The sequence below is a fragment of the Pseudohongiella sp. SYSU M77423 genome (genome assembly GCF_029911965.1).
GTDB lineage: Bacteria > Pseudomonadota > Gammaproteobacteria > Pseudomonadales > Pseudohongiellaceae > Pseudohongiella.
In genome coordinates this window covers 724,168-839,510 of sequence record NZ_JARYTH010000002.1, presented here as the reverse complement: position 1 = coordinate 839,510, position 115,343 = coordinate 724,168, and the positions used below count along the sequence as shown (strand labels likewise).

General features: G+C 56.3%; 87 protein-coding genes (2 of these 87 only partly in view). 50 read left to right on the top strand and 37 right to left on the bottom strand.

Annotated features, from left to right (window positions below; genetic code table 11):
• A protein-coding gene (locus tag QGM61_RS07575; RefSeq protein WP_281132534.1) for a hypothetical protein crosses the window boundary here: on the bottom strand, positions 1-377 show its 5' portion. The gene continues 70 nt to the left of window position 1, outside the view; the window shows 377 of its 447 coding nt (coding positions 1-377); its start codon is at positions 375-377; its stop codon lies off the left edge, out of view.
• Positions 378-874: 497 nt separating this feature from the next.
• Here QGM61_RS07575 and QGM61_RS07570 point away from each other — a divergent pair, with 497 nt between their 5' ends.
• The 6 genes from QGM61_RS07570 to QGM61_RS07545 all read left to right on the top strand — a co-directional run bounded on the left by QGM61_RS07570 (position 875) and on the right by QGM61_RS07545 (position 7,265).
• The gene (locus QGM61_RS07570; protein WP_281132533.1) at positions 875-1,519 is read left to right on the top strand and encodes a hypothetical protein; all 645 of its coding nucleotides are present in this window, start codon (positions 875-877) and stop codon (positions 1,517-1,519) included.
• Between the two features lie 168 nt (positions 1,520-1,687).
• Positions 1,688-3,376, top strand: a complete 1,689-nt coding sequence (locus QGM61_RS07565) for an ABC transporter substrate-binding protein (protein ID WP_281132532.1) — start codon at positions 1,688-1,690, stop codon at positions 3,374-3,376.
• Positions 3,376-4,323, top strand: coding sequence for an ABC transporter permease (locus QGM61_RS07560; protein ID WP_317622151.1), 948 nt, complete (start codon positions 3,376-3,378; stop codon positions 4,321-4,323). The genes QGM61_RS07565 and QGM61_RS07560 overlap by 1 nt, the downstream gene beginning before the upstream one ends.
• Complete coding sequence (locus tag QGM61_RS07555) at positions 4,313-5,260, top strand: ABC transporter permease (protein ID WP_281132531.1); 948 nt, start codon at positions 4,313-4,315, stop codon at positions 5,258-5,260. The genes QGM61_RS07560 and QGM61_RS07555 overlap by 11 nt, the downstream gene beginning before the upstream one ends.
• 26 nt (positions 5,261-5,286) lie before the next feature.
• Entirely contained in the window at positions 5,287-6,285 is a 999-nt protein-coding gene (locus QGM61_RS07550) for an ABC transporter ATP-binding protein (protein WP_317622163.1), read from the top strand.
• Entirely contained in the window at positions 6,282-7,265 is a 984-nt protein-coding gene (locus QGM61_RS07545) for an ABC transporter ATP-binding protein (RefSeq protein WP_281132529.1), read from the top strand. The genes QGM61_RS07550 and QGM61_RS07545 overlap by 4 nt, the downstream gene beginning before the upstream one ends.
• Before the next feature lie 26 nt (positions 7,266-7,291).
• Here the strand turns inward: QGM61_RS07545 and QGM61_RS07540 are convergent, their stop codons facing one another.
• Positions 7,292-7,759, bottom strand: a complete 468-nt coding sequence (locus tag QGM61_RS07540; protein WP_281132528.1) for a copper resistance protein CopC — start codon at positions 7,757-7,759, stop codon at positions 7,292-7,294.
• A gap of 271 nt (positions 7,760-8,030) precedes the next feature.
• Between QGM61_RS07540 and QGM61_RS07535 the strand changes: the two genes are divergently transcribed.
• From QGM61_RS07535 to QGM61_RS07515, 5 genes are all read left to right on the top strand, one after another.
• Positions 8,031-9,578, top strand: coding sequence for a c-type cytochrome (locus QGM61_RS07535; protein ID WP_281132527.1), 1,548 nt, complete (start codon positions 8,031-8,033; stop codon positions 9,576-9,578).
• Positions 9,578-10,549: a hypothetical protein gene (locus QGM61_RS07530; protein ID WP_281132526.1), complete on the top strand. Its 972-nt coding sequence runs from the start codon at positions 9,578-9,580 to the stop codon at positions 10,547-10,549. The genes QGM61_RS07535 and QGM61_RS07530 overlap by 1 nt, the downstream gene beginning before the upstream one ends.
• A 176-nt stretch (positions 10,550-10,725) precedes the next feature.
• Positions 10,726-11,817, top strand: coding sequence for a helix-turn-helix domain-containing protein (locus QGM61_RS07525; RefSeq protein ID WP_281132525.1), 1,092 nt, complete (start codon positions 10,726-10,728; stop codon positions 11,815-11,817).
• A 109-nt stretch (positions 11,818-11,926) separates the two neighbouring features.
• Positions 11,927-12,943 (top strand): COX15/CtaA family protein, encoded by a 1,017-nt coding sequence (locus QGM61_RS07520; RefSeq protein ID WP_281132524.1) that lies wholly within the window; start codon positions 11,927-11,929, stop codon positions 12,941-12,943.
• Complete coding sequence (locus tag QGM61_RS07515) at positions 12,940-13,845, top strand: alpha/beta hydrolase (protein WP_281132523.1); 906 nt, start codon at positions 12,940-12,942, stop codon at positions 13,843-13,845. Before QGM61_RS07520 ends, QGM61_RS07515 begins: the two co-directional genes overlap by 4 nt.
• Here the strand turns inward: QGM61_RS07515 and QGM61_RS07510 are convergent, their stop codons facing one another.
• Positions 13,846-14,670, bottom strand: a complete 825-nt coding sequence (locus tag QGM61_RS07510; protein WP_281132522.1) for a class I SAM-dependent methyltransferase — start codon at positions 14,668-14,670, stop codon at positions 13,846-13,848. It lies immediately after the preceding gene.
• Positions 14,671-14,711: 41 nt separating this feature from the next.
• Positions 14,712-15,269 carry a phosphatase PAP2 family protein gene (locus QGM61_RS07505; RefSeq protein ID WP_281132521.1) on the bottom strand — a complete coding sequence of 186 codons (558 nt, stop codon included), beginning with the start codon at positions 15,267-15,269 and terminating at the stop codon, positions 14,712-14,714.
• A 155-nt stretch (positions 15,270-15,424) separates the two neighbouring features.
• On the opposite strand from QGM61_RS07505, the gene QGM61_RS07500 reads away from it, so the two are divergent.
• Complete coding sequence (locus QGM61_RS07500; protein ID WP_281132520.1) at positions 15,425-16,291, top strand: sulfurtransferase; 867 nt, start codon at positions 15,425-15,427, stop codon at positions 16,289-16,291.
• 32 nt (positions 16,292-16,323) lie between these two features.
• On the opposite strand, the gene QGM61_RS07495 is transcribed toward QGM61_RS07500, so the two are convergent.
• Positions 16,324-17,184, bottom strand: coding sequence for an EamA family transporter (locus QGM61_RS07495; RefSeq protein ID WP_237133573.1), 861 nt, complete (start codon positions 17,182-17,184; stop codon positions 16,324-16,326).
• A gap of 118 nt (positions 17,185-17,302) precedes the next feature.
• Here QGM61_RS07495 and QGM61_RS07490 point away from each other — a divergent pair, with 118 nt between their 5' ends.
• The 5 genes from QGM61_RS07490 to secF all read left to right on the top strand — a co-directional run bounded on the left by QGM61_RS07490 (position 17,303) and on the right by secF (position 23,949).
• Positions 17,303-18,907 (top strand): peptide chain release factor 3, encoded by a 1,605-nt coding sequence (locus QGM61_RS07490; RefSeq protein WP_281132519.1) that lies wholly within the window; start codon positions 17,303-17,305, stop codon positions 18,905-18,907.
• 566 nt (positions 18,908-19,473) lie between these two features.
• Entirely contained in the window at positions 19,474-20,592 is a 1,119-nt protein-coding gene (tgt, locus tag QGM61_RS07485; RefSeq protein ID WP_281132518.1) for a tRNA guanosine(34) transglycosylase Tgt, read from the top strand.
• A gap of 132 nt (positions 20,593-20,724) precedes the next feature.
• Entirely contained in the window at positions 20,725-21,057 is a 333-nt protein-coding gene (gene yajC, locus QGM61_RS07480; RefSeq protein WP_281132517.1) for a preprotein translocase subunit YajC, read from the top strand.
• Between the two features lie 55 nt (positions 21,058-21,112).
• Positions 21,113-22,984, top strand: a complete 1,872-nt coding sequence (gene secD / locus QGM61_RS07475) for a protein translocase subunit SecD (protein WP_281132516.1) — start codon at positions 21,113-21,115, stop codon at positions 22,982-22,984.
• A 5-nt stretch (positions 22,985-22,989) separates the two neighbouring features.
• Positions 22,990-23,949, top strand: coding sequence for a protein translocase subunit SecF (gene secF / locus QGM61_RS07470; protein ID WP_281132515.1), 960 nt, complete (start codon positions 22,990-22,992; stop codon positions 23,947-23,949).
• Positions 23,950-23,967: 18 nt separating this feature from the next.
• Here secF and QGM61_RS07465 read toward each other — a convergent pair whose 3' ends face one another.
• Positions 23,968-24,906 carry a LysR family transcriptional regulator gene (locus QGM61_RS07465; RefSeq protein ID WP_281132514.1) on the bottom strand — a complete coding sequence of 313 codons (939 nt, stop codon included), beginning with the start codon at positions 24,904-24,906 and terminating at the stop codon, positions 23,968-23,970.
• Between the two features lie 133 nt (positions 24,907-25,039).
• Between QGM61_RS07465 and QGM61_RS07460 the strand changes: the two genes are divergently transcribed.
• Both QGM61_RS07460 and oadA read left to right on the top strand, forming a co-directional pair.
• Positions 25,040-26,455, top strand: a complete 1,416-nt coding sequence (locus tag QGM61_RS07460) for an acetyl-CoA carboxylase biotin carboxylase subunit (RefSeq protein WP_237133580.1) — start codon at positions 25,040-25,042, stop codon at positions 26,453-26,455.
• Positions 26,456-26,481: 26 nt separating this feature from the next.
• On the top strand, positions 26,482-28,281 hold the full coding sequence (gene oadA / locus QGM61_RS07455; RefSeq protein WP_281132513.1) for a sodium-extruding oxaloacetate decarboxylase subunit alpha: 1,800 nt from the start codon (positions 26,482-26,484) through the stop codon (positions 28,279-28,281).
• A 114-nt stretch (positions 28,282-28,395) separates the two neighbouring features.
• On the opposite strand, the gene panP is transcribed toward oadA, so the two are convergent.
• The gene (gene panP, locus QGM61_RS07450; RefSeq protein WP_281132512.1) at positions 28,396-30,063 is read right to left on the bottom strand and encodes a pyridoxal-dependent aspartate 1-decarboxylase PanP; all 1,668 of its coding nucleotides are present in this window, start codon (positions 30,061-30,063) and stop codon (positions 28,396-28,398) included.
• Between the two features lie 195 nt (positions 30,064-30,258).
• Here panP and QGM61_RS07445 point away from each other — a divergent pair, with 195 nt between their 5' ends.
• Positions 30,259-32,496 (top strand): LysM peptidoglycan-binding domain-containing protein, encoded by a 2,238-nt coding sequence (locus QGM61_RS07445; RefSeq protein WP_281132511.1) that lies wholly within the window; start codon positions 30,259-30,261, stop codon positions 32,494-32,496.
• Here QGM61_RS07445 and QGM61_RS07440 read toward each other — a convergent pair whose 3' ends face one another.
• Both QGM61_RS07440 and QGM61_RS07435 read right to left on the bottom strand, forming a co-directional pair.
• A complete protein-coding gene (locus QGM61_RS07440; RefSeq protein WP_281132510.1) occupies positions 32,497-33,561 on the bottom strand; it encodes a lytic transglycosylase domain-containing protein in 1,065 nt (354 codons plus the stop codon).
• Between the two features lie 65 nt (positions 33,562-33,626).
• Positions 33,627-34,814 carry a DUF3524 domain-containing protein gene (locus tag QGM61_RS07435; protein WP_281132559.1) on the bottom strand — a complete coding sequence of 396 codons (1,188 nt, stop codon included), beginning with the start codon at positions 34,812-34,814 and terminating at the stop codon, positions 33,627-33,629.
• A gap of 110 nt (positions 34,815-34,924) precedes the next feature.
• Between QGM61_RS07435 and QGM61_RS07430 the strand changes: the two genes are divergently transcribed.
• The 10 genes from QGM61_RS07430 (at position 34,925) to QGM61_RS07385 (ending at position 51,999) form a co-directional block, all read left to right on the top strand.
• The gene (locus tag QGM61_RS07430; RefSeq protein WP_281132509.1) at positions 34,925-36,481 is read left to right on the top strand and encodes a class I adenylate-forming enzyme family protein; all 1,557 of its coding nucleotides are present in this window, start codon (positions 34,925-34,927) and stop codon (positions 36,479-36,481) included.
• Positions 36,482-36,558: 77 nt separating this feature from the next.
• Positions 36,559-37,167: an NUDIX hydrolase gene (locus tag QGM61_RS07425; protein ID WP_237133587.1), complete on the top strand. Its 609-nt coding sequence runs from the start codon at positions 36,559-36,561 to the stop codon at positions 37,165-37,167.
• Between the two features lie 117 nt (positions 37,168-37,284).
• A complete protein-coding gene (locus QGM61_RS07420) occupies positions 37,285-40,872 on the top strand; it encodes a DUF4175 family protein (protein WP_281132508.1) in 3,588 nt (1,195 codons plus the stop codon).
• A 3-nt stretch (positions 40,873-40,875) separates the two neighbouring features.
• Positions 40,876-43,179, top strand: a complete 2,304-nt coding sequence (locus QGM61_RS07415; RefSeq protein WP_281132507.1) for a hypothetical protein — start codon at positions 40,876-40,878, stop codon at positions 43,177-43,179.
• Positions 43,176-44,228 (top strand): hypothetical protein, encoded by a 1,053-nt coding sequence (locus tag QGM61_RS07410; RefSeq protein ID WP_281132506.1) that lies wholly within the window; start codon positions 43,176-43,178, stop codon positions 44,226-44,228. The genes QGM61_RS07415 and QGM61_RS07410 overlap by 4 nt, the downstream gene beginning before the upstream one ends.
• Positions 44,215-47,001, top strand: coding sequence for a tetratricopeptide repeat protein (locus tag QGM61_RS07405; RefSeq protein ID WP_281132505.1), 2,787 nt, complete (start codon positions 44,215-44,217; stop codon positions 46,999-47,001). Before QGM61_RS07410 ends, QGM61_RS07405 begins: the two co-directional genes overlap by 14 nt.
• Position 47,002: 1 nt before the next feature.
• Entirely contained in the window at positions 47,003-47,914 is a 912-nt protein-coding gene (locus QGM61_RS07400; protein WP_281132504.1) for a DUF4159 domain-containing protein, read from the top strand.
• Between the two features lie 49 nt (positions 47,915-47,963).
• Complete coding sequence (locus QGM61_RS07395) at positions 47,964-48,998, top strand: AAA family ATPase (protein WP_237133593.1); 1,035 nt, start codon at positions 47,964-47,966, stop codon at positions 48,996-48,998.
• A gap of 64 nt (positions 48,999-49,062) precedes the next feature.
• Positions 49,063-49,959: a DUF58 domain-containing protein gene (locus tag QGM61_RS07390; RefSeq protein WP_237133594.1), complete on the top strand. Its 897-nt coding sequence runs from the start codon at positions 49,063-49,065 to the stop codon at positions 49,957-49,959.
• On the top strand, positions 49,960-51,999 hold the full coding sequence (locus tag QGM61_RS07385) for a BatA domain-containing protein (RefSeq protein ID WP_281132503.1): 2,040 nt from the start codon (positions 49,960-49,962) through the stop codon (positions 51,997-51,999).
• Between the two features lie 218 nt (positions 52,000-52,217).
• On the opposite strand, the gene QGM61_RS07380 is transcribed toward QGM61_RS07385, so the two are convergent.
• From QGM61_RS07380 to QGM61_RS07365, 4 genes are all read right to left on the bottom strand, one after another.
• On the bottom strand, positions 52,218-55,391 hold the full coding sequence (locus QGM61_RS07380) for an efflux RND transporter permease subunit (RefSeq protein WP_281132502.1): 3,174 nt from the start codon (positions 55,389-55,391) through the stop codon (positions 52,218-52,220).
• Positions 55,388-56,512 carry an efflux RND transporter periplasmic adaptor subunit gene (locus QGM61_RS07375; protein WP_281132501.1) on the bottom strand — a complete coding sequence of 375 codons (1,125 nt, stop codon included), beginning with the start codon at positions 56,510-56,512 and terminating at the stop codon, positions 55,388-55,390. Before QGM61_RS07375 ends, QGM61_RS07380 begins: the two co-directional genes overlap by 4 nt.
• Before the next feature lie 298 nt (positions 56,513-56,810).
• Positions 56,811-57,347: a response regulator transcription factor gene (locus QGM61_RS07370; protein WP_281132500.1), complete on the bottom strand. Its 537-nt coding sequence runs from the start codon at positions 57,345-57,347 to the stop codon at positions 56,811-56,813.
• Positions 57,319-58,671, bottom strand: coding sequence for an ATP-binding protein (locus QGM61_RS07365; protein ID WP_281132499.1), 1,353 nt, complete (start codon positions 58,669-58,671; stop codon positions 57,319-57,321). Before QGM61_RS07365 ends, QGM61_RS07370 begins: the two co-directional genes overlap by 29 nt.
• Before the next feature lie 29 nt (positions 58,672-58,700).
• Here QGM61_RS07365 and QGM61_RS07360 point away from each other — a divergent pair, with 29 nt between their 5' ends.
• Complete coding sequence (locus QGM61_RS07360) at positions 58,701-60,449, top strand: methyltransferase domain-containing protein (protein WP_281132498.1); 1,749 nt, start codon at positions 58,701-58,703, stop codon at positions 60,447-60,449.
• Positions 60,450-60,472: 23 nt separating this feature from the next.
• Here QGM61_RS07360 and QGM61_RS07355 read toward each other — a convergent pair whose 3' ends face one another.
• Complete coding sequence (locus QGM61_RS07355) at positions 60,473-62,560, bottom strand: TonB-dependent receptor (RefSeq protein WP_281132497.1); 2,088 nt, start codon at positions 62,558-62,560, stop codon at positions 60,473-60,475.
• Positions 62,561-62,779: 219 nt separating this feature from the next.
• On the opposite strand from QGM61_RS07355, the gene QGM61_RS07350 reads away from it, so the two are divergent.
• The 4 genes from QGM61_RS07350 to QGM61_RS07335 all read left to right on the top strand — a co-directional run bounded on the left by QGM61_RS07350 (position 62,780) and on the right by QGM61_RS07335 (position 65,798).
• Positions 62,780-63,229, top strand: coding sequence for a BlaI/MecI/CopY family transcriptional regulator (locus QGM61_RS07350; RefSeq protein WP_281132496.1), 450 nt, complete (start codon positions 62,780-62,782; stop codon positions 63,227-63,229).
• A 13-nt stretch (positions 63,230-63,242) separates the two neighbouring features.
• Positions 63,243-64,205: a M56 family metallopeptidase gene (locus QGM61_RS07345; RefSeq protein WP_281132495.1), complete on the top strand. Its 963-nt coding sequence runs from the start codon at positions 63,243-63,245 to the stop codon at positions 64,203-64,205.
• 124 nt (positions 64,206-64,329) lie between these two features.
• On the top strand, positions 64,330-65,355 hold the full coding sequence (locus QGM61_RS07340; RefSeq protein WP_281132494.1) for a hypothetical protein: 1,026 nt from the start codon (positions 64,330-64,332) through the stop codon (positions 65,353-65,355).
• An 8-nt stretch (positions 65,356-65,363) separates the two neighbouring features.
• Positions 65,364-65,798, top strand: a complete 435-nt coding sequence (locus QGM61_RS07335; RefSeq protein WP_237133605.1) for a PaaI family thioesterase — start codon at positions 65,364-65,366, stop codon at positions 65,796-65,798.
• Between the two features lie 21 nt (positions 65,799-65,819).
• Here QGM61_RS07335 and QGM61_RS07330 read toward each other — a convergent pair whose 3' ends face one another.
• From QGM61_RS07330 to QGM61_RS07320, 3 genes are all read right to left on the bottom strand, one after another.
• On the bottom strand, positions 65,820-66,158 hold the full coding sequence (locus QGM61_RS07330; protein ID WP_237133606.1) for a P-II family nitrogen regulator: 339 nt from the start codon (positions 66,156-66,158) through the stop codon (positions 65,820-65,822).
• 104 nt (positions 66,159-66,262) lie between these two features.
• Entirely contained in the window at positions 66,263-67,030 is a 768-nt protein-coding gene (locus tag QGM61_RS07325) for a dienelactone hydrolase family protein (RefSeq protein WP_281132493.1), read from the bottom strand.
• Positions 67,031-67,168: 138 nt separating this feature from the next.
• Positions 67,169-67,480: a hypothetical protein gene (locus QGM61_RS07320; protein ID WP_281132492.1), complete on the bottom strand. Its 312-nt coding sequence runs from the start codon at positions 67,478-67,480 to the stop codon at positions 67,169-67,171.
• 135 nt (positions 67,481-67,615) lie between these two features.
• On the opposite strand from QGM61_RS07320, the gene QGM61_RS07315 reads away from it, so the two are divergent.
• The 5 genes from QGM61_RS07315 (at position 67,616) to ispH (ending at position 73,201) form a co-directional block, all read left to right on the top strand.
• The gene (locus tag QGM61_RS07315; protein WP_237133609.1) at positions 67,616-67,828 is read left to right on the top strand and encodes a hypothetical protein; all 213 of its coding nucleotides are present in this window, start codon (positions 67,616-67,618) and stop codon (positions 67,826-67,828) included.
• A 78-nt stretch (positions 67,829-67,906) separates the two neighbouring features.
• Complete coding sequence (locus QGM61_RS07310) at positions 67,907-68,857, top strand: bifunctional riboflavin kinase/FAD synthetase (protein ID WP_281132491.1); 951 nt, start codon at positions 67,907-67,909, stop codon at positions 68,855-68,857.
• A 32-nt stretch (positions 68,858-68,889) separates the two neighbouring features.
• The gene (gene ileS / locus QGM61_RS07305; RefSeq protein ID WP_281132490.1) at positions 68,890-71,724 is read left to right on the top strand and encodes an isoleucine--tRNA ligase; all 2,835 of its coding nucleotides are present in this window, start codon (positions 68,890-68,892) and stop codon (positions 71,722-71,724) included.
• Entirely contained in the window at positions 71,717-72,220 is a 504-nt protein-coding gene (locus QGM61_RS07300) for a peptidylprolyl isomerase (RefSeq protein ID WP_237133612.1), read from the top strand. The genes ileS and QGM61_RS07300 overlap by 8 nt, the downstream gene beginning before the upstream one ends.
• A 6-nt stretch (positions 72,221-72,226) precedes the next feature.
• Positions 72,227-73,201, top strand: coding sequence for a 4-hydroxy-3-methylbut-2-enyl diphosphate reductase (ispH, locus tag QGM61_RS07295; RefSeq protein ID WP_281132489.1), 975 nt, complete (start codon positions 72,227-72,229; stop codon positions 73,199-73,201).
• A 9-nt stretch (positions 73,202-73,210) separates the two neighbouring features.
• Here the strand turns inward: ispH and QGM61_RS07290 are convergent, their stop codons facing one another.
• Together QGM61_RS07290 and QGM61_RS07285 are read right to left on the bottom strand one after the other, a co-directional pair.
• Positions 73,211-74,260, bottom strand: coding sequence for a hypothetical protein (locus tag QGM61_RS07290; RefSeq protein ID WP_281132488.1), 1,050 nt, complete (start codon positions 74,258-74,260; stop codon positions 73,211-73,213).
• 23 nt (positions 74,261-74,283) lie between these two features.
• Positions 74,284-75,135: a hypothetical protein gene (locus tag QGM61_RS07285; RefSeq protein ID WP_281132487.1), complete on the bottom strand. Its 852-nt coding sequence runs from the start codon at positions 75,133-75,135 to the stop codon at positions 74,284-74,286.
• Positions 75,136-75,272: 137 nt separating this feature from the next.
• On the opposite strand from QGM61_RS07285, the gene QGM61_RS07280 reads away from it, so the two are divergent.
• Positions 75,273-75,683, top strand: coding sequence for a gamma-glutamylcyclotransferase (locus tag QGM61_RS07280; RefSeq protein WP_281132486.1), 411 nt, complete (start codon positions 75,273-75,275; stop codon positions 75,681-75,683).
• 123 nt (positions 75,684-75,806) lie between these two features.
• Positions 75,807-77,114, top strand: coding sequence for a dipeptidase (locus QGM61_RS07275; RefSeq protein WP_317622150.1), 1,308 nt, complete (start codon positions 75,807-75,809; stop codon positions 77,112-77,114).
• Here QGM61_RS07275 and recD read toward each other — a convergent pair.
• From recD to QGM61_RS07250, 5 genes are read right to left on the bottom strand one after another with little or no spacing between them, the layout of a single operon-like run.
• Positions 77,105-79,177 carry an exodeoxyribonuclease V subunit alpha gene (gene recD / locus QGM61_RS07270; RefSeq protein ID WP_281132485.1) on the bottom strand — a complete coding sequence of 691 codons (2,073 nt, stop codon included), beginning with the start codon at positions 79,175-79,177 and terminating at the stop codon, positions 77,105-77,107. The two genes, QGM61_RS07275 and recD, sit on opposite strands and share 10 nt — an antisense overlap.
• Positions 79,174-82,923 (bottom strand): exodeoxyribonuclease V subunit beta, encoded by a 3,750-nt coding sequence (gene recB, locus QGM61_RS07265; protein ID WP_281132484.1) that lies wholly within the window; start codon positions 82,921-82,923, stop codon positions 79,174-79,176. The genes recD and recB overlap by 4 nt, the downstream gene beginning before the upstream one ends.
• Positions 82,920-86,459: an exodeoxyribonuclease V subunit gamma gene (gene recC, locus QGM61_RS07260; protein WP_281132483.1), complete on the bottom strand. Its 3,540-nt coding sequence runs from the start codon at positions 86,457-86,459 to the stop codon at positions 82,920-82,922. The genes recB and recC overlap by 4 nt, the downstream gene beginning before the upstream one ends.
• A gap of 51 nt (positions 86,460-86,510) precedes the next feature.
• On the bottom strand, positions 86,511-88,208 hold the full coding sequence (locus tag QGM61_RS07255; RefSeq protein ID WP_281132482.1) for an amidase: 1,698 nt from the start codon (positions 88,206-88,208) through the stop codon (positions 86,511-86,513).
• A 43-nt stretch (positions 88,209-88,251) separates the two neighbouring features.
• Positions 88,252-89,259: a hypothetical protein gene (locus tag QGM61_RS07250; protein ID WP_281132481.1), complete on the bottom strand. Its 1,008-nt coding sequence runs from the start codon at positions 89,257-89,259 to the stop codon at positions 88,252-88,254.
• Between the two features lie 222 nt (positions 89,260-89,481).
• Between QGM61_RS07250 and QGM61_RS07245 the strand changes: the two genes are divergently transcribed.
• Complete coding sequence (locus tag QGM61_RS07245; protein ID WP_281132480.1) at positions 89,482-91,905, top strand: DUF5916 domain-containing protein; 2,424 nt, start codon at positions 89,482-89,484, stop codon at positions 91,903-91,905.
• A gap of 67 nt (positions 91,906-91,972) precedes the next feature.
• On the opposite strand, the gene QGM61_RS07240 is transcribed toward QGM61_RS07245, so the two are convergent.
• Positions 91,973-93,367, bottom strand: coding sequence for a PLP-dependent aminotransferase family protein (locus tag QGM61_RS07240; protein ID WP_237133623.1), 1,395 nt, complete (start codon positions 93,365-93,367; stop codon positions 91,973-91,975).
• A 186-nt stretch (positions 93,368-93,553) separates the two neighbouring features.
• Here QGM61_RS07240 and QGM61_RS07235 point away from each other — a divergent pair, with 186 nt between their 5' ends.
• Both QGM61_RS07235 and QGM61_RS07230 read left to right on the top strand, forming a co-directional pair.
• Complete coding sequence (locus QGM61_RS07235) at positions 93,554-94,156, top strand: LysE family translocator (protein WP_281132479.1); 603 nt, start codon at positions 93,554-93,556, stop codon at positions 94,154-94,156.
• 91 nt (positions 94,157-94,247) lie between these two features.
• A complete protein-coding gene (locus QGM61_RS07230) occupies positions 94,248-94,763 on the top strand; it encodes a DinB family protein (RefSeq protein WP_237133625.1) in 516 nt (171 codons plus the stop codon).
• On the opposite strand, the gene QGM61_RS07225 is transcribed toward QGM61_RS07230, so the two are convergent.
• From QGM61_RS07225 to QGM61_RS07210, 4 genes are read right to left on the bottom strand one after another with little or no spacing between them, the layout of a single operon-like run.
• A complete protein-coding gene (locus QGM61_RS07225) occupies positions 94,758-97,898 on the bottom strand; it encodes an AAA family ATPase (protein WP_237133626.1) in 3,141 nt (1,046 codons plus the stop codon). The two genes, QGM61_RS07230 and QGM61_RS07225, sit on opposite strands and share 6 nt — an antisense overlap.
• A 2-nt stretch (positions 97,899-97,900) precedes the next feature.
• A complete protein-coding gene (locus tag QGM61_RS07220; protein WP_281132478.1) occupies positions 97,901-99,181 on the bottom strand; it encodes an exonuclease SbcCD subunit D C-terminal domain-containing protein in 1,281 nt (426 codons plus the stop codon).
• 15 nt (positions 99,182-99,196) lie between these two features.
• Complete coding sequence (locus tag QGM61_RS07215) at positions 99,197-99,433, bottom strand: hypothetical protein (RefSeq protein WP_237133628.1); 237 nt, start codon at positions 99,431-99,433, stop codon at positions 99,197-99,199.
• 43 nt (positions 99,434-99,476) lie between these two features.
• Positions 99,477-99,827, bottom strand: coding sequence for a hypothetical protein (locus tag QGM61_RS07210; protein ID WP_281132477.1), 351 nt, complete (start codon positions 99,825-99,827; stop codon positions 99,477-99,479).
• A 94-nt stretch (positions 99,828-99,921) separates the two neighbouring features.
• Here QGM61_RS07210 and QGM61_RS07205 point away from each other — a divergent pair, with 94 nt between their 5' ends.
• Both QGM61_RS07205 and QGM61_RS07200 read left to right on the top strand, forming a co-directional pair.
• Entirely contained in the window at positions 99,922-100,464 is a 543-nt protein-coding gene (locus tag QGM61_RS07205; protein WP_281132476.1) for a DUF2975 domain-containing protein, read from the top strand.
• A gap of 29 nt (positions 100,465-100,493) precedes the next feature.
• Positions 100,494-100,706, top strand: coding sequence for a helix-turn-helix domain-containing protein (locus tag QGM61_RS07200; RefSeq protein WP_272907295.1), 213 nt, complete (start codon positions 100,494-100,496; stop codon positions 100,704-100,706).
• Positions 100,707-100,736: 30 nt separating this feature from the next.
• Here the strand turns inward: QGM61_RS07200 and katG are convergent, their stop codons facing one another.
• Positions 100,737-102,956, bottom strand: a complete 2,220-nt coding sequence (gene katG / locus QGM61_RS07195) for a catalase/peroxidase HPI (protein ID WP_281132475.1) — start codon at positions 102,954-102,956, stop codon at positions 100,737-100,739.
• A gap of 276 nt (positions 102,957-103,232) precedes the next feature.
• Positions 103,233-106,046 carry a valine--tRNA ligase gene (locus QGM61_RS07190; protein ID WP_281132474.1) on the bottom strand — a complete coding sequence of 938 codons (2,814 nt, stop codon included), beginning with the start codon at positions 106,044-106,046 and terminating at the stop codon, positions 103,233-103,235.
• A 557-nt stretch (positions 106,047-106,603) separates the two neighbouring features.
• On the opposite strand from QGM61_RS07190, the gene QGM61_RS07185 reads away from it, so the two are divergent.
• Positions 106,604-107,416 (top strand): DUF547 domain-containing protein, encoded by an 813-nt coding sequence (locus tag QGM61_RS07185; protein WP_281132473.1) that lies wholly within the window; start codon positions 106,604-106,606, stop codon positions 107,414-107,416.
• Positions 107,417-107,431: 15 nt separating this feature from the next.
• Here the strand turns inward: QGM61_RS07185 and QGM61_RS07180 are convergent, their stop codons facing one another.
• From QGM61_RS07180 to QGM61_RS07155, 6 genes are all read right to left on the bottom strand, one after another.
• Complete coding sequence (locus tag QGM61_RS07180) at positions 107,432-108,061, bottom strand: ATP-binding cassette domain-containing protein (protein WP_237133634.1); 630 nt, start codon at positions 108,059-108,061, stop codon at positions 107,432-107,434.
• Positions 108,058-109,740, bottom strand: a complete 1,683-nt coding sequence (locus QGM61_RS07175; RefSeq protein WP_281132472.1) for an ABC transporter permease — start codon at positions 109,738-109,740, stop codon at positions 108,058-108,060. The genes QGM61_RS07180 and QGM61_RS07175 overlap by 4 nt, the downstream gene beginning before the upstream one ends.
• A gap of 50 nt (positions 109,741-109,790) precedes the next feature.
• Positions 109,791-110,969 (bottom strand): ABC transporter substrate-binding protein, encoded by a 1,179-nt coding sequence (locus tag QGM61_RS07170; RefSeq protein ID WP_317622149.1) that lies wholly within the window; start codon positions 110,967-110,969, stop codon positions 109,791-109,793.
• 110 nt (positions 110,970-111,079) lie between these two features.
• Positions 111,080-112,165 (bottom strand): SPASM domain-containing protein, encoded by a 1,086-nt coding sequence (locus QGM61_RS07165; protein ID WP_281132470.1) that lies wholly within the window; start codon positions 112,163-112,165, stop codon positions 111,080-111,082.
• 92 nt (positions 112,166-112,257) lie between these two features.
• Positions 112,258-113,154, bottom strand: a complete 897-nt coding sequence (locus QGM61_RS07160) for a DMT family transporter (RefSeq protein ID WP_281132469.1) — start codon at positions 113,152-113,154, stop codon at positions 112,258-112,260.
• Between the two features lie 95 nt (positions 113,155-113,249).
• Positions 113,250-114,740 carry a leucyl aminopeptidase gene (locus QGM61_RS07155; RefSeq protein WP_281132468.1) on the bottom strand — a complete coding sequence of 497 codons (1,491 nt, stop codon included), beginning with the start codon at positions 114,738-114,740 and terminating at the stop codon, positions 113,250-113,252.
• A 145-nt stretch (positions 114,741-114,885) separates the two neighbouring features.
• Here QGM61_RS07155 and QGM61_RS07150 point away from each other — a divergent pair, with 145 nt between their 5' ends.
• On the top strand, positions 114,886-115,320 hold the full coding sequence (locus QGM61_RS07150) for an acyl-CoA thioesterase (RefSeq protein ID WP_281132467.1): 435 nt from the start codon (positions 114,886-114,888) through the stop codon (positions 115,318-115,320).
• Positions 115,321-115,335: 15 nt separating this feature from the next.
• Positions 115,336-115,343: the start of an LPS export ABC transporter permease LptF gene (lptF, locus tag QGM61_RS07145; protein ID WP_281132466.1), read on the top strand. It continues 1,123 nt past the right edge of the window; 8 of the gene's 1,131 nt are visible here — the first part of the coding sequence; the start codon lies at positions 115,336-115,338; the stop codon falls past the right edge of the window.

The following is a 115,343-nucleotide window of genomic DNA, read 5'->3' as shown; positions in this document are numbered from 1 at the left end:
GTGATGCGGATTTCTGCATTTCCGTACTCAAACTCAGCGTGAGTGACAAAACCCGCTGTCGCGGCTCGACTGGTCTGCCAGATCGGGGGTATATCAACCTCCATCTGCACCTCACCCATCTGGCGCAGTTCACCCAGGCGCCGCAAGGCATTGAAAACACTGACCATAGATGCCTCCTGCATTGGTTCCGGGGTGGGCACTGCCGCATTGGCAAGCACGGGCGCCGGGTCCCAGTCAGACAATGCGGTTTGCGTGACTTCCTGCATTAACTGAGAAGCCTGCTCAATAGCCTGCCCGCGGTCATAATTTTGCCACAGCGTGAGGCTTACAACGACGACAAGCACGGCACTTGAAAGGATGAGCGCGATTCGTTTCATACGGGTGTCTCTTGGGCGGGTCTGCACGTGAATTCATTATAGGGCAAAAAAATCGAAGAAAAACATATAGAAATGCGATTGAATTGCAGTTGCTCATGAAAAAACGCGGTTTTATGCACATAGATGTCAGCGATGTCAATCTTCGACACAATTTTTCTCAAAAAACCGCTTTTATCCTATAAAAAATACATAAGCAATTGATATATATAGATATCTTTGTTGGTTAAAAAATAACCAATTTAAGCTAAGTCGCCATGATTCAAGCGTTTCAGGCGCTTATCCGTAAGTTATCAACTGACTTATCCACAGATTCTGTGGACAAGCTGGCGAGCTTCGGGGAGTGATGTGTGAACTGCTTCAAAGTCGTGCATTGAAATGTTACTTAAGTGCCCACATATTAACTGTGTCACAGTGTGCGACATCGGCGGTTTACGCTGGTGCTGACTCATTTCTAATGCTATCGTAAAGCAACATGATTATTGCAGGTCTTACTCATCATGGTTGAACTCTCCGGCAACATTCCATTCCTCTGGCGATTGAGCCCTGAATCCAGCGACGGATTCTGTATGGTTTCAATGGTGGTTCCTTTTGAACCAGACGACGAGGCTGAAGAGCGGCGTGACCTGACCATCGAAACCAGCGTGGTCAGCTTTTCGTCTGACAGTACCCGTGCGGAAAATGAAGAGACGCTTGAATGGAATCAGGACGACATGAACCTGTTCCTCAAACTGGTTACCTGCCAGCAGCAGGGCGAGCATGTGCCGGTTGCTGAGTCGGTGCGCGTGGATCTGACCGACCCAGAGATCATTGAGATCATACATGTGGTCGCTGCCGCCGGTTTTGGAACGGCTTACTCGTCGCATGGCATGCTGAACAACTCTATCGGCCGCTATCCGCCGCACGCCTGTGACATCGGAAGCTTCGCTGCGCTGAATACGCTGGACGGATTCAAGCGCTGTGTGGTTGTGGATATGGATGGGGAAGACGTTGTCTGTGTCCTGCTGGAAGAGGTCGATGTGGTTTCCATCGGTGAATATGATCGACTGAGCCGCCACGATCTGCTGATGGTCAAGACTACAGACTTGCTGCACCCCGATTTTGCAAGCGACCTGGTACGCCCTGCGAGTGCGACTTTGCACTGACCGCAGCGATTGAACCCGCCCGAGTTACCATTCAACTTTTTTGACAGTGCCGAAGCGATTTCGGCACTTGTCAATTCCACTCATTTGCTGATACCGTCCCAAGCTGCCGTTTTGCCTGAATAATTAGAAATCGTCTCGCAGGTAAGATGGCATGCCCGGGGGGGACGGATGAAACAGATTGGCCTGATATATCGTTCGGCGCTGTTGTCAGTGTCGCTGCTGTTGGTGGCGTGTATGCCTGAAAATGGCGGCTATGTGGATAATGCTCCGCCCGCTGACCCGGGTCCGCCAGTTTATGGTGGGCAGTTGCGGGTTGCCCTGGAGGGCGAGACCAATAACTGGCTTCCCGGACGCGGCAATCATGTGGCACCTGCCGCGTTAACCGTTGCCATGGCACTTTTTGATCCTCTGGTCCGACTGGACCATGAAGGCCAGTTTCGGCCCTACCTGGCTGAGTCAGTCACACCCAACGAAAGCTACGATCAATGGACCGTCCGACTGCGTCCGGGAGTTGTCTTTCATGATGGCACACCGCTTGACGCCGACGCGATCAAGTGGAATTTTGATAACCTCCACAAGCGTCAGGGCTCAGTAACCTTCGGTTCCATCCGTGATATCGACCGGGTGGAGGTTATTGATGAACTGACAGTCGTCTACCATTTAACGCAGACTGTGGTTCCGTTCCCCGATATGTTGACGCGCGCCGTTGGCTGGCCAGTGTCTCCAACTGCTGTTCAGCAGTACGGCGAGGAGGCTGGACTTTATCCGGTTGGCACCGGTCCCTTCAAACTGGTCAGCTGGCGGCGGGATGACCGTCTGGTGCTGGAGCGCAATGAGCAGTATTGGCGAGAAGGGCTGCCCTATCTCGATGGGATCACCTTCAGGCCGCTGCCGGATGAAGATGCCCGTGTCGCCAGTCTGATTTCCGGCGACATGGATGCCATTCAGACTTTACGCCAGCACATCGTCGACAGACTCAGGCGTATGTCTGACATTCACCTCTACGAACAGTTGGGCAACAGCAGTGGCAGCGCCATCTTCAATGCCCAGCGCCCCCCGGTTGACGATTATCGTGTGCGTCAGGCGCTGGCATGGGCGGTCGATCCGGCCGCGCTGGTTGAGGTGCTGGGTGGACGGGGTATCTCCCCGGTGCAGACCCAGTACTTCAACGAAAATAGCGTCTGGTATTCCGAGCGGGTGGCAGAAGCCTGGCCACAGCGTGACCAGCAGCGTGCCAGAGAGCTGGTGCAGTCCTATGTCAATGACCCTGATCGTTCCGACGGGCTGCCGGTCGGGACCCCGATTTCCCTGGAGCTGATGTGCCTGCCAGAACAAAGCCTGCAGGATCTGGCACAGATGTATCAGGCGCTCTGGAATGCGGTCGGTTTCGACGTCAGATTGCGGCAGGTGGAACAGGCGACACAGATCCAGAGCGTCATCAGTGGCGACTACATGACCACGTGCTGGCGCACCAGTAATGAACAGGATCCCTATATCACGCTCAATAATGATTTCGGACCAGTGGATATCCAGCCACTGAATTACACCAATTTTACGCACCCGCTGATCGAAGAGAAGCTGGCGATACTGCGAACCGAGCCGGAGTTTGAAATTCGCAAGGCCGCCGTCGAAGACATCATGATGCTGCTGACTGAACAGGTGCCAAACACCTGGACTGGCTCAACGCCATCTGCCGTTGCGGCACAGCCGCGCGTGCGCAATTTGCGAGACTGGACCTTCCCGGACGGGACACTGGGCGATGGTATGCCGGTTGCTCAGGTCAGCTGGGCCCAGGTGTGGATGCTTGACGATGAAGCCTGGCAGGCCGAACAGGCCAGCCAGGAGGGTGACGAATAATGCATCTGGTGCTGCGCAAGTTACCCTGGCTGGTTGGTACCCTGTTGGCAGTGTCCTTTTTCACCTTCCTGCTGGTCAGTCTGCTGCCCGGTGATCCCGCAGTAATGATACTGGGGGCAGGGGGCGTTTCCCCCGAAGCGGTTGCGGCGCTAAGAGCCGAGCTGGGGCTCGATCGTCCATTGCTTGTCCGTTATTTCGACTGGCTGGGCTCTGCACTCACTGGTGATTTTGGGCGTTCCCCGATGACCGGACAGTCAGTCATGGATGCCATACTCAGCCGATTGCCGGTGACCATTCAGCTGGGAGTAATGGCGATAGTCATTGCCCTGCTGCTGGCAGTGCCGCTGGCCATGCTCTCTGCTTACCACGCCGGAAGCCGCCTGGACCGGGCGATCAGCGGACTGGGCTTCGCACTGATGTCGATACCCAGCTTCATGATGGCGATTTTCCTGATTCTTATCCTGGCTGTATCAATGAACCTGTTCCCGGCCACCGGCTGGGTGCCATTCTCGGTGTCACCGGCAGCCAATCTGCGTAGCGCCGCACTGCCAGCGCTGTCGCTGGCAATGATCGAACTGGCGCTGTACATGCGCCTGCTGCGAACCGACCTGATCAGCACATTGCAACAGGACTACATCACACTGGCCCGTGCCAAAGGTGTTCCCAACTGGCAGATAATGCTTCGCCACGCCCTGCGCCCATCTTCTTTCTCGCTGATGACAGTGGTGGGGCTGCAACTGGGTGGTGTGATAAGTGGCGCTATTATTATTGAGGAGATATTTGCACTGCCGGGTGTCGGACGCTTGCTGTATCAGTCCATTCTCCAGCGTGATCTGCTGATGGTGCAGGGTATTGTCCTGTTTATTGCCACTGCCTACGTCGTTGTAAACTTCCTGGTTGATCTGAGTTATTCACTTCTCGACCCAAGGGTGCGCCATGCCGATTGAGTCAGGTAACCGACGCCGTACGCCTGCTGAACCACTGCCGGTCCGGCGCAAAACCAGCTATGGCTCGGCCGGGCGTGCCAGTCGCGCGCTGAGCTTTTCGGTCGCTGTACGCCAGGTGTTTGGCAGTGGCTTCGGCACAGGTTTCTGGCTGGCTGCCGGCTGGCTGTTGCTGGTGGCGGCATGCGCTCTGTTTGCAACGGTGTTGCCCGTGCGCGACCCGCTGGACCCGGTTATTGTCAATCGCCTGAATGCGCCGTTTACGACCAACTGGCTTGGCGCCGATGGCCTGGGGCGGGATATGCTTTCCAGACTGGTTCACGGTGCCAGGGTGTCGGTTGTCATTTCTTTAACAGCGGTCAGCATCGGTATGCTGATTGGTGGCAGTCTCGGAATTCTGGCTGGTTATTTCCGGGGTCGCTTCGAGCGCGCACTGATGGCCGTGCTTGATGTCATTCTGGCCTTCCCCTGGCTGGTGCTGCTGCTGGCGCTGGTGGCCTTCATCGGTCAGAGCCTGATGGCCATCTCGCTGGCGATCGGGCTTTTGTGGATCCCTGCCTACGCGCGCGTGGCGCGCGCCAACACCCTGTCTGTTGTGCAGCGTGAGTATGTGCTGGCGGCAAGAGCCATGGGGGCCAGTACCCTGCGCATTCTGCTGCGCGAAGTGCTGCCAAATGTCATTCTGCCAGTGCTGGCCTACGGCCTGGTTGCCATGGGCCTGGTGGTCATTGTTGAAAGTGCGCTGGCGTTTCTGGGCTTGAGTGTAGAGGCCCCGCAACCGACCTGGGGCGGCATGATTGCCGAAGGCAAGCGCCACCTGGCAATCGCACCGCATGTTGCGCTGGTGCCGTCGATAACCATGTTTCTGACGGTGCTGTCATTAAACTATGTTGGTGACAGGCTGCGCAGTCGCTTTGAGGTCAAGGAGTCGAACCTGTGACGGATTCACAACAGCAAACACAGCAGCTGCCCTTGCTCAGAGTTGAGGATCTGACGGTTCGATTGCGCGGCGAAGCTGGAATTGTGCACGCGGTTTCCGATGTGTCCTTCCAGCTGCAGCGGGGTCAGACGCTGGGTATTGTTGGTGAATCCGGCTCTGGCAAGAGTGTCATGGCACGTGCCCTGATGGGGTTGCTGCCGCGCCGCGCCACGCAGCAGCTGGATGGTCAGGTAAGCCTGGCCGTCGATGGCAAGGTCCTGGAGTTGCTAAAATTGTCGGAGCGCGAGTTTCGCACTCTGCGTGGTCCACGGCTGGCCATGGTTTTTCAGGATCCGATGACGGCCCTGAACCCGGTATTGACGCTGGGCGTGCAGATTGCAGAACCACTGCAGCTGCATCTGGGGCTGAACAAGGCTCAGGCCATGGCCAGGGCGCTGGAATTGCTGGCGCAGGTAGGCATCCCTGATCCTGAAGGTCGCTTGCGACAATATCCACATCAATTGTCGGGTGGCATGCGCCAGCGCGTGGTGATCGCCATTGCTCTGGCCTGCGATCCGCAGGTCTTGCTGGCTGATGAGCCAACCACGGCGCTGGATGTCACAGTGCAACGGCAGGTGCTGGATCTGCTGCTGGCTCTGCAGCGAGAGCGGCAGATGGGCATGGTACTGATTACCCACGATCTGGGCGTGGTTGCCAATCGCGCCGATCATATTGCCGTTATGTATGCCGGGCGTATTGTTGAATACGCACCGACCTCACGGCTTTTCTCGGCCATGCGTCATCCCTATACGGAAGCGCTGTTCAAATCGGTGCCCAGACTCAGTGACCCCTCGCATACGCGCCTGCACGCCATTCCGGGACGACCGCCGCAATTGATCGATCCGGCGCCAGGTTGCGCTTTCGCGCCGCGTTGCCCCAATGCACAGCAACGCTGTCGCCGCGAGACACCGGCACTGACGCAGGCCGGCGATGAACATCTGCATGCCTGCTTTTACCCGATCGGCATCAAGGAGGTCGGTGCATGAGCGAAACGTCCAACCCCCAGCTTAGAGCACGAGACGATATCGTCCTGAAAGTTGAGCATCTTGTGGTCACCTTCGATGTGGGTCGCGAGCTCGTTCAGGCAGTTTCCGATGTCAGTTTCGATATCGCCCGTGGTGAGACACTTGGGCTGGTGGGGGAGTCAGGCTGCGGCAAGTCGACAGTAGGACGCGCAATCATGCAGCTGCCGCCGCCGAAAGGCGGTAAAGTGATTTTCAAGGACCAGGATATCACCCAGCTTGAGGGCGAGGCGTTGCGAAAGACGCGCACCGCCCTGCAAATGATTTTTCAGGACCCAATATCGTCTCTGAACCCGCGTCGCCGTGTGAAAGACATCATCGCTGAGGGGCTGCAGATCTGGGAACGCCCGAACCAGCGCGCCAGAGTGGAAGAGGTCATGGAGGCTGTCGGGCTGGATCCCGAGACGGCCGCGGATCGACGACCCCATCAGTTTTCTGGAGGCCAGTGTCAACGCATCTGTATCGCCCGCTCACTGGCGCTCGATCCGGACGTGCTGATCTGCGACGAGCCGGTGTCGGCGCTGGATGTCAGTGTCCAGGCCCAGATACTCAACCTGCTCGAAGACATGAAGGCCCGCTACCAGCTGACCATGGTGTTTGTCGCCCACAACCTGGCAGTCGTGAAGCACATCAGCGACCGGGTCGCCGTCATGTATCTGGGCAAGTTGTGCGAAATTGGCAGTGTTGATGCGGTTTATCAGCACCCCTCGCACCCTTACACGCAGGCCCTGCTGGCCTCCATTCCGGAGCTGGAGACATCGCAGGAGGATGCCATTCCGCTGTTGCAGGGCGACATCCCGTCGCCGATGAATCCGCCCTCCGGTTGCCGGTTCAGAACACGCTGCCCCAAAGCGCAGGCAATCTGCGCGCAGCAGGAACCTGCCATGCAGGCATCACCATCAGCTATTGGTGATCATTTCGTTGCCTGTCACTTTCCAGACTGAGTGATGTCCGTTGCCGGCCAGTTAGATCAGGGTACTGGTCCGCTTTCTGTCTGTTGCTGAAACAGCGAGGGGTCAATCAGGCGGTAATCGGGCAGCATCACGTGCTCTGCTTCATCCTCGGTAACCAGGGATGAGGGCAGCTGGGCATCGGGACCTGCAGAAAACAGGAACTGGCCCTGCATCAGTTGCCGATCCGGATCAATCACGCCCCAGTCCACAATATAGTAGGCTGCTTCCGGCAAGGTCGGCAGCGGCCAGATGAAAACACGATTGGCTACCGGGTCATAACGGAATTTGATGTCTATATTTTTGTAATCGGGCGTTTTTACCGTCAGTTTGACCAATGTGACAAAGTCGCTGAAACGCAGTATCAGGTCATTGGGGGCGCTCGCGAGCACAGCGTCGTGATCGGGAATGTGATCGATTTCCACATCGCCAGTATAACGATAGGTATGCGAGAAATGCTGGGCGGAGGCGGCGCCGGCTGTAGCCATAAGCAAAACGCCTAGAAGCAGCGCTGGAAGGGTGAATCGTGGAGGCATGGTCACTGTTGTTATTATCCTGTCACTGACGTAAATCGACTTCCGCTTTATACCATGTCAGCATTTTTTGGTGCAGGTCGCTACTGGCGGATTTTGCAGTAAATACAGCAGATTTCAAAAATCCGTCAGCTATTTTTCTGAATCAGCAAGACGGCCCTGTAAATTCGTGCTCCAATAAGCTGGTCGCAATAGCAACAACAATAAACAACCAAGGAGGTGTCCCGTGAGGATACTGCGTTCCCCCGGCAAGGGTTTCACCACCCGTCAGTCGCTGCGTCTGCTGGCCGCTGCCTGTTTTGCCACCTTACCGATCTCCCTCAGCCATGCTCAGTCCAATGATGAGCAAGTCACATTCCACAAGGACATTGCCCCTATTTTGCAGCGCAGCTGTCAAAACTGTCACCGTCCGGCGGGTGTTGCCCCCATGTCACTGGTGAGCTACGAAGAAGTGGTGCCATGGGCGGGCCTGATTGAATACCGCACTCAGCTGCGCGATCGCGCTGGTGCCATGCCGCCGTGGTATGCCGAGAAAGATGTCGGTATTCAGCACTACAAACAGGATCCGTCACTGAGTGACGAAGAACTGGCAAAGATTTCTGCCTGGGCGCGCGGCGGTGTACCGGAAGGTAATCCGGCGGATGCCCCAGAGCCCATCGATTTCGGCAGCGGTGCAACCTGGACGGCTGGCGAGCCTGATCTGATCATTCGCACCGAAGACATTTTTGTAGAAGGTGGGGCACCGGACTGGTGGGGTGATATCCCCTCCGTACCGACTGGCCTGACTGAAGACCGTTACGTCAAATCCGTCGAAATTCGCGAAATCAATGACGTTGATACCGCAGCTGCAGGCGGCACAGTGGGCGCACGTAACATTGTGCACCACATGATCTGGAGTACCCAGGTATTCAATGAAGACGGCAGTTCTGATGGCCGTCAGGTGTCCTGGCCGGTGCATGAAATTGCCCGTAACCCCGACATCTTCGACGAAGATTCAGGCCGCCTGCTGCGTGCCAATTCACACCTGGTTTCCAACTCGGTGCACCTGCACTCCACGGGGGTTGATACCACTGGCCATCTGGAAATCGGCTTCCGCTTCCACCCTGAGGGTTATGAGCCCAAGTATCCGCCCGCCATTCTGGGTCTGGGTAACGGTGTAGATATTTCCATCACCGGTAATCAGGATCAGCAGGAACTGCATGCCTATGCGGTGCTGAATCAGCCCACCAAGATCGTAACCTTTGAGCCGCACCTGCATGCACCGGGCGAACGTATGTGCCTGGAAGCAATCTGGGGCTATACGGTGGAAACGTTGTCCTGCGTGGGTTACGACCACAACTGGGTCCGCGGTTACACCTTTGAGTCGGACGCAGCACCTCTGCTGCCGGAAGGCACAGTGCTGCACATTGTTGGCTACATGAACAACACTGATACCAACCCTAACGTGCCGGATTCACGTAACTGGCAGGGTTCCGGCAACCGCTCGGTGACCAATATGTTCATCGATCTGGGTATGCGGGTTGCGCTGACTGAGGATCAATTCTACGAAGAAATGACCAACCGTCGCCGCGAGCTGCAGCTTGGGCCAAATGACCACCAGATTGGCTGCCCGCTGTGTCTGGCGCCACTGGTAGCACCAATTGAGCCAACTGAAGAAGAAAAAGCAGAGATGTCAGAAGCGATGATCAACTATCTGACGCTGACAGAAGAAGAAAAACAACGAATTGGCCTGACTGGCGATGCCATGATGGTTAGTCAGACGGAGGAAAACTGATGTTCGCACGTGCTTTAACAAAACGAGTGACGGCGGGTGCCGTGGCAGTGCTCGGTGTGGTGATGGTGCTGGCCACGTTGCCAGCCCAGGCCCAGACTTACTTCAGAGGCCAGCATATCGAGCCAGCCTATGAAGGCTGGGAGCAAAACCCCGATGGCAGCTATAACTTCATCTTCGGTTATCACAACGAAAACTGGGAAGAAGAACTGGATATCCAGGTCGGAGAAAACAATTTCTTCTCGCCAGGTGATGCCGACCGTGGTCAGCCCACGCACTTTCTGCCGCGTCGCAACCGCTTCACCTTCAAGGTGCAGGTACCGGCTGACTGGGGTGACAAGGAGCTGACGTGGACCATTACTGCCAATGGTGAAACCCGCACAGCTTATGCCACGCTGGCTAAAGACTACGTGATCGACAGCGTGGTGATAGCCTCCGAAACCGGTTCTCTCGGTGCGGGTACCAGTACCCCGGAGTCGCGTGCCAATACGCCACCCGTGGTCAGTGTGATCGGTGATACGGTGCGCAATGTGCGCGTCGGCGAGCCGCTGTTGCTGCGTACCGAGGTGAAGGACGATGGTCTGCCGAAACAGGGTATTGCGGGTGCGAGTTTCTATGACTTGAGCACTCGTACCGCGACCAGCGAGATTCGCCGCTTCATGCGCGCACCCTCGCGCATCACCGTGGGTAAAGTGAACGGTCTTTACCTGTCATGGAATGTGTATCGTGGTGACGAAGAATCTGGCGACGGCAACGTTGAGTTCTACCCGCCGCAGGTTAAACCCTGGGAAGACACGCGAGCCAGTGCCAATTCACCCTGGGGAGCCTACTGGACACCGCCACCCTATCCGGAAGACGGTATCTATGAAACCTCAGTGACCTTTGACAAGCCCGGTCAGTATATTCTCTGGGCGCGTGCTGATGATGGTGGTCTCTATCATGATCAGTACATCACGGTGAACGTCAATCCCTGAGGCCTGACGTCCGCTGGATTGAAGCCAGGCTTCCCGAAGGGAGCCTGGCTTTTTTAATGCTTCGGCAGCATCGCCGTAGCGGGCTTGCATAAATGAATGAGCTCATTTATTGTCATGACCTCTTTCAGCCCGGATGACGGGTACTTCCAGACACGGCACGGCAGGCAAATCCCACGATGTCATGGTTACACACAGCCAGTAGTTTTCTGGCCATTTCGCAACTGGTGTTTCTAGCCTGTCTGTATTCAGTCTATTTTCCCCGCAGGCTGATCTCCCGTCTTATCGTGCTCTTCAGTATCTGTATCACGGCCTACATCCTGGTGCGGTCGGACGTTGATTGGCCACTGGCGGTACGCCTGCTGCTGACCATTCTGGCAACCCTGGCGCCGGCGGTGCTGTGGGTGATTGCCCGTTGTCTGTTTGAAGACCAGCGGCGTGTTCACCCGGGTGTGGCAGCCATGATCATCTTCTATATGGTCATCCGCACGATTGGGCTGCTGTCCTACGGTGGCAGTGTGCCCCAGGACAGTACCTTCCTTTATCTGCTGTACTTTTATATTCCTCAATGGATCATGCTGTTCCTCGCCTGCCACGTAGTCTATATGGCATGCCGGGGTCGCGAAGGTGATCTGGTGGAGTCGCGTCGTCAGGTGCGGGTGCCCTTTGCCATCGGCATGGGTACCATCGTCGGGGTGATCATTGGTTCGGGATTTTTTCAGTTCGGCGGGCCGCAGCTGGATACCCTGTATTTCATGGTGATCTTTGGATTGATCCTGTTTGTGAACCTGGCCATGTTCAGACTGCAGAATGATGCGCCGCAGCTGATCCAGACGGCCATTGAACAGCCCCGGATTGCAGCGTCCACTGTCCCCACTGGCACCGTATCACGACATGATCAGCAGCTGATCGACCGCGTTTTGACGGCGATGCGGCAGGAGCGTCTGTACGCCGAGCCAGGACTGACCATTGGTGACCTGGCCGCCAAGGTTTCCCTGCAGGAATACCGTCTGCGTCGGCTGATCAATCAGGCAATGCACTTCAGAAATTTTAATCAGTTCCTGAACCAGTACCGCATTGAAGAGGCCGCCCGCCGGCTTCGAGATCCTGAGGAGGAGCATATTCCCATATCCAGCATCGCGCTTGATGTGGGTTATGTCTCATTGTCTTCGTTCAACAAGGCGTTCAAAGAGACTCATGGTGTGACGCCGTCGGTATGGCGCACACAAACTGACGCACAGCACTTTGCCAGTGGCGGGCAAGGGGAGTAAAATCCCTGTACAACAAGACTTGCCTCATACGGTGTGTTGAGACCTGAATCAGTCGGGCTCCCTGATCACCGTGTCCTGATTCTCCCGATTGCTGGAACATACGCTGAACATGACCGATTCAAGCCTTATTGATGATACGCCTGCGCTGAAATCCTGGCGCCGAATTGCACTGATAACCATTTGTGCCGTCTATTTTCTGATTCTAGTCGGAGCGACGGTCCGCGCATCCGGTGCCGGAATGGGCTGCCCAGACTGGCCAACCTGTTTCGGAAGCTGGATTCCTCCAGTCAGCGAATCGCAGCTGCCAGCCAACTACCAGGAAATCTATGCCGATCGCGGCTACGCTGAGACCCGCTTCAATCCAGTCAAAACCTGGACCGAGTATGTCAACCGCCTGGTCGGCGTCAGTATTGGTCTGTTCATCCTGATCACCGCTGTGAAGTCAATCGGGCTTCGGCGACACGATCGCTGGATCACGATTGCGTCGGTAGCCGCGCTGTTGATGGTGATCTACCAGGGCTGGCTGGGCTCGCGGGTAGTGGCGTCCAACCTGCAGCCAGGCATGATTACCGTGCATATGTTAATGGCGCTGGCAATCGTTGGTGTGTTGCTGTTTGCACTGGCGCGCTCAAGGCGTGGCATTGTGGCTGCGCGCTCAATTGACGGGCTGGACCGACGCTTCAAGCCATGGCTCTATGCCGTCATGGCCATGACCGTTGTGCAGATCACGATGGGTATTCAGATTCGGGAATTAATGGACTATCTGAACCATGTCCAGGGTGCTGACCGCTCGACATGGATATCCGCACAGCAGTGGGTATTTTATGTGCACCGCTCCTTCTCGGCCGTAGTCCTGTTCTCCAATGTCTGGCTGGTGTGGCTGGCTTACCGTTCGCTGGGCCTGCATCACTCCATTACGAGACTGGCTGGCGGCGTGCTGGCAGTGATCGGACTAGCGGTCATCTCTGGTGCGACCCTGGGTCATCTGGGAATGCCGGCCCTGGTTCAACCCCTGCATCTGCTCAGTGCCTCACTTATTTTTGGCCTGCAGTTTCTGTTATGGATGGATTACCGACACGCAACAGGACAGCAATCCGGCGGCGGCCATCAGGCAGCCATCGCGTGATTCGCTGGCTGGCGGCGGCGCTGCTGCTTACCAGTGGCTGTGCCGGCTATCCGGCGTCGCTTGACCGTGACACGCTGGATGCGCAACAACAGGCGCTGCTTGACTCGGATACCTATGCCTATGAATGGCTATTGGTAGACGAACCACAGGCCGTGGCGGTGCTGGTGCATGGTCTGAATCTGCAGCCTGACGCGATGGACGATATTGCCGCTGCGCTGCTGGACGCAAATATCAATGTGCTCAGCGTTTCTCTGAGCGGTCATGCCGATGAGCTGGATGCGCAGGGCCGTCTGGTGCAGTTTCGCGAGGCGGACTTTTCTGTCTGGCAGGGCGAGGTTCGCAGGGCGGTCCGTGAGGCGAATCAGGTAGCTGTAGAACAGTCACTGCCGCTCTATGTGGTCGGGTTTTCGCTGGGTGGATTGCTGGCAGCTGATTATCAGGCACACTTCGCTGAACAGGACGGCGCAGGTCCGCAAAAAATGGTGCTGTTTGCGCCAGCTATCAGTCTGCGCTGGTCTTCCTATCTGCTTTACCCATTGCAGCCTTTTCCGGACGTGGTGCTGCCCAGCACATCGCCAGATGAGTACCGCGCCAATGATTTTGCACCGGTGTCAGCCTATCTTGCCCTTTATCGCGGCATTGAAGCATTTAATGCATCGATAACCGATACATTGAACATGCCTGTGCTGCTATTCATGCACTCACGCGATGAGCTGGTATCAGACAATGGCATACGTGAATTCATCAACACGCATCAGTTGAGTCAGTGGCAGTATGTCGATGTTGAAAAAAGCGAAGATGCGGCCAGTGTGCTGAATCATCTGATCATCGGGCCGCACTCGCTGGGGCAGGAGGCCTGGCAGAACGTCCGCCAGACCATGCTTGATTTTCTGCAGCCCTGATCAGTTCTTGATGAACTTGAGGGTCATGCGGTCACTTTCACCGATACGGACGTTACGCGCACGCGTTTCATCGTCCAGTCCGCGCAGGTTCGGTGGCAGCATCCACACACCGTTGGGGTGATCCTTGGGATCGTTTGGATTGGCATTAATCTCCGAGCGGCCAGCCAGGGTGAATCCATGTGCAGTCATCAGGTCGATCAATTGCTGTTCGTGAATATAGCCATTGCCCGGAATGGCAGCCTGGTCAGCTGGCCAGCGGTGATCGACGATGCCAACTACACCGCCCGGTTTCAGTGCCGCATGCCACGCCATGACAACATTGTCTGCGCCCATGCCAAGCCAGTTGTGGGCATTTCTGAAATCCACGATCGCGTCAACTGTGCCAGCTGGCGCGATTGCGGACTGTGACTGGGTGAGTTGTTGGGATATCTCGATATCACCGTACAGCTCCGGGTTGCTGTCGACCAGGCGCGCAAATGCGGCGTTGGAGCCCGTCATCCAGCCTTGTTCAGGGTTGTCACTGCGATCATAGGTGGCGGCAATCAGCTTGCCATTCTCTTTCAGATAGGGCGCGAGTATTTCGGTATACCAGCCGCCGCCTGGCCAGGCTTCGATAACAGTGTGGTGTGGCTCGATACCAAAGAATGTCAGTGTGTCGTATGGGCTGCGATAGACATCGCGAGCCTTGTTGAGGTCAGATCTGTGGTCGCCGTGAATGGCAGCCAGCAGTGGGCCATTGTGCTGGGCGGCGGCCTGTCCGATGGCCAGAACGCCGGCCAGCATCAAAGCTGAGCAGGCGAGCGTTTTTCTAATTGCTGTTTTCATTGCGTAATGCTCCGCAGAGTGTGAATACCGAGCGAAAGAGATTACCCCAGAATTGCCAGCGGTAACAGTGCAGTGATTGCCAGCCAGGCGATCAGTGAGCCCAGCGCTGCACCGGCGATTACGTCAGAAATGAAATGCACCTTAAGCATGACCCGGGACAGTCCTACCAGAGCAGCCCAGCCATACATGAACAGGCCTGCCAGGGGGAAGAAGAAACTGACCAGCGCAGCCATCATGAAGGCCGCTGTGGTGTGCCCGGAAGGGAAACTGAACTCATCGGACGGATTAAGTGCTGGTGCCATCGCCTTAACAACCCGGAACGGCCGACGGCGTTTGAACGCGTTCTTGAGCACCCAGTAAATAGGCAATTCAATCAGGAAGCCAATCAGACCAGCAATCAGGAACCCAGTGCCTGCTTCTGGAAACAGCCAGGGCAAACATATGCCAAGCGCAAGATACAGATACCCGTCACCGCTGAATGAGATGGCGCGAATCAGTCGTTCCACCCGGGCGTGACGGTGTACACTGTTTAGTGCGAGGAAAAGGCGGGCATCCATGTCAGCCAGACGTTGCAAAGCATTGACGGTTCGGTTGTTCATAACGGCTACCCCGTTTGTCTGCACGCGGGCAGTTTGGCAGCGCTTTACGACAGCTGCATGTCCTGCGCATGACATTTCGTTGACAATCAATGGTTTTGCTAACGGCGGCTGATCCGACACATTTAATTATCCCCATCATGGAAAATGAGGCGTTAATGAAGACACACAGTGATGAAAAAACAGTCGTTAATCCGTTGATCAGTGCAGGGCAGCTGGAATCACTGCTGTCCAGCGAAGGGGTTTTTGTCATTGACTGTCGGTTCCAGCTGGAGGATGTCAGCTATGGCCGGAGGGCCTACCAGGAAGGTCACATTCCGGGAGCGGTATTTCTGGACCTGGATGAGGACCTGTCGTCGGCAATCGTGCCCGGCGAGACAGGCCGCCATCCGCTGCCAGATCCGGCAGTACTGGAAGCCAGGCTTCGAGAACTGGGCATGCGCAACAGCGATCATGTCGTGGTCTACGACGACAGCTCTTCCCTGCATGCCGCGCGAGCCTGGTGGCTGCTGGTGTGGCTCGGACATTCAAAGGTACAGGTGCTTGACGGTGGTCTTGCAGCCTGGCGAAACCAGGGCGGCAAGACCACAGCTTCCATGACGGTCAAAGCCTGGCCGGGCAATTTTGTTGCGCAGCCTGTGGCAGATATGTGGGTTTCGTCTGGTGAGGTCCTGAAGCATCTGGACACGCCAAAATGGCAATTGATTGATGCGCGCGCTGAACCGAGGTTTCGGGGAGAGCACGAACCGATTGATCCGGTAGCGGGGCATATTCCCGGTGCAATCTGCCTGCCGTGTTCCGGGAATGTCGATGAACAGGGATATTTTCTGCCTGCTGCTGAACTGGCGAAGCGCTTTGCTGCGCTGGAGTCAAACGGCGAACTGGTGGCGTATTGCGGTTCAGGCGTGACGGCCTGCCACAATATTCTGGCGGCAGCGATAGCCGGGCTGGAGATGCCGCGGCTCTACGCTGGTTCCTGGAGCGAGTGGATTACAGATCCGTCGCGGCCCGTCGCAAAAGTCTGATTGCCGATACGCTTGACGTCCGGTGAGCTGTCTCAGGCAAGCTTGCTGGCCGGGCGTCGCGCATTGATCCATAAGGAAAAGGCAATAATGGAACCGCCCAGGAACAGCGGCAGCAAAGGTTCATCCCGGCCCCAGATGGCAAGATTGACCAACAAGCCTGCTGGCACCAGTGCGTTGTTCATGATGCCCAGCGTGCCGGCGTCGACCTGACAGCCACCCCGGTTCCACAGATACATGCCGATGCCGGACGCACCCACGCCCAGCCAGGCAAGAATGCCCCAGTGCAACGATGTAGACGGCAGCATCTCGGTATTGCCGAAAATCAGGAAAGAGGGCAGAGCAATGATCAGTGCACCGATAAAAAAGTGACCAAAAGTGCGCCAGGGTTTCAGTACCAATGGGAACGCCTGCATCAAATGCTTGTAACCCACCTGGCCAGCAGCAAAAGTGAGGTTCGACACCTGCAACAGCAGGAAACCAGTCAGATAGTCTTCACTCAGACCGTCATAACGAATCACGCCGGCGCCCAGTGTTGCAACCGCTGCGGCCAACAGCGCAACAGGTGAAAAGCGGCGATTCAGGGCATCATCGATCAGCGTCACGTACAGGGGCGTGAAGATTGTAAACAGCAGCACTTCCGGCACTGTCAGGAAGCTGAATGATCGATACAGCAACAGGTAAGTGATGCCAAACTGCAGGGCGCCACACAACATGAGTCCACCGATCAGCCGGCCGGGGACCCCGCGCCAGACCGTCAGCGGCAGGAACATCAGCGCGGCGAGGGTCACGCGCGTCAGGACCGCAAAATCGTTGTCGACGTTGCCGCTCAGAAACTCGCCAATCAGGCTGAATGAGAACGCCCAAAAGACGGTGACAAATAACAATAAGCCCATATCAGATTCATCAGATGCGAAAAAGTGGCAAAGCGTAGCACATAAGCGGGTTGCAGGTTTGTTTAATGGCGGCGAATAGGCGAAAATACGCGCCTTTTCAAAGTCGCAGATACACGTTATGGCACAAGACCAGTTAGCGCGGGAAATCGCTACCCGTCGCACCTTCGCGATCATTTCGCACCCGGACGCCGGTAAAACCACGATTACCGAAAAGCTGCTGCTGTTCGGACGTCTGATTCAGACAGCCGGGTCGGTGAAGGGCAAGCGCAATGAAAAACATGCGACCTCTGACTGGATGGCCATGGAGCAGCAGCGGGGCATCTCTGTGACCTCGTCGGTAATGCAGTTTCCCTATAACGACGCTGTTGTGAACCTGCTTGACACGCCTGGCCACGAAGATTTCTCGGAAGATACTTACCGCGTATTGACTGCCGTAGACTCGGCGCTGATGGTGGTGGATGGCGCAAAAGGCGTCGAGGAAAGGACCATCAAGCTGATGGAAGTCTGTCGTCTGCGGGACACGCCCATCTTTACCTTCGTAAACAAACTGGACCGAGACACGCGAGATCCGATTGAAGTGCTGGATGAGATTGAGACAGTGCTTAATATCCAGTGTGCACCGATCTATTGGCCACTGGGCAATGGTAAGGGCTTCAAGGGTATTTACAACCTCTATACCGACACCCTTCATGTTTATCATCACGGGCAGGGCGATCGTATTCCTGACGATGTGAGAATCGAAGGGCTGCGCAGTGCCGAGGCCAAGGCTCTGCTGGGTGCCTACGCCGACGATTTCGCTGACGAGATTGAACTGGTGCGCGGCGCCAGTCATGAATTTGATCTCGAGGAATACCTGGCCGGTCGCATGACGCCGGTGTTTTTCGGTACGGCACTGGGCAACTTCGGCGTTCGCGAGCTGCTCGACGATTTTGTGAAATGGGCGCCATCGCCCAGGGCCCGTGGCACCGACAGCCGCGAAGTGTCGCCGGTTGAACCCCAGTTCAGTGCCTTTGTATTCAAGATCCAGGCGAACATGGACCCAAACCACCGTGACCGTGTTGCCTTTCTGCGCATCTGCTCCGGCAAATACAGCAAGGGCATGAAGCTGCAGCACTGCCGCCTTGGCAAAGATGTGCGTATCAGTGATGCCGTGACCTTCAAAGCTGGAGAGCGCGAACAGGCAGAGCATGCCGTGTCTGGTGACATCATCGGTTTTCACAATCACGGCACGATTCAGATTGGTGACACCTTTACCGAAGGCGAGCTGCTGCAGTTCACCGGTATCCCGCACTTTGCACCGGAACTGTTCCGACGCATCCGACTGAAGGATCCGCTGAAGACCAAACAGTTGCAAAAGGGTCTGCGGCAGTTGTCAGAAGAAGGCTCGGTCCAGGTATTCATGCCAGAGCGCAACAATGACCTGATCGTTGGCGCGGTCGGTGTGCTGCAGTTCGAAGTGGTTGCCTATCGATTGAAGGATGAATACAAGGTGGACTGCATCTACGAGCCGGTGAACATTTACAGTGCGCGCTGGGTGGAATGCGACGATCCGAAGAAGTTCGAGGAGTTCAAGAAGAAGGCCTACGAAAACCTGGCAGTAGATGGCGGCGATCACCTGACCTATCTGCCGCCGACGCGGGTGAACCTGAGCCTGATGGAAGAACGCTGGCCCGACGTCCGCTTCCGCGCCACCCGTGAGCACGCTGCCGGACCATCGTCGTAGCTTTCGGAAAGGCTTCGGAGCTTCGTAGCCCGCGTCGCGCTGACGGTTGCTGCATCCTGGACGCGCCCGTGAACCCTTCCCTGGGGGGCTCGTCGTCGGACATCCTGTCCGCCGGCGGTCCAGGCTGTCAGCATCCGCCATCCCGCCGCTGACCGAGTGCCGCGCGGGTCGATATGACATCGTCAGCGACGCACGGTGTCCAGAAACGACGCGAAGAGCGTCAAGCGCCAACGATGGCGCCGGTTACGTACTGTTTGACACCACAGCCGCCAGCTTGCCGTTAGTGGAATCGCCGACCGTGGGCAGCGATGATTTTCGGCCTTCCCAAGGCGTGCGATCAGCGACTGGGAGCCATTGAGTTATTGAAATGGCACTAGGTCAGCGGCGCGGGATGTCCGGGGACGACGTGAGGAGCGTCGAGCGCCAGGGACGGCGCGAGGCGAGCCCTACAGGGACGTATTCACGGGCGTCTCCGAACGGCAGCTCCGGACAGCGCGCGACGCGGTCTACGGAGTTATATAACGTACAAATCAATAGACAAGCCGGATGCCGGCACTGAGAGAACGATGGAATTCAAGGTACACCACACAGACGGCCACGCCCGCCGCGGTACGCTCAGCTTTCCGCGCGGTGATGTGCAGACACCGGCCTTTATGCCCGTTGGCACCTACGGCACCGTCAAAGGCATGACTCCCCAGCAGATCCTCGACACCGGCGCCGAGATAATCCTGGGCAACACCTTCCATCTGATGCTGCGTCCCGGCACTGAGATCATCCGTAAACACGGCGACCTGCATGATTTTGGTGGCTGGCAAAAACCCATACTGACCGACTCCGGCGGGTTCCAGGTGTTCAGCCTGGGCGAGATGCGCAAGATTACCGAAGAGGGCGTGACCTTCCGCTCGCCCGTGGACGGCGCCAAAGTGTTTCTCGGCCCTGAGACCGCCATCCAGGTGCAGCATGAGCTGGGTTCAGACATCATCATGATTTTTGACGAATGCACACCCTATCCGGCCACAGAGCAGGAGGCCGAGGCATCGATGCAGCTAAGCCTGCGCTGGGCGCAGCGCTGCAAGGTGGCGCATGGCGATCACCCGTCGGCACTGTTTGGAATTGTTCAGGGCGGTATGTACGAACATCTGCGTCAACAGTCCCTGGACGCGTTGGTGGCCATGGATTTTGATGGTTACGCTATCGGTGGACTGTCTGTGGGGGAACCCAAGGATGAGATGATCAAGGTGCTCGATTATGTCGGCCACCGTTTGCCAGAGCACAAGCCCCGTTACCTGATGGGGGTCGGTACGCCGGCAGATCTGGTTGAGGGTGTGCGGCGCGGTATCGACATGTTTGACTGTGTAATGCCGACCCGTAATGCCCGCAACGCCCATCTGTTCACCAGTCAGGGCCTGCTGAAGCTGCGCAATGCCCGCTTTAAAGACGATGTCCGGCCATTGGACCCCAACTGTGACTGCTACACCTGTCAGAATTTCAGTCGGGCCTACCTGCATCATCTCGACAAGTGCAAGGAAATGCTGGGTGCCCAGCTCAATACCATCCATAATCTGCACTACTACCAACACTTGATGCAGGGTTTGCGTCAGGCATTGGAACAGGGTAGATTTACCGCCTTTGCTGAAGAGTTCTACCAGGATCAGGCCAGGTTGCAGGACGAACCTGAGGCCTGATATTGCATGGCTTGTAACTGCGCCCCGTTGCATCGGTCATACAGATGTCAATGGTGGGATCTGAACAGGCCTTGCCATTTAATCGTTATATAATATTGATACAACACAGACATTATTTGAGAGAGACGCACTATGGACTTTTTTATCAGTACCGCACATGCCCAGCAAGCAGCAGCCCCGCAGGGTGGTGCCATGTTCAACCTGCTGTTTATCGGCGGCATGTTTGTGCTGTTTTACCTGATTCTGTGGCGTCCACAGGCCAAGCGGGCCAAAGAACATCGCGAGCTGGTCAGCAACCTTGGCAAAGGTGACGAAGTGCTGACCAGCGGTGGCATCCTGGGCAAAGTCACTAAAGTGACAGACGATTACATTGCTGTAGAAGTGGCTGATGGCGTCGAGCTGAATCTGCAGAAGTCAGCAGTAGCGGCAGCTCTGCCCAAAGGCACGATCAAGTCGATCGGATGAGTCAGCGAACACAAGCGGCTGGCTTCGGCCAGCCGCGCTGTAACAGGTTCTAAGCATGCTTAACAAATTTCCACTCTGGAAGAACATCCTGGTTGCCACGGTGGTGGCGCTAGGTCTGATTTACGCCTCCCCCAATCTGTTTCCGGACGATCCGGCGCTGCAGATATCTCACGAGAACCGCGAAGTTACCGATATCGACCTGGGTATGGCTACTGATGCCCTGCGTGCGGCGGGCATTGAATATTTCGGTGACGAGCTGACTGATCTGGGTGGCCTGATTCGCTTTTACAGCCTGGATGATCAATTGCGTGCCAAGTCGGCAATCGAGCAGAACCTCGAGGGTGATTACATTGTAGCGTTGAACCTGGCGCCAACGACCCCGGGTTTCCTTCAGGCAGTGGGTGCTGGCAAGATGAACCTTGGTCTCGACCTGCAGGGCGGCGTGCACTTCCTGATGGAAGTCGACATGGAGACCGCGCAAAGACGGCGCATGGAAAATACCATGAACTCCATTCGCCAGGAGCTGCGTAACGAGCGTATCCGCTCACGCAATCTGTCGCTGGAAAACATCAATCTGATTGAGGCTCGCTTTGAGGATGAAGAGTCACGCAGTCAGGCACGAACCCTGATCCGCGAGAACTTTGCCGATCTGCAGGTCATCGCCAGAGAGCAGGGCGGAGATTACCTGCTGGAGATGTCGCTGACAGCTGAAGATCTGGACCAGATGCGTCAGGACACCGTCACCGCCAACCAGACCAGTATCCGCAATCGTGTTGACTCGCTGGGTGTCGCTGAACCCGTGGTGCAGCAACAGGGCCCCAATCGAATCGTTGTGGAATTGCCCGGTGTTCAGGATACCGCGCAGGCCAAACGCATTCTGCAGCGGATCGCTACGCTGCAGTTCCACCTTGAGGCAGAGCCGGGTGCGCCCACTACCTCTTACGAGACCTACGAATACCAGGGACAGCGGGTCAATGTGGACAATACCGTCATTCTGCAGGGTGACCGCATCAGCAATGTGCGTTCAGCGCTTGACCAGTATGGTCAGCCGCAGGTTGTCATCAATCTGGATGCGCAGGGCGGCCAACAGTTTAACCGCGTCACCCGGGAGAACATCGGCAACCTGATGGATATCCTGTTGATTGAGACTCGTACGCGGACGGTATTCGAAGAAGACGCCGACGGCAATGTGGTTGAGCGTCAGGAGACCTATGAAGAGCGTCGTCTGATCAGCCATGCGGTGATTCGTGCTGCGCTTGGCCGCGAGTTTGTCATTACCGGTCTCAGCCAGCAGGAGGCAAATGACCTGTCGCTGCTGATTCGCTCTGGGGCGCTGGCGGCACCGATGTACTTCATTGAAGAGCGTACCGTTGGGCCGAGCCTTGGTGCAGAAAATATCGAGCAGGGCAGTCGCGCCGTGATGCTCGGCTACCTGCTGGTGCTGTCGTTCATGCTCTATTATTACCGTCTGTTCGGTCTGGCGGCGAATATTGCCCTGGTCATCAACGTGGTGCTGCTGGTATCGATCATGTCGATTATTTCAGCCACGCTCACCTTGCCGGGCATCTTCGGTATTGTATTGACGATCGGTATGGCGGTTGACGCCAACGTACTGATCTTTACCAGGATACGGGAAGAGATTGTCTCCGGCCTGTCGCCACAGAACGCCATTTCTGCCGGTTTCGACCGGGCATTTTCCACCATTGTGGACGCCAACCTGACCACATTCCTGGTGGCCATGGTGTTGTTCTCGGTGGGTACTGGTCCCGTCAAGGGCTTTGCCGTGACCCTGATGGTCGGCATCATGACCTCGATGTTCTCGGCGATCATGGTGACACGTTTCATCGTCAACCTGATGTATGGCGGCCGCAAGGTCGACAAACTGTCCATCGGCCCATTCATCAAGGCAGCTGAGGCGCAGGGGTAAGCACTATGGCATTGATAAAATCCGATATCGACTTTATGAGTGCGCGCAAGCGCCGCATCACCGGGATCATCTCCACAGTCATGCTCGTGGTTGCGATTCTGTCGCTGGCGATCAACCGGTTCGAATTTGGTCTCGACTTCACCAGCGGCACTCTCATCGAGGTCGGTTACCCGCAATCCATCAATCCGGAGGATGTGCGCCAACAGCTGATCTCCTCTGGCTTTGAGGATGCGGTAGTTGTCGCCTTTGGATCCGACCGGGATCTGCTGGTCAGGCTGCCCGTGGAAGAAAGTGCCGACGACCTGGCCGCGGCAAGTGCGGCCTCGTCGCTGGGCAATGAAGTGCTGGCTGCATTGCAGGAGGCCAGTGACGTACCGGTCGAAATGCGCCGTTCTGAGTACGTCGGGCCGAAAGTAGGTGAGGAACTTGCCGAACAGGGCGCATTGGCGCTGCTGGTGGCTCTGGGCATCGTCATGCTGTATGTGGCGGTCCGCTTTCAGTACAAGTTTGCAGTGGCCTCGGTGGCTGCGCTGGCGCACGACGTGATCGTAGTGCTGGGCATCATCTCGCTGTTCCACCTGACCTTCGATCTGACCGTACTGGCGGCTTTGCTGGCGGTAATTGGTTACTCATTGAATGACACCATCGTGGTATTCGACCGTGCCCGCGAGAACTTCCGGACCATGCGCTCGACTGATTCAGAGTTCATTTTGAACACGACACTGAATCAGGTGATTTCGCGAACCTTTGTGACCTCGTTAACCACTCTGCTGGCGCTGTTCGCCATGCTGCTGATGGGTGGTGAATCGATCCGTGGATTTGCGGTGTCATTGATCGTTGGCGTCAGCGTGGGTACCTATACCTCACTGCATATCAGCTGCAACTTCCTGATGTACCTCAAAATCGACAAAGAAGATCTGGCAGTCCCCATTAAAGAAGGGGAAGAAGTCGATTCATTGCCGTAACAGATATTGCTGCCCGGCCTAGCCATAAATAGTTTTGGCGAGGCCGGGCATCGATGCTTTTACGTATTCCATAAAGGCATGCATGACCGGTGTGGGATGTTTGCCACGCGGGTATACGACGCTCCATGAGCGGCGCAAGGGAAACCCCGGCAATGCCGGAATCGCCAGCTCGCCCAGTCGCAGTTCTGCGCTGATGCTCAGGCGCGGCAATACGGCAACACCAAGTCCCGCCAGCACTCCATGCTTGATGGCATCGTTGGACCCCATCTCCAGTCTTGGCTGAAACTGCAGCTGTTGCTGGCTGCACCACTGTTCCAGCGCGTGGCGGGTGCCCGAGCCGCGCTCACGCACCAGTAATCCCGCATCGAGGAACTGTTTGGTCTGCAGGCTGCGTTGTTTCAGTATTGGGTCATCAGCCCGCACCACTGGCACCAGCAGGTTGTCCAAAAATGGCAGCAGGTTAACGACTCGCGATTCTGGCACCATGCCCATGATGAACAGGTCTTCACGGTTCTGTGACAGACGCTCCACTGCCTGTGCCCGGTTTATCACCTGAAGCTGAACATCGACCTGGGGATAAAGCTCAAGAAATCCCTGCAGCAGGTAGGGGACGACGTACTGGGCGGTGCTGACCGCGGAAATCCTCAGGTCGCCCCTGATCTGCCCCTGAAGTACAGCCAGCTCCATTTGCAGGCGTCCAAGATTCTCGAACAGCAAGGTAACGTGTTTCATTAACTGTTCACCAGCTGCAGTCACATACAGCTTTTTGCCAACGTACTCAAAAACCGGCTGTCCAATGACATGCTCCAGTTGACGAATCTGGGCGCTGACAGCTGGCTGGGTCAGGCCGAGCTCAACCGCTGCATGGCTGTAGCTTTGTTTGGTGTAAACCGCATCGAATACCTGCAGTTGTCTGAAGGTGAGTCGCTGTATCAGCTGGTTCAGTGTGTAAAGCATGTGTTTTTTAAGCGCCTGTAGTTTATGTATAAGGTAAACCTTATGTTAAATAAAAGTAAATTCAATTTTTTCTTTTGCTTCAGGTGCATTATGTTAGTCAGCCTGCAATGAACGCACCCAGCGGAGACTGCGCATGCTAAAGAAAATACTGATCGCCAATCGCGGGGAGATCGCGGTCCGGATTGTCCGGGCCTGTGCCGAGATGAACATCCGGTCCGTGGCGGTATACACCGAACCTGACCGGCACGCCCTGCACGTCAAACGTGCCGACGAAGCCTATTGTGTGGGCGAGGACCCGCTGGCGGGGTATCTGGATCCGCGTCAGCTTGTGAATCTGGCCGTCCAGACCGGTTGCGACGCCATTCACCCGGGTTATGGCTTTCTGTCGGAGAACTCTGAGTTTGCCAGAATCTGTGAATCACGCGGTGTGCGCTTTATTGGTCCGTCGGCCGACGTGATTGCCAGAATGGGTGACAAAACTGCCGCACGAGCCAGCATGATCGAAGCAGACGTTCCAGTTACGCCGGGCTCAGACGGTAACCTGGCGGATGTCGACGAGGCTCTGCAGGTCGCTGAAAAAATTGGTTACCCGGTCATGCTGAAAGCGACCTCTGGTGGTGGTGGCCGCGGCATTCGCCGCTGTGATTCGCCTGATGATCTGAAAAAGCAGTTCTCACGTGTCATTTCAGAAGCGACCAAGGCTTTCGGGTCGGCGGATGTATTTCTGGAAAAGTGCATCGTCGATCCCAAGCACATCGAGGTTCAGGTGCTGGCGGACAGCCAGGGTAATGTCATTCACCTCTATGAACGTGACTGCTCCATACAGCGCCGCAACCAGAAGCTGATCGAGATTGCACCCAGCCCGCAACTGACACCCGAACAGCGCCAGTATGTAGGTGAGCTGGCGGTGCGTGCCAGCAAAGCCGTCGGTTACGAAAATGCCGGCACGGTTGAGTTTCTGGTCACCGGTCACGAAATCTATTTCATGGAAATGAACACACGTGTGCAGGTTGAGCACACCATTTCTGAACAGATTACCGGTGTCGATATCGTGCAGGAGCAGATACGGATTGCCTCAGGTCTGCCGCTGCGTTATCGCCAGGAGGATATCAGCTACCGAGGCTTTGCCCTGCAGTTCAGGATCAATGCCGAGGATCCCAAGAACAACTTTCTGCCAAGCTTTGGTCGCATCACGCGTTACTATGCGCCGGGCGGTCCTGGTGTGCGCACAGACACCGCCATTTATACTGGTTACACGATTCCTCCGTACTATGATTCCATGTGCCTCAAGCTGATTGTCTGGGCACTGACCTGGGAAGAAGCCCTGAACAGAGGTGCCCGGGCGCTATCGGATATGCGCGTGCAGGGGGTCAAGACCACTGCGCGCTATTACCAGGAAATATTGCAGGACCCTGATTTTAGAAGTGCAGAATTTACCACCAGTTTTGTGCCGGAGCATCCGCAGCTTCTGAGTTACTCCGAGAAACGTAACCCCAATGAAGTGGCTTTGGCCATTGCGGCAGCACTTGCTGCACATGCCGGCGTGTAAGGCGCCAGGAACAAGGAGACAGACCTATGAGCAAAATTCATGTTAGCGATGTGATACTGCGCGACGCGCATCAGTCACTGATCGCTACCCGTATGCGCACCGAAGACATGCTGCCCATCTGCGAAAAACTGGACAAGGTTGGCTACTGGTCGCTGGAAGTCTGGGGTGGTGCGACATTTGACGCCTGTGTGCGGTTCCTGAAAGAAGATCCCTGGGAGCGTCTGCGACAGCTGCGTGAGGCTCTGCCCAACACGCGCCTGCAGATGTTGCTGCGTGGTCAGAACCTGCTGGGCTATCGGCACTACGCCGACGACGTGGTTGAAGCATTTGTCGCAAAAGCGGCGGCCAATGGCATAGATGTGTTCCGGGTATTCGATGCGCTGAACGACCTGCGAAATCTGGAAGTGGCAATACGCGCGGTCAAAAAATCAGGCAAGCACGCCCAGGGAACCATCTGCTACACCACCAGCCCGGTTCATACAGCCGAGCTGTTTGTTAAGCAGGCACTGGCGCTGCGTGACATGGGTGCCGACTCTATCGCCATCAAGGATATGGCGGGACTCCTGACGCCTTATGCGACCTATGATCTGGTCAAGGCCATTAAAGACGCTGTTGATCTGCCACTGTTTATTCACAGCCATGCCACTGCAGGCATGGCTGATCAGTGTCAGCTGAAAGCGATCGAAGCGGGCGCCGAACATATCGATACTGCGATCTCTTCGTTTGCCTGGGGTACCAGCCATCCGGCGACCGAATCAATGGTGGCAGCACTAAAAGGCACTAAATGGGACACCGGGCTGGACCTTGAGCTGCTGACTGAAATTGCAGATTACTTCCGTGAAGTAAGGAAGAAATACCATCAGTTTGAAAGTGAGTTTGCGCGCGAGGATATTTCAGTTCAGATCAATCAGGTGCCGGGTGGCATGATGTCCAATCTGGCCAACCAGTTGAAAGAACAGAATGCGCTGAGTCGTATCCGTGACGTGTTCGCGGAAATACCGCGTGTGCGCAAGGATCTGGGCTATCCGCCGCTGGTGACACCCACGTCACAGATTGTAGGCACGCAGGCGGTACTCAATGTGCTGACGGGCGAGCGCTACAAATCAATCACCAATGAAGTGAAACGCTACCTGCAGGGTGGTTATGGCCAGCCGCCAGCAGAAGTGGACCAGAAGCTGCAGACCCGCGCGATCGGCAAGGAAGACATCATCGATGGTCGGCCGGCAGATCTGCTCAAGCCCGAGATGGACAAGCTGCGCAAGGACATCGGTGAACTCGCAAAAACTGAAGAAGATGTACTGACCTACGCCATGTTCCCGGATCTGGGTCGACAGTTTCTGGAGCAGCGTGAGGCTGGCACTCTGGAGCCCGAGCAACTGCTTCCAGAACCCAAAAGTGGTCGCACGGTTGAAGAAGGCGTTGCCACCGAATTCATCATTGATGTACACGGTGAAACCTACCAGGTCGCCGTCACAGGTGTTGGCAAGCAGGAAGATGGCAAGCGCCGTATCTATTTGACACTGGATGGCATGCCGGAAGAGGTGGTGTTCCAGCCAACCAACGCTTACGTATCAGAGGGTGGCGATGCACGTCAGCGTGCCAGCCGACCAGGTCACGTAACGACCACCATGCCGGGTAATATTGTCGAAGTGCTGGTTCAGGTCGGGGACAAGGTTGAGGCCGGCCGTGCCGTACTGATCACCGAAGCCATGAAAATGGAAACAGAAATCCACGCGACAATTTCCGGTACGGTGAAAGAAGTGCATGTCGCCAAAGGTGATCGTGTGACACCTGGCGAAGTGCTGATAGAAATTACTGAAGGCTAGGGAGGTCGCCTTTGTCTGGCGGAAGTGCTGCTAATGCAAGGAGCAGTTAATAGCCGACCGCCATGGATCCCTCTCCGAGGATAAAGGCGGAAGTGCTGCTAATGCAAGGAGCAATTAGCAGCCACAGAACATCGCCCGGGTCTGCTTGAGTAGCGTTTGCACTTCAGGCATCTGGGCAATTTCTTTTTGTTCCTCCAGCATGTCCGCGAGAATCTGGTCAGTTGTCAGTGGATTCGCCAGTACAGCACGGAACACAATGATAGGGTCGCGGCCATGCTGATGTGGATTCAGGCGCGTGCGTGAGACAAACGAGCGACCCAGCCCACGCTGAATTTTCTGAATACGCTTGGTAACCAGATTGAGGCTGTCATTGACCTCCTGGCGCAGGCTTGCTGGCGCGTCCTGCAAGGCCTTCTGGATGTCGGCCGGGACGTAGCGATAGGTCAGAATGTTCAACTCAGGTTCGCTGATCAGTTCAAAATCGGCTTCCCGCCGGATCATGTCTGCAAACTGACGCGCACGGTTGATGCCCTGATCAATCAGCAGCTCGTAGCCCTGACGTCCGATAATATGCAGCCCCGAATGCACCAGAATGGCCATGCCCGGTCGTGAGCCTTCTACTGTGTGGCTGCCAAGGTCCTTGGAGCCCTTGCGGATGATGTACTCGGCATGATGCTCGACGCTGCTGAGTGTATTTGGTCCCTTGAACACACAGATGCCGGCACCCATCGGTACGTAGAGCTGCTTGTGCGCATCCAGAGTGACCGAATCGGCCCGTTCGATGCCTTTCAGCAGTGGGCGGTGAGTGGTCGAGAACAGGGTCGGGCCGCCCCATGCTGAGTCGACATGAAAGTGAATGCCGCGCTCCTCGGCAACGTCTGCCATGGCATCCAGCGGGTCGATACTGCCGGTCTCGGAAGCCCCGGCGATACCAACCAGCGCCATGACTTTTATATTTTTGGCCGCCAGCTCGTCGCATTTCTTCGCCAACAGGTCAGTGCGAATGCGGTTATTTGCGTCGGTTTCGATGGCAATCAGAGAGCGACGACCAATACCCAGGATGTCGGCTGCTTTACCAAGAGAGTAGTGTCCACGCTCGGAAACCAGAATGGCCAGACCCTGGTATCCGTAATGTTGCATACCGGCCATCAGGCCTTCCTGGCCGAGCCCGGCGAAACCTTCTCGCGGCGCCAGCACGTTATTGCGTGCCGCCCACAGCGCGGTCAGATTGGCAATCGTGCCTCCTGAACAGAAACTGCCGAGGGCATGAGCCCGGTCGTGCATCCATTGACTGTAGAAATCCTCATCCCGGCCGTAAACCAGATGGTGGATCATGCCGATGACCTGCCGTTCCATGGGGGTAAACGCCTTGGATGTCTCGACTTTTACCAGGTTCTGGTTCAGCGCCATCATGATGCGCGACAGAGGCAGCATGAAATAGGGCAGTGCCGAGGCCATATGGCCTACAAAGCTTGGGGCTGAAATATGGACGGATTGCGCGACGAGTTTGTCCAGAACAAACTGGATCTGGTCGGAGACAAAGGTCGGCTGTTCCGGAATCTGCGGATCAGAGAAATCTTTTTCTATGTCTGCCAGGTCGCGCTCTGATGCAACGATGTGCTCTTGCAGAAAGCCCGCCAGGTTCTGGGAAATAGACTGATCTATGCGTCCAAGCGTCGAATCCGGCGCCTCTGGGACGGTAAAGATACGGTACAGGGAATCCAGACTTGCCCTGGCCAGTTTACGGCTGCCGGCCTGGGCCAGCTCGTTGCTATCGCTCATCGTAGACGCTCATTGGCAAACGGGGTGCGCAGTATAGAGCAAATGTCCGGTAAGTGAAACGCCGCCCGGCACCCGGGCCGAGGTTGACAGCTTGCATGGCTGCGGGCAAGATCAGGCAAATTAATCCAGGTCTTTAGAAGACCTGTATAACGATAGTCCCAATCAAACGAGAGACAGAACAAGAGTCTTCACACGATGTCAGTGACAAGTGCAACCTCAAGCTTTCTAAATCGGTGTTTGGCCAGCGCGCTGCTATTGGGTCTGTTGATGACACTGCTGCTCAGCTCTCGAGTCTCCGCCCAGACTGGCACTGATGCACTGCCGCGTCCGGCCGGCCTCGAGCCAGCCATTCGTTTCTGGACCCGCGTGTATACTGAGGCGGACACGGAGAGCGGATTTCTGCATGACGCGCGCAATCTGTCAGTGGTCTACCGTAAAGTGGATTACGATCGGCGCGAGATCGAAAGTTACCGCAGCCGCATAGTTGAGGATCTGAAAGTCCTTGCTTCGGGCAAGCGCACCGGCCTGACCCTGACCCAGCAGGAAGTGCTTGATGCCTGGCCGGCCGGTGTCGACAACGCCACACTGGCCGAGGCAGCCAACAATGTGCGCTTTCAGCTTGGACAGTCCGACAGATTCATAGAAGGTCTGATCCGCTCTGGCGCCTATCGGGAGCACATTGAGCAGGTAGCTCGTGAGAAGGGGCTGCCGGTCGAGCTGGCGGCGCTTCCGCATGTTGAGTCTTCATTCCATCCAGGTGCCTATTCACACGCCAATGCCGCCGGCATGTGGCAGTTTATACGCGCTACCGGGCAACGATTCATGCGTATCGACAATGTCGTCGATGAGCGGATGGACCCATATACGGCCACCTACGCGGCAATGAGCCTGCTGGAGTATAACTACAATCTGCTGGGCAGCTGGCCTCTGGCGCTGACAGCCTACAACCATGGTGCCGGTGGTCTGGCCCGGGCGGTACGCGAAACCGGTACCAATGACATCGCGACCATTATTGCCAACTACCAGGGGCGGGCGTTTGGATTTGCATCGCGCAACTTCTACCCCCAGTTTCTGGCCGTGCTTGATGTCGAGCGTCAGGCGCAGGCACTGTTCGGCGTTCTCCATCTGGATCCAGCGCCTGACTATCAGGAGTTTGAGCTGCAGGCCTACATTGAGGCCGACACGCTGGCGCAGTCGCTGGGTGTAACGATTGACCAGCTGAAATTTGATAATCCGGCACTGCGCCCGGTCGTCTGGCAGGGCGGCAAGCGCATACCCAAAGGTTACACGGTCAAGATCCAGAGCGACTCCATCCGCGGCAATCTGGATACCCTGATTGCGGCGATACCCGATACGCAGCTCTATGCCTACCAGACTCCCGACGTTAACTATGTGGTGCAGCGTGGCGACAGCCTGTCAGTCATCGCCTCCCGTTTTGATACGTCAGTGGGTGAGCTGGTCCGTCTGAATCAGTTGCAGAACCAGCATCAGATCCGGGTAGGTGAAACGCTGTTGTTGCCGCATGACACCCAGATGGTCACCCAGACGCTGGCATCGGAAGACGAACCTTTGCCGATCGCGGCAGATGGCCGCTATGTCGTCCGCTCCGGCGACACACTGTCCCGAATTGCTGATCAGCACGGTGTCTCCGCCGTCGACATCATGCGCCTGAACGGCCTCGACAGCGTAGACCGCATTTACGCGGGGCAGTCTCTGCAAATGCCTCTGGGCGATGAGCCCGAGCTGATTGCCGCATCTTACACGGTGCCGGAACAGACGCCGGCAGATGCAGATATCAGCGAATCACTGGCATCAGCCGAATCCACGCAAATTCCGGAACGCCAGCCACCCACTGGTGAGTTTTTTGGGCCCCCGGCGCCCGCAGAAGTGGCCATGGCTGAACAGCCCATGTCGGCAGTAAATGCCAGCCAGCTGGCAGTGGAGATTATTGAAAGCCCTGCCGAGCGTAATGAGCTGGCAGCACAGGCGCTGGCGGCTGACCCCAACGACTATTCAGTTGCGGAGAACCGTACCATCGAAGTACACGCTTCGGAGACACTGGGTCATTACGCAGAATGGCTGGGCGTGCGTACGCAGGATCTTCGCAATGCCAACAACATGCGTTTCGATCAGCCACTGATCGTCGGTCAGCGTCTGGTAGTGGATCTGTCAGAGGTCAGCCGCGACGAGTTTGAACTTCGTCGCCGCCAGTTCCACATTGATCAGCAGCAGAACTTTTTCCGCAACCACCGTATTCAGGATCTGGAGCAGCATCAACTGGCCGCCAATGAGAATATTGATACCCTGGCCCGTCAGCGTTACTCAGTACCCTTGTGGCTGCTGCGCCAGTACAACCCGGAGCTGGACTTCAGTCGCGTCCGGGTTGGTCAGACAATCGTGTTCCCGGTTGTTGAGCCGGTAAACGACGTGTGATCAGTTGGAAATATCGGCAATTTCATCGGCCAGCAGGCTGACCGACAGGGCATAACGAAATGCCGGGTTGTAACGCATGATTGAGCAGAAGTTGCGGTAAACCAGGTAGCCCTTGTCATCGCCTTCGTCCCCCAGCAGCAGGGCTGCCGGCAGATTGCGGGTAGGCAGGTCACTGCCGTCACTGCGGCGCACTCCCAATTGCTGCCAGTCTTCCAGAGGGCGCCATGCCCCCATCGTGCGGAACGAGCGACAGGTCGCATCGGGTGTCATGCCGGCACTCTGAGGCGCCGCCAGAGACTGTTCACCACCGGGCGGCAGACTGACTTCACGTCCCCAGGTCTGATCCTCACGCCACCCAAAAGAGGCCAGGTAATTGGCCACCGAGGCAATCACGTCCGGCCCCATGGTCCAGAGGTCGATTCGACCATCGCCATCATGATCAACCGCCAGGCGCAAAAAACTGCTGGGTGTGAACTGAACGATGCCTAGCGCTCCAGCCCATGAGCTTTTCATCATATCAACCGTCGCATAACCGTTTTCGATAATCTGCAGAGCGGCGATCAATTCATTGCGAAACATGTCGCCGCGCCGACCATCAAAGGCGAGGGTAGCGATAACGCTGAACAGGGGCTCGGTGATTGGAAAAGAACCGTAATTGCTTTCCAGTCCCAGGATGGCCACCACAAAGCGCCACTGCACGCCGTAGTGCGCGCTGACCTCACGGATCATATCGCCGTGCTCAGCCATCAGCTCTTTACCGGCTTCAATCCGGTTGTTATTGACGCGCTGCAGATAACGGGAATAGGTGTTATCAAACTCGGCCTGATTGCGATCCTGCTGGATGACCTGACGCTGCTGCGAAATCTGTGGCAGCACCTCATCAAGCGTCTGTTCGCTGATACCCCGTTCCAGGGCCTCACTGCGAAACTCAAGCAGCCAGCTCTGAAATGCTGCCTCATTGTCAGCCTCGGCAACTTCCTGGGCGAGTCCGTGAGGGGCCAACAGGCTGGAGGTCGCCACGCATACGGCAAGGGAAATAGCTTTAAGTGAGGGTTTGACGAACATGCAGACTCCTGAGGGAAAACCGAAACAGCCCCTAACTTTATCCTGAGCTGATCAGGGTGGACAAGTTATTTACTGTTGTTGTGTTTGTGGCGCTTTATGGTGTCGAGCAATGCACTGGCCCAGGCTGGTCGGAGCGCGGAGGCTGACAGGCTCTGCAGGTCCGGCGGCAGGACAGGCAAATCAGACACCCGTTCCACGGCCAGTCGCTGGATCAACTCCATCGCCGCCAGTGCGATGCCGTCATGGTCGAGCTCACCAACTTCATAACGAAAGTGGCTGGCAAAATATTCCGGATAGGCCAGCGCATCGGGCACTGCAGGCAGGCAACCCAGGATACTGGCTTCCAGCACTGAAAGCCCCTGAAAGTCGTGTTCCGCTGTCGACAGCACAATATCTGATTGTACCAGCAAAGCCTGGTAGGCCTGCCTATCACTGACCCATTCGTCAACACCGGGACTGATGTCATGGTCCTGATAGTGCTGCTGCAGGCGCCGTCTGATGCTTTCAAATTCAGCCGGGCTGCTGCGAAAGCGCTGTCCCAGCAGGTGCAGCCGGAAGGCGACACCCCGGTCACACAGCCTGTTGACGATGCTCAACAGCAAGGCCGGACCTTTGTCATATTCATGTCGGTGGTTCCATACGATGGTTAATGGCTCACCGTTGCTCCGTTCCTGCTGCGCTGTGCTTTGGATCCCCCTGAACAATTGATCCGCCAGGGGAACAGCCAGCACCTGCGACTTATTCTGCAGTTCAGCAAGCAGATTGCCAGGTACATGGTCAGGCAATTTGGCCAATAGCTGCCCGGCGCCGCTAAAGAAGCTGCGCCGGTTCCAGTCGCTGTTGAACAGCACCTGGTCGGCACACAGCGCTGTGTAGAGGCTGGTTAACTGTGCCTGCACAAGGGCTACTCCCTCACCTTCAGGCCGCTGGCTTTCCGGTCCACGGTCTTTAGGCCCGCGGTTTTCTGGATAGGCAAACTGATTCTCATGGAAGTAAACCATTGCCGGAAGCTGCGCCAGTTCCGGCACGAATCCCCGCAACGCACTGAGGTCAGTCAGCGATGTCGCCAGGACCATGTCATAGTTGTCAGTTAACTGGTCACGGTGGTTAAATGCCCAGCTCAGACTATTGCCCCGAACGCGCCAGGCAAAATAGCGCGGCGGCAGGCTCAGCACCGTCCAATCGATCTGCGGAAACATGTCGACCAGTGTCGTGCGCCACAACTGGTGGCTGTAGGCATCGTAGGCACTCAGCAGCAGTATGCGCTTGCCAGCCAGCGAGCTGAGCGTGCTCGCCAGTCGTGGGTCAGATGTGAGATGAGTGATGATAAGTTGTATCCAGGGATTCGTAACAGGAACGGAACATGCAATCTAATGATGAACAACTGCTGGGTCAATCGCCAGAAGCGCTGCTGACAGGCTTGCCAGCTAAAGTAAGTACGCCACTTTTTACGCAGGCCAGACTTCGGCCCGATGCGCCGGCAGTGACCGACCATCTGGGGCGACAACTGACTTATCGAGAGCTCGCGGCCACGGTTGAAAAGACGGTGCTTGAACTGGCCTCGCTGGGTGTTGTGGCAGGCGATCGGGTGGTGCTGGTCAACGAGAACTGTGTGCCGTTGCTGGTCGTGATTCTGGCCCTGAGTGAAGTGGGTGCCTGGCCGGTTGTCATCAACGCGCGGATGGCGGCAGATGAGATAGAAAAGATTCGCACGCACTGTCAGCCACGCCTGTCACTGTACCTGCTTGATTCTTCGGCTGCTCTGCAGCATTGGCAGGCGCTTGCGAATACCGATGCTGAAAAGACCCAGCGCGAACTGGCTGGTGGCGCTGTCGGGATCCTGCAGCATCAGCCCGATGCGCCTGATGCGGCGGCTGATACGGCCGATGTGTTTACCCTCATTTACACAACAGGCACAACTGGCGACCCCAAGGGAGTCATGTTGACGCATCGCAACATACTTTTTGTATCTGCAGTAAGTGGCGCACTGCGTGGTCTGAACAACAGCGACAAGGTTTACCTGGTGCTGCCAGTTTCCCATGTATTTGGCTTGTCCGCAGTGTTTCTGGCCGCGATCTACGCCGGAGCAGAACTTATCGTGGCTGACCGCTTTGACGCCAGCCAGGCCCTGCGGGTCATGCGTGAGCAGTCGGTGACAGGCATTTTTGGTGTACCTGCCATGTTTGCCCGGCTGGTGGATCATGTTCGTCAGCAGGGCCTTACCGGTGACGACATTCCGGCGCTGCGTTTTATGTACAGTGGCGGTGCACCGCTGGATCCGGCCATCAAGGAGAAAACCGAAAAGCTGTTTGGACTGCCCCTGCTTAATGGTTACGGCATGACAGAAAGCGGTCCCACCATCTGCCAGGTAAGATTCAATGAGCCCCTGGACAGCTGCAGTGTCGGCAAGCCGCTGCCCGGCCTGGAGATACGTTTGATCGGTGCGGACGGTAATCCAGTCACCGATGGTGAAGTTGGAGAGCTGCATGTCCGTGGCCCGAATGTCATGCGAGGCTATTATCGCAACCCAGAGGCAACCAGGGCCGCAATAGATGCGGATGGCTTTCTGAATACGGGCGATCTGGTCAGACTGGACGAGTACGGCAATGTCCACATCGCCGGGCGCAGCAAGGAACTGATCATTCATTCCGGCTTTAATGTGTTCCCTCCGGAAGTAGAGGCAGTTATTTCCAAGCATCCGGATGTACTGCTATGTGCCGTGATCGGTCAGATGCACGACGGCAATGAGGAAGTGGTTGCTTATATCCAGCGGATTGCCGACAGCCAGCTGGGCGAAGAGGAACTGCGCGCTTTTATCAAGCCCAGACTGACGGCGTACAAACGGCCAGGCATCATTCATTTCGTTGAGTCGTTACCGACTGCACCGTCCGGCAAAGTGTTGAAACACAAACTCAAATAGTGCCACAAATAGGAACTTGCCAGCGGAGTGGCTTTCCGTTAAAAATGTGTAATGCGCACAAAATTGGTGCAACACACATGATGTCCCCGAGTCTGGCCAGCACCGTAGTGCTGGTACGGGAACAGGCCCAGACATCCGGCACTTCAGGGCTGGAGACGCTGCTGCTGCTTCGCAACTCAAAGCTTGTATTTGAGGGCGGAGCCTGGGTGTTCCCGGGCGGTAGAGTCGATGACTGCGATTACCCGCCCGATCGCGCGGATCTGCCTGCTTCCCACGTAGAGTACCTGGCGGCCATCAAGGCCGCGGTGCGTGAAACTGAGGAGGAGGCCGGTATCTGTATCTCGCCGGGCGAGCTCATCCATATCGCTCACTGGACCACTCCGCAGGGTATGTCGCGGCGATTCGCTACCTGGTTTTTCCTGTGTCCACTGAATGAAGCGGTGGACATCGTTGTTGACCAGCAGGAAATACACGACTATCAGTGGATACGTCCAGACCTGGCGCTGGCTCGTCACGCAAGTGGTGAAATTCGCCTGCCTCCACCCACCGCACATACACTTCAGAGTATCGCAGGCTTTAAGTCGCTGAAGTCCCTGTGCCATGCCATGTCCACTGCTGATATTCATGTTTTTCCGGAAGACTCTGCGCATTATCGGCCGGTTGAGGGTATCTGCAGCATCCGTTGACGCCGCTTGAGCGTACCCGATAAGTGAACCTTGCAGCGTGTCAGATTCCCTTGCTTTGCCCGGTCCGTTAATGGGATAGTTGAAGCAGATCCGAAAGAAGAATTAACCGAGTCGCATATGAGCCGTCCCGAGACTGTCAAACCGGATTCAGCCAGTGTCATCAAACTCAGAGCCGCGCTGGCCGGTGTTCGTAAACGCCGCCAGCGGCTGCTGATACTCAAGCAGACCAGCCTGGTCGCCATCGCCCTGATTGCTGCATTTTTGGGTTTGTCCACACTCAGTGTGTCGCTGTCTGGCGGGCGTGGCCTCGATGCCGTGCTGTTTCTGGCCTTCGTTGCAATTGCTGGGGTGCTGGTCTGGCGTTACCTGCGCACGCTTGCACAACTGCGGCAGGACGATCGTCAGCTCGCGGGCTATGTTGAATCGCGCTTGCCCGATCTTGAACAGCGACTTCTCACCTCACTTGAATTTTCATCCGATCCCGACAGCGTGGAGCAACGCGGTGTTTCGCAGCAGTTCGTCCAGCAGCTTTGGGATGATGCGGATACCCAGTTGGGCGCCCAGCAGCAACGACTGCTTGAGGATGCTGACAATCGCATGCCGTGGTTGCCATTATCGGTGGCTGGTGGCGCCATTCTGACACTTGTAGTTCTGCTTACCGCCTCAGACGCACTGTGGCGTGCCGGTTCGTCACTCCTGTGGCCATTCCGTGCCGGTCCGGAGCTCGCGCTGGCGCCAGTGCCCGAACCTGTGGTCGAGCCAGCCGACATGGTCATCTCGGTGGAACCGGGTGACATCAGCATGCAACGCGGCCGGGCCGCGACCATCGAAGTCCGTATCGAAAACGCCATACCCGATGATGTGCGGTTGCGTATGCGCTCCGACCATGTCAACTGGTACGACGCCAATATGCAGCGTGACGGTAGCGGTAGCAACGGCGCGGCATTCAGCTACTACCTGCCGGCTGTGGAAGAGGATCTCGTTTATTACGTCAGCGTGGGCGAGGGTGATGATGAACGGAGCCGCGAGTACCGCATTACGCTCTATGACCTCCCACAGGCCGAACAGATTGATGTGGCTTACGACTTTCCGGAATACACAGGCATAGACGACTACCAGGAAACCGACAGTGGTGACTTTGTTGTGCCAGAAGGCACTTCCCTGACGCTCGACATCATGTTTAATAAGGCAGTCTCACAGGCTGACCTGGTATTTGAGGATGACACGCGCATACCGGTCACTGTTGATGGCGATCGTGGCCAGGTCACCCTGATTGCCGAGCAGGATCGTTCCTACCGTGTCCTGGCAACCGATTTTGAGCAGCTGCAGACCGAAGACGCCGACATCTACTACTTGCGAACCATACCTGATGAGCCTCCGGAACTGGCTTTACACAGTCCGGGCCGCGACCAGGATGTGATGCCACTGGAGGAAGTGATTCTTCAGGTAGAGGCTACTGATGACTACGGACTGAGTGATTTTACGCTGCATTACAGCGTGATCGGCTCTGATGAGGTGGCCATCGATTTCCTGCCAGAAGAGCGCACCCGCAATGTGACCGGTAACCAGATGATCTACATGGAAGACCTGGTTGTCAGCCCGGGCGACTTTGTCAGTTACTACCTCACCGTGGCTGACAATAACGGCCTCAGAGGGCCGCAGGAAGTTGTGTCTGACATCTACTTCCTGCAGGTGGTTCCAACTGATCAGGAGTTCCGTCGTGCCAGTGGTGGACAGCAGGGCGGCGGCGGTGGTGGTGGCGGTGGTGACACCGGCAGTGCGCTGGTGACATTACAGAAAGACATCATTGCGGCGACCTGGCGCCTTCGGCAGCAGCAGCTTAATATGGATCAGCAACAGTTCAGCGACGATGTCGCTGTGATTGCCGAGTCCCAGCGAGATGCTTCGGAACGGGCTCAGATGTCCATTGACCGCCTGTCAGAGCGTGTCAACTTTGCCGATGACAGCTACGGCAATGCAGTGACCTACCTGCAGCGTGCCATCGAGCAGATGGAAGCCGCTGCCGCAGATCTCGACCAGCTGGCGCTAACTCAGGCCATGACACCTGAACAACAGGCGCTGCAGTATGTGCTGCGTGCCGAGGCAGAAATCAATCAGACCGATGTCAGCTTTCAGCAGCAGGCCGGTGGTGGCGGAGGCGGTGGCAGCCAGCAGGAACGTCAGGACCTGCGTGAACTGTTTGATATGGAAATGGGGCAGAACGAAAATCGTTACGAAACCCCACGTCAGGCCAGTCAGGGTGGTCAGAACACCGAAGAGGCCAGCCGGCTGGAAGAGCTTGCCAGACGCCAGGAAGGACTGACTCGGGCCCAGCGAAACCTGGCCCGACGTCTGGAAGAGATGGATGAAGAGCAGCGTCGGCGTGAACTTGAGCGGCTGCGTCGAGATCAGGAGCAGATCAGTAATGAGCTGGCGCAGCTGCAGCAGCAGATGTCACGCCGGCAACAGATGAGTCAGGGACAGCAGAACAGTCAGGCTCAGGCTGGCGGCAGCAGTCAGCAGCTTGAGCAGATGCAGCGCACGATTGAACAGATGCAGGAAGCAGCGCAGGCCGAAACGCCAGCGCAGGCAGCCGCCCGCAGTCAACGTGCCCTGGACAGTCTTCGTGAACAGCAAAGGCAGCTGGCACAGCAGTCTCAGCAGTCACCGAATCAGCTGGTACAGGATCTGGCGCAGCGTGGACAACAGCTTCAGCAGCAGCAGCGACAGTTGCAGCAGTCGCTGGAAGACCTGAGTCGCGAGCAGGGCCTCGGTCAGTCGCGACAGTCGGCTGCCAATGATGAAGGCCTGCAGGAGCTGACAGAACAGCAGCAGCGTCTACGTCAGGAGCTGGAAGAGATCGATCGCATGTTGCGTGCCGTCATCGCGCGGGCGGGCAATGACGAGCAGCAGACGCTGGCGCAGGCACAGGAAGCCACACGTGCGCTGCGGCCTCTACGTGAGCAGATGGACACCAGTAATCGTGTGCTGCGCAATGGCATGGTCAATCTGGCGGTTGATATTGAGCAGGACATTGCGGAAGCGCTCGCTGATCTTAGCCGCGACCTGCAGGGTCTGGAGCCGGGTAATCAGCTTGCCCAGCAGACGGATGCTGATCCTATCAATCAGGCCGCCGCTGACGCCAGCGCGCTGCGGCGCGAGCTCGAGGCGCTGCAGGAGCAGATCAGTAATGGCCGGCAGGAGTCAATCGGGCAGATGCGGGAGAGACTGGCGCGCTCCCAGCAACTGGCGCAGCAACTCGATCAGCAGCTGTCGCAGGCTGGCGAGCAGCAGGCCGGCGAAGGCCAGCCCTCACGTGGTCAGCTTGCTCAGCGCGGCCAGCAGGGCAACCCTGGCAACCAGGCTCAACCGGGTGGTGCCGCCAGTCAGGTCGATCCTGGCGATCAGCGGGGTATCGGACGTATTCCAGCGGAAGGTGAAGCGGCACTCTGGGGTAACGCCCGCTCAATCAGTACCGAGATTACCAGTCAGTCGCTGGAAGCATTCATGAATCAGCCCGAGCTTCTGCAGGGTGTTCTGCAACCACTGATTGAACTGGAAAGTGATCTGCGTGCGCGCGCTGAACTCGCCCGCATCACGCGCCGCCTGTATACCGTATCCGAAGAGGATATCCCTGAGGAATATCGACAGCTGGTGGAAGACTACTACCGGGCGCTGTCCGAGAATCGGAGCGCGACGCCCTAAACGATGAGTTTCTTTGTAGATCCATATGCACTTGAGGCTATTGCAGACGGGCAGTTCTCCTTCGCTAACAGCCCGCACCCGCTGGTTACAGCCATTCTGATACTGCTTGTGCCGGCAATCGTCTGGCTGCTGTACCGGCGCACTACACGGCCGGTCAGCCCTCGCTGGAAGGCCCTGCTCATCACCCTGCGATCGGCCGTCCTGCTGCTCCTGCTGCTGATGCTGCTGCGTCCGGTAATAACCACCTGGGAAGTCAATCCACAGGAGACTTACCTGGCCGTTCTGATTGATGACAGCCAGAGCATGCAGATCAATGATGTGGGGAATGGCCAGTCACGAGCCGAAGCCGTGCAGCAGGCGTTGTTTGCTGATAACGGGATACTTCCGCCGTTGGCGGAGCGTTATCAACTGCGGACATTCGCGTTCAACAATGCATTGAGCAGGCTGGACACGGCAGAGGAACTGCAGGCAAGCGGCAATCTGTCTGATCCCGGCCAGGCATTGCAGCAACTGCGCAATCAGCTGGGCGGACTGCCATTGAGTGGCGTTGTACTGATCAGCGATGGTGCCGACAATTCTGGTGCCGATGTGCTGGCGCAGGCGCGCGAATTCGCGGCACGTCAGGTGCCCATTTTTACGGTCGGTGTGGGTCAGCCTGAAATTCAGCAGGATGTCGCCATCACTGATGTTGCAGCCGCCAGTACGATTCTGGATAACAGCATTTTTGATGTACAGGTTACGCTGCAGCAGCAGGGTTATGAAGGGCGTCAGGTTCAGCTGCGGGTTCTCGATGGTGAGACTGAAGTGCTTACTCGAAATGTGACACTCGGCGCTAATGGTGGCAGCAGCCGCTACGAGCTGGAACTGGAACCGGAGCGCCGGGAGCCGATTCTCTACGAACTTGAAGTTGAAACTCTTGATGGAGAGCTGATTGCCCAGAATAACCGCTATCAGTTTCTGGTCGACAACAGCGAGCGCCCGCCACTGAATATTCTTTATGTTGAGGGCCATCCACGTAATGAGTTCAAGTTCATCAGGCGGGCTGCCGAAGGTGACGAAAGCCTGCGTCTGGCCTCCTATCTGCAGACCGGGCCTGGCAGGTTCTACCGACAGGGTATCAATACACCGCTGGAGCTGAACGACGGGTTCCCTGCCACTGCAGAAGACCTCTATCAGTATCAGGCGGTGGTGATAGGTGACATTGATCCGGACTTTCTCAGTGCGGAGCAGTTGACGCTGCTGCAGGATTTTGTGGCAGAGCGCGGTGGCGGACTGCTGGTGAGCGGCATGCTGGATGATGCCTTTGTTGACACGGCGCTGGCTGACATCCTGCCGGTCACGCCGGTACGGCTGTCCGCTCTTCCCGGCTACCTGCAGGGTGGTGTACGGCGAGGCAGCCATGCTACCGGCGAAATGTTTACACCTCGCCTGACCACGCCCGGTGAATTCTCCCCGCTTCTGCGTCTGGGCGCTGATGACAGTGAGAATCGCAATGCCTGGTCGGCCTTGCCGCAATTGCAGGGTATCTATGTGACCGGCCGCGCCAAACCGGGCGCCACCGTCCTGATGGAACACCCATCGGTGCAGTTTCAGGATCAGGCGCTGCCGGTCATGGCCACGCAGCGTTATGGCAGCGGTCGCAGCATGGCGATTACCACAGCCAGCACCTGGCGCTGGCAGATGCTGATGCCGGCAGAAGATGAATCGCACGAGCGTGTCTGGCGACAGATACTGCGCTGGCTGGCGCAGGGAGCGATGGAACGCGTTACCGTGAACTTTGATAAGCCATTTTACAATGTCGGTGATGAAGTTACCGTTTCGGTTGAAGTTCGTGATGAACGCTTTGAGCCGGACAATAACGCGTCGCTGTGGCTGCAGCGCACCGACCCGCAGGGCGAAGTCAGTGATATTGCGATGGAGTGGGATATCGATGAAGACGGCGTCTACCGCAGCCGTTTCCTGGTGGAAGACGAAGGCGTTTACAACACGCTGGTAGATGTCAGCAGCACTGCGGCGGCAAGAATCGATGACGAAAAACCGGCAGCATTTGTGGTTACTCCGTCGCTGCGCGAATACAACAATGCAGCCCGTGACGACGGTCTGCTGGGTCGCATCGCGGAAAGCAGTGGCGGTCGGTATTACGATCTGGGTGAAATCAACCAGCTGGTAGGCGATATTGAACGCAGCCCTGGTGCGTATTCTCAACAGGTTGAGGAAGACCTGTGGGACCGGCCAGGCTTCCTTCTGTTGCTGATCGCATTGATGTGTGCCGACTGGATGGCCAGACGTTACCGGGGGTTGTCATGATTGCTCTAAGCGTAATTGGCAGACTGGTTTTTGCGCTGAGTGTTTTCTCATCTGCGGCTTTAGTCATGGCACAGGATGTTGCAACAGACGGCGAGACGCCATGGTTCAGTCAGGCAGTAGATACTGAAAAGTTCGCGGTGATCATTACCGGAGCGGCTGCCACGCCGGAGAGCCGGGAACAGTTTCGCAGCTGGACTGCAGACCTGTACCGGTCTCTGCGTGACGACTACGGTTATCCGGATTCCCACACTACGCTGTTGATGGATGATGGCAATAACGTAGGCGAGCTGGCACCTTTGGTTGATGGCAGCTCTGAGCTCGAGGATATCCGCAGTGCCCTTGATCAGCTGGGCCAGCAGATGGCTCAGGGTGATCAGCTGACACTGTTTTTGATTGGTCACGGCTCAAGCCGGTTTGGTGAGGCCAAATTCAACAACGTCGGTCCTGACATGACGGGCAGCGATCTGGCGCAGATGCTTGAAGCTTTTGAGGGTCAGGATATCGTTGTGGTCAATACGACAAGTGCAAGCTTTGAGTTTTCACGCGAGCTGGCAGCCAACGGTCGTGTCATCGTGTCGGCGACCCGGTCTGCAGCAGAACGTTATGACCCGGTGTTCGGCGGCTTTTTTATAGAGGCCATGCAGGGGCGACAGGCGGATCTGGATCGCAATGGTCGACTGTCAATTCTGGAAGCCTTCAATTTTGCGAGCAGTCAGACGGCCGAGTGGTACAGCGAACAGGGCAGATTACCCACTGAAAATGCCGTCCTGGATGATACCGGTGATGGTCTGTTCAGTCGGGAGCCTGGTCGAAACGAGTCTGATGGCCTGCTGGCGGAAATCGCGTATATCGATATTGTCAGGCCGGATGAGGTCAAAACCTCACCTGGCGCGCGGGAAATACTGGCAGATATTCAGCGTCTGGAGCGAGAGATTTTCATTCTTCGCAATCAGAAGAGCAACTACCTGGAGGAAGACTACTGGAGCCGGCTGGAAGCCCTGTTAATTGACCTGGCGTTACAAACGAGGGATTACAATGCATTGCCCTGAATCGATTGGCCACGTAAAGATCAGAAAATCCAGACGCGTCGCTGCGATGAGGATGCGACGTCCGATCACTGCCTCCCTGATGCTGGCAATGCTGGCCTCGCCGCTGGTAACGGACAGACTTAATCTGGCGGGTGTGGTTGTTCATCTGGCACCAGCAGCGTATGCGCAGACCCAGCCGACTGACCTGGAAAATCTTGAACGCGGGCAGCAGCTGCTGCTGCGCGGATCCTACCTGGCTGCGATGGAGGTTCTTGGCTCCGTTCGCGACGATTTTTATCAGGAGTCGGCCGCCCTGGCACTCGCCCGCGCACATGTCGAAACCGGACAGTACGATCGTGCCGTGGATGTGCTGCAGGATGTCATGCGCGCCGCTGCTGACACGCCCGAAGTGGCCACAGCGCTGGCTGAGATTTATGTGCGTACCGGACGTTCGGAACAGGCAAACACCTTGCTGACTGAAGTAACACAGCAGCTGACTACACCACCTGTGCGGTCCCTGGTGCAGCACGGCATGGTGTTGTCGCTGCGTGGCGATCGCTTGGCGGCGCAGGAGCAGTTTAATGCCGCGCTGGCGCGTTACGACAGTGGCAGTGTCTTTGAGTCCTCAGATGTCGGGATGGTGGCACTGGCTGCCTGGCAACTCGGTGAATTCCATGACGCCAACGCACTTTTTAACGAGGCCGTGCGTCTGGACGACAACAACCTCGAAGCACTGGCGCTGTGGGGTGATCTGTTCCAGGACAAATTTAATGACGAGGATGCCCGTCGCAACTATCAGCAGGTGCTGGATATAAATCCCCGCTACACACCGGCGCTGGTTGGCATGGGGCGAATCACCTCACCGGAGCTGAACCTCTCACGTGCACTGGATGTCAATGTTCGCGACAGCGAGGCGCTGCACACATTCGGACTGATACTGATACGTAACAATCAGCGCGAAGAAGGCGTTCGCATGCTGGAGCAGGCGATCGGCATCAATCCTGAGTCCATTCCTGCACGGGCGATACTGGCGGCGCTGGCTGTCATGAATGATGACGAGGCTGCACTGGCTGCCCAGCGCGCCGCAATCAACAGTTTCAGCCCGGACAATTCCATGTTCTATGCGTTGGCGGCCGAGTTCCTGGGCAATAACTATCGATTCGAGGAAGCGGTTGAATATGCAAGGCTGGCAATAGACAGCGATCCGCAGAACTGGTTTGCGCATACCGTGCTGGGTGGCAACCTGGTTCGACTCGGCGAGGAAGCAGAGGGTAAAGGCCATCTGGAAAGTGCCTTTGATAATGATCCGTTCAACGTGCTCACATCAAACATGCTGCAGGTATTTGATGTGCTGGAAGAGTACGAAACGCTGGAGACAGAGCATTTCCGCGTAAACATGAGTTCGCGCGATGCGCAGATCCTGTGGCCGTACATGGCGCCGCTGCTTGAGGAAAGCTGGGACCGGCTGGTGGCCAAATACCAGTTCGAGCCCGAGGTGCCGGTCGTCATCCAGGTCTTCGAACGTACCGAGGATTTTGCGGTGCGTTCCGTCGGACTCCCCGATATCGGGCCGCTGGTCGGCATCTGTTTTGGTAAAGTGATCACACTGATTTCACCAGATACCCTGAGTGCCAACTGGCAGGAAATTGTCTGGCACGAACTGGTCCACGTGTGGACGCTGCAGATGACCAGCAACCGGATGCCGCGCTGGCTGTCTGAAGGTATCTCAACCTGGGAGGAGAGGCTCGGCCGACCAGAGTGGGGCCGCCGCCAGGGGCTTGATCTGGTCAGGGCGGTGCAACAGCAGCGCGTTGCACCAGTCGCAGAGCTCAACAATGCGTTCACCTCGGCAGGGAGCAATGCCGATCTGAACTTCGCCTACTATCAATCCTATCTGGTGGTGGAATACATCGCCGAAGCCTTCGGTTTCGAGAGTCTGCTGGCCCTGATTCATCAGTATGCCGAGGCCAAACCCGAGGCTGAAATGTTTGAGGCTGTGTTCAATATGGACATGGCAAGCTTTGATGAGGGCTTCCAGGCCTGGTTGCAGGCCAGAGTGGAATCGATCAACGTTTACGTGCACAGTGAAGACAGCCCTGACGATGGCGCGGCACATGGTCACGGGCGCCGTGAAAACAGCAGCGCGGTGCTTGCCGAGCTGTACAACAATCAATCTTTGAAGGAGTACATGGAAGGACGGGTGCAGCGTCAGCCGCGCGACTTTCAGGCCCATCTGCAACTGGGAATCGTACAGTTTCGCGAAGAGGCATGGGATGAGGCGATTGAGCATCTGGTCATCGCCCATGAAATCCTGCCCGATTATTCGGGCTACCCAAGTCCCCCACTTGTGCTGTCACAGGTTTACGAAGCAAGAGGTGATACCAATCAGCAGCTGTACTGGCTGGAAGTCATGCTTGAAAACAGCCAGCATGACTTTGCATCGCCATTGAAACTGGCCAATGTCGCACTTGAAAACGGTAATCTGGAACGTGCCGGGTATTACATAGAGCGTGCGCTGTCAGTAAACCCGTATCGCCCCGAGATTCATCAGGTCAATGCCGAACTGGCATCGGCACTGGGTGATACTGCCACTGCGGTCCAGGAATACGAAGTTCTGCTGGAACTTGATCAGACTGATCCGGTTGCCGCTAGAACCAATCTGGCGCAGGCCTATTTGGAAAACAACCAGACTGAGGAAGCTCGCCAGAGTGTGTTGCGAGCACTTGAAACAGCGCCCGGTTATGTACGTGCGCAGCAGATACTGCTGCGCGCTGTTGGCCGGGGAGGTGAGTAGCATGCCGGTCCGGCTGCGACACAAGATTGCTGGTCGCCGGGCTCTTGCCTGCGGGCTGCTGGTGGCGAGCGCACTGCTGGCGGTCAATAGTCAGGCACAGCCGCAGTCCGGTATCGCATTCCCACCAGACTTTGACATACGTTCACTGCAGGACCGCGATCCACCCCAGATCGCCATCGGCGGGCAGAGCAGCAACCAGGCGCGCGAGCCTCGGGTAGCGCCCGAATTCACTTTTATCCGGGGACGGTATGAAAACTATCCTGGCGGAATGGGACGACGCGGTGGCTGGTGGGATACCGACTATCCCGACGCCGAACAGAACTTTCTGCGCGGCGTGCAGCGCTATACCCTGGTAGACACAGAGACACAGGCGACTCGCTGGCTGGACCTGACAGATCCGACGCTGTTTGAACATGTGTTTCTTTACATGACTATGAAACGCGTACCCGTCGGCCGGATGTACAGCGGCCCGAACTTCTCGACGGCAGAGGCTGAAGCGCTGCGCGAGTTTATGCTGCGCGGCGGATTTGTAATGCTGGATGATTTCTGGACCGAAGCGCATTTTGAAGATTTTCTGATAGAGATGGTGAAAATTTTCCCGGATCGCGAAGTCGTGCAGCTGCCCCTGGATCACGAGATATTTAACCTGTTTTATGAGATTGACAGGGTACCGCAGGTGCCTGGCCGCGCCGTGACCTGGGACTACGGCGGTGTCACGCTGGATGATGCGCGCTATCCACCCTCTGTGCACGCCATCCTCGACGATGACGGAAGGATCATGCTGGTGGCAAATTACAATTCGGATATGGGTGATGGCTGGGAACATACCTTTCTGGAGATGTATCCCACGGAAATGAGCAACGCAGCATATCGACTTGGAATTAACTATCTGATTTACGCTTACACACACTGATTAAAGCAGAGAGACTGCTTCAACCTATTGGCACAAGAAGGACATGACGATGACAGACACAGATACCATACAGGACGCACCAGTTGCCGGGCTGGATGATCAAGACGATCTGGCGCTGGTCAAAAAGATGCAGCAGGGACGGGATCAGATGGTGCAGGAGATCCGCAAGATCATCGTCGGTCAGGAAGCGGTTGTGGAGGAGTTGCTGATTGCGCTGTTTGCAGGCGGCCACTGCCTGGTGACTGGTGTGCCGGGTCTGGCCAAAACACTGTTGATCAAAACCGTGGCTGACATTCTCCAGCTTGATTTCAGTCGCATACAGTTCACACCGGATTTGATGCCTTCTGATGTGGTGGGCGCGGAGATTGTTGAAGAGCAGGAAGGTCGTCGCAAGCTGGTGTTTGTGAAAGGACCCATTTTCACCAATATTCTGCTGGCCGACGAAATCAACCGGACGCCACCCAAGACACAGTCATCTCTGCTTGAAGCAATGGAGGAGCGTCAGGTCACAGCGGCAGGTGTCACACACAAAATGGCGCAACCATTTTTTGTGCTGGCCACTCAGAACCCGATTGAACTGGAAGGCACCTATCCCCTGCCAGAGGCGCAGCTTGACCGGTTCATGTTCAAGATAGAGCTGCAGTACCTGAGTGAAGAGGAAGAAGTGCAGGTGGTCAGCAACACCACCCGTACCGTTGATCATACGGTGTCACATCCATTGAGTGGCGAGGACATTCTGGCCTTCCAGCGTATCGCCCGCCAGGTTCCCGCCGCTCAGGCCGTCATTCAGTATGCCGTGAGACTGGTACATGCGACTCGTCCGCAGAGCGAATCGGCACCGGATTTTGTGCGCGACTGGGTAACCTGGGGCGCTGGTATTCGCGCATCCCAGAATCTGGTGCTGGCTGGCAAGGTTCGTGCGCTGCTGCATGGCCGCTATAACGTGTCCTTTAATGACATCCGGGCACTGGCGCCATCCGTGCTGCGGCATCGTCTGCAATTGAACTTTCACGCCGAGGCTGAGCGCATCAATGCTGACGAACTCATCAGACGTGTGCTGGCTCACGTCAAGGAACCGGCCTGATCAATCAGGTGGCTGTTGAAACAATAACAACGGGAACAGGTGTGGCGACAGGAAGCTGGCAGATATGACACAAAGCAATAACTTTATAGACCCTGCTGTGCTGGCAACTCTGGATAATCTGGAGATGCGCGCCCGCGTCGTTGTTGAAGGGTTTATTGCCGGCCTGCACAAAAGTCCCAAACGTGGTTTCAGTGTGGAGTTCACCGACTATCGTCACTATATCCGCGGTGACGACATGCGCCATGTGGACTGGAAGCTCTACGGCCGCACCGACAAGCTGTATATCAAGCAGTACGAGGATGAAACCAACGTGCGCTGTTATCTGCTGCTGGATAGCAGTGCATCGATGAGTTATGCCTCGCCGGGCATGATGAGCAAGCTTGAGTATGGCCGCACGCTGGCCTCAGCACTGGCCTATTTCATCATGCGGCAGAAAGATGCGGTAGGCCTGATTACTTTTGATGATCACATCCGGGACTACATTCCTGCCCGGGCCCGTCAGTTACATCTGATTCGGATCCTGCGCAAACTGAATGAGCTTCAGGCAGGCAAGACTACCAATATCGTGCGACCGTTAACCGAGCTGGCCATGTCGCTGAACAGCAAAAGCCTGGTAATACTGATCAGCGATATGCTGGAAGATGAAGAGGGCACCATAAAGGCACTGCAGCAGTTGCGCGCCATGGGCAACGAAGTCATCGTTTTTCATGTACTTGATGATCAGGAGCTGAATTTCAACTTCAAGGAGTCCACGGAGTTTGTCGACATGGAGTCGGCAGAAACTCACCGGACATCCCCGGCCGCTGTGCGCAATGCCTATCTGGAGAATCTGAACCACTATCTGACTGAGTGCCGCAAACGCTGTCAGAGTAGCGGCGTTGATTACTGCCTGCTCAACACTTCACAACCGCTGGACAAGGCGCTGGCCTCCTATCTGGCGCGCCGGGCAAGGAGCGCATAAATGGGTTTCCTGTCGCCTCTGTTCCTGTTGGGTCTGCTGGCTGCTGCAATTCCTGTGGCCATTCACCTGATCAAACGCGAAGATCCGCCCAAGCTGCTGTTTGGCTCACTGCGGTTTCTAAAACAAACCAGCAAAAAACTGATTCTTTTTCAGAAGGTACAGCAGTGGTTGCTGCTGTTGTTACGGTCACTGTTGATCTGTCTGGTGGTGCTGGCCTTTGCCAGGCCACTGCTCTATCAGGGCTCGCTGGCGCAACTGGTGGACGCAGAGCCTGAGTCGGTTGTGATCCTGCTGGACACCTCATTGAGCATGCAGTTTGGTGATCGCTTCGAGCGCGCTATTGAGCAGGCCCAGGATGTCCTGGACGGGCTGTCCAGCGGTGATGAAGTGGCCGTGGTAACCTTTGCCGCGGGCACTCAGGATACGCGGGAACTAAGCAGCGATCTGGACAGTCAGCGACAATTCATCGAAGAACTCGAAGGTCCCGGCTACGAGCGGGTGCGATTTTATCCGCCGTTGCAGCTCGCCGACGATATGCTGGCCCGCCAGGCCATACATGATCAGCGACGCGTTGTGCTGATTTCTGATTTTCAGGCTGACGGTCTGTCTGATGACGTACAGGGGTGGCGACTGGCTCCGGGGGTTGCCTTTCAGGGGATTGATGTGGGCGATGAGCGCAGCAGCAACCTGACGCTGACTGACGTCAGAGCACCCATGCAGGTGATGGAGACCACCGACAATTATGAAGTCCTGGCGCGGGTGCGCAGCACCGGCTCAGTGTTTCAGCCGCGCGCTAATTTGACGCTGCGAATGAATGGTGAGGTGGTAGGACAGGAGGCGGTCGATCTTGGGGATCGCTCAGAGGCGGTGATCACTTTCCCGTTTGAGCTTGAAGACTCCGGTTCCTATCGCGGCGAGTTGCGCTTGTCTGACGACGATTTCGACGTTGATAATCGCTGGTACTTCACCATGAATGTCCTGCCACCGATGCGTGTACTGGTTATCAACGGGGCGCCTTCCTCCGACTGGTTTGACGATGAGGCTCACTGGTTTGTACTGGCGCTGGAGGGCATGGAGAACTCTCCATTTGCCGTGACAACAACCACGCCCTCTGATTTGTCTGCAGATATGCTCGCCAGCAGCGATGCCGTGGTTGTCCTGAACCTGGATACCCTGCCTGCGGCTTTTGTCGATGATATGTCAGATTTCGTAAGGCAGGGCGGTGCTGTCTGGTTTGCGCCTGGTGACCGGGTGCGAGCTGACGCGTTTAGTCGCAGCTTCGCTGAGCTCAGTCCTGCCACATTGCAGGCACCCAATGTGCTGGGCGAGGCGGAGTATCAGTTGATTGCTGATATGGATCGTCGTCATCCTGCGCTGAGTGGTCTGAACGTTGACTGGACAGCACGTTTCCAGGGGTTCTGGCAGGTGACACCATCAGACGAGGCTGAGGTGTTGATGCGCTTTGATTCCGGGGCACCCATGGTCATGGAACGCTCGCTTGGGGACGGCCATACGGTTTTGCTGACAACCTCGCTTGATCTGGGATGGAGCAATTTTCCCTTGCAGGGGCTCTATGTACCGTTTGTTCACGAAATGCTTCGTTATCTGATCCAGCCACCACAACAGCAGGGCGCCTGGCAGATTGGTGACCGCATTGTTCTGGACGAGTCCATGCTTGACGCACGGCGGGTCTCCGGTGAAGAGCTGGTGCTGACACAAAGTGACGGACAACAGGTGCGGATAGACTCGCAATCCCCGTACTACACGGCGTCCATGCCCGGCTTTGTCGAAGGTCCTGATAATCGCACGCTGGCGGTCAATATTGAGCCTGCCGCTGCGCAGTTAAACCGGGTAGCCGTTGCTACCGTGAATGATCGAATCCTGAATCCGGAAACCACGCCACGTGCCAGCGAGCAGGTTCGCTCTGCCCAGCTGATTGCTGATCTGGAACACCCGCAGAGGCTCTGGTGGTGGATACTTATGGTTGCGGCATTGATGCTGATCCTGGAGGCATGGATCGCCAATCGCACGTATCGCTGAACGACTCTACACAATCACCAGAACAAGGCTGCAGGAGCAGATTCCAAGTCAGTTAGGGGGGAACAGAGAATGATGACCCCACAACCTTGCTCTGGATGCTTGAATCCTATCACAGGCCTTTCAGGCCGTACCCCGGGGTGACAAATTGTTGCAAAGCGTTTGTATTGCTGTAACGAAGCATTACAAACGCCCGCAAATGTAACTCAGTCCTGGACGTTTCAGGCTGCAGGCTGAGCCTGAGAGTTACGACTGAAGCGATCACGTACCCATGCGATCTTGCTGCGCAGGGAATCAGGCAATGCCAGCATGGCAGGTGTCACGATCAATGTCAGAATGGTCGCAAAGGACAGGCCAAATACAATCGCATTGGCCAGTTTCACCCATTGCGAGGTAATAGGGCCACCGATTTCAATCTCGGCACCAATCAGGTCGAACGACACATGCGCCGCCAGCGGTAGCAGGCCGCAACCGGTCGTGAAGGTTGTCAGGAACACCGGTCGCAGACGCTGCACCCCGGTCTGTACAATTACCTCACGGATATGCCAGTCCTTGTGTCGTTCACGCAGATAGTTGAACGTATCGATCAGAACGATGTTGTTGTTCACGATAATACCTGCCAGCGACACAATACCCACCCCGGTCAGAATCACACTGAATGTCTGGCCCGTGGTCAGCAGACCCAGCAGCACGCCCGCAGTGGACAGCAGCACCGAAGACAGGATCAACACAGCCTGATAAAAGCTGTTGAACTGCGTGACCAGCAAAACGGCCATCAAAGCCAGCGCCAGGCTGAAGGCCACCATCAGGAATGCGAAAGACTCTTCCTGTTCCTCGTTGGCACCACGGAATACGTAGTTGACGCCAGGTGCCAGTGGGTTTTCCTGCAGCCACTGACGGATTTCCTGCAGCTTGTTGTCGGTGACGACGCCGGGCGCCGGGTTGGCTCGCACGTAAATCACGCGATTGCCATCGACACGCTGGATGGAGCTCACACCGGGCAACGCTTCGCGCTGTATAAAGCTGCTGATCGGCACCAGGCCGTCCATGGTGTTGATCCGGATATTGTCTATCTGCTCAATGCCACGATATTCACGTGGGTAGCGCACGCGAATCTCAACTTCTTCCTCACTGTCGTCCGGGCGGTAGTCACCCATCATCACACCATTGGTCAACAGCTGGATAGCCGTGCCAATCTCGGTCATGCTGGCTCCGGACATGGCAGCACGTGCGCGGTCAACTGTGATTTCCCACTCGATACCGGGAACCGGTGTTGTATCATCGATATCAATCAGGCCAGTGACTTCATTTTCGATAAAGTCACGCACGCGACGGGCCTCAGAAATGATGGTGCGCAGGTCCTCACCGTAAAACTCGATCTGCAGTTCCTTGCCGACCGGTGGACCCTGTTCCGGGGTATTGATTTCGGCGCGTACACCAGGAATGCCCTGAATGGCCTGACGGTAAAGATCTTCGACTTCAAAGCCATTAACGTCCCGGTCACGACGGTCGGTGAACTCCAGGAAAATGGTACCGATCAGATCGGGCGCGGCACCCATGCCACCACCCATGCTGCGACCGGCGCCGGACTGGGTAACAATGCTCTTGTAATAACCCACGTTTTTGATGCGATCTTCAACATCCAGCACGATGTCACGGATTTCTTCTGGCGAGTAGTTTCCGCGCGCAAATATCTGCACCTGGGTCTGCGCTGGCTCTACACTGGTGAAGAACTCGACGCCTCTGCCAAACATGCCGTAGGAAACTATGATGGCGACCAGTGTAAAGACACTGCCCAGCGTGACGAGCCCCGGAAATCTGACGGCAGTTCGCAATATGGCTGCATAGACGCCCACCACGCCACCAAGCTTTTCGGGTTTGACGTCTTCCAGCTGGCTCAGTTGGTTTGCACCCTGCATCTTTACCGTCTGGCTGCCAATCAGCGAGCCAATGGTAGGCGCAAATATCAGTGCGTAGAGCAGGGAGCCGACCAGCACAGCAAACACCGTAACGGGCAGATACCCCATGAACTCACCGGCGACGCCGGGCCAGAACATCAGTGGCAGAAAGGCGGCCAGGGTTGTGCCGGTGGATGCCATGATGGGCCAGAACATCCGGCTGACCGCTTCCTGGAAGGCGTCGGAGCGTGCATACCCCTCGGCCATCTTGCGATCGGCGTATTCCACCATCACGATGGCGCCATCGATCAGCATACCCAGACCCAGCAGCAGGCCAAAGATCACCATGAAATTGTAGGTGAAGCCCAGCATCGAGATAACGATGAAGGCGAAGAAGAACGAGAAGGGCACGGCCAGCGCCACCAGGATGCCGGAGCGCACACCCACTGCCGCGATCACCACGACCAGTACCAGCACCATCGCCGTGGCCATATTGCCCTGCAGGCCTGAATTCTGTTCTATAACCAGTGGAATGGTGTTGTTGAGATAGGTAATTTCGACCGCAGGTGGAATCTGGGCGCGCATATCGCGAACCAGTGCATCGATATTGTCCATCGCCTGAATCAGGTTGGCACCTTTGCGCTTCTGCACGTCCAGAGAGATGCTTTGTTCGCCATTGGCGTAGGCGTAACGCTCGGCATCCTTGAACGTACGACGTACTTCGGCCAGATCGCTCAGCACAACGACGCCATCTTCATTGGCGGCAACCGGCAACTCAAACAGGTCATTGGCAGTTTCGATGAGCCCTGGAACCTTGATGGAGAAGCTGCCAGAGCCAGTATTCAGTGTGCCCGCCGGGATCAGCCGGTTGTTGCTGCTTACTGCCTGGACCAACTGCTGATTGGTGATGCCGTAGGTTTCCAGCTTGGCAGGATCAACGATGACTTCCAGCAGTTCTTCGCGGGCACCGATCATGTCGGCTGAGAGAATTTCCGGCAGGTTTTCTATGTCGCGCTGCAGGTCCTGTGCGATCTGCAGCAGCACCCGCTCGGAAACGCCCGTGCCGCCAATGGCGATCTGCACCACGGGCACTGTGGCAGCCGAAACTTCCTGAATAATCGGCTCCTCGGTCTCTGCCGGGAAGCGCGCTTTGGCCCGATCCACAGCTGTGCGGATATCCTGAACAGCCAGGTCAGGATTAAAGCTGACATCGAACTCGGTAATGATGGTCGCTGTGCCTTCATTGGCAAAAGAACGGATCTCGGTGATACCTTCGACGTTTTTCAGCTCAATTTCGGTCGGTCTGACCAGCAGGCGCTCAGAGTCTTCAGGTGAAATGCCGGGAAAGATAATGGTTGTGATGATGACCGGAACGGTGACATCCGGATTCAGTTCCACAGGGATGGACCGGTAGGAAGCCAGTCCAGCCAGCAGGATCACCACAAAGATACTGAGTGTGGTGCGCGATCTCGATACGGCAGATTTGATGTATCTCATTGTTGTGCCCAGTCAAAATTGGCATTGACCTGCTGGCCAGCAAACACCAGCTCCTGCCCCAGCGTAATCAGGGTAACCTGGTCCGGCAGTCCGGCTACCCAGAAGCCCGGGTTAGTCATGTCTGTGCTTTCGCCCACAATCTCAACATGATGAAACTCAACGACATTGTCGCTGTTGAGTGTCTTGACGCCGACCATACCCTGGTCATCCATGGTCAGTGATGACGGAGGTACCAGGTGAGCTCTGCTCTGATTCGCAGCGATCTGTATGTCTGTGCTGACGCCCTGACGGATCAGCTGATCGTCCTGCAGGTTCAGCGCCACTTCGATGCGGTAGCTGCGCGACATATTGTCAGCTGCCCGCGCGATGTAGGTCAGCGTGCCCTGCACCCGCTCTCCGGTAACCAGTCGGCCGGTCACCTGGCTGCCCAGTTCAAGTTTGCCAACTTCCAGCTCCGGCACCTGAGCCACCAGCAGCATCGGTCGATCATCCATCAGGGTGGCGCACACACCACCCATGTCCATGTATCCGCCCACTTCGACGAGGCGCGATTCCATGATGCCATCAAAAGGCGCCTTGATTTTGGTGCGCTCCACTGCCAGTTCGGCGCGCGCTGCAGCCGCGACTGCAGAATCATAGGCGGCCTTGCGCTGGGAAACGGAGACAGATGATTCGAGATCGCGGCGCTGCAGATCCTGGGCACCTTCATATTCCCGGCGAGTCTGCTCGACGCGGCTCAGTGCCTCCTGAAGATCAGACTGTCGAGTATCCATGGCCAGTTCACAAAGAGTGTCGCCCTGTCTGACTCGCTCGCCTTCGGCCACCGGCGTGCCTATGATGCGGCCTGCGGTTTCGGCACGAACATCCACGAGTCGGTCGGCCTGGGTTCTGCCACGAACACTGACAGATTGTGTAAACATGTCTGCATTGACACGGCGAGCTCTTACTGTGAAGTCTTCGCCGCTGCCAGACATGGAGGCGGATTCGGGAACTACATTGATTTGGGGCTGATCCTCACTTATGGCGTAACGATCGTCGTCTGCGCGCTCACCTCGTGGCATGACCATCCATATCACTATAAGGGCAACCAGGCCCACTGCTACCAGATACTGTTTCTTCACGCCAGACTCCACTTGCTGACAAAAATGTGGGGTGTTACCAGGCCATTAAGCTATGACAGTCAGCTAGTATGACTAGCCAGAACAGGCAACCATGCTTGAACAATCGCAATGCCGACACCCGGTCCGGGTGCGCCTTATGTATTATTGTTTTTGTATGAGTTAGTTACGCCAGCGGTTTGCGGACAGATCTTGAGAAAGATAAGCGCCGGATGAGAACATTGCGCGACGCTTTATACCACAGCGCCGCAAAATGCCTGAGTGCCAAAAGTCACAAAGGCAGGCGCTTCGATGCCCATGCCTAGCCTGACACAGGCTTCTTCTGAAGTTTGCGTTGCAAAGTTCGCCTGTGCATCTTCAGCTGACGCGCAGTTTCGGAAATATTGCCGTTGTTCTCTTTCAGCACCTTCTGAATATGTTCCCACTCAAGGCGTCGAACAGACATCGGTTCCTGAAATTCAGGCTCGAGTGTTGAATCGATGGAATCTTCCTGAAGTGCCGCCAGAATTTCATTGGTGTCGGCGGGTTTGGCCAGGTAATTGTCGGCACCCAGTTTGATAGCCTCCACTGCGGTGGCTATGCTTGCATAGCCGGTCAGCATCAGGATGCGGCTGGCCGGTGCGCAGTTGCGAAGCAGTGGGATCAGTTCCAGCGACGATTGTCCGTCCAGATTCAGGTCAACAACTGCATGTGTGAAAGTCGTGCTGGCGATTAGCTGGCGTGCTGTCGGGATATCGGTAGCATGTGCTGTTTCAAATCCGCGGCGTTGAAAGGCGCGGACCAGAACCGAGGCAAAAACCTCGTCATCTTCAATCAGCAGTAGTGAATTGTTCGACATCGCCGGATATCCCAGTAACGGTTGGCAAGCGGACAACCGTTCTGGCACCGGCGTCCTTCAGATTAAACATTTCGATCTGACCACCCAGTCGCTGAATGGAAGCATTGGCCAAAAAGATACCCAGACCCATATTGCCTTCCCGCGTCGAGATGAACGGCTCTCCCATGTTTTCCATAACATGCGCGGGGATTCCCGGCCCGTCGTCCTCGACACTGATCAGCAGAACACCTGGCGTTTGCGGATCACGCTGGTAGTGAACCTGCACCTCGCTGCCGGCAGCCCTGATCGCATTCTCAATCAAGTTGATGAGAGCGTGGCGCACCGTCAGATCGCTGCTCAGGAACAGCGTGTCGCAGTCAGCCTCGACAGTGAAGGCAATCGTGGCACTGGGGTGAATATTGGTAATGTAGTCGCTGATCGCCTGGCGAAAGGCACGCACTGAAATCTTGCCTGGGTTCTGTGGATCATTCTGATGATAAAACTGCGTCAACTGGTCCAGAGAAGCCTTGCAGCGCATCACTTGCTGACGCAGCAAGTGAATGTCTCGCTTCAGCTCCTCAGGCGGCAGCTTGTCGAGAGTCTGGTCATCCAGATCGGCCAGCAGCACCGACATGGTGGACAGTGGTGTACCCAGCGCGTGTGCAGTGCCGGCTGCCAGTGTGCCAATGGCGACCAGCTGTTCATTGCGCATTTCGTTTTCGCGGAACGTGGCCAGGCTCAGTTCGCGACTGCGGATTGCTGCTGCCATCCGATTGACAAAAATGCTGATCAAGGCTGCGCTGACAACAAATGTGACCCACATGCCAACCAGGTGCACCTGAAAGCTCTGCATCATGTGATCACTGTGGGCGTCAGTATTGATGCCTATCAGCAGGAAAACCGTGTAAAACGCCATGGCTGCCAGCGCAAAGACGTGTGCCCATAGCGCAGTCATCAGTGTTGCTGCAACGGCTAACAGAACCAGCAAATAGGAAATGAGAGGATTGGAAGCGCCGCCGGTGTAGGCCAGCAGTATGGCCAGAAACACAAAATCCAGCGCCAGGTTCAATGCGACTGTGCGCTGTCCGACCAGGGTCGCCCGTTGAACCTGAAGCCACCCGGCAAGCAGCGACACGATGATGCCGGATAACAACACCAGAATCACCGAGAGCGGGACCTGCAAAGGTGAGAAATAATTAAATATGAGTGCACCCAGAGTGCCTGTGATCGTGACCAGTGCACGCAACAGCAGCAATCGCTGCAGGGCAACTCTGGGGGAGCTGCGCAGCTCACTGGCGCCAGCCGCGAACAGGCGGCTAAAGGCTTGTAGCAAGGATTCACTCATGCACGGCATTCTACCGTATAATGCCGCGCATGGAGACAGTCGCAACAAAATTACGTTTTCCCCTGAATGTCTACGCCGCATTGATGCAGGCGACAGCCGAGCAATCTGCCTTTCTGGCTTACGGGACACTGCAGGCCCGCTCCAACTCCACATCACCGGGTGCAGACGAGCTGATAGACGCCCAACGTCAGCTCGCTGACCAGATAATTGCTGCGCTGGACCTGCCTGCTGGTTCCAGAGTGCTGGAGGTGGGCAGTGGTTCAGGGCTGCTGGCGCGACACATGGCTGATGCCGGATGGCAGGTCACGGCCGTGGATAATAATGAGGCGGCCAGCAAACTGAGCACGCAGGCTCTGAGTGACGTCAGTGCAAATATTGTCACTGCAGAATTTGCCAGTCAGTGGCCACAATGGGCACCGCAACAATACGACGCGCTGATCTTTCACAATAGCGCGCGCTATTTTCTCCCCTTGAGCTGTTTTGCGGCGGCAAGACACTTGCTTGCTGAAGGCGGCAAAGTGCTGATTGTTGATGAGTTCCTGACTGGAGTATCAGACGATCTAAAGTCGTGCGACCTGGCACAGTTAGAGAATGTTGAGGCTCTGGCTGCCCGTGCCGGGTTCCTGTTGCAGGACAGGGTGGATACGAGCGGCGAAACTGCCAATTTCCTGGATGCGTTCATTGCCCTGTTTCAGGATCACCGGCAGGAGCTGCTTGCACTTACTGACGAGTCCCCGGAAACGATCAGTGAACTGGAAACGGCCATGCTCGACGACTTGAAGCGGTTGCGACAAGGGGACACCAGTCACCAGCTACTGACCTGGCAAATGCAGGCGGCGGCAGAATCACTGGTGCCTGCTGAAACTCTGCAGGCAGAAGATTTTCAGCAGGTGTTTGAGCGAAGTTTCAAAACAGATTTTTCTGCTGCATTGTGGCACTGGAAATACGGTGCAGGGCGCGGCGCCTCGGTGGCCGCCCTGCGGGATCAGCAGGTGGTGGCGCACTACGGCGGTATCCGCAGGGATATTCTTTACTTTGGCGATCCGGGCACGGCGGTTCAGATCTGTGACGTCATGGTCATGCCCGAGCAACGCAGTTTCTTCAGCCGTGACAGTCTGTTTTTCAAAACGGCTTCAACCATGCTGGAACAATACGCCGGTTATCACGCCCGGCATCTGCTTGGATTTGGCTTTCCCAACATGAAGGCCATGCACGTTGCTCAGCGGCTGAAGCTTTACGACAAAACTGATGAGCTGGTGCAGTTAAAAATTCCGGTAGCGCAGCACCAGACCGACTGGCACCTGCAGTTCGGAGACATGGACGCCGCTGTCATCGAATCGGCGCAGAGTCTGTGGCTGGCCATGAAAGAAAGTTTTACAGATAGCATTATCGGCGTCAGAGATTCGCAGTATCTCGACTATCGGTTCAGACAGCGTCCCGGGCTTGATTACGAAAGTGTTCAGCTCATCGATGGCGACACAGTTGTCGCATTGATTGTGCTCAGGCCACATGGTGAACACTACCTGATAATGGATATTCTGTGCGAATCGGCACTGTTGGGGCGGGTGTTTAACGAAATCAGTGCGCATACGCAGCGACAGGGGCGACCCGCGGTGTTCTGGTTGTCAGCAGGTCAGGTGGATCGACTCGGCATGGAGGCTGTCTGTGTCGAGTCGCTGGGTATACACATTCCCTGCAATCGCTGGACCAGGGGGCCCAGTGCTGATCAGTTGCAGGGAGCCTGGTGGCTGACCGCCGGCGACATGGATTTCATGTAGCCGACGGAGTATCAGACAGTCGCCTAAAAACGAGCGGTAATCGTGGCGCGCAGGCTTCGCGGCTCGGCGGGATGGAAGTGGATATCTTCAACCGCCTGAGCCTCATTTGGCAGGCGTGAGGCATAGTAGTAGGTGATATCGCTATCACGGCTGTCCAGCACGTTCAGCAATTCCACATCCAGTGACACATTGTCTGTCAGGCGGGTGCTGAGCTGGGCATTGACCAGCGTAGTGGGATCCGTCCGAACCGAGTTGTCTTCTATCAAAGGCGCGGAACCCAGATAGCGCAAACGTAGTCCGGCACTCCAGCCGCTGTCGCGGATGTTGTCGGCAATCACGCCCAGTGAAACCGTGTTTTTGACGGCATTGGGAATATAGTCGTCGGGGCCGACATTTTTCAGGCTGGCATCCGTCCAGGTCGCGTCAGCATCAATCAGCAACCAGTCCAGCGGCGAATACAGAATGTCCACTTCCACGCCTTCGCGCTCGCTGGGCGACAGTGCTTCGGTATTACCAGCGTCGCCGATGTAAACCAGTTCTGAGGACAGCTTGAGCTGGAAAGCGGTCAGCGTTATCTGCGTCTTGGGGATAATGGTGGATCGCAAACCGACTTCATAACTTCTGGCTGTAGCCAGTGGGTCAACAGGCGTCGTCGGATCTCCGCTTACCGGATCAGTTCGGGTCGTGGCTCCACGCGCATCATTGCTGTGGTAGCCCTGGCCGGCGCTGAGGTAGGTCTCAAAGTCGTCAGTCAGCGTGTAGATGACATTCAGCTTGGGGTTCAGCAGCGAGTCGTTACCTTCGCCGCTGTTGGTGCCCAACAGGTCATCGACCCGGAATCGGTAGTGGTCAGTCCGCAGTGAGGCAACAGTTCGCAACTTTGAGGTCCAGCGTGTATCGACGGCGGCATAGGCGCTGGTCAGCGACTGCTCGATATAGTCGTCACGTGTGCTCGCGTAACGCTGGCGCTGTTCAGAAAGGTGCAGGCCGACGTGAATGTCATCGTAGCGATGCTGAAAACCGAAGCGGACAGTGGTCGGCAGTCGGGTTTCAATATCCCGCTCGTACTGCGTGTCGATACCGGCAACGCGACGGCTGTCAGTCTGCTGAAATTGATCGCCCCGCACCGGGTCAGCGTCGAAGTAGGTAAAGTTGGAGTACAGGTCCAGCGCGTAATCCATAAGATAGGCGCTGAACTGCCAGCGGCTGCGGCTGTCCAGCTGGCTGTCATAGTCCATGGACAGGCTGTTGCGGCGTGATTCGCCACCAGCAGTCGGGTCAATATTGCCCCATACACTGATTGCACCACTTTCAACTGCGCGCAGTGGAATCTGATCGGTGGCATCCCAGCTGTTGTCGTAGGCCAGGCCAGTGATACTGAGGCTGTAGTCTTCGCCCGCTTCGTGGTACTTGATCATGGCATTGCGTTTGTCCAGGTCCTGATCCAGGTTCCAGGGCCCATCATAATCTGTCAGCGCGCCAGCGAGTGTCAGTTGCCCGTCGCCAACGGCGAATGATTCACCTGCAAACAGTCTTCGGTAGTCATGTTCACCCAATGTCAGACTGATCTGCCCCTCATCCAGGCTGTCCAGATAGACAAATTCGGCTGAGCCAGCGGTGGCGAAATTACCGGCATCTGCGTAGTAAGGGCCTTTGCGGTAGCGCAGGGTGCCAACCAGTTCGGGGATAATGAAGTTGATGTCCGCGTAACCCTGACCGTGGCCATGCGACGGAGTATTGACCGGCATTTTGTCGACACTGATGGCAAAATCGGTGCCGTGATCCAGGTTGAAGCCGCGTACAAAGTACTGGTTCGCTTTGCCTTCGCCACTATGCTGTGTCGCGATCATACCCGGAACAAACTCGAGCAGTTCTGCAGTTCGTGACACCGGGCGCAGTTCCAGTTGCTGGGCGTAGACCACCCCTTCGGTCGCCGTCTCAGGGTCGCCCTGAAGGTCGAAATCTGCACCCATGACCAGAATTTCACGTACGCCCTGTTGTATGCTCTGTCCGGGCATCTCTTCGAACACCTTGTCTGCATCACTATTTGTCTGAGCATGAGTGGGCAGTGCCACGGCAATCGCAGCGCTTAGCAGGTAAGTTGACTTCAAAATTACTTCCTTATTCTGTTGGCTTGTTAAATTACGTATCTCGCAGTCAGAGGCTTGTGAATATAGCTTGTTTAAGCGGCTATAAATTTTAAGTGGCTGATATGTAATAAATAAATAGACAGAATAGGTGCCGATCGGCAATCGGTTTTTGCAATTTTTGGGGAAGGGCGCTAGATTGTCACCTTGCAGTCTGCATGCAGTTGTCCATAAGGCCCTACCATGGAAAAGAATAAGCACCGAGCCTCTTCAAATATTCTTGCCACCCATCTGGGTGAGCTGGAATTGCAGGCCATGGAAGTCCTGTGGGGTTGCCCGCATCTTGATGCACGACAGATCCGTGAGCGCCTTCAGCGGACGCGACAACCCAGCCTGAGCACCGTGCAGTCGGCGTTGGAACGCCTCTATCGCAAGTCCTACGTGGACCGAATAAAGCAGGGTCACGCTTACTCTTATTTTGTCACGGTTTCCCGAGGCGCGCTGCTGGCGCGTATGCTGGGCGAGGCGATCCACCTTTTGCATGACGGTCGCATGGAAACCATTCTGAGCAGTTTTGTGCACGTCGCCGCCGACATGGACGAGTCTTCTCTGGACAGTCTGGAGGAGATGATCAGGGATTATCGCAGGAAATCAGGCGGTAGTGACGGGACCCCGCAAGAGGGCAAGCTTTAATGGAGCCGCGGTCATGATTCAACTGATCGGCACATTCTCTCTGATCTGGCTAATGTTGTGGGCAGGACTGGCACTGTTTTTTGCTCTGCTGTATCCGCTGCTGCGACGTGTTGTGCTGCGAATACACCCAAAGCATGGCAGTCTGCTGTTACTTCTATACTGGGCGGCACCCGCACTTGTCGGGTTTCTGGCCAGCAGTTTGTTGTTTGTATCGCAGGCGGACGGGATGTTGATCTCGGCACACTGTCACGGCGCCTGCGAAGAACACGTACCGCTGCTGAGTGTCGATGCGCTCGCCATTGGCGGTCTGGTGATAGCTGGTCTGCTGGTTCTGGTGCTGTTATTTAATTTCCTGCAGCAGCTTGCTAAAGGTCGCTCGATGTTCAAGCAATTTGAATTGATGACAGAAACCAGGCCTGGATTCAGATTTCTCGATGCCAGAGAGCCGGCCGTGTTTACTCTGGGCTGGTGGAGTCCGCGTGTTTTCATCAGTCGTGGTCTGCTTGAGTCCTGCAGTCGCGAGCAGCTAGCCGTTATCCTCGATCATGAGCAGGCGCACCGTCAGCGTAAAGACAATCTCAGGTTGCTGCTGGGTCGGGTGTTCACGCTGTTTGTCCCGGGAGATCGTGGCCGGCAGATTCGCCATGATATGCATTTATTGTGTGAAGAGGCCTGCGATTTTGTGGCTGCGGGTAATCATGGCGTTGCCAGTGTTGCGGCGACGCTGGTGCACGTGGGGAGAGTATTGAAGAATCACCCGGCGCCGATTCACTCGCGTGGTTTCGCGAGCAGTGATCTTGAGCTCAGAGTGGAGGCCTTACTGGCTCATCACAGCCGCCGTCCAATTCCCGCCTGGCTAATGTTGGTGCTGACTCTGATCTGCACATCCCTGCTCATCCTTGCGCTGGACCCTTTGCATCACGGAGCTGAGTCATTGATCGCGATCCTGGAATATCTCGCGCATCGACTCGTCTGACTGTTGAATAATGACAGAATGTGGCCAAACATGACCTTCGCAGGGAAATTTGCGGGGGTGACTGGCGAGGCCAGGGAAGCTGCACTAAACTGGGCCGGCTGAGATCAACCATCAGGGGAATCAAGTGGGCAGGAAGAAATTAGCGCAAACCTCTTGGCTGCTGACGCTGCTCTGCCTGCCAACTGCGATTGCCTGGGCACAGGATGCCGAAGATTTAAGTCAGACAGCTCAGGATGATGAGCCCGGCCTGATATCACGTGCACTGGACGAATTGCCGCTGGACCGGACATTAGAGTGGCTGGAAGAGCAGCGCGACGACATGTCCCGGCGAGTGACCAATATGGGGCGGTCCGTTGACGACTGGCTCGCTGGCGATATCGAAAGTGCAGACATTAATCAAAGCTACCTGAGAATCCGCTTCAATCAGCGTGTTGGGCGACATGATGCTTATTTCTCCAATGCACGCATCAGTGGCCGCCTGGATCTGCCGCGCGCCTCTGAACGCTGGAAGCTGATCTTCGAGTCTGAGAACCGTGAGCAGAACTCACTGCGTGATCAGCGCCTGAGCAACATCAATTCCTCCGAGTTTACCGGTGGCTTCAGCTACGAACACCCTGAGCGCAACGGGTGGCGATTTAATCATGATGTTGGCGTCAGGGGGCGGATCCCTCTGGATGTGTTCTATCGTCTGCGGACGCGCTATGGCGTGGATATTAACGAGGACTGGTATGTCGGCCTCAACAACCGCATCTTTTACTATCATAACGAGGGCTGGGGTCAGGATACCCGGCTGTTCTTTACCCGACGCATTTCTGAAGACTGGAACTTCCGCATTGAATCGGAAGTGAACTACGAACACAAATACCGGCTGACAGAGTTTGCACAGTCTTTCTCACTGCATCAGCAACTGGCTGAACGAGAGAGCATGATTTATGAAATCGGCTTGTTGGGGCAGAATCGACCGGAAAGTGAGGTAGACAGTTATTACGCGCAAATGCTGTATCGAAAAGCGATCTACGAAGACTGGCTGGTTATGGAGGTGGTGCCGCAATTGCTGTTTGAGTACCGATACGACTGGGAGCCTGATCCACGCGTGCAGCTGAACCTGGAGGTGTACTTTTTTGAGTTTGGCAACGCAGTCAACGATTGAGGCAGGCTATGACAACTGACGAAACAAACTTACCCATATTCATGCGGCCAGGACATTGCGCGGGGGATCTGCTGGAAGCACCGCAGTGGAAAGTGCTGGCGCAGTCGCACGGCTTTGTCGAGATTGATGCCCACATTCCCGATCAGGTGCTGAATCCACGGCAGCAGTTATTTGGCGGGTTTACCGGGACCTACGTCGACATGGTGGCTCTGTACACCATCCGGACCATGTTTGGTTCGCGTCATGACTACTGGATCACCACAATCAACATGCGGATTGACTATCTATCGCCTGTAACCGGGCCGAGAGTGCGCTTGACTGGGGAGTTGATCAATCAGGGCCGCTCGACATCGCTGGTTGCGGTGACATTTTACGGCCCTGATGGGGAAAAGCAGGTCTATTCGATTGTGACCCTGCGTGTCATCGACAAGGCCAGCAATTAAGCAATAATTATCGGTCTTGCCTTACAACGCATCGTTGCCCGTTTCGCCGGTTCGAATGCGTATGCTCTGTTCGAGGGCCGTCACAAAAATTTTGCCATCGCCAATATGACCAGTGTTGGCCGCTTTGCAGATGGCGTCGATGACAGCGTCTACGATCTCATCAGCGACTGCTACTTCAATCTTGGCTTTAGGCAGAAAATCAACGACATACTCCGCGCCGCGATAGAGCTCGGTGTGGCCTTTTTGCCGGCCGAAACCCTTAACTTCCGTCATGGTCATGCCATTGACGCCAAGCTCGGACAGCGCTTCGCGAACATCATCGGATTTGAAGGGTTTAATGATGGCAGTTATCAATTTCATCCAGCTACTCCAGCGTGGCCATAAACTCGGTTGTGGACGCGCACTTTATCATGCAGGCCTGTCATACACCATATCAGGGATGTTGCCTGGGAGTCAGTGGAGGTTCAATCGCTACTCGGTTCGTGCGCGTGCAGCGCATCAATCCATGGGCGCAGCTCATCCCAGTCCAGGTTAAAAATGTGTTTGGCGTTAGTGCCAGTTACAAGCCCGGCATTGACTCTGGCGCCGGCCTGTTCCAGAGCTGTGACCATGTCAGGCATCGCCTGATCCCAGCGAAATAGGTCATTCTGGGCGATCCGCACGTAAACTGGCAGATTGTTCATATCCTGAATAATGCTCAGGTCACGAAGGATACCGGGCACGGCGACCACGCCGTGGTACTGATCGGGTTGCTGTGCGGCCAGCGCCAGTGCAGAACTGCCTCCTGTGGAAACTCCGACCAGCAAGGCTTTGCCTGACAGGATATCGGCCTGGGATTGCAGGCGTTCGATCACAGCCGGAATTTTGTAACCGTTTTGACCATCAAAATTGCTGCCGTCGGTCGACACTGGAACCGCGATCATCCAGCCCTGTCTGGCAAGCTCGCGGCCCAGCCAGAACTGCGCGCGCGCAACATATTCATTGCCGCCGCCGCCGGGTATCAGCACTGAAAGCGGCCATGGGCCTTCGCCGTGGTTGTCCGGTTCAAACAGGAAAACCTTGACCTCGCTGCCATCGCTCATGGTCACACGTACTTCGCGTGCAAGCGCCAGGCCCGATTGGGACAGCAGTAGCACTGTCATGCAAAGACACAGCGTCCAGCGAAGCAATCGGTGCAGATTGCGCGTGATGGACAGTCTTAATGGTTCTGTGTGGTCAAACGTGAGCAGCATGCAGTGTCCGGCTGGGTAATGGTCCAGGGCAGGGAATGATGAATATTTTTGAACAGGTTCAGAATATCAGATTAATCCTGGGGTCGCGCCCTGATGTCGACAAGCCGTGCCTTTGGCCCGACAGAAAGTGCATCTGCACTAGGGGTTACGCTCCATGCTGGCAAGCGGTTCAGACTGCTGGTCACGCCATTGAAAGAAACTGTAGACTGAGCCTGCCAGCAGTATGAGAGTAAGAATAATCCAGAGGGTCAATCGCAGTCGCGCGGCCAGGCTGCGGTTCAGCGTCGGGTCACCGGCACCGTTATCCCGCCATCCGGATGAGGTTTCGGCATGCTCCAGAAATTCGTTGACGCGATGCTGCTGGGCTGCCCGCTGCAGCCGGCTGCGTCGTTTGAGGTAGGCAAATGCGACCACCACGACAAGAGCTGTAATCAAAATCTTCCAAAGCATGTTGCTACCCAGTCTCGCAAGGACCCGAATGATACCTTTCAGCCATGCCCACTGCCAGTGTTATGGACCGATTGACCTTTCCGCTGCCATAATCGGTGGATCTGAGCATCAGGATAACTGGACGCTGGAGGCGTGATGAAAACAAAAATAATCGCAGTGATTCTATTGGTGCTGGCGCTGGCCAGCGCACTGGCGGCGGTAATGACGGCCATTAATCTGGGTTTTATCATGACGCGGCCTGATTCGATCTCCGTGGCCAATACCTTTATCGGCCAGTTTGTTGTGATTGTGGCGGCGCTGGTACTGGCCAAATGGTTATACGAGGCTGGCAGAGCGCGGTTGCGCTAAGCGCGGATGGTCTGGCTCAGGAGTGGGAAGCTGGCGACTAACACGTTATAATCCGGCTTTTTCTGCAGCAGCTGGCTCATGAACGTCATTCACGACACTGAAGGCTTCCTGGAACATCATCCAGGTTGTGTAGCGACCATCGGCAAGTTTGATGGCGTGCACCTTGGGCATCAGCAGATCGTCAGGCAATTGCGGGCCAGGGCAGCTGAGCTCGATGTGCCTACTGTTGTAATTGTCATTGAGCCGCATCCGGAAGAGTTTTTTGCCAGAAATCCCCGTGACTGCCCGCCAAGGCTCAGTGAGGCCGCTGAAAAGATCACATTGCTGGAAGAGTTTGGCGTCGACACGGTCTATCTGCTGCGCTTTGACGACAGACTCTGCCGTCTGAGCCCCCAGCAGTATGTCGAGGATATCCTGATCAAAGGTCTGAATGTGCGTTGTCTGATCGTGGGCAATGACTTCCGATTTGGTCACCAGCGTCAGGGCGATTACGCCTTACTGCAGGAGTATGGGGCGCGTGCAGGTTTTCAGGTAATCGAGACCCAGAGCTGCAGCTACGATGGCACCCGCGTCAGCAGCACGTATGTGCGCGACCGGCTCAGGGCCGGGGACTTCGAAACCGTGGCTGGATTGTTGGGGCGGCCTTATGCAATTGCCGGAGAAGTTGTCAAGGGCAGGCAACTGGGACGTGACATCGGCTTCCCAACCTGCAACCTGGCGCTTAATCGTCGCAATATCCCCCTGCATGGCGTCTATGTCTGCGACACACAGATCAGCCTGCCTGATGGACGTCAACTGAGTGTATCGGGGATTGCCAATATCGGATATCGTCCGACGGTAGATGACAGCGGCGAGGCCATTCTGGAGGTGCACCTGCTGGATTTTGACCAGGATGTCTACGGTGCGTGGATGTCGGTGATCTTCCGGCACCGGGTGCGCTCGGAGCAGAAATTTTCGTCATTGGACGAGCTGACACAGCAAATAGGCAAGGACACCCAGCAGGCCAGAGCGTGGCTTGCCAACCATTGAATTCAAAACGTAAATCGAGCAAGTGACACTTTATGACTGACTACAAGCAAACCCTGAACCTGCCGTTTACGGAGTTTCCGATGAAGGCGGGTCTGTCGCAGCGCGAGCCAGCCATGCTGAAACGCTGGCAGGACATGGACCTGTACGGAAAAATCCGCCAACTGCGCGCAGGCAGTCCGACATTCATTCTGCATGATGGTCCTCCCTATGCAAACGGTGACCTGCACCTGGGACACTCAGTCAACAAGACACTGAAAGACATAATCGTCAAGTCACGCTCGCTGGCCGGCTATGATGCGCCCTACGTGCCGGGCTGGGACTGCCATGGCCTGCCCATCGAACACAATGTTGAGAAGAAAAAGGGCAAGGCGGGTCACAAGATCAGCCACGCTGAATTCCGTAAAGCGTGTCGCGAATATGCGGCGCGGCAGGTCGAGAACCAGAAGAAAGACTTTATCCGGATGGGTGTGCTGGGAGACTGGGACAACCCTTACCTGACCATGAACTTCGACACCGAGGCCAATATCGTCAGAGCGCTCGGCAAGATCGCCGTAAACGGACATCTGGTCAAAGGTTTCAAACCGGTTTACTGGAGTGTGGTTGGCGCCTCAGCCCTGGCTGAAGCGGAAGTTGAATATCAGGACAAAACATCGTTTGCGATCGACGTGCGTTTTCCGGTGGTCGATGCCAATGCGTGGCTGCAGGCCTTTAATGTGGATGCTGACACTGCCGGCACTGGCAGCCTGTCACTGGTGATCTGGACAACCACTCCCTGGACCCTGCCTGCCAATCAGGCGGTTTCCCTGAATGCCGATCTGGAGTACGCGCTGATCCGATGCACCGTCGATGACGCGGTGGGTGAAGAGTTGCTGGTGGTTGCCGCAGAAATGCAGGACGACGTGCTAAAACGTTATGGTTGTGCGGAATCCGCGACGCGGCTTGGTATCGCCAAAGGCGCGGCTTTTGAAAAGATGCTGCTGCAACACCCGTTTGTTAGTCGTCAGGTTCCAGTGCTGCTGGGTGACCATGTGACGCTTGATGCCGGCACCGGTGCCGTTCACACGGCACCTGACCATGGTATGGAAGACTTTGTTGTGGGGCAGCTCTACGGCCTGGGTACACTGAACCTGGTCGACGAAAATGGCGTGTTTGTCGAAGCGGCGGGAGAAGTTGCCGGTGAACATGTCTACAAAGTTGACGAAAAGATTCTGGAAATTCTCAAGCGACAGCAGGCCCTGGTTCACGTCAATAAAATCACGCACAGCTATCCGCACTGCTGGCGCACCAAGACGCCGCTTATTTACCGGGCGACGCCGCAATGGTTCATCAGCATGACAGAGAAAGGGCTGTTGACCGACGCACTGGCTGCCGTCAAACAGGTCAAGTGGATGCCCGAATGGGGTCAGGCGCGGATAGAGCTGATGCTCAAAGGCAGCCCTGACTGGTGTGTGTCGCGTCAGCGTACCTGGGGCGTGCCAATTGCCCTGTTTGTTCACAAGCAGACAGGAGAACTGCATCCGGATACGGCATCTTTAGTGGAGCAGGTGGCCAGTCTGATTGAAAAGTCAGGCATCGACGCCTGGTTTGAACTGGATGCTGCCGAATTGCTGGGGGCGGAAGCTGATAACTACAGCAAGGTGACTGATACACTGGATGTCTGGTTTGACTCAGGTGTCACACATTACTCTGTGTTGCAGGCACGTGAGGGATTAAGTTACCCGGCTGACCTGTATCTGGAAGGGTCAGATCAGCATCGTGGCTGGTTCCAGTCATCATTGAAAACAGCGATTGCCATGAACGGCACAGCACCGTATCGGCAGGTGCTGACGCACGGTTTTACGGTGGATTCGCAGGGACGCAAAATGTCCAAATCCATCGGTAATACCATATCCCCGCAGGAAGTATTCAACGAATACGGTGCTGATATTCTGCGTCTGTGGGTCGCTGCCACTGATTATCGGGGTGAGATCGCTGCATCGAGTGAAATTTTCAAGCGCGTTGCCGACTCCTATCGTCGCATTCGTAATACCGCGCGCTTCATTCTGGCCAACCTCAACGGCTTCGACCCGTCTGCCGATGCAGTAGCACCGGAACAGATGCTGGCGCTGGATTACTGGATCACCCGCCAGGCGCAGCTGCTGCGAGAGCAGGTCAAGGCAGACTATGAGAACTACCAGTTCCTGAGTGTCTATCAGAAAGTGCATAACTTCTGTGTCATCGAACTGGGCAGTTTCTACCTGGATGTCATCAAGGACAGACAGTACACCGCCAAGGCAGAAGGGTTGGCGCGTCGCTCCACGCAGACTGCCATGTACCATATCGTTGAGATTCTGGTGCGCCTGATTGCACCGGTACTCAGTTTTACGGCAGATGAAATCTGGCCACTGATCCCAGGGCAACGCAGCGAATCAGTGTTCCTGTCCGCTTTTGCGGACGGCCTGGCACCTTTGCCAGCGCGAGACGATTTCAGTGACGCCTTCTGGCGTGAACTGATCGAGGTCAAGGCTGCAGTCAACAAAGAGCTGGAGCGTGAACGTACCGAGAAACGTGTCGGCGCCGCACTCAGCGCTGAAGTTACGCTGTACTGTGAGGATGGACTGCTGAAACGGCTGGCTACTCTGCAGGACGAATTGCGGTTTGTGCTGATTGTTTCGGCAGCCAAACTCCAGCCCCTGGAACAGGCCGGTGATGCCAGTGCCACCGAAGTGGAAGGGCTCAAGGTCAAAGTGAAGCCGTCTGTTCACACCAAATGCGTTCGCTGCTGGCACCATCGAGAAGATGTAGGTCTGCATCAGGAGCATCCGGAACTGTGTGGTCGCTGCGTTGACAACATCAGTGGCGAGGGTGAAATACGTCACTATGCCTGATCATCATGCTGACTCTCCGGCAACGGAAATTGTTGCCGGCGCACGGGTTACCCTGCATTTTTCGCTGGCATTGACTGATGGCTCCATCGTTGACAGCAATTTCGATGGCAAGCCGGCCACGTTTACCGTTGGTGATGGCAATCTGCTGCCGGGTTTTGAGGCAGCCCTGATGGGGGCTAAAGCCGGTGACACGCGAGAGTGCGTCCTGCCCGCCAGTGAAGCCTTTGGCGACAGCAACCCCAGTAATGTGCAGACGTTTCCCCGTCAGCAGTTTGCCCGCCTGCTGGCCAATACCACCGATCCGGTAGAGCCTGGTACGGTCCTGTCTTTCACGGACAGTGGCGGCAATGAGATTCCCGGTGTCTTGAAACAGATTGGCGAACTGACTATCGTGGTGGACTTCAACCATCCATTGGCGGGTCGTGAGATCGTATTCAGGGCGCATATTATTTCTGTCATGGCGCCTGATGTTCAGGCAGTCAGGATTCAGGGTTAAGGAATTATGCAATCAAGCGGAAGAACAGAAATCAAGCTCGCCAACCCGCGTGGTTTCTGCGCTGGCGTGGACCGTGCCATCGATATTGTCAATCGTGCGCTGGATGTATATGGCGCGCCTATATACGTGCGGCACGAGGTAGTGCACAACAAATTTGTGGTTGATACCCTGCGCCAGCGCGGCGCAATCTTTGTTGATGAGCTTGATGATGTCCCCACAGAAGACAGCCTGGGTCGTCAGCCGATCGTTATTTTCAGTGCGCATGGTGTCTCACAGCAGGTACAGCAGGAAGCCACATTGCGCGGCTTTCAGGTATTTGACGCGACCTGTCCGCTGGTCACCAAAGTGCATCTGGAAGTGGCCCGTTTCAGCGCCGAAGGGCGTGAATGCGTGCTGATTGGCCATGCCCGACATCCGGAAGTGGAAGGCACCATGGGGCAGTATGATCGCAGCCACGGCGGTGATATCTACCTGGTGGAAAGTGTTGACGATGTGGCGACACTGACCGTACGCAATCCGGAAAAACTGGCCTACGTCACACAAACGACGCTGTCCATGGACGATACGGCGAAAATCATCGATGCGCTGCATGAACACTTTCCGGCGATCGAAGGCCCACGTAAGAAAGATATTTGTTATGCCACGCAGAACCGTCAGGATGCGGTGAAGCAGCTGGCACTGGAGTCAGATCTGGTGCTGGTGGTTGGTTCACCCAACAGCTCCAACTCCAACCGTTTGCGGGAGCTGGCGGAAAGGCTGGGTTGCGAAGCCTATCTTATTGATCGCGTTGAGGACCTTAAACCCGAGTGGTTCAACGGCAAGCGTCGTTTCGGAGTCACCGCGGGAGCGTCGGCGCCCGAGATTCTGGTACAGCAGGTTGTTGAGCGCCTGCGCGAGATGAGCGGCGAGGATCCTGTCGAAGTGCCCGGGGTAGAAGAAAATATCGTTTTCCGCATGCCCCGGGAACTGGCCAGAAGCTAGGATTCAGACTTACTGGTTGTTGCCTGTTGCTGCGTTTCGCTCAGCAGCGCGTGCCCCTGAAAGAATGCCCATCAGTGCATAATTGCCCTCATGACAGGCATATTCAAAGATCGGGTCCTCGCTGGCGGTATAGTTGATAATGGCCGTCCATGGTCGCTCCCAGGTGCTGGGGTCTTCCACGGTGAACTGATACTGCAGCACATCCTCGGATATCCGGGTGTAGCGCTCCATAAACAGCCGGTTGGCACCCGCGCCACGGAACAGGCTCTGGTCAGAGAAGTTGCGGGTTTCCACCACCAGCGTATCTCCTTCGTACCAGCCACGTGATGCCCCGTGCCAGAGTCGCACCCGGTCATCCAGCACAAACTCATCCTGTTCTGGTGCGTCAACGATCGGAATCACCCGAACGTCGTGAATCATTTCCTGAATGATGGCCACCGAGTCGCTGCCCTGAACAATCTGATAGTAGCTGTTATAGCCGGCCATGATGTAGGGCATTCCCCAGGTAATACAGCGCTCCTGCAGCGGTCGCCCCAGATAGGAGTCGGTTTCTCCCGGCCGGTTGGCATTGCGCTGTGCCAGGCGTGCGCGGGCTTCTTCGGTCATTGGCGGTATGCGGCCATTGGGCGGATCAATAATCAGGGAGGTACGATTCTCCAGATTGCGATCAACCATCCAGGCTGCATCATAGTTGCCGGTTGAAGGGTCATAGGATTGCACTTCACCGGTGATTACCGCATTCAGAAAGCCGTCGCCGAACAGGGCATCGCCGCCGCTGTCGCGAATTTCCTGGGCCTGACGTCGCAACTCGGCGAATTCCTCCGCAGAGAGCGTGGCGCGGTCACCAAATATTTCCGGTCTTTCCAGCGGTGTACTGCTGTTATTGGCCCATACACCCTGCAGGTCCGGGTGACCGTCAGGGGTTCTGGGGGCCTCCCAGTCATTGGCCTGTTGCGCAGATGCCTGAGCGCTCAATGCGATGGCCACAAGCAGGGTCAGTGCGCGGCGGACCGGCTTGACTCTGATTTTTAAGTTCAATGTTGTGTCGGTACAAGTCATGACGTGACTCCTCGGCGTGCTTACTATTGCACAGGTTCCTGAATGGTAAATGGCATCCCGCGCGGCGGGACACGGTCGTCAGGAGCATCCTTGTTCAGGTAGCCGTAGATCAGTTCTTCGGCGAATTCCACACACTTGAATTCCAGCAGCTGGGCGTTGTCCTCCAGGCGCCGGTAGATCGGGAACTTCATGCGCCAGGGTCGGGTATAGGTGACCGGATCGCGAATTTCAGCCTCGTACATGATGACGTTGGGGCCGGCAGGAGTGTAGCGCTCGATGACCTCCAGCTGGTCACTGTGGTGGTTGCCAGCGTGGTCAAACCAGGTATAGGGCATGAAATCGGTCACGCGGATGACCAGCGTGTCGCCTTCCCAGTGTCCGCGGGAGTGACCCATCCATGCAGGCACCGGGCCGTCGAAATCAGGCTGATCCATGTACACAATGCGCATGGCAGAGGCAAACTCATAGGCCATGACAATGTGGTCGTCGGACTGAATGATCTGGAATGGGAAGGGCAGGTAGTTGGCGCGTGGGACACCTGGCATATAGCATTTTACCAGTGGATCAAGAGCCAGCCAGTCAGCCTGGTTTTCCTGCTTTTGTGCGAGACCTTGCGGCGTGTACGGCAGTTCACCATCCTGTACAACGCCCAGAGTAGCCGGGATGGCACCATAGGCACCCAGTTCCCAGTCGGGACCGGCATGCGCTGCGGAGGGTTCGATGTTGTAGTGGTGGTTGCCCATGCTTTGCCACAGTCCGCTCAGGTCTGGCCTGCCATCTGCAGTGCGGCTGATGGTGTCGCTGTTGGCTGGCTGCGCGTGGGCGTCGGCCCCGCCCAGAGAAAGCGTCACCGCGATTGACATTGAAAGAGTCATTGCAGCTGCGCAATACAACGCATCAGCCCGGTATTTCGGCATACTTGTTCTCCCGCTTGTTCTTCATTATTGTGAAGGAGTTATTTTCGGTCCAACTATCACACGAGTATGCCAGTAAATCAATTACAGGTTTTGTCATGACGATTCGTGTTGCCGTCTATGGCACGCTGAAAAAAGGCTTGTCCAATGCGCACTATCTCGAGCATGCGCATTACCTCGGTACCGACTGTCTGACGGATATCGTGCTGTATGACCTGGGTCCCTGGCCGGGTGCCAGGCTTGAGGCCTCGCTGGGGATTGATGTTGAAGTTTACGAGATAGACACAAATCAGTTGCAGCAACTTGATGAACTGGAAGATTATGATGCGATTGAACCCCGCAATGGCATGTATGACCGCATTCAGATTGAGACCCGTTTTGGACTGGCCTGGGTGTATCTTTACCTGCTGCCCGTGGAGGGCAGACCACGAATCTGCTCCGGTGGCTGGTTGCCAGGGGAAGGGCGGGACCATCGCAACATGAATGACATGGAAGAAACCACCATATAAAAATATTTCTGACTGGAGGAACCGCGCGTGACAAAACAATACCTGGATAGCCTACGTATACCAGCGCTCGCTGTATGCTTTGTACTACTCGCTGCCTGCGGGCCCGCTGATACAGGCTCTGACATGTCGGAAACCGACATGTCGATGTCGCAGTCCATCGCCGAGTCTGCGGACATGGTTGACGCTGCAGCTGAAGAGTCAGAAGAAGATCTGGTGGCCAGGGCACTGGCGATTCATGAACGCGTCATCGTCATGGACACCCATGTTGATATCAATACTGCCAATTTCACAGAAGGACAGAACTATCTTCAGGACCTGAACACACAGGTCAACCTGCCCAAGATGGAAGCCGGCGGGATGGATGTCGCCTGGCTGGTGGTCTACACCGGGCAGGGGCCGTTGACAGCTGAAGGCTACGCGGCAGCTGAAGCCAACGCGATCGACAAGTTTGAGGCCATTCGTCGTCTGACCACTGAGATTGCACCCGACCAAATTGAGCTGGCCACCACATCGGATGACGTTCGGCGTATCGTTGCTGCGGGCAAGAAGGTTGCCATGATCGGCGTTGAAAATGCCTACCCACTGGGTGAGGACCTCAGCAAACTGCAGGATTATTATGATCGCGGCGCCCGTTACGTGTCATTGTCCCACAACGGCCACAGCCAGTTCTCCGACTCCAATACCGGTGAGCGTGACGATGTTTGGCTGCATAACGGACTTAGTGAGCTGGGTCGACAGGCCGTCGCTGAAATGAACCGTCTTGGCATCATGATTGATATCTCACACCCTTCATCCGCAGCCAATCAGCAGGTGCTGGAGTTGAGCCAGGCACCAGTGATCGCCTCTCACTCTTCTGCGCGGGCCCTGGATCCGGACGTCAGCCGTAACCTGACCGACGAAGAGCTGCTGGCAGTGCGCGACAATGGTGGCGTTGTCCAGGCGGTGGCTTTCCGAGGATATGTCAACTCAGCCAAACATCGTGCCTACGTAGAGGCTCTGAACGCGCTGCAGGCGGCCATTGCCGAAGAGCTGGGCTACACGCTGCTGGAGCCGGCCGAGGTGCGCGCTCTGGATGCAGAACAGCGAGAGATGTACACAGCCCGCCTTGAGGAAATCAACGCCATGGCCGAGCCCCGACTGGCCGAAGAGGTTTACAGCGTGGCACCGCCGGTAGACGTCAGTGACTTCGTTGACCACATCGACCATATCGTTGACCTTATAGGCATTGACCATGTCGGCATCAGTGGTGACTTTGATGGTGGTGGCGGTGTGACCGGCTGGGACGATGCCAGCGAAACCTTCAATGTCACGCTGGAAATGGTGCGACGTGGCTACTCAGAAGAGGATATCGCCAAAATCTGGGGCGGCAACGTGTTGCGGGTACTGGATGAGGTCCAGCGTATTGCCGCTGAAATCCAGGCTCAGGAATAAGCGCGGTTTAAGCCATCCTGGCGCGTCACCCGTCGCCGCACGGCACGCGCCAGGATGTCTGGATCAGAATGGACCAGCGTGAATTGCCGGGAGGCTCGTGTCACCGCTGTGTAGATCAGCTCCCGTGTCAGAATCGGAACATCGTGTCCGGGCAGCACCAGTGCGGTGTGGGCGAACTCGGAACCCTGTGACTTGTGTACCGTCATTGCAAAGGCCGTTTCAACCGACTGCAAACGTGTGGGAGAGACCCAGCGCACCGCGTCGCCATCTTTGCCCGGGAAGGCCACCCGTAAACGCAGACGGCCCTCAGCGTCGGGGCAGGGCAGCACAATGCCGATATCACCATTCATCAACTTCAGATTGTAGTCGTTGCGCGTCAGCATGATGGCGCGGCCTCGATACCACAGTGTTTCGCTGCTCAGGGCAGGTCTGTCGTACCTTGACACATCACTATCCATGTCAGTCGAGCGCAGGATTGATTCAATGCGTTGATTCAGGGCGATAGTCCCGAACTCTGAGCGACGCACCGCAGCAAGCACCCTGAAGCCGTCGAAGGCTTTCAGTACCTGCTGGGCCCAGCTGTCCCAGATCGATGGTTCCGCACCCTGACGGCTGCCTGTTGTGGCAGGTTGCTGCGACAGTATCTTCAGCAGTCGCCCATAACCATTGTCGGGGTCAAGTATCAGTTGTCTAAATGCTTTGTCGGAGGACGTCTGCAGCCGGAGCGCCTGCAACTCAGGATAGCGTCCATCGAACAGTTCCAGCAGGGAGTCCTGCTGACGGTTGATGGCACCGGCCAGGGCACCGATGCCCGGAATGCTGCCAAATCGATAGCTGAATCGCAGCATGGTAATGGCCTGATCAATGGGTTGGCCGACACTGGATTGTACAGACGCGGGCAACTGCTGGCCGGTCGTGGATTTCAGCCAGGCCATGGTGTTGGCAGAGTAATGGCCAGCATCAGCGCGCGCGCACAGACTACCCAGCACGGCGCCGGCCTCAACCGATGCCAGCTGATCCTTGTCACCGAGCAGTACCAGACGACATGCGTCAGGAAGCGCATCCAGTAACTGGGCGAACAGCTCAATATCCACCATCGAAGCTTCGTCGATGACCACGACATCGGCGGGCAGGGGATTACCCGCGTGATGTCTGAACTGTCTGCTGTTGGGTATCGGGCCCAGCAGTCTGTGCAGCGTCGTGACTTCGCTCGGCAGGCTTGTGTCATCGCCGTCTCGGCTGAGTCGGTCGCGCTGACTGCTGATCGATTCGCTCAGGCGCACGGCCGCTTTGCCGGTAGGTGCGGCCAGACGGATACGCAAGGGTCGGTCCGAGCTGATTGCCAGTTGTAATGCAATCAGCAGGCGCATCACTGTTGTTGTCTTACCCGTGCCCGGGCCGCCGGTGATGATTGCGAAACGATTCCGCAGCGCATTGGCACAGGCTATTTTCTGCCAGTCACAATCCTCTGCGTCGGGGAACAGGGAGTCCAGAATGCTGCGCAGCTTTTGTGGATCAACAGCGTTAATGCCGTCGCTGCCTGCCGATGTTTCAAGCCGCTTATCTATCTGGCGCAGAATAGCCTGTTCGTAGCGCCAGAATCGGCGCAGATAAAACAACGGTCGCGCCGGATCATCAACCAGCACCAGAGGAGCATTGCCAGTTCCTGCATCGATTAGCTGAGCATGAGCCAGATGCCCGCGCCATTGTTCCAGCGTCAGCCCGGCCAGCAGATCTTTCGGTAAGACGTCCGGCTGACCGTGGGGTCTGTCGGGTGGCAGAGCCAGTGCCTGGTCCGGATCCTCAAGACAATAGGCCAGGTCCAGGCAGGCATGTCCGTGCCCGTTCTGGTGACTGCAAAGGGCAGCGGCCAGCAGCAACAAAGGGGATGCAGGATCGCTGGTCGCGGTCTGCTGCCAGAGAAAGCGCACCACCTCAACATCCAGCCAGCGCAGCCAGTCTGCCTGCGCCCACTGGTCCAGCACCCTTATCAGTATTTTACTGTCTGCCAATGCTTCGCTGACTGTCACGCGCTGTGATGATGCCTGCTCTGTAGCATTCATGGCTGGCCCTCCGTGAGGGGTTTACCGGCAAACAGTTGGTCCAGAGCGTGAATGAATACCGCTGGTGGCCTGTCCATCAATACACCCTGAGTGTCGGCCTGATAGCCACGCAAAAAGAAATATACGGCGCCGCCTACATGCTGCTGGTAATCGTAGTCAGGCAATCTGACTCGCAGCAGTCGATGCAGCGCCAGCAGGTAGAGCGCGTATTGCACATCATAGCGATGTTCCAGCACAGCCTTTGTCAACGCAGCCTCATGGTACGCTGTGTCATTGCGCCCCAGATGGTTGGATTTCCAGTCTGCCACGTAGTACTTTCCGTCGTGTTCGAAGCTCAGGTCAATAAAGCCCTTCAGCATGCCGTTCAGGTCTGTCGGCTGCAGCCTGGGGCGTGGGTGTCCCGGCAGCAGATACTGATGACACAGGGCGTCGATGTCAGCAGTATCCACGGAGTGCGCGGGCAACAGAAATTCCATTTCTGGCTGTAGATTCTGCAAAGTCGTAAGTACCAGGTTGCTCTGATTGTGCAGTGTGAAGGTTTGCTGGAGAAAGCCTTTCAACCAGGCATCCAGTCGCTGCACCTCATCCTGCCAGCCTTTTACCCGACAGCGGGACGTGATGGCTTCGAGCCTGCGAGTATCATCGCTGACAGCATTGGCGAAGCCTTCGGCGCAGGCCCACTCCAGCAGGTTGTGAAGGAAAGTGCCTTGCGCGGGACCGCGAGCGAATCCATGCAGACCCGGGTCATTGCGGTCAAAACTGCGCGGAGTGGACAGTACAGACTGATCCAGTTCGGATTCCTGTGCCATTCGTTCCTCAAGCGCCTGTTCGTCCTGTGGCTGTTCAGGTTCAACCCGGTCGCCGGCAACTGTAACCTGGGTAATCAGCGAGTAACTGGAGATCCACCATGGCGTTGGACGCGTGTGTTCTGCCTTGCGAGCCGGTTGGAGCTCTGTTGCTGGCTTGTTCACACTTGAGCTGAAAACTTCGCTTTTGTCGTGATCGTCGTCAGCGTGACTCTGCTGTGTTGTCACCGTTTCGACAGTGATGTCGCCACAACGCTGCTGCAGGTCGGCAAGCGCCGCGGACAGTCCACCGGCATCGATCTCCTGGCCACCGGCAAGCAGATATCCCAGTGCACTTTCATGCAGCCTGGGTTTGTTGCTGTTGCCGTATTTCAACAGGCCAACGCCCAGCCATAGTCCGTGCACCGCACGTGTCATCGCCACGTACAGCAGCCTCAGGTCCTCTGCCAGCCGTTCCTGCTCGGCCAGCGCGGTATCTGCATCATCACGGTCGGGAGAGATTTCCAGCCGACGCTGCTGTGTCTGATCTGCCATCGGCAGCATCACCGTCCAGTCCTTGCGAATGGGTCGCCAGCTGGCTGCAAAGGGCAGGAATACCAGCGGATATTGCAGCCCTTTTGATTTGTGGATGGTGACGATACGAATCAGTTCGGCGTCACTTTCCAGACGCAGAATCTCCTCGTCGCCCGGGTTGTCGATCATCTCGCGCAGGTGACGAATGAGAGCCTGTTCGCCTTCAAATTCAACACTTGCCTGTTGCAGGTATTCCGCCAGGTGTAACAGATTGGTCAGAACCCGCTCGCCGTCAACCAGCTGTACCAGGCGTTGTGGCACGTGATGCTTTTGCATCAGTTCACGCAACATGGGTAGCACACCATTGGTTTGCCAGTGCTGCGACAGCAGACGGAAAAGCTCAGCCTGATCCTCCCAGTGCTGTTCATCTTCATTAAGTCTGCGAAGCGCATCGACAGTGAGGCCCAATGATGCAGTGCCCAGTGCTGCCCGCACAGCGCTCTCATTGGCTGGTTCCGCGCAGGCAATCAGCCAGCGCAGAACATCGTGCGCCTCTGGCGTTGCAAATACAGACTCCTGGTCGGACAGGTAAACGCTGGCGAGTCCATGCTGCTGCAGGTGTTCCCGGATTGCCGCAGCCTCATGCCGGTCACGGACCAGGATAGCGATATCACTGGCACGAACCCGCTGCTCCGATGCGCCAGCGAATCGCCAGTCACTGTCTGACTGTAGTATGGTCGCGATACGGGCTGCACACACCGCGCCCAGGCTGCGCTGGTAACGCTCCTTGCTGATTGCTGCCTCTGCATCATCGGCATCGCTGAGATGCCAGAATGTCATGGCCGCAGCAGCCGTATCGGCTGACTGGTATAGTACTTCGGGACGGCCATTGGCTTTGACCGGATGAAACGGTAAGGGATCATCGCCACTGGCATCCCGGAAACAGAAGGCTCCGGCCGGGAACTGGTCGGCATGTTCAAAGCATGCATTGACGGCGTCGACCAGCGATTTGCTGGAGCGAAAGTTGGTGCCCAGGTGGAAGTGTCGACCTGTGGTTGCTGTACGTGCAGCCAGATAGGTGTGAATGTCTGCATTACGGAACGAATAAATGGATTGTTTAGGGTCACCGATCAGCACCACGACCTGTTCGTTGGGAGCATCGGCTATTCCGTAAATCCGGTTGAATATTCGGTATTGCAGCGGGTCAGTATCCTGAAATTCATCTATCAATGCTGCCGGGTACTGAGCGCGGATCTGCGCGGCCAGTTGTTCACCCTGGGCGCCGTGCAGGGCTCTATCGAGTTGCAGCAAAAGGTCGTCGAAGCCGAGCTCGGCCCGGCTGTGAATGCGCTGCTCCAGAGCCTGTTCCAGCCAGTGCCGGGCATGCTGCAGAATAATTGCGCTGGCCGAAATGCGATGACGTGCGGCAGCATCCTGTTCGGCAGCAGTCCAGCGGTCTATTGCCAGCAGTGCAGGGTGCTCTGGTGCACTGTAGCCTTTTTTGAGTCTAAGAGCGCTGTAAGCAAAACGTCCCAGCTTGACATCAGACTCCTCGCCCTGCGCCCAGAGGTAAAGTGACTCCTTCAGGCTCGCGAAATCCGCGTCGGTCTTGGCTTCTGGATAGGTGGACTTGTTCAGGCCAGGCTGCAGCGAATCCAAAAGGGCGCTGAGTTCATCCCAATGTTGCAGCCAGATCTCACGCGCTGCCTGCTGCTCAGCAGCCGAGTGTGCGTGACGCTTGATGACGGGTGCCAGCGCCTGTTCGAGATCTGCTTCCACCGGCAGCGGCTGACCATTGAAGGTGATGGTGGTCTGTGTTTTGTTCAGAAGTCCCCGGACTGCCTTCAGCAGTTCTCCGGGACCTGCAAACGAAGCCTGCACCAATGCCACACAGGCCGGATCGAGTCGGTAAAAATGCTGGCGCCAGTAGTCGCGCACCAGCTCTGCCAGCACGTCCTGCATCTGGGTGATCAGTTGCTGGCGAAACAGTGAACCGCTGTCGAAAGCGTGTTCGCGCAGCATCCGGTAGCACCAGCCATGAATGGTGGATATGGCAGACTGGTCCATGCTCTGGGCAGCCAGCGTCAATTGTTGTGCACATCGCAACCAGTCGGATTCGGGATAGTCTTCACGGAGCGCCAACAGGCTCGTGTCATGATCCGGGCTGTCGTTCAGGAAGCAGCGCGCTGCTGCGCTGAGTCGCGCCCGGATGCGATCACGAAGTTCCTGGGTTGCCGCATCGGTAAAGGTTACCACCAGGATTTCATCGGGTGTCAGCGCCCGGTGAAAAGCCTGCTCTTTACCATGCTGAAGGATCAGCCTGACGTAAAGCAGGGCGATGGTATAGGTCTTGCCGGTGCCGGCGCTGGCTTCGATGAGGCTGCTGCCACGCAATGGCAGACTGAATGGCTGCAATGCGGTGCTCACTCCACTGCCTCCTCATCTGCGCGCTCCAAACCCTGGCTGAATCGCTGTGATCTTGATGCCTGCCAGAATGCCACCAATGGGCTGTACAGGGTGGTGCTGTCTTGTTCAAAACCGTTACTGCACAGACTGTCGAAGTCTGGCCACAGACGCGCCAGGGCTTCGCTGTCAACTACCTCGCCACTGCGATGGTAGTCGCCTTCATAACAGGCCAGTGTCGCTTTTGATGGTACTTCGCCGTTGTCATTAGCCAGCCAGCCGCAACCGGTTTTAACACTGCTTGCCAACGGTGTCTGTAAATTATCATGCCAGGCAGATAGCAGCTGCAAAAGCGAGGCTCTGGCTTCAGCGGCTGTCATGGCTGGCAATACCTCATTGGTGTCTGGGCCGAGTATGTGTGTCGGTGTCGGGCCAGCCAGCTGCGCTGCCAGATGAGCTGGCCAGATACGTGCCAGGTAGTGCCATTTAACCAGCGCCTGCCTGCCGCCTGACTTTTTGCCCTGCCAAAGCTGGCCGCTGATCAACTCGATGCGCAATCGTTCTCCGGATTCCGATCTGCGAATCCCTGTCAATGTGTCGCTCAATGCTACGGCACCATCATCCTGCGCAAGGTCAATACTGTCCTGAAGTGTCTGCGGGTGGCTGCTGCACAAGTCACGATAGACTTCCAGCGACTTGCTCAGTGGCTCTGTCAGCGAGTCATGATAAATGTCTGCAAAATGACCCAGAGGCAAAAGTCCACGCCCCTTGAGACGCTGTGATGCATGTTGCAGCGCAGCGCTACTGTCCTGATCGGGGTCGCGCCGCATGACATCGGTCGCCATGCTCAGCAGCTGGTCCTGCAGCTGCCAGCGTTGCAGGGCATCCACTGTGAATACTTCGTCGTCATCAATGTCGGCGCCTGGCGAGCGAAACACGATGCCCAGCACATGCTCAAAGAAAACCGCTGCCGGGTTTTTCAGCAAGGCTGCCAACTGACGCAGGGACACCACAGATACTTCTTTAGCTTCCGCCCCGATGGAGGCGCCGGCAATAGTGGTGGCGTCGTGCTGCTCTTCGGATGTTGACAGTTCGGCGGGCTGCCACTCATGGGCGAAGGTCTGGTGGGGTGATCCTGCTGTGAAGTAGCTGAGGCTGAATGGCTGCAGTGGATAGACGGTTGTCAGCGCGTCGACGTCGCAGGTATCGGCCAGGTACTCTCGAAGCTGGGCAACCAGGACCGATGGTGGGCGTTCGCTGTTGTCCCTAATGCTACGCCCCGTCCAGCCAATGTAAAGTGAATCGCGTGCGGACAAAAGTGCTTCCAGAAACAGGTAGCGGTCATCCTCCCGGCGGGATCGATCGCCAGGCCGATAATCCTGTCGCATAAGATCAAAATCGACTGCTGGCACCTGACGGGGATAGTCTCCATCATTCATCCCCAGAAGGCAGATATGCCGAAACGGTATGGCCCGCATCGGCATCAGTGTGGCAAAGTTGACTGAGCCACCCAGGAAGCGCTGGTTGAGATCAGACTGATCAATGGAATCCAGAAAATAATCACTGACGATTTCAATAGGCAGCTCGTCATCAAAGTCTGCGAGCTCACAATGTTCCTGCCATTGTTGGAGTTTCTGCTCTACGCGCGTAGTCAGTAACAGATCCTGGTCGCTGTCTGCTCGCAGAAACTCCTGCATCATGGTGCTGATGCGCGTGGTCCATTCGCGAACCGGGGCGGGTGTCATAAATAATTCGCGATAGTGGTTCAGGCGCTCCACGACATGGGCGACAATACCGGCCAGGGCGGCATCAAGCCCGCCCACTTCGGCGTAGGACTCTATGCCCGACCAGGCGCACTGATCACCACTGGTGTAACCGAGCAGCATACGCTGCAAACCGAACTGCCAGGTATTCTGGTTCGCAGATCTGACGTCGTCAGTCACCAGCCAGGATTGCTCCAGCCGCTGTTTGCCGTCCATGCCCCAGCGCACACCGGAGCCGGTAATCCAGCGGTGCAGCAGGGCATGGTCTTCACTTTTTAAACCAAACGCTGCCTGCACGACCGGTATGTCGAGCAGGTCAAGAATTTCGCTGACGGCAAATCGTGAACGATGCAGGTTCATCAGTACATCCAGTGCGCGAAACGCACCCGCCCGCTGTCGCTGTCCGCGGTCGGAGACAGTAAATGGTATGTATCGCGGATCGTCCCGTGACAGCCGCCCGAACACTGCCTGAATGTGCGGTGCAAACTGATTGATGTCGGGCACCATGACCAGAATATCCCGCGGATGCAATTGCGGATCCTCGGCAAACAGGGCAAGCAGGTGGTCCTGCAGTATTTCTACTTCTCGCTGCCGGCTGTGGGCTATGTGAAAGCTGATGCTGCGGTCATCCGACGGTAGTGTGGTCTGCTGCTGGATCTCGCTGCGGCTTCGCAAGTGATAGATGTCGCCCTGCAGACGCCTCAGTCTTGAACTTTCATCCGGCGCCTCAAACAGATCGACGGCCAGTTTGCGACTGGCGAAGACTTCTTCGTAAGCGGCCCGTTCGTCATGCTCATCCAACAGCCTGATATAGTCGCGACCCTGCTTGCCCCAGGCGGCAAGCAATGGATTGCCGCGCGAAAACAGTTCGTCGATTATCCCCGGATCGATATCAGACTGGTCGTCTGCAGGCAGCTGCGGAAAATCGGGTCTGGTGTTGTGGCGCCGATAGGGCTTGTGGAACAGTCGCATCGCTGTATGTGGTTCAATGATGTCACCCCAGTAGAACTGGCAGGGGTTGTGCACACAAAGGATCACCTGGGTATGTCTTGAGACGGCGGCCAGAACTTCGAGTGTCTGTGCGGGCAGCGACGAAAGACCAAATACAAGAACGCGCTGCGGTAACTGGTCCGCCATGGCCAGTGAGCCGCTCTCGCAGGCTTTCAGAAAACGCGCATGAATCTGTGCTCTGCCACTGTCGCGCTGTGAGTCGGGAATATCATCCAGCAGGCGTCGCCAGAGCTGTGCCTGCCAGCGTTGCGAGTCTGGCAGCGATGTGAGCCGGTTATGCTGGCTTATCTGGTCATTACCTTCAGCCCAGTCGTTCAGCCAGTCGGCCCGGTATATCTGGTACTGGTCAAGCAGGTCGGCCAGACGTTCTGCAAGCTGATAACGTTTGCGCTGGCTGTCGTCGCGCTGCAGGAAGTGCCTGAGTGCAGAAAACTGTGAATCATCCAGCAGTGAAGGCAGCAGGTGTAACAGGCGCCAGACCAGCAGCGGTTTGTCGAATGGCGAGAGGGGTGGAAGATCGCCCAGCACCGCCCGATAGGCCTGCCAGTGAAAGCGTCCGGGGAGATCAATGGAGAGTGCGGCGGCGATTCCGCAGCCAGCATCACTGCTGCCATCGTCGTCATTGGCCAGCGCGAGTTTCAGCCACTGTGCGACACCGCTGCTCTGAACCAGTATGACTTCGTTCTGCAGCGGCGGCAGCGGGTTGAGGCGCAGCCATTCCACAGTTACACGGCGCAGGTTTTCCAGTCGGTTGCTCTGCAGCACCATGAAGCCGTGTTGAATCATCCGTCAGTCCTTGTCCTTCGCATTCGGCGAGTATACACCGACAAAGCAGCGTCAGGGCGATACGGATGTCAGCTCGGGCGCCCGTCTGGCCTGGGTGCGCTGTTCGTAGGCATAGGCCAGGCCAATCAGCTCTGGTTCTGAAAAGGCCGCTCCGAAAAAGGAGATGCCGACTGGCATCCCGTCTATGTAGCCAGCGGGAACCGTGATGGCAGGGTACCCAGCGATCGCGGCGAGGCCGGAGCTGGATACATAGTTCACCGAGGAGCCATCATCACCATTTTCCAGATCGATCAGCCAGCCAGGGCCGTTGCTCGGTGCCACAATCGCATCCAGCTGATTGTTTGTCAGTGCGTCGTCGAGGCGGGACTGACTGATGGACTTTGCCTGCTGCAAGGCTTCCAGGTATGCAGGGTCGGTCAGATCTGTTGTCGCCTGGGCCTCCAGAAAAATCTCCTGGGCGAACCATGGCATCTGCAGTGATGCATTGACCTCGTTAAAGCGGATCAGGTGCTCAAGGGACTGATAAAAGCCACCACGATTTCTCAGGTAGGCATTCAGGTCGTTTTTGAACTCATACAACAGCACCTGGTAGGAGGCCTCACTGAGCTCGCGGCTGCCACTCAGTTCGATGTCAACCACTGTAGCGCCAGCACTGCGCAGCTCGTCCAGTTGCGACTCCATCAAGGCGTCAAGCGGAGCGTTGCGGCCAAACAAAGAGCGCATCACGCCTATGCGTTTGCCTGACAGCGCGTCGGCCTGCAGGTATTGCGTGTAGTCCACGGGGCTCTGAGCCTGAGGGTTGTCAGTGATGGCATCCTGCGGATCGCTGCCCGCCATCACGCTCAGCATTACAGCGGCGTCTGCCACAGTTCGCGTCATGGGGCCTGCAGTGTCCTGACTGTGGGCAATCGGAATGACACCGCTGCGGGAAATCAGTCCCAGCGTGGGCTTAATGCCAACCACGCTATTGTTGGCAGAGGGGCAGATGATGGACCCGTTGGTTTCGGTGCCCACTGCCAGCAATGTCAGATCGGCTGCGACTGCGACACCGGAGCCAGAGCTGGACCCGCAGGGAGTGTGCAGCGCATTGTAGGGGTTGCGGGCCTGGCCACCACGCGCCGACCAGCCGCTGGATGAGCTTGTGGAGCGGAAATTAGCCCACTCACTGAGATTGGCTTTCCCAAGAATGACGGCACCAGCCTCACGCAGCTGTTGAACCAGAAAGGCGTCCTCTGCCGGTGTGGGGGCAAACAGCAGCGCGTAACTCCCGGCGGTCGTTTTCATGGCATCCGCGGTATCGATATTGTCTTTCAATAGCACCGGCATGCCGTGCAGCGCCGAACGCACGTTGCCGCTGGCGCGCTCCTGGTCGAGACGGGCGGCGATGTCCAGTGCCTCCGGATTCACTTCGATCACGGCCCGCAGGCTGTCGTTGTAGGTGGCGATACGCTGCAGGTAATACTCAGTCAAGGCGACGGCAGTCAGCTCACCGTCCTGCATGGCGTCCTGCAGGATTTCGACATCCGCCCAGGCCGGAACCTGCTCACTGTTGTTGCCTGCAGTCTCGCTGGCATCGGTCGAGCCGACGCTGACATCGCTGCTCTCAACAGTCTCAGATGGCGGCGAGCAGGCTATCAGCAGTGCTGTCGCCCCCATCATGGCGGTTCGCGCCAGCAACAAAGCGTGATACCTGATTCCGCGTTCGATTGCGGGCGGGTGAATCATCGTTGCGGCATTATCAGTCATCATTCACCTGCATGTCAGAGTATTGGATCCAGTGTTTGCTGCTGTATTAATCGTTGGCGCTCATGGCGGCTTCTGCTTCAGCCCGTCGTGCCCCCGCCAGGACGCCTGGCAGTGCATAGTTGCCCTCGTGGCAGGCGTATTCGAATATTTTTTCGTCGCTGGGCCGGGCATTAAACATCAGTTCACCGGTCCACGGCTGTCGGTAAACCGATGGGTCATCCAGTGTAAAGGTGTACAGAATCTCGGTTTCCGAGACCCGTTCGAAGCGCTCGGTCACGGTCAGGTTCTGGGAAGCACCAAACACGCGCTGTTGCGGATGAAAGCCGGTAGTGGTCACGACCAGGGTATCGCCGTCCCAGTGACCCACGGAGTCGCCCATCCACTTGTTCATTTCCGGGCGCAATTCATCATTCAGGCGGATGATACGGGCGTCGTGATTCATCTCGGCCATGATCATCACGTAGTCGTCATTCTGAACGATCTGATAATTATTGTTGTACATCACTGGCAGCATGGGCGGACCAGAGTGGTTGCCAAAGGAGAGCAGGCAGCGCTCAGCCAGCGGCCGGCCCTCAGGGCCGTCATTGGCGCTGACTCCTGGTGGCAGTTCGCGGCGCAGCCGGGCACCTTCTGCAAAGGGAATCTGCCCGTTGGGTGGGTCCACGATGATGGAGGAGCGGGGCTCACCATTGATCACCTGGATGCGGTCGCCGACTTCTTTCCAGAACTCGTTGTAGCCGTCATCGGTATCGCCATCGTCGCCAGCCTGGGCGCCGGCACCGGCCTCGCGATTGGGATCGCTGGGTGCAAATTCGGCATCGATGAATGAGGCATGGTTCTGTTCCATGGCATGCACCTGCTCTGGGCTCAGTACCAGCGTTTCGCCCAGATCGCGGTCGCGGGTCAGCGGAGTCAGTGTTTTATTGCTCCAGACACCCTGCAGATCAGGCTGGCCATTGGCCAGGCGGGGCAGGTCGTCAGATTGGGCATGGCTGAGACCAGCCGGCAGGGTGGCAAGCAGGGACAGTGAAATAGCGGCGGCGCGGAGAGTCATTATTATTTCCCCCGGGATCGTTGGATTTGTCACAGAATTGTGCCAGAACAACACCGATTATTGGATAAAGGTTCCGGGTAAGGCAAGGTCTAATCAAGCATTTGCGGCAAATGGTCGACAATTGGACAAACTTTGCTGCAATTTTATTAAAGCCACTTCCATATCAGGTCGTTATAATCCCAAAGTTTTGTTACTCATAATTCAAATTACAGGAAGGTCGTTTTGAGATCGATTGTTCACCTGACCATTGCCGGTTTGCTTGCCATCCCGTTCAGCCAGCTGGCAGCAGCCCAACCCATTAACGCCGCCGCTACGGAAACCGTTCCCAGACTGGGAGCCGAAACCAGACTGCCTCTGCAACGATTATCGGATGATATAGACATCCGTCTTGATGGTAATCTGGACGACTCTGCCTGGCAGGGACTGACGGGGTACACCGGTTTTGGCGTGGTTGAGCCGGAAACACTTGCACCGGCACCTTACCGAACCAGGCTCAGGGTGTTTTATAACGACCGTGGTATCTACATCGGTGTCGATATGGAACAGCCGTCGGATACCCTGGTGCGCCGCATCACTGCGCGCGACAATCGCGAAGTGAACCGCGACCGGGTGTCCATAACACTGGATTCTTCCGGCGAAGGGCAGTATGGCTACTGGGTCAGTCTCGCACTGGGTGACAATCAGCTGGACGGCACGATTCTACCTGAGCGTCAGTACAACAGTCAGTGGGATGGCGCCTGGTACGGCGCGACTTCAGAAACGGCCAATGGCTGGTCCGCGGAGTTCTATATCCCCTGGGGACAGCTGGCCATGCCATCACGTGATGAAGACCGGGAGATCGGGTTTTATGCCGAGCGTGTTGTGGCCCACCTGAACCAGAACTGGTCCTGGCCGGCCATCGCCAAGTCCGATCCGGTGTTTCTCAGCAACTTTCCGCGGATGCAGCTCGATGGCGTCAACCCCACCCAGCAGTGGAGCCTGTTTCCCTCGGTTGCGTCGACCTATGATGAAATCGACAGTGAGTGGCGGCATCGCACGGGTGCAGATATATTCTGGAGACCATCCACCAACTTCCAGATGACGGCAACCATTAATCCCGACTTTGGCTCGGCAGAAGCAGATGATGTTGTGGTCAACCTCACTGCCAGCGAGACTTTTTTCCCTGAAAAGCGCCTGTTCTTCCAGGAAGGCCAGGAAATCTTTAATGTCACCTCGCGCGCCAACGGCAGTTCCGGCAAGCGCTTCACAATTCTCAATACACGACGCATTGGTGGCCGCCCACGATCGCCAGATCTGGATCCCGGTGAATCGCTGACCGCGCGCCAGCGCATTACCAACGCCGATCTGATTGGTGCGGTCAAAGCCACTGGCCAGCTGGGACGTGTGCGTTATGGTCTGCTGTCAGCGGTGGAAGACGAGACCCGATACAATGTCGGCGGTCAGCGCATTGAGCAGGAAGGTCGCGACTTCACAGCTTTCCGTGTGCTCTATGAGGATGCAGCAGGCGGTGCCGCGTATCGCGGGCTGGGTTACATTGGCACACTGGTGGCACACCCTGACTCTGATGCCGAAGTGCATGCGGTGGACTATCGTTATCTGACCCAGGGCGGTATCTGGAGCTTTGATGGCGCTGTGGTGACCTCCGACTCCGATGAAAACGGCCAGGGTTATGGCACCTTCACCGACATCGTTTACTCACCGCGGCAGGGCTTTAAACACACCCTGAACCTGACCTACCTGGATGACACCATCGACATCAATGACTTTGGTTACCAGGATCGCAATAACGTCTGGGAAGCCTGGTATCGTTTTGAGTGGATCAAGACCAACCTGGGCTGGGCGCGTGATATCCGTGTCAGTCCCTTCCTGCGCTACGAGGAGAGTCTGGACGGTGATCGCACCAACAATGCCGTGCCTGTAATCAGCACGACCATCACGCTGAATAATCTGGACCGGGTCAACCTGAGCTTCCAGCACTTCCCCAAGCGTTATGATGATCTGAACAGTTTTGGCAATGGCACCTTTGCTACCCGTGAGCGTCTGAATGCCAGCGCCAACTACAGCACCAATACTGCTCTGCCGTTCAGCTGGGAAATTGGCTTTGGCCGTTCCGAGGAATTTGCCAGTGGTGACAGCTATCGCTATGACCTGGGGATGAACTGGCGTCCGCTGCCGAACATTAATTTCGCGGCCAATGTTAACTATCAGGATCGTGACGGCTGGTTGTTGCATCAGGGCGGTCAGAACTTTACTGCCTTTGAAACTTCGCAGTGGGAAAGCAACTTCCGTTTTGAGTACTATCTGACCGCCAAGCAGCAGCTCAGTGCGGGTCTGCAGTGGGTAGGCATCAAGGCGCTGGGTGATCGCTACTTCCGCCTGCCTGCGAATGCACCGACCCGCAACCGTGATCTGATCGAAGTGGATCAGCACTCGGCGACACCCGGGGATTTCTCGATTTCGCAGATGAACTTCCAGCTGCGCTACCGTTGGGAGATTGCGCCGTTGTCAGATCTGTTTATCGTCTACAACCGCAACGCCAACCGTCGTGCGGGCCTGTTCGACTTTTCCGATCAGTTTGATGATTCCTGGCAGAACCCACTGGTCAGCCAGCTGGTTATCAAGCTGCGTTACCGCCTCGGTACCTGAGGACTTTGCAGTGCAGCACTGGAGCCCTGATTTGATATCAGGGCTCCAGGTGCCACTCAATAGAATTTCATAGCAGGCGCGCCAGTGTCAGCAGTGCTCTCTCCAGCCGCGCATCCCAGCGCACGGCACAGTTCAATCGCAGGCAATGGCCAAACTTGCCGCTGGCAGAAAACAGCGGACCTGGCGCAAAGCTCACACCTTCATCCATCGCCTGTGCCATCAATGCGGTGGTGTTGATATCTTCTGGCAGCTCCACCCACAGCACAAAACCACCGGCAGGTCGGCTGACCCGGGTATCTTCCGGAAACAGCTGTGTCACCCTGTCGGTCATGCGGGCAATGGCTCGCACATATTCACTGGCTGAGCGCCTCACTTCCCGTTCGTAGTGGCCGTGCTGCAGAATATGCGCCAATGCAAGCTGACCGGGTGAATTAACCGAAACCGTGTTTACAAACTGCAGATAGGTTGCTTCAGCATGGCGTTTGCCAGGAACCAGCCAGCCCACCCGCATGCCAGCCGACAGGGTTTTCGACGATGAAGAACAATAGTAGACCAGACCTTCGGTGTCCCAGCGCTTGACCGGCGAAGGTCGTCTTATATTGAACGACAGGTCTCCATAAATATCATCTTCAATCAGTGGTACCTGGTGTCTGCTCAGGCATTTCATCAGCGCCTGCTTGCGTGCGTCACTCATACATACGCCAAGCGGGTTGGAAAAGTTGGGGACCAGAATGCAGGCTGCGACCTTCCATTTTTCCAGTGCGAGATCCAGCGCTTCTATGGAGATGCCTGTCTCGGGGTCGGTTGGAATCTCCAGGGCCTTCAGCCCCAGCGATTCGATGACCTGCAGCAGCCCGTAATAGGTTGGCGACTCTAGAGCCACGGTATCGCCGGCCTGAGTCAGCAACTTCAGGGCGATGGCAATGGATTCCTGACAGCTGTTGGTGACCAGTACATCGTCAGCGTTAACCAGACATTGCATACCCGCCAGCCTGCGCGCAATCTGCTGACGCAGCTCAGGTGCACCAGGTGGGAATTCGTAACCTGCACAGCGCCTGCGCTGGGTCTTGAGTACGTGATGAAAAGCCTGTTCCACCTGCCGCGCAGGTAGAAAATCAGCGTCTGGTACGGCGGCGCCCAGATTGACAATCCCGGGATCGTTGACGGCCTGGAGTAACTGCAGTACGCGCTCCTGTCCGGTGACTGCGCGTGGCCGGTGGCTGGTGCTTGCCTTCCTCGGCATATCGCGCTGGGCAGGTGGCTGGCGCACAAAATAGCCGGACCGCGGCCTGGCTTCCAGCACGCCTCGCTGCTCAAGCTCACGACAGGCACTGACGGCTGTGGCGATGCTGACTTCCTGCTGAATACTGAGTTTGCGAACTCCTGGCAGCCGGGAACCGACAGGGAAAAGTCCTGCGGCGATTTGTGTCTGCAGTCGGTCTGCCATTTCCAGATAAAGCATAGTAGCTCCAGTGTTACAGTCCAGCGGTACAGATAGGTCTCAGGCCGCCATTACAGATGTGTGAATATCAAAACTGTAACGGTTCAAATTCATTATTTTATATCTGTATTGGTGGTGCCTGTCCAGCTACAGTGGCATGCGTAATAGCACTATGTGCAGGTATGACTCCTGCGGAGGAGAATTGATATGGCATTGGAGCAGATTCTGGCACTTGTCGGGTTTGTGCTTGTCATGACAGGAACACCGGGGCCTAACAATATGATGTTGCTTGCCTCGGGCGCTAATTTTGGTTTTCAACGATCGATACCGCATATTCTGGGAATCACAGTCGGATGTCAGATATTGCTGGTCGCCGTGGCACTGGGGATTGGTCAGCTGCTGCTGCGTGTGCCCCTGGCTGCAGGCCTGCTGAAGGTATTGTGCGGAGTTGCGCTGCTGTATCTCACCTGGTTGCTGGTGCGACCGGCGCCCGCTATTGATGAGTCTGCGCCCTTGAAGGTTAAACGTCCGTTGAGTTTCTGGCAGGCTGCGCTGTTTCAGTGGGTGAATCCCAAAGCATGGATGATGATGATTACGGCTGTGGCAACCTATACACAGCCAGAGGCCATGCTAGACAGTCTTCTGATGATTGGTCTTATGTTTGCCGTAGTCGGTATCCCCTGCATCAGTATCTGGAATCTGTTTGGCGCGTCGCTGCGACGCTTTCTGGCAAATGCAAGACGAGCGCGTCAGTTCAATCTGCTGATGGCAGGGCTGTTGCTGGCCTCCATGTATCCCTTGCTGGTGTGACAGAGCTTGCGAACGCATTAGCACATTGTATGAATTGGCTTATCATCGGCCCGGTTAAACGGAAGTGCTCGATAATCAGGAGGAAAGTGTGGTGAACACAAAGTCTGTGGACTACCTGACACATGCCAATACGATGGCGACCTATAATCAATGGATGAATCAGAAGCTTTACGAGGCCAGCGCCAGCCTGAGTGATGAGCAGCGCAAACAGGACCAGCGAGCCTTTTTCAAGTCCATACACGGTACGCTGAATCATCTGATACTGGCTGACCGAATCTGGATGGGACGTTTTACAGGCAAACCATACGTCGTGCCGTCACTGGACTACATGCTGACTGATTCTTTTGAGGAGCTGCGACAGGCCAGAGAAGCGGAAGATCAACGCATTATTGACTGGGCAGGCAGCCTGGACCGGGAAACCGTTGAGTCAGAGCTGCATTTCACCCCGATGACCAACCCGCAGCCCCGAACCCTGCCGATGTGGCTGGCGCTGACACATTTTTTTAATCATCAGACCCATCATCGTGGGCAGCTCACTACATTGTTATTCCAGCAGGGCATGGACCCGGGTGTGACGGACCTTTTGTATATGCCTGGACTGTCATGAGGAAAGCGATCGGCAGCCGGGGCCGCTGAGACGACTGCGCCCGCCGGCCACCGGGGCCACTATTATCTGCGTGCCGATGCGTTCTTTGAGTGCTGCAACGTGAGAAATGACACCGATCAATTTGCCTTGCTGCTGCAGGCCGGACAGTGTATCCAGTGCGACATCCAGAGCTTCTTCATCCAGAGTTCCAAACCCTTCGTCCAGAAACAGCGAGTCGACCCGCACATTGCGACTGGCTATGCCTGACAGCCCGAGTGCCAGGGCCAGCGACACGATAAAGCTCTCGCCGCCTGACAGGTTCTTTGTTGAACGTGTTTCTCCGGCCTGATAGTTGTCGATGACATTCAGTTCCAGCGGTTGCTCGCGATCACGGACCAGCAGGTAGCGATCGGTCATTTTCTGTAATTGCTGATTGGCATGCGACACCATCAATTCAAATGTCAGACCCTGTGCAAAATTGCGGAATTTCTTGCCGTTACTGGAGCCAATCAGTTCATGCAGGCGTCCCCAGCGTTCGACCTCATCGCGGTGTCGGTCAATCTGTTCTGACAGTGATTGCTGTCGCTGGCGCGCCTCGTCGTTGTCCTTAAGGCGTTGTCGAACAGCGCCGAGTGATTCCCGCAATGAGTTGGCCGTCGTTTCCTCTGCCTGCAACTGCTGTTGTAGAAGCTGTCGTGTTTCCTCACCCGGTTTACTGTTTAGCAGGGCCTCCAGTTCCTCATTGCGACGCCGCAACAGTGCCTTGATGGTTTTGCCTTCGTCCGTTAATGCCTGAATCCGGTCCGCCAGCTGCTTGCGTTCCCGTTCCGGCAACTGGGCCGACAGCAAGGCCTGTTCATTCTCGAATTGCTGAGCAGACAATAATTCGCAGAAATGTGATTCGGCATCATTTAACTGGTGGCACAATCTGTGTACGCTCTTGATTCCAGTTGCGATGCGTCGTTCACAGTCGCTAAGTTGCTGGCCCAGTCGATTCAGGCTTACTTGTGCGGTGTGCAGTGACTGCCGTGCTTTCTGTGTTTTTTCAGTGACAGACTGCTCTTGCTGCTCAACTGATTTGTCACCCAGCAGATCCCGCCGTTGCTGCACAAGATTCTCAAGTTTCAGCTGGCTTGCTTCCAGCTGGCGCTTGATGCTCAGTGCTTCGCGTGCGCCCTCAGTGGCAATCTGCTTTTGTTGGGCGGCATGCAATCTGGCCTGGGCCGCATCAATTTCCTCGAGCGTTTTGCTTAGAGTGGCTTTCTGCTCGATGATTGAGTCGCGACGTGATGCGACTGTGGCACTCAGCCTGTCTTGTTCAGTGTGTATGCCAAGCTCAAGGCACTGGCTTTCGATATGTCTACGTAATTCAGACTGCCTGTGCTGGAGTGCCTCGATCTGCTGCTGCAGTTGCTCCTTTCTGGTGTGCCATGTCACTTCTTTTTTGCCAGCAGTGGAAACGGTTTGAGTACTGTTTTCCAGGGCCTGTTGAGTGCTGTCGATGTCTGCCTGAACTGCGTCCTGATTGATGTCCGGCTGATGACTGGCATAAGGGTGCTGTGTGGAGCCGCAAAGCGGGCAGGGCACATCTTCTTCCAGTTGCGTACGCATGGCTTCCATGTCCAGCACGCGCTGCTGCAATCGCTGCTGCTCCTGCAGTGACTTTAATGTTTTCTGGTGCGCCAGCACCATGGCCTCCGCCTGCTCGCGCTCATGACTGGCGCGAACATGTTCGTTGTTGGCGTTGGCATTCTCCTGCTCGAGTTTCGACACCTGTTCGTCTGAGGATGAGAGTGATTCGATATCGCGGAGCAGATTGGCATGCGCGCCAAGCTTCGCTGTCGCCGCTTCGGACTGCGCCCTAATGTCGGCACTGCTGCTGGCACGGGTCAGTTTCTGGAGGTGTTGCTCTGCGGCGCGTACTTCGCTGCTGGCAAGTTCGTGGACTGCGTCAGCGTCCGCCGGATCCATCTGCAGGATTCTGTCTTTTTGCAGGCCCTTGTCTTTGATGCATTTTGCCAGTTCGTGCTGCTGATGTTCTGCCGACACTCTGGTCTCTGTAATCTGGGTATCCAGAGCATCGACTTTTCGGAACAAGGGACGCATCTTCTGCTCTTGGGCCTCGGCTTCCTGCAGCGCTTCCTCACCGTCTGAGATAAGTCGCTGTTGCTGTTCGATGTCATCCTGCAGTTTTTGCTGCAAGGTTTTGTCGTCAGTCAGTCGCTGTTTCTCGGTTTGCTGCTGACGTCGCAACTCAGTCAAGCCTGTGTATTTAGAGCTGAGTTCCAGCGCCCGGTTGGCTGCCTCCAGCTGGCGTCGGTCTGGCGCGGACGCTGCCTCTCGTTGCTGCCATTGCTGCTGGTCGTGCTGAAGTTGTTCCAGACTGCTGCGCAGCTCTTCACACTTGATATGCCATTGGTATTTCTGGCGCAGAGAATCGATTTGCACAGTTGCAGTCTGCAGCTGCGCGGCAAGCTGCGAGGCTTCATTCTGCAGTCCGGTTTCCTGCTCCTCCGTCAGCAATTGCGTGCCCTGTTGCTCAGCCAGCAAAAGTGCAAGCTGCTGTTTCTTCTCGCTGAGCCGCTCGTGCACCGCCAGGGAGATATCGCCATAGATGGCGGTGCCGGTTATCTTTTCCAGTATCGGCGCGCGGTCATCGGGTGTGGCTCTCAGGAAGGCGGTAAACCCACCCTGGGCCAGCAGCATGGATTGCGTGAACCTGGCGAAGTCCATGCCGGTCAACTCTACAATTCGAGAGCCAACAGTGCTCAACTTGCTGTCGATGATTTTCCCGGACTCTGCATCCACAACTTCATGTCGGGCGGCCTGCAGTTTGCCGTCCGGTTTTTTGCGTGCGCGGTGCTGTGCCCAGAACGCGCGATAGCGACCCTGTTGCGTGCTGAAGGTAATTTCCGCAAAACACTCGCCGCTCTGGCGCGACATGATTTCATTGCTGGAGGCAGTGATGGAACCAAGCCGCGGTGTCTGTCCATAAAGCGCCAGACACATCGCATCAAGCAGCGTGCTTTTGCCGGCACCGGTGGGGCCGATAATGGCAAAAATTCCGTCACTTGTGTAGGCCGGGTCTGTGAAGTCGATTTCCCATTCGCCAAGCAGGGAGTTCAGGTTCTGAAAGCGTATGCCCAGAATGCGCATGTTTATTCAGCCCGCCGATCTGCTGTTTGCATGTCGTTGACGATCTCGCTGTAAAGGCTTCGCAGCTCCTCGCGTTCATCCATCGGAACCTCATGCTGGCTGAGACAACGTTCAAAAACATCCTCTGGTGTCAGTTCATCCAGCGTCTGTTCGTCGTCGCTCTGGCTTAAGGCTCGCTGGACTGCCTGAGGGTGTTTTATCCTCAGCACGGTGAGTCGTCCTGCGCCTATATCGGCGGCGAAGGATTCCAGTTTTTCGCGCAGCTCAGGCTGTCGACGCTGACTGGTGTACACCAGCTCGACCCAGGTGTCGCCAGGCAGTTCCGCGACATCACGCAGGGCATCCTGCAATGTTTCAAGGTCACCGCGGCACTGACGCAGGCGTTGAAAGACTGGTACAGGCAACAACTTCAGCTGCGGTTCGCGGCCCCGGAACTCCAGCAGGCAGACCGACTTTTGCTGGGTCGCCTCACCAAAGCCCATCGGCAGCGGTGAGCCGCTGTAACGGATGTAGGTATTCCCGCCGACAGCCTGAGGTACATGCAGGTGGCCCAGCGCCACATAATCCAGAGATGAAGGGAAGATGTCAGGGCTTACATGTGCCAGCGAGCCGACATACAGATCACGGACGCCATCGTCTTCCACAGTCTGTGCGCCTGCGGTAAACAGGTGGCCCATACCTATGATGGGTACATCAATACCGGTCTCACTCTTTTTCACAGACGTTTCGGTGCTGCCAGGTTCGGCTCGCAGTGTTTCTGCAGCTGCCACAACCTGCTGGTAGTGCAGGGCGATGCCCGACAGCAGTTTCTGCTCCTTGTCGGCCATGGATTCGCCGGCCTCAGATTGTCGAATATCGCGGTCGCGCAGGTAGGGGACTGCGCAGACGATCATCATGGGCTGCTGCTGTGAATCTCTGAGCAGCAGAACTTCTTCTGCCGGATCATCCAGCGCGGCACCAACAACGTGGACATTCAGTGCCTGTAGCAGTTGCCGGGGAGCATTCAGGAATGTGGGTGAATCATGATTACCGCCGATGATCACAATGTGCTGGCACTGTGTTGCGCTGACCCGGCGCAGAAAGTCGTAATACTGCTGCATAGCGCGGTTGCTGGGGGTGGTGGTGTCGAAAATGTCACCCGCGATCAGAAGTACATCAATGAACTCCGTCTCAATGGTGCTGACCATCCAATCCAGCATGCAGTCAAATTCTTCATAACGTTTGTGGCCGTAAAGACTGCGGCCCAGATGCCAGTCTGAAGTATGTAAGACGCGAAGTGTCATGTTCGGGGGTGTTCGTTAATTGGGTGGATTCAGTTTGCCGGTCAGACGCTGCAAATGCCGCTGCAGCTCGTCCTGGCTGATGTCGATGATCTCGCAGACACGGCCATACAGCATGATGGTGGATACAGAACGTCCACCCAGTTCCTGTTGCGTATCATGCAGCACTTTAAGGATTATTCGCTCAACACGGGTCAGTCCATCCCTGACATCGGGGATGGTATCCAACAGATCATCCCTTGGAAAAGCACTCATCCTTGCTCCTGCTTGGCAGTTATCGGTCGTGTCGATTGTTATATCAACGGCTGCAGGGGAAGCGTTGCTGCAGGCCGCTCAGCAGCAGAGACTCTACCAGATAATCGTCCTGCACGTCTGCCTCCGCGGCCTGCTGGCGTACGATCGAGACAATTTCATCAAGGCCCATTGAACCACCTGAAGGGGGACAGAACAGGGTTGCCAGCTCTGCGTTGACGGCAGTGCGGTGGTAGGTGAAAAGTGCAGTCGTGATGTCACTCATACGCTGGATTATGGCTGTATTGGCGGGGTTGCCCTGCTCGACAGACTGGATTTCCTGGTGCAGTTCCAGCCAGGTCAGTGCCTTGACTGGCGCTGCAGCGACAAACAGGCAAACCAGAAATAAGGTCCTCATGATTCGAATACCTCCAGATAATTATTGTTTTACAATAATAAAATATTGTTTTACGATGTCAATAGTGCAATTTTTGTGTTCTGTCCAGGAGGGCATGGCAATGAATCATCTGGTGCGGATAGGCCGTATCAGCAGGCTGATGCAGATCGCCTGCACACTGTATCTGGTGTTGGCGCCCGTGATGCTGCTAGTGATCTGGTTGAGTTTCGAAACACTGGGTCCACGTTGGCAGACACTCCAGCAGCTACCGATCAGACCGGAATATGTCGGCACCCTGAATCTGGTGCTGGGCGCCATGGTCAGTGCACTTCCGCTTGGTCTGATGATGTGGGGTGTCTGGCATTTGCGCATGTTGTTTGGGCAGTTCCGTCGCGGCGAGATCTTTAATGACAGAGCTGCAGCAAACCTGCTGGTGTTCGCACGCATGCTGTTCATCACAGTGTTGATTTCGCCGCTCATCAGCGCGCTGCTCAGCCTGATACTGACCATGAGTAATCCGCCTGGACAACGGGCGATTACCCTGAGTACGGGCAGCAATGATCTGGGACAGCTGTTTATCGCCGGTCTGTTGTTGGCGGTGGCCTGGGTTCTACACGAGGGACATCGCATCCAGTCAGAAAACGAGGCATTTGTCTGACAGTGGCGATTATCGTAAACCTCGATGCAATGCTGGCTATCCGCAAAAAGCGATCCAAAGAGCTGGCCGCTTATGTCGGAATAACAGAGCAGAATATCTCGCTGTTGAAGACAGGCAGGGTGAAGGGTATTCGCTTCGCGACGCTGGAAAAGATATGTGAATTTCTTGAATGTCAGCCGGGTGACATTCTTAGGTATGTAGCTGGCGAAAACGAAGCGCCATCAGACGGCGAAGCCGAATGATGGCGCTCGTTGGTGTTTTACAGTGAGGTATTACAGATCAAAACGATCAGCGTTCATCACCTTGGTCCAGGCCGCCACAAAATCCTTGACGAATTTTTCTTTGGCGTCGTCCTGGGCGTAGACCTCTGACAGTGCCCGCAACTGTGAGTTGGAACCGAAAACCAGATCCACGCGGGTGCCTGTCCATTTTACTTCTCCGGACTTGCGATCGCGGGCTTCGAACACATTGTCTTCACCCTTGACCGGCGCCCACTCGAGGTCCAGATCAGTCAGGTTGACAAAGAAGTCATTGGTCAGATTGCCAGGTGTTTTGGTCAATACGCCGTGTTTGGCGCCTTTGTAGTTGGCGTTCAATACACGCAGTCCGCCCACCAGCACAGTCATCTCTGGTGCGCTCAGTTGCAGCAGCTGGGCTTTGTCGACCAGCATTTCTTCATCTGACACCGTAAACGCGGCGCGGCGATAGTTGCGGAAGCCGTCTGCTTCGGGACGCAGTGGATCGAAAGATTCCGCATCTGTCATTTCCTGAGTCGTATCGGTGCGACCTGGCGCAAATGGTACAGCAATGCTGTGACCGGCATCCTTGGCAGCCTTTTCAACGGCAGCGCTGCCGCCCAGTACAATCAGGTCAGCCAGTGAGACCTGTTTGCCTGACTGTGAACTGTTGAATTCAGACTGAATGGCTTCCAGTTTGCCCAGCACTTTGGCCAGTTGTTCCGGCTGGTTTACTTCCCAGTCTTTCTGGGGTGCCAGGCGGATACGCGCACCGTTCGCGCCGCCGCGCATGTCGGAACCACGGAAAGTTGAGGCAGAAGACCATGCTGTGTAAACCAGCTCGGAGACGGTCAGACCGGAGCCTAGAATCTTCGCCTTGAGATCAGCAATGTCCTTGTCGTTGATAAGCTCGTGATCAACTGCAGGTACCGGATCCTGCCAGATCAGGTCTTCGGCTGGCACTTCCGGCCCGAGATAGCGAGACTTCGGCCCCATGTCACGGTGCGTCAGTTTAAACCAAGCTCGCGCGAAAGCATCGGCAAACTCTTCCGGGTTCTTGTGGAAGTGCTGGGAGATTTTGCGGTACTCAGGATCTTCCCGCATGGCCATGTCGGCCGTCGACATCATGATGCCGACTTTCTGTGATGCATCTTCGGCGTCGGGTGCCTTGTCTTTGTCAGCCAGGTTCTTGGGCTGCCACTGGTTAGCGCCAGCCGGACTCTTGGTCAGTTCCCATTCATAACCGAACAGAACATCGAAGTAGCTCATGTCCCACTTTGTCGGCGTGGGCGTCCATGCACCTTCCAGTCCGCTGGTTATCGCATCGCGGCCTTTACCGCTTTTGTAGCTGCTCTTCCAGCCCGTGCCCATCTGCTCGATCGGAGCTGCTTCCGGCTCAGGACCAACATGGGAGGGGTCACCGGCACCGTGGGTTTTGCCGAAGGTATGACCGCCAGCGGTCAATGCAACGGTTTCGTAATCGTCCATGGCCATGCGCTTGAAGGTCTCGCGGATGTCTTTGGCAGAAAGCAGCGGATCAGGATTGCCATCCGGGCCTTCCGGATTTACGTAGATCAGACCCATCTGCACGGCAGCCAGGGGGTTTTCCAGCTCGCGCTCGCCAGAATAACGGCTGTTGGGTTTGTCACTGGTGGCCAGCCACTCGTCTTCCGCACCCCAGTAGATATCTTCTTCAGGTTGGTAGATGTCGGCGCGACCGCCGGCAAAGCCGAATGTTTTGAATCCCATCGATTCCAGTGCAACATTACCAGTAAGGATGTACAGGTCAGCCCAGGAAAGTTTGTTGCCATACTTCTTTTTGATCGGCCAAAGCAGGCGACGGGCTTTATCCAGGTTGCCGTTGTCGGGCCAGCTGCCAAGCGGTGCGAAACGCTGAGCGCCAGTGCCAGCACCGCCGCGGCCATCACCCATACGGTAGGTGCCAGCACTGTGCCAGGCCATACGAATAAAAAACGGACCATAGTGACCGTAGTCAGCCGGCCACCAGTCTTTGGAGTCGGTCATTAAGGCTTCGAGGTCTTTCTTGACAGCTGCCAGGTCGAGTGACTTGAATGCATCAGCATAGTTGAAGTCATCGCCCAGTGGATTCGATTTCGGCGAGTGTTGATGCAGGATGCCCAGGTTCAACTGGTTGGGCCACCAGTCCTGCACTCCCGTGCCTTTGCCGCCCATCTGGGTGCGGGAGCCGTGCATCACGGGGCATTTGCCAGCGCTGTTTTCGTTTTGACGGTCCATAACTCACTCCATTGTTCTGCATGAATTGTTTGAGGGTGATGTCTTGTACTCAAGCACTATAGCGCGCTTTGCTTGATATAGAGAATCTTGTTTTTGCAATAAATCGATAGAAAATATGTATCGATTGGGCCGTCAGAACGCATTCACGTTTCGGCCCTACAAGACACTACGAGCTAATGTTCCGGATAGATGATGTGCGCCAGAGCGATTGTTCAGATGTCAGAGCGCCGGCCAGCCTGCGATGGCTGGCGGCGTTCGCGGAGTGTGGCGGTAAGATTACGCCAGCGACTTGATGGTATTCAGCTTGTCCTGCAATGCGGCCACGGAGCTTTCCACAGCGCGCTGTCGTTCACGCTCGGTAGCCACGATTTCTGCCGGGGCGTTGTCGACAAACCGTGCATTGCCCAGTTTGCCATTGATCGCCTGCAGGTTTTTCTCCAGTTTCGCTATCTCTTTTTCAAGTCGCGCGATTTCCACATCCTTGTCGATCAGGTCAGCCAGTGGTACCAGAATCTCCATGTCCTGATACAGCTGTGTGGCGCTGACCGGTGCCGATTCGCCTGCCCGCAATGCACGCAGCTCCGACAGTTTTGCCAGTTTCAGCAGGTTGGCCAGATTTTCATCAAGACGTCGGCGGTCCTGCTCGGTGGTGTTGCCCAGCAGCGCCGGGAACTGTTTGCCAGGGGCGATATTCATCTCGCCGCGAATATTTCGAATACCAATGATCACGCCCTTGACCCAGTCGATGTCGGACTCTGCCTGAGGATTGATCAAGGCATTATCCACGGCCGGATAGGCCTGCAGCATGATACTGGTGTTGCTGGTTTCGATGCCGATCAAGGTGGCGATCTTCTGCCAGATTTCTTCGGTGATAAATGGCATCAGCGGGTGCACCATACGCAGGCTGGTTTCCAGCACTGTCAACAGGGTCAGGCGGGCAGCGCGGGCCTTCTCCGGCTGATTGTCGGCATCCCAGAGCACGGGCTTGGACAGCTCCACATACCAGTCACAGTACTCGTTCCAGAAGAAGTCGTAGATGGTCTGTGACATCAGGTCAAAACGGTAGTTGCCCATGTGATCATGTACCTGGGCGACGGTCTGCTGCAGACGCGAAAGAATCCAGTGATCGGCCAGGCTCAGATTTGGATCGTCGCGCAGTGTGGCCACATCAGAGGCAGAAAACTGAATTCCCTTCTCTTCGGTGTTCATGATCACGTAGCGCGAGGCATTCCAGATCTTGTTGCAGAAGTTGCGGTAACCCTCCATGCGGCTGACATCGAACTTGATGTCACGGCCGGTGGATGCCAGCGAGTAGTAGGTGTAGCGAAGCGCATCGGTGCCATAACCGGTAATGCCATCCGGGAACGACTCACGGGTAAACTTCTCGATTTTCTTCTCGAGCTGCGGCTGCATCAGGCCTTCTGTACGCTTGGCAACCAGATCATCCAGGCTGATACCGTCGATCAGGTCGATCGGGTCCAGCACATTGCCTTTGGACTTGGACATCTTCTGTCCGTTTTCATCGCGGACCAGGCCGGTGATGTATACCTTCTTGAACGGGATCTCGCCGGTGAATTTCAGTGTCATCATGATCATCCGGGCTACCCAGAAAAAGATGATGTCGAAACCGGTGACCAGTACATCGGTCGGATGGAAGGTTTTCAGGGTTTCCGGGTCATCCGGCCAGCCCAGCGTTGAGAAGGTCCACAGTGCAGACGAGAACCAGGTGTCCAGCACGTCTTCATCCTGCTGCAGGGCCAGGTTCTCAGGCAGTTTGTACTTTTCCCGCACCTGGGCTTCGCTGCGTCCGACATAGATCTTGCCTTCGGCGTCATACCAGGCCGGTATGCGATGTCCCCACCATAGCTGACGTGAAATACACCAGTCCTGAATGTCGCGCATCCAGGCAAAATAGGTGTTTTCCCAGTTCTTTGGCACAAATTCAATATCGCCGTCCTCGACCGCCTTGATGGCTGGTTCGGCCAGCGATTTGACTGCCACATACCATTGGTTGGTCAGGTAGGGCTCAATGACTACGCCGGTTCTGTCGCCGCGTGGTACTTTTAATTTGTGTGGCTCGACCTTGGCGAGCAGCCCGGCGCTTTCCATATCAGCCACGACCTGCTTGCGTGCATCAAAGCGGTCCATACCACGATAGGCCTGTGGCGCATTGTCGTTGATGGCGGCATCGATCGTGAAAATATTGATCATTTCCAGGTCGTGGCGCTTGCCAACTTCATAGTCATTAAAATCGTGGGCGGGCGTGATTTTTACGCAGCCAGTACCAAACTCCGGATCGACGTAATCATCCGCAATAATTGGTATGCGCCGATCGCAAAGGGGCAGGTCTATCCATTTGCCGATCAGTGACTTGAAACGCGGATCTTTCGGATTGACCGCAACTGCGGTGTCACCCAGCAGCGTTTCCGGGCGCGTGGTGGCGATGGTGATGAAGGTCTCGCCATTGTCGGTTGTGGCACCGTCCGCCAACGGATAATTGAAGTACCAGAAAAAGCCGTCTTCTTCCTCATTGATCACTTCCAGATCAGAAACTGCCGTGTGCAGTTTCGGATCCCAGTTAACCAGACGATTGCCGCGATAGATCAGACCCTCGTCATAGAGGCGGACAAACACTTCTTCCACGGCCGCAGACAGCCCTTCGTCCATGGTGAAGCGTTCACGTGTCCAGTCGATGGAACCACCCAGGCGGCGGATCTGCTGCGTGATGATGCCGCCGGACTCTTCTTTCCACTTCCAGACTTCATCAAGAAACTTGTCGCGACCCAGCTCAGTGCGTTTGACACCCTCGCGCTCCAGACGACGCTCGACCACCATCTGGGTGGCAATGCCTGCGTGGTCGGTACCCACCTGCCAGAGGGTGTTGCGCCCCATCATGCGGTGGTAACGGATCAGTGCATCCATGATGGCATTCTGGAAACCGTGACCCATGTGCAGGCGACCTGTGACGTTCGGGGGCGGTATCACAATACTGTAGGAGTCGCCTTCGCCGCTGGGGGCAAAGTAGTTACGCGATTCCCAGGTCTGGTACCACTGTTGTTCGATGTCTTGGGGCTGGTAGGTCTTGTCCATGGATGCTCGGGGGGTCTCTGCGATGGCTCAATGTCGGAAAGCCCGGGATTATACCTGATGCAGTGCCACATTTGCAGCGATCATCCGGGTTTGCTGCAACCCGTATTGATCGGCTCCGGCCTTGGGATGCCGGGGGTAGTTGCTCTGGAGACGCCCGTGAACCCATCCGTGGGGGGCTCGTCGCCAGCCATCCCTGGCTGGCGGCGCTCCACGCAGCTACCCCCGACACCCCAAGGCCTCAGTGCCATCCTGCAAAGCGCGGAGACCATCCGCCGTCAGACCGTGAAATCTTCAGCAGTATCACTGCACCGGGTATGCTTTTAATCTGGCGGGCACAAGGCCGCTAGGGTGTCATGCGTCATTGGCGGCTATTGCTCCTGCAAAACCGGCATGACCGCCATCCATGGCGGCCAGATGTATTCACGGGCGTCCCCAATGCAGACTTACCCCGTTCCCTTGGGGCCGGACCGGATCGAAGCCATCCAAGAGGGACGGGGTTGCGTAAAATCTGATAGATAATGGCTACCGGTTGTTGATTGGAGAGCGTGGGGGATTTTGTGAATCGATTGGGTGTTTTTGCTCGGGTGGCTGCCTTGTGGCTGCTGGTGTATGCGGCGCCGGTGCATGCTGAGATTGATCATCAGGCCTGGACGGCGTTGCTGCAGGAGCATGTGCGGGTGATTGATGGCGGGCAGGCGACTCAGGTCGATTACCAGGGTATGAATGATGACAGGGCGGCGCTGCGGGCTTATCTGGATGCGCTGGCGGCTGTCTCGCGTGAGGATTTTGAACAGTGGGCGCAGGATGAGCAGCTGGCGTTCTTGATCAACGCCTACAATGCCTGGACTGTGGAGCTCATTCTGACCGAGTATCCGGACATCGACTCCATTCGCGACATTGGTGGCTGGTTCGGCTCGCCCTGGGGTCAGGATATTGTCGAGCTGTTTGGTGAACGCTATACGCTGGACAATGTCGAGCACGACATGATTCGCGGCTGGAATCGTTACAATAATCCGTTGATTCACTTTGCGGTCAATTGCGCCAGCATCGGCTGTCCGGCGCTTCGCAATGAGGCGTATACCGGTGAGCAGCTGGCTGCACAGCTGGATGAGCAGACGCGACTGTTCCTGGCAGACCGTTCGCGCAATCGAATCGAGGACGGCCGTGCCCGCGTCTCAGAGATCTTCCGCTGGTATCCTGAGGATTTTGAGCAAGGCTGGATGGGGTATCAGAGGGTGGGTGAGTTCCTTGCCGACTACGCCTCAGCGCTGGGCGCGACAGCAGAGCAGGCTGATGCACTCCTGAGCGGCGATATGGCAATACGCTATCTGGATTATGACTGGGCCCTGAATGATATTCCGGATTCGTAACAAACTTTGTAACTTTCAGCCAAGCTCAATCACAGTGCCATCTGCAGCGCGGGCATCCTCAGCATCATGCGTCACCAGGATGGCAGGCAGACTGGCATCGCGCAGGGTCTGAAACACATGCTGTCGAACTTCCTGGCGCAGATGACTGTCCAGCCGAGAAAAAGGTTCATCCAACAGCACAGCGTGCGGATTGGACAGTAGCAGCCGCTGCAATGACACGCGTGCTTTCTGGCCACCGGATAGCGTGGCGGGATCGCGCTCAGCAAAACCCGCCAGACCCACATTCTCAAGTGCCAGTTCGACGCGTGCTGATCGATCCGGTACGTCGGCAGGCAACGCAAAGGTAAGGTTCTGCGCAACCGATAGATGCGGAAACAGCAAAGGGTCCTGGAACAACAATCCCACTTTGCGCTGTTCAGGCGGCAGCCCGTTCAGACAGCGTTCGCCCAGCCATATCTCACCCTGAGCCTGAAATTCCGGCGCAAGAAAGCCGGCAATGTATGCCAGCAGCGAGGACTTTCCGGCGCCAGATGGACCCATGACAGTCAGTGTGGCGCCGGGTTCGATCTGTGCATTGATTTGCAGAAGGCGCTGACCTTTGAGGGTGATTTCAATATCCTGCAGGCGCAGGGTCATGCCAGTCATGTCAGTGAACCTCGCATCGCCTTTCGATGGCGCCAGATAATTCGTGGCAGGGCCAGTGCCAGCGCGAAACCCAGCATGGGGAGCAGTGTCTGCATCAATGCCCATACTACAATAGGGCCACGTGTCCCACCCGAAGCCAGCGCAACCGCTTCGGTCGTCAGTGTGCTGACCCGTCCTGCACCTGTCAATAAAGTTGCCAGGTACTGACCGATGCTCACAGCAAACCCGACAGCACAGGCAGTGGCTATTGGCGCGAGCAGCAGCGGCAACTTGATCCGCCACCAGACACGCATGGGGGAGGCGCCCAGCGTCGCAGCGAGTTGCTGCCAGCGCGGGTCCAGGCGTCGGTAGGGGTCCGCCAATGTCAGATAGACGTAGGGCAGCACAAACAGACAGTGGGCAAATCCGACGACCAGCAAGCCTGGCTGCCAGCGCAGCTGTTCCAGCATCAGCGTCAGCCCATACAAAAATGCCACCTGAGGCACCAGCAGCGGAATATATATGGCCCAAAGTAATCGTTGTGGTGCCAGGCCGCGTCGGGATTCGTATTCCAGTGCCGCCAGCACAAGTGCCACGGTGAATAACACCGATGTCAGGCCCAGCAACAGCGTATTGCCCAACGGCGTGTTGAGCACACTGCCCACACTCTGCCAGTGCTGAATTGTCCATGCTGTTGGCAGATTGTCCGGAAAGCGCCAGAGTCCTGCGAATGCCTGCAGGCAGAGAACCAGCAGACTGAGCATCAACGTGCCAAGCGTCACTAACAGCGTGCTGCGGCCAATAAAATTGACTGTCGCCTGCCCCCGTCGACGGATGCCACGCAGACTCAGTTGTCTAAGTAGCGGTTTCAGCAGCCGCTCCGCTATCAGCCAGATGGCAATGGCTGACAGCGTGACCGTCAGCTGCAACAGCGCCGCTGCCGATGCCAGCATACGGGTTGTCAGGTCGGAGTCAGCGAACCAGCCTACGATGCGGACGCTCAGCGGCGGTGGCAAAGACGGGCCCAGAATCAGCGCCACATCGACGGTGGCGGAGGCGAAGGCGATAACGGCAAACAACGGAAGTCGCAGCAGCGGGTAGAGAGCAGGTGCCACGGTCCACAGCCATGCGTAGACCGGACGGTATCCCAGTGTCCGTGCCATGGCGACACGTTGGTCCGCCTGCAACTGTGGCAGTACGGCCAGTGCCATGAGTAACAGGAAAGGGATTTCCTTGAGAACAAGTCCCGCCATCATCGACAGGCCCAGCGGATCGTTGAGGATCAGCAGATCAGGGGGACGTTGCCAGCCACTCAATTCCGGTGACAACAGGCGCAGTGCAAGCCCGGAAGGTGCAATCAGGAAGGCCAGACCGAAGGCGGCTGCCGCATGGGGTACTGCGAGCAGTGGCGCCACCAGTTGGCGCATGATCCGCGCCCATCGGGTGCCGCTGACTGCAGCAAGAAACAACATGACCAGCAGCAGGGCCAGCATTGGTGTGATGACGCCGGCGGCAAGACTAAGTGCAACACTATGGCCTATGCCTGGCACTTCCAGCAGTTCGCGCCAGACAGACAGGCCGGGATCTGTCAGACCCAGGACGGGCAGGTAGCCGAAGGCTGGCAATACCACGGCGGCCAGTCCCAATAAAACGGGAATGACCAGTAAAATGACCATCAGTGCTGGCGCAGCTCTCAGCATTTCAGCCGGCCCTGTTGTGCTTAGACTGTTTCATTGACACCGAAGAGCCTTCAGCGGCTGACATAACGCGCCATCCAGGCTGCCTCCAGCGCGTCCATCCAGCTGGGGTGCGGCTCCTGCAGTGCGGTCGTGCCCGTCATCGCTGCAGGGGCTGCAGGGTGTGACTGGCGTGTCGCCGCGAATTGATCCTGCCATTGCTGCGACAGGACAGTTATATCGATAACGGCTGTGCCACCCATGTGATCGGGATCCTGCGCGCGCAACTGGGCCTCGGGTGACAACAGAAAGTTGGCTGCCACCATCGCGGCAGCCTTGTGGCTGGCGTTGAATGGGATCGCGAGGAAACTGACATTCGCCAGTGTGCCACGTTGGGGCAGGTGCGTACGGACGCTGTCCGGCAATTCACCGCGCGCCACACTGTTGACCGCTTCAGTCGGATTAAAAGAAATCGCCAGCGCAATTTCACCGTCGACCATCAGGCGGCGAAGCTCCGCCCCGTTGGCAGGGAAATTGCGACCCTGGCGCAGCAGATTGGGATGCAGGGCGTCCAGGAAATCCCAGAGAGGGGCAGTGACCGCATTGAAATCGCTGTCACCAACAGGCGTATACAACACCGATGTGTCTGACACCAGCTCCAGCAATGCCTGCTTTAAAAACGTTGTGCCCAGAAAGTTTGGCGGCCGGGGGTAGGTGAATTCGCCTGGGTAGCGTTCTGCCCAGTCGAGCAGCTCGCTCACACTGACAGGCGCCGAAGCCACATAGGCGCTGTCGTAATAAAACACCAGATGCGCCCGCAGCCAGGGCGACTCATACCCGTCCACTGGTACGGTAAAGTCAGATCTGACATCAGGATTGGCATCGGCATTGACCAGTGCGTAGTTTGGCAATTGTTCAGCCCAGGGGCCAAACAGCAGGTCATTGTCCTTCATGCTGGCAAAATTCTCACCGTTCAGCCACAACAGGTCCACTGCGCCGCGATCTGAATTGCCTGCCTGTTTTTCCGCCAGCACTCGAGCGACGGCATCCGCTGTATCGCTCAAACGCACATGCGTCATATCAATGTCATGGCGTTCCGCCAGTTCGCTGGCAACCCAGTTCAGGTAGGTATTGGTCTGCTGATCACCACCCCAGGCATAAAAATACAGTGGCCGATTGCGAGCCTGATCCTCCACCGCCGTCCAGTCTGCCGGGTCAGCTTGCTGGCCATGGGCCAGCGCCGTGAAAAGCATACAGCCGACCAAGGTCCGTGACTTGTGTTTCGCTAAGCGTCGGAGCGGTTTTGAGAGCAGTTCAGTCAACGCTGTCGTTTTAAGATAGAACGTCATCAGCTATTCAGCTCTCAGGATGTCTGATGTGTGGGTATCATCTGCAGGCGACGCCCGAGTCGTTGTCTGCGCAGGTCGTGCAGCACTGTTTCCAGGTGGTCGCGAAAAAAAGCGTCGCAGCCGATACACAAATTGCTGTAATCACGTCCGTCGGGCGTGTGGGTGTAGCAGTTGGCGAGATACTCACTGACTGACTGGCCCTGGGTAAGGCCCATGCGCTCAGGTTTGCCGGCATTGATGGCTTCAAATACCGGGTGTCCGGCCAGGCTGTCGAGAATGTCTGTCAGTGGTTCCTCTGTCAGGTTGCCCAGCGCCCGAGCGGTTTTCAGACAGCAGGGGAACACATTGCCATCGGGGTCGATCGAGACTTCAGATCCGTTATAGCCGTACTCCAGAAAACCCAGTCCACCCGACCAGGCGTTACAGAAGTTGTCCTTGATGGTGGCTTTGGACAGGCTGTTCTGCCAGGCACGCCCGCGAGGCCAGATCTTGCCAATCCAGGCATCATCGGTTGCACCAAACATGCTGTATACCGGCGGGCCCTGGCCGTCCAGGTCGCGACGCTTGTCATGCTCTGCGACGCTGATCATGCCGGCAGATTCGAACATCTCGCGAAGCTTCGCAGCCAGCTCGAGCTTCTTGTCACCCTGCATGCCGACATGATAATCGTCGATACCTGCTGCAGAAACCGACCATACGCCGCGACTCAGTAGTTCGTCGAGTATCTTTTCAGTCAGCAGGTCGCCGGTGGTCTGCACGATGACCTTGACGCCACCGTTGTTGCGGTACTTGTCGCGGATGGCTTCAAGAGCTGGATATAACACGCGCTCCCGCACTGGGTCGGTCAGCACGTCGCCGCCCGAAATGATGATTCTGCCGGTGCGCAGCTTGAACCCGCTGGGCGTGCTGTCGTCCGGTGTATCGCGGTCGAGGTACTGCATGGTCTCAGGAAAATTGCTGATAATGGCCGGTGCGCTTCGCAATGCCTCGTTCACCACCTCGTCCAGTTCTTCGCGCACGTAGGGACGGAAGCGTTCTTCATAGCAGTGTTTGCAGCGTCGATGACAATGCCAGCAAAGTACATAGTAGATGGATTCCATCGATTGCTCCTGCTTGTTGTTTGCTAATGCTTGTCGTTTACCAGTGCTCAATCGCCTGTGTCCTGTGTTGTCTCAGGAAATTACGCTGCCGGTCAGCCGCTGGATGGTGGTCGATAGGCCGCCGGTGCTGTGCTGCGGTTGTTTTGCACAATGCCCAGCAATACCAGTGGCACAACAATCATCAAGCTGCCAATGACAAACCAGATATCAGGTGCCTCGGCAAACCAGATCCAGCCAATCACAATGGCCCAGATCAGACCGGTGTATTCGGCACTGGTTACCTGGTTGGCATCCACTGTCCGGTAGGCCAGCAGCACCGTCAGGCTATATATCAACATCAGGATGCCGGAACTCAGTGCATAGCTGACAATATCCAGGCGCCAGCCGGGTGCCGAGAAAAACCATTCCCAGGCGAACAGTAACAGCGCCGGGGGCACCATCAAAAAATGGCTGACAAACAATTTGTGCACGGTGGATTGATCTTTCGGCAGCAAGCGCACCAGCACCGCATTGACGGCCAATGCCAGTGCGCTTCCCAGCGCTGCCAGTGCGCCCCAGTTAAAGTCGATTGGCCGCAGAATCACCAGCGTGCCAACAAAGCCACTGACGACTGCAAGCATACTCAGCGGTGTGAGTTTTTCGCCGAACAGCATTACCGCCAGCACCATGACCATCAGGGGAGCCACATAAAACACCGCATTGGCCGTTGCCAGCGGCAATGTAGTCAACGCCACGACCATACAGAATACACCCAGCAGGGCCGTCAGTGAGCGCACAAGATGCACCTTGAGCCCTGCAAATGGCGCCCTGTGGTTGAACTGCCGATAAAACGGAAGCAGCAGTAGCAGCGTGATCAGTGTTCTGATTACGATAAACTGAAAGATGGGTGCGTCGCTGCCCATCAGCTTCACGATCACATCCGAAAGCACGGCGAGTGCGTTGCCGACGATCAGCAAAATCATGGCGCTGCGCAGGGTATGCCCTGACATGCTCCGAATCCCCGAAAATAATGATTAAGGTCGCCAGACGCACTGCCACCCTGGAGTGCGTCTGGTTCAGAAAGTGCCGGCTCTTGTGTGCTGTGTCAGGCTTTCTGTTGACGCAGGTATTCAACCAGCAGCGGAACCGGACGTCCGGTTGCGCCTTTTAACGCGCCGCCAAACCAGGCCGTGCCAGCGATATCCAGGTGTGCCCACTGGAATTTTTCAGTGAACCGCGACAGGAAGCAGGCCGCTGTGATGGTGCCGGCTTTGGGACCACCAATATTGGCAATATCAGCAAAATTTGAGTCCAGCAGGGCCTGGTATTCATCGCTCATGGGCAGGCGCCAGACGGTATCCAGCGTGGTCTGACCAATCTTGAACAGCTCATCAGCCAAAGGGTCATGGTTGCTCAGCATGGCGGTGTTGACGTCGCCAAAGGTGGCCACGGCCGCGCCCGTCAGCGTTGCAACATCGATGACAGTTTTGGGTTTAAAGCGCTCTGCGTAGGTCAGTGCATCACACAATACCAGTCGGCCTTCTGCATCAGTGTTGAGAATCTCGATGGTCTTGCCGGACATGCTGGTAACGATATCGCCAGGTTTGGTTGCCCGGCCACTGGGCATGTTTTCAGCAGCAGCAATCACTGCCACAACATTAATCGGCAGGTTGAGTTCTGCCACGGCTGTCATTGTACCTATTACTGAGGCCGCACCGCACATGTCGAACTTCATTTCGTCCATGCCCAGTCCTGGCTTCAGGCTGATGCCGCCAGTGTCGAAGGTGATGCCCTTGCCAACCAGACAATAAGGTCGGCTGTTGGCTTTTGTGGTGCCTTTATGTTCGATGACAATCAGGCGGGACTCCTGATCAGAGCCGTGACCCACTGACAGCAATGAACCCATACCGAGCCGCTCCATCTGCTTCTCGGTTAGCGCTTTGACTTTCAGTGACTTGTACTTCAGGCCCATTTCTGTGGCGCGCTGCGCCAGGTATGACGGTGTGCAGATATTTCCAGGCAGATTGCCCAGCTCTCTTGTCACACTCATGCCGGCACTGATTGCCTGGCCTGCCTGCAGGGCCTGATCCAGCGACTTTTTGGTGCTGCCCGTAGGTGCTGCAATGCCAACCGATTTCAGACTCAGTGGCGGGGCTTTTTTGCTTTTGGTCTGGTCATAACGATACTGGGCATTGCCCAGCTCCATGGTCAGCTGTGTGACAGCCCATTCGCCATCGCGCTCTTTGACTGGAACCTGTGCCAGCGCCACCAGGGCCGATTTGGCCGGGGTTTTGTTCAGGGCCTGAGCGGCGGCACGGACCGCCTTACGCCAGATTTTGGGCTCTGCCGGTGCACTCTCGCCAACGCCTACCAGCAGCAGTCGATCCGTCAATGAGCTGTCGGCGACCGGTACCAGCAAAGTCTCGCCCGCTTTGCCTTTGATATCGCCGGCTTTATGCAGTGATTTGATCAGTGCGGCCAACTTGTCGTCCAGCGGGATATCCTCGGCCAGCAGGCCGGTTTTTTCGCATACACCCAGTACCAGGCAGTCGTGTTTTTTGCCCAGATTCTTGTCGGCGAGCAGCTGAAATTTCATAGAAGTTTCCTGAAAAGTGCGTTATCAAAAGGGTAACTGCCTGACATGCTAGAGAATTACGCGCGGCATGGCAATAAGTGTACTTTAGTGCCCCAGACGATTAAAATTGGCGCCTCATTTTCTCAGCACGCAGCATGGAGCGGTTATGGCACGTGTCAAAATCAATATGCCGGAAGAATTCCTGTTCAGCATGGAATATCCGGTGCGCTTCAGCGACCTTGATTACGCCCGCCACCTCAACAGTGTTGCCATGGTTCACATCCTGCATGAAGCGCGTTTGCAGCTGCTGGCCAGCCTGGGACTGACCGAGTCCAATATATTCGGATTGGGTATGGTCGTGACGGATATGGCCATTGATTATCGTTCTGAATCGTTTGCCAAGGATGTGCTGGTCATCGAAGTGGGTGTCGGACGTTTCAACAAGTACGGCTGCGATATCTGCTTTCAGATCACCAACTCCGCGCTGGATCGGGTTGTCTGCAATGCCAAGCAGGGCGTTGTGTTTTTTGATTTTGACAAGCACAAGATCGCCCCGGTGCCGCCTGCCTTCAAAACTCTGGTGGGCGAGAGTGAACTTTAAACGGGACGCTGCCCAGTGATCCT

Excerpts from the sequence above, each read along its gene's own strand:
- QGM61_RS07570 (WP_281132533.1), top strand. The coding sequence starts at position 875 with ATGGTTGAACTCTCCGGCAACATTCCATTCCTCTGGCGATTGAGCCCT.
- QGM61_RS07565 (WP_281132532.1), top strand. The coding sequence starts at position 1,688 with ATGAAACAGATTGGCCTGATATATCGTTCGGCGCTGTTGTCAGTGTCG.
- QGM61_RS07560 (WP_317622151.1), top strand. The coding sequence starts at position 3,376 with ATGCATCTGGTGCTGCGCAAGTTACCCTGGCTGGTTGGTACCCTGTTG.
- QGM61_RS07555 (WP_281132531.1), top strand. The coding sequence starts at position 4,313 with ATGCCGATTGAGTCAGGTAACCGACGCCGTACGCCTGCTGAACCACTG.
- QGM61_RS07545 (WP_281132529.1), top strand. The coding sequence starts at position 6,282 with ATGAGCGAAACGTCCAACCCCCAGCTTAGAGCACGAGACGATATCGTC.
- QGM61_RS07540 (WP_281132528.1), bottom strand. The coding sequence starts at position 7,759 with ATGGCTACAGCCGGCGCCGCCTCCGCCCAGCATTTCTCGCATACCTAT.
- QGM61_RS07530 (WP_281132526.1), top strand. The coding sequence starts at position 9,578 with ATGTTCGCACGTGCTTTAACAAAACGAGTGACGGCGGGTGCCGTGGCA.
- QGM61_RS07525 (WP_281132525.1), top strand. The coding sequence starts at position 10,726 with ATGTCATGGTTACACACAGCCAGTAGTTTTCTGGCCATTTCGCAACTG.
- QGM61_RS07520 (WP_281132524.1), top strand. The coding sequence starts at position 11,927 with ATGACCGATTCAAGCCTTATTGATGATACGCCTGCGCTGAAATCCTGG.
- QGM61_RS07510 (WP_281132522.1), bottom strand. The coding sequence starts at position 14,670 with ATGAAAACAGCAATTAGAAAAACGCTCGCCTGCTCAGCTTTGATGCTG.
- QGM61_RS07505 (WP_281132521.1), bottom strand. The coding sequence starts at position 15,269 with ATGAACAACCGAACCGTCAATGCTTTGCAACGTCTGGCTGACATGGAT.
- QGM61_RS07500 (WP_281132520.1), top strand. The coding sequence starts at position 15,425 with ATGAAGACACACAGTGATGAAAAAACAGTCGTTAATCCGTTGATCAGT.
- QGM61_RS07495 (WP_237133573.1), bottom strand. The coding sequence starts at position 17,184 with ATGGGCTTATTGTTATTTGTCACCGTCTTTTGGGCGTTCTCATTCAGC.
- QGM61_RS07490 (WP_281132519.1), top strand. The coding sequence starts at position 17,303 with ATGGCACAAGACCAGTTAGCGCGGGAAATCGCTACCCGTCGCACCTTC.
- tgt (WP_281132518.1), top strand. The coding sequence starts at position 19,474 with ATGGAATTCAAGGTACACCACACAGACGGCCACGCCCGCCGCGGTACG.
- yajC (WP_281132517.1), top strand. The coding sequence starts at position 20,725 with ATGGACTTTTTTATCAGTACCGCACATGCCCAGCAAGCAGCAGCCCCG.
- secD (WP_281132516.1), top strand. The coding sequence starts at position 21,113 with ATGCTTAACAAATTTCCACTCTGGAAGAACATCCTGGTTGCCACGGTG.
- secF (WP_281132515.1), top strand. The coding sequence starts at position 22,990 with ATGGCATTGATAAAATCCGATATCGACTTTATGAGTGCGCGCAAGCGC.
- QGM61_RS07465 (WP_281132514.1), bottom strand. The coding sequence starts at position 24,906 with ATGCTTTACACACTGAACCAGCTGATACAGCGACTCACCTTCAGACAA.
- QGM61_RS07460 (WP_237133580.1), top strand. The coding sequence starts at position 25,040 with ATGCTAAAGAAAATACTGATCGCCAATCGCGGGGAGATCGCGGTCCGG.
- oadA (WP_281132513.1), top strand. The coding sequence starts at position 26,482 with ATGAGCAAAATTCATGTTAGCGATGTGATACTGCGCGACGCGCATCAG.
- panP (WP_281132512.1), bottom strand. The coding sequence starts at position 30,063 with ATGAGCGATAGCAACGAGCTGGCCCAGGCCGGCAGCCGTAAACTGGCC.
- QGM61_RS07445 (WP_281132511.1), top strand. The coding sequence starts at position 30,259 with ATGTCAGTGACAAGTGCAACCTCAAGCTTTCTAAATCGGTGTTTGGCC.
- QGM61_RS07440 (WP_281132510.1), bottom strand. The coding sequence starts at position 33,561 with ATGTTCGTCAAACCCTCACTTAAAGCTATTTCCCTTGCCGTATGCGTG.
- QGM61_RS07430 (WP_281132509.1), top strand. The coding sequence starts at position 34,925 with ATGCAATCTAATGATGAACAACTGCTGGGTCAATCGCCAGAAGCGCTG.
- QGM61_RS07425 (WP_237133587.1), top strand. The coding sequence starts at position 36,559 with ATGATGTCCCCGAGTCTGGCCAGCACCGTAGTGCTGGTACGGGAACAG.
- QGM61_RS07420 (WP_281132508.1), top strand. The coding sequence starts at position 37,285 with ATGAGCCGTCCCGAGACTGTCAAACCGGATTCAGCCAGTGTCATCAAA.
- QGM61_RS07415 (WP_281132507.1), top strand. The coding sequence starts at position 40,876 with ATGAGTTTCTTTGTAGATCCATATGCACTTGAGGCTATTGCAGACGGG.
- QGM61_RS07410 (WP_281132506.1), top strand. The coding sequence starts at position 43,176 with ATGATTGCTCTAAGCGTAATTGGCAGACTGGTTTTTGCGCTGAGTGTT.
- QGM61_RS07405 (WP_281132505.1), top strand. The coding sequence starts at position 44,215 with ATGCATTGCCCTGAATCGATTGGCCACGTAAAGATCAGAAAATCCAGA.
- QGM61_RS07400 (WP_281132504.1), top strand. The coding sequence starts at position 47,003 with ATGCCGGTCCGGCTGCGACACAAGATTGCTGGTCGCCGGGCTCTTGCC.
- QGM61_RS07395 (WP_237133593.1), top strand. The coding sequence starts at position 47,964 with ATGACAGACACAGATACCATACAGGACGCACCAGTTGCCGGGCTGGAT.
- QGM61_RS07390 (WP_237133594.1), top strand. The coding sequence starts at position 49,063 with ATGACACAAAGCAATAACTTTATAGACCCTGCTGTGCTGGCAACTCTG.
- QGM61_RS07385 (WP_281132503.1), top strand. The coding sequence starts at position 49,960 with ATGGGTTTCCTGTCGCCTCTGTTCCTGTTGGGTCTGCTGGCTGCTGCA.
- QGM61_RS07380 (WP_281132502.1), bottom strand. The coding sequence starts at position 55,391 with ATGAGATACATCAAATCTGCCGTATCGAGATCGCGCACCACACTCAGT.
- QGM61_RS07370 (WP_281132500.1), bottom strand. The coding sequence starts at position 57,347 with ATGTCGAACAATTCACTACTGCTGATTGAAGATGACGAGGTTTTTGCC.
- QGM61_RS07365 (WP_281132499.1), bottom strand. The coding sequence starts at position 58,671 with ATGAGTGAATCCTTGCTACAAGCCTTTAGCCGCCTGTTCGCGGCTGGC.
- QGM61_RS07360 (WP_281132498.1), top strand. The coding sequence starts at position 58,701 with ATGGAGACAGTCGCAACAAAATTACGTTTTCCCCTGAATGTCTACGCC.
- QGM61_RS07350 (WP_281132496.1), top strand. The coding sequence starts at position 62,780 with ATGGAAAAGAATAAGCACCGAGCCTCTTCAAATATTCTTGCCACCCAT.
- QGM61_RS07345 (WP_281132495.1), top strand. The coding sequence starts at position 63,243 with ATGATTCAACTGATCGGCACATTCTCTCTGATCTGGCTAATGTTGTGG.
- QGM61_RS07335 (WP_237133605.1), top strand. The coding sequence starts at position 65,364 with ATGACAACTGACGAAACAAACTTACCCATATTCATGCGGCCAGGACAT.
- QGM61_RS07330 (WP_237133606.1), bottom strand. The coding sequence starts at position 66,158 with ATGAAATTGATAACTGCCATCATTAAACCCTTCAAATCCGATGATGTT.
- QGM61_RS07325 (WP_281132493.1), bottom strand. The coding sequence starts at position 67,030 with ATGCTGCTCACGTTTGACCACACAGAACCATTAAGACTGTCCATCACG.
- QGM61_RS07320 (WP_281132492.1), bottom strand. The coding sequence starts at position 67,480 with ATGCTTTGGAAGATTTTGATTACAGCTCTTGTCGTGGTGGTCGCATTT.
- QGM61_RS07315 (WP_237133609.1), top strand. The coding sequence starts at position 67,616 with ATGAAAACAAAAATAATCGCAGTGATTCTATTGGTGCTGGCGCTGGCC.
- QGM61_RS07310 (WP_281132491.1), top strand. The coding sequence starts at position 67,907 with ATGAACGTCATTCACGACACTGAAGGCTTCCTGGAACATCATCCAGGT.
- ileS (WP_281132490.1), top strand. The coding sequence starts at position 68,890 with ATGACTGACTACAAGCAAACCCTGAACCTGCCGTTTACGGAGTTTCCG.
- QGM61_RS07300 (WP_237133612.1), top strand. The coding sequence starts at position 71,717 with ATGCCTGATCATCATGCTGACTCTCCGGCAACGGAAATTGTTGCCGGC.
- ispH (WP_281132489.1), top strand. The coding sequence starts at position 72,227 with ATGCAATCAAGCGGAAGAACAGAAATCAAGCTCGCCAACCCGCGTGGT.
- QGM61_RS07290 (WP_281132488.1), bottom strand. The coding sequence starts at position 74,260 with ATGACTTGTACCGACACAACATTGAACTTAAAAATCAGAGTCAAGCCG.
- QGM61_RS07285 (WP_281132487.1), bottom strand. The coding sequence starts at position 75,135 with ATGACTCTTTCAATGTCAATCGCGGTGACGCTTTCTCTGGGCGGGGCC.
- QGM61_RS07280 (WP_281132486.1), top strand. The coding sequence starts at position 75,273 with ATGACGATTCGTGTTGCCGTCTATGGCACGCTGAAAAAAGGCTTGTCC.
- QGM61_RS07275 (WP_317622150.1), top strand. The coding sequence starts at position 75,807 with ATGTCGGAAACCGACATGTCGATGTCGCAGTCCATCGCCGAGTCTGCG.
- recD (WP_281132485.1), bottom strand. The coding sequence starts at position 79,177 with ATGAATGCTACAGAGCAGGCATCATCACAGCGCGTGACAGTCAGCGAA.
- recC (WP_281132483.1), bottom strand. The coding sequence starts at position 86,459 with ATGATTCAACACGGCTTCATGGTGCTGCAGAGCAACCGACTGGAAAAC.
- QGM61_RS07255 (WP_281132482.1), bottom strand. The coding sequence starts at position 88,208 with ATGATGACTGATAATGCCGCAACGATGATTCACCCGCCCGCAATCGAA.
- QGM61_RS07250 (WP_281132481.1), bottom strand. The coding sequence starts at position 89,259 with ATGACTCTCCGCGCCGCCGCTATTTCACTGTCCCTGCTTGCCACCCTG.
- QGM61_RS07240 (WP_237133623.1), bottom strand. The coding sequence starts at position 93,367 with ATGCTTTATCTGGAAATGGCAGACCGACTGCAGACACAAATCGCCGCA.
- QGM61_RS07235 (WP_281132479.1), top strand. The coding sequence starts at position 93,554 with ATGGCATTGGAGCAGATTCTGGCACTTGTCGGGTTTGTGCTTGTCATG.
- QGM61_RS07225 (WP_237133626.1), bottom strand. The coding sequence starts at position 97,898 with ATGCGCATTCTGGGCATACGCTTTCAGAACCTGAACTCCCTGCTTGGC.
- QGM61_RS07220 (WP_281132478.1), bottom strand. The coding sequence starts at position 99,181 with ATGACACTTCGCGTCTTACATACTTCAGACTGGCATCTGGGCCGCAGT.
- QGM61_RS07215 (WP_237133628.1), bottom strand. The coding sequence starts at position 99,433 with ATGAGTGCTTTTCCAAGGGATGATCTGTTGGATACCATCCCCGATGTC.
- QGM61_RS07210 (WP_281132477.1), bottom strand. The coding sequence starts at position 99,827 with ATGAGGACCTTATTTCTGGTTTGCCTGTTTGTCGCTGCAGCGCCAGTC.
- QGM61_RS07205 (WP_281132476.1), top strand. The coding sequence starts at position 99,922 with ATGGCAATGAATCATCTGGTGCGGATAGGCCGTATCAGCAGGCTGATG.
- QGM61_RS07200 (WP_272907295.1), top strand. The coding sequence starts at position 100,494 with ATGCTGGCTATCCGCAAAAAGCGATCCAAAGAGCTGGCCGCTTATGTC.
- katG (WP_281132475.1), bottom strand. The coding sequence starts at position 102,956 with ATGGACCGTCAAAACGAAAACAGCGCTGGCAAATGCCCCGTGATGCAC.
- QGM61_RS07190 (WP_281132474.1), bottom strand. The coding sequence starts at position 106,046 with ATGGACAAGACCTACCAGCCCCAAGACATCGAACAACAGTGGTACCAG.
- QGM61_RS07180 (WP_237133634.1), bottom strand. The coding sequence starts at position 108,061 with ATGACTGGCATGACCCTGCGCCTGCAGGATATTGAAATCACCCTCAAA.
- QGM61_RS07175 (WP_281132472.1), bottom strand. The coding sequence starts at position 109,740 with ATGCTGAGAGCTGCGCCAGCACTGATGGTCATTTTACTGGTCATTCCC.
- QGM61_RS07170 (WP_317622149.1), bottom strand. The coding sequence starts at position 110,969 with ATGCTTTTCACGGCGCTGGCCCATGGCCAGCAAGCTGACCCGGCAGAC.
- QGM61_RS07165 (WP_281132470.1), bottom strand. The coding sequence starts at position 112,165 with ATGGAATCCATCTACTATGTACTTTGCTGGCATTGTCATCGACGCTGC.
- QGM61_RS07160 (WP_281132469.1), bottom strand. The coding sequence starts at position 113,154 with ATGTCAGGGCATACCCTGCGCAGCGCCATGATTTTGCTGATCGTCGGC.
- QGM61_RS07155 (WP_281132468.1), bottom strand. The coding sequence starts at position 114,740 with ATGAAATTTCAGCTGCTCGCCGACAAGAATCTGGGCAAAAAACACGAC.
- QGM61_RS07150 (WP_281132467.1), top strand. The coding sequence starts at position 114,886 with ATGGCACGTGTCAAAATCAATATGCCGGAAGAATTCCTGTTCAGCATG.